Annotated in this window: 97 protein-coding genes, 2 tRNA genes, 1 other RNA gene and 3 pseudogenes (2 of these 103 cut by a window edge); 82 read left to right on the top strand and 21 right to left on the bottom strand. The window is 39.6% G+C overall.

Annotated features, from left to right (window positions below):
* The 13 genes from PVV66_RS02965 to PVV66_RS02905 form a co-directional block, all read left to right on the top strand.
* A protein-coding gene (locus PVV66_RS02965) for an ABC transporter substrate-binding protein (protein ID WP_273718856.1) crosses the window boundary here: on the top strand, positions 1 to 1,433 show its 3' portion. It extends 193 nt beyond the left edge of the window; only the last 1,433 of its 1,626 coding nucleotides appear in the window; the start codon falls outside the window, past its left edge; its stop codon occupies positions 1,431 to 1,433.
* 898 nt (positions 1,434 to 2,331) lie between these two features.
* Positions 2,332 to 3,963 (top strand): ABC transporter substrate-binding protein, encoded by a 1,632-nt coding sequence (locus PVV66_RS02960; protein WP_273718855.1) that lies wholly within the window; start codon positions 2,332 to 2,334, stop codon positions 3,961 to 3,963.
* A 434-nt stretch (positions 3,964 to 4,397) separates the two neighbouring features.
* The gene (locus PVV66_RS02955; protein WP_273718854.1) at positions 4,398 to 4,565 is read left to right on the top strand and encodes a hypothetical protein; all 168 of its coding nucleotides are present in this window, start codon (positions 4,398 to 4,400) and stop codon (positions 4,563 to 4,565) included.
* A gap of 311 nt (positions 4,566 to 4,876) precedes the next feature.
* On the top strand, positions 4,877 to 6,508 hold the full coding sequence (locus PVV66_RS02950) for an ABC transporter substrate-binding protein (RefSeq protein ID WP_273718853.1): 1,632 nt from the start codon (positions 4,877 to 4,879) through the stop codon (positions 6,506 to 6,508).
* 400 nt (positions 6,509 to 6,908) lie between these two features.
* Positions 6,909 to 8,339, top strand: a complete 1,431-nt coding sequence (gene xseA, locus PVV66_RS02945) for an exodeoxyribonuclease VII large subunit (RefSeq protein ID WP_273718852.1) — start codon at positions 6,909 to 6,911, stop codon at positions 8,337 to 8,339.
* Positions 8,317 to 8,943, top strand: a complete 627-nt coding sequence (locus PVV66_RS02940; RefSeq protein ID WP_273718851.1) for a DNA-3-methyladenine glycosylase I — start codon at positions 8,317 to 8,319, stop codon at positions 8,941 to 8,943. Before xseA ends, PVV66_RS02940 begins: the two co-directional genes overlap by 23 nt.
* A 551-nt stretch (positions 8,944 to 9,494) precedes the next feature.
* Positions 9,495 to 9,620: a hypothetical protein gene (locus PVV66_RS02935; protein WP_273718850.1), complete on the top strand. Its 126-nt coding sequence runs from the start codon at positions 9,495 to 9,497 to the stop codon at positions 9,618 to 9,620.
* A gap of 714 nt (positions 9,621 to 10,334) precedes the next feature.
* Positions 10,335 to 11,960 carry an ABC transporter substrate-binding protein gene (locus PVV66_RS02930; RefSeq protein ID WP_273718849.1) on the top strand — a complete coding sequence of 542 codons (1,626 nt, stop codon included), beginning with the start codon at positions 10,335 to 10,337 and terminating at the stop codon, positions 11,958 to 11,960.
* 382 nt (positions 11,961 to 12,342) lie between these two features.
* A complete protein-coding gene (locus PVV66_RS02925; protein WP_273718848.1) occupies positions 12,343 to 13,944 on the top strand; it encodes an ABC transporter substrate-binding protein in 1,602 nt (533 codons plus the stop codon).
* Between the two features lie 113 nt (positions 13,945 to 14,057).
* A complete protein-coding gene (locus PVV66_RS02920; protein WP_273718847.1) occupies positions 14,058 to 15,131 on the top strand; it encodes an ABC transporter permease in 1,074 nt (357 codons plus the stop codon).
* A 2-nt stretch (positions 15,132 to 15,133) separates the two neighbouring features.
* A complete protein-coding gene (locus tag PVV66_RS02915) occupies positions 15,134 to 16,063 on the top strand; it encodes an ABC transporter permease (protein WP_273718846.1) in 930 nt (309 codons plus the stop codon).
* Entirely contained in the window at positions 16,056 to 16,940 is an 885-nt protein-coding gene (locus PVV66_RS02910) for an ABC transporter ATP-binding protein (protein WP_273718845.1), read from the top strand. Before PVV66_RS02915 ends, PVV66_RS02910 begins: the two co-directional genes overlap by 8 nt.
* Positions 16,927 to 17,709, top strand: coding sequence for an ABC transporter ATP-binding protein (locus PVV66_RS02905; RefSeq protein WP_273718844.1), 783 nt, complete (start codon positions 16,927 to 16,929; stop codon positions 17,707 to 17,709). The genes PVV66_RS02910 and PVV66_RS02905 overlap by 14 nt, the downstream gene beginning before the upstream one ends.
* Positions 17,710 to 18,291: 582 nt before the next feature.
* On the opposite strand, the gene PVV66_RS02900 is transcribed toward PVV66_RS02905, so the two are convergent.
* Positions 18,292 to 21,369 (bottom strand): autotransporter outer membrane beta-barrel domain-containing protein, encoded by a 3,078-nt coding sequence (locus PVV66_RS02900; RefSeq protein WP_273718843.1) that lies wholly within the window; start codon positions 21,367 to 21,369, stop codon positions 18,292 to 18,294.
* A gap of 634 nt (positions 21,370 to 22,003) precedes the next feature.
* Positions 22,004 to 23,739 (bottom strand): annotated as a pseudogene (locus PVV66_RS09720) (autotransporter outer membrane beta-barrel domain-containing protein); the annotation flags it as partial.
* Between the two features lie 2,513 nt (positions 23,740 to 26,252).
* Here PVV66_RS09720 and PVV66_RS02890 point away from each other — a divergent pair.
* Positions 26,253 to 26,783 (top strand): annotated as a pseudogene (locus tag PVV66_RS02890) (DnaB-like helicase C-terminal domain-containing protein); the annotation flags it as partial.
* Positions 26,784 to 27,431: 648 nt separating this feature from the next.
* Here PVV66_RS02890 and PVV66_RS02885 read toward each other — a convergent pair.
* On the bottom strand, positions 27,432 to 27,959 hold the full coding sequence (locus PVV66_RS02885; RefSeq protein ID WP_273718842.1) for a helix-turn-helix domain-containing protein: 528 nt from the start codon (positions 27,957 to 27,959) through the stop codon (positions 27,432 to 27,434).
* A 147-nt stretch (positions 27,960 to 28,106) separates the two neighbouring features.
* Here PVV66_RS02885 and PVV66_RS02880 point away from each other — a divergent pair, with 147 nt between their 5' ends.
* The 42 genes from PVV66_RS02880 to PVV66_RS02675 all read left to right on the top strand — a co-directional run bounded on the left by PVV66_RS02880 (position 28,107) and on the right by PVV66_RS02675 (position 63,705).
* Positions 28,107 to 28,412, top strand: coding sequence for a helix-turn-helix transcriptional regulator (locus PVV66_RS02880; RefSeq protein WP_026500453.1), 306 nt, complete (start codon positions 28,107 to 28,109; stop codon positions 28,410 to 28,412).
* A 173-nt stretch (positions 28,413 to 28,585) separates the two neighbouring features.
* On the top strand, positions 28,586 to 28,984 hold the full coding sequence (locus PVV66_RS02875; RefSeq protein ID WP_273718841.1) for a hypothetical protein: 399 nt from the start codon (positions 28,586 to 28,588) through the stop codon (positions 28,982 to 28,984).
* Entirely contained in the window at positions 28,984 to 29,931 is a 948-nt protein-coding gene (locus PVV66_RS02870) for a ParB/RepB/Spo0J family partition protein (protein WP_273718840.1), read from the top strand. The genes PVV66_RS02875 and PVV66_RS02870 overlap by 1 nt, the downstream gene beginning before the upstream one ends.
* Positions 29,928 to 30,386 (top strand): hypothetical protein, encoded by a 459-nt coding sequence (locus tag PVV66_RS02865; protein WP_273718839.1) that lies wholly within the window; start codon positions 29,928 to 29,930, stop codon positions 30,384 to 30,386. The genes PVV66_RS02870 and PVV66_RS02865 overlap by 4 nt, the downstream gene beginning before the upstream one ends.
* The gene (locus PVV66_RS02860; RefSeq protein ID WP_273718838.1) at positions 30,383 to 32,362 is read left to right on the top strand and encodes a transposase domain-containing protein; all 1,980 of its coding nucleotides are present in this window, start codon (positions 30,383 to 30,385) and stop codon (positions 32,360 to 32,362) included. Before PVV66_RS02865 ends, PVV66_RS02860 begins: the two co-directional genes overlap by 4 nt.
* Positions 32,363 to 32,711: 349 nt before the next feature.
* Positions 32,712 to 33,743, top strand: a complete 1,032-nt coding sequence (locus PVV66_RS02855) for an AAA family ATPase (RefSeq protein WP_273718837.1) — start codon at positions 32,712 to 32,714, stop codon at positions 33,741 to 33,743.
* On the top strand, positions 33,740 to 34,009 hold the full coding sequence (locus tag PVV66_RS02850; RefSeq protein ID WP_273718836.1) for a hypothetical protein: 270 nt from the start codon (positions 33,740 to 33,742) through the stop codon (positions 34,007 to 34,009). The genes PVV66_RS02855 and PVV66_RS02850 overlap by 4 nt, the downstream gene beginning before the upstream one ends.
* Positions 34,009 to 34,278, top strand: coding sequence for a hypothetical protein (locus PVV66_RS02845; protein ID WP_273718890.1), 270 nt, complete (start codon positions 34,009 to 34,011; stop codon positions 34,276 to 34,278). Before PVV66_RS02850 ends, PVV66_RS02845 begins: the two co-directional genes overlap by 1 nt.
* Positions 34,271 to 34,894, top strand: a complete 624-nt coding sequence (locus PVV66_RS02840; RefSeq protein WP_273718835.1) for a DUF3164 family protein — start codon at positions 34,271 to 34,273, stop codon at positions 34,892 to 34,894. The genes PVV66_RS02845 and PVV66_RS02840 overlap by 8 nt, the downstream gene beginning before the upstream one ends.
* Before the next feature lie 22 nt (positions 34,895 to 34,916).
* Positions 34,917 to 35,534 (top strand): regulatory protein GemA, encoded by a 618-nt coding sequence (locus tag PVV66_RS02835; protein ID WP_273718834.1) that lies wholly within the window; start codon positions 34,917 to 34,919, stop codon positions 35,532 to 35,534.
* Positions 35,535 to 35,540: 6 nt separating this feature from the next.
* Entirely contained in the window at positions 35,541 to 35,948 is a 408-nt protein-coding gene (locus tag PVV66_RS02830) for a helix-turn-helix domain-containing protein (protein WP_273718833.1), read from the top strand.
* A gap of 86 nt (positions 35,949 to 36,034) precedes the next feature.
* Positions 36,035 to 36,616 carry a peptidoglycan-binding protein gene (locus PVV66_RS02825; RefSeq protein ID WP_273718832.1) on the top strand — a complete coding sequence of 194 codons (582 nt, stop codon included), beginning with the start codon at positions 36,035 to 36,037 and terminating at the stop codon, positions 36,614 to 36,616.
* Entirely contained in the window at positions 36,613 to 36,900 is a 288-nt protein-coding gene (locus PVV66_RS02820) for a hypothetical protein (protein WP_273718831.1), read from the top strand. Before PVV66_RS02825 ends, PVV66_RS02820 begins: the two co-directional genes overlap by 4 nt.
* Complete coding sequence (locus tag PVV66_RS02815; protein ID WP_273718830.1) at positions 36,893 to 37,231, top strand: hypothetical protein; 339 nt, start codon at positions 36,893 to 36,895, stop codon at positions 37,229 to 37,231. The genes PVV66_RS02820 and PVV66_RS02815 overlap by 8 nt, the downstream gene beginning before the upstream one ends.
* Positions 37,197 to 37,436 carry a hypothetical protein gene (locus PVV66_RS02810; protein WP_273718829.1) on the top strand — a complete coding sequence of 80 codons (240 nt, stop codon included), beginning with the start codon at positions 37,197 to 37,199 and terminating at the stop codon, positions 37,434 to 37,436. The genes PVV66_RS02815 and PVV66_RS02810 overlap by 35 nt, the downstream gene beginning before the upstream one ends.
* Positions 37,433 to 37,747, top strand: coding sequence for a DUF2730 family protein (locus PVV66_RS02805; RefSeq protein WP_273718828.1), 315 nt, complete (start codon positions 37,433 to 37,435; stop codon positions 37,745 to 37,747). The genes PVV66_RS02810 and PVV66_RS02805 overlap by 4 nt, the downstream gene beginning before the upstream one ends.
* Positions 37,744 to 38,100 (top strand): hypothetical protein, encoded by a 357-nt coding sequence (locus PVV66_RS02800; RefSeq protein WP_012231816.1) that lies wholly within the window; start codon positions 37,744 to 37,746, stop codon positions 38,098 to 38,100. The genes PVV66_RS02805 and PVV66_RS02800 overlap by 4 nt, the downstream gene beginning before the upstream one ends.
* On the top strand, positions 38,063 to 38,644 hold the full coding sequence (locus PVV66_RS02795; RefSeq protein ID WP_273718827.1) for a phage protein Gp27 family protein: 582 nt from the start codon (positions 38,063 to 38,065) through the stop codon (positions 38,642 to 38,644). The genes PVV66_RS02800 and PVV66_RS02795 overlap by 38 nt, the downstream gene beginning before the upstream one ends.
* Entirely contained in the window at positions 38,637 to 40,259 is a 1,623-nt protein-coding gene (locus PVV66_RS02790) for a hypothetical protein (RefSeq protein ID WP_273718826.1), read from the top strand. Before PVV66_RS02795 ends, PVV66_RS02790 begins: the two co-directional genes overlap by 8 nt.
* A gap of 12 nt (positions 40,260 to 40,271) precedes the next feature.
* The gene (locus PVV66_RS02785; RefSeq protein WP_273718825.1) at positions 40,272 to 41,873 is read left to right on the top strand and encodes a DUF935 domain-containing protein; all 1,602 of its coding nucleotides are present in this window, start codon (positions 40,272 to 40,274) and stop codon (positions 41,871 to 41,873) included.
* The gene (locus PVV66_RS02780) at positions 41,866 to 43,071 is read left to right on the top strand and encodes a phage minor head protein (RefSeq protein WP_273718823.1); all 1,206 of its coding nucleotides are present in this window, start codon (positions 41,866 to 41,868) and stop codon (positions 43,069 to 43,071) included. The genes PVV66_RS02785 and PVV66_RS02780 overlap by 8 nt, the downstream gene beginning before the upstream one ends.
* 868 nt (positions 43,072 to 43,939) lie before the next feature.
* Positions 43,940 to 44,998: a phage protease gene (locus PVV66_RS02775; protein WP_273718821.1), complete on the top strand. Its 1,059-nt coding sequence runs from the start codon at positions 43,940 to 43,942 to the stop codon at positions 44,996 to 44,998.
* Positions 44,995 to 45,336, top strand: coding sequence for a hypothetical protein (locus tag PVV66_RS02770; RefSeq protein WP_273718819.1), 342 nt, complete (start codon positions 44,995 to 44,997; stop codon positions 45,334 to 45,336). The genes PVV66_RS02775 and PVV66_RS02770 overlap by 4 nt, the downstream gene beginning before the upstream one ends.
* A 12-nt stretch (positions 45,337 to 45,348) precedes the next feature.
* Positions 45,349 to 46,314, top strand: coding sequence for a capsid protein (locus PVV66_RS02765; protein WP_273718817.1), 966 nt, complete (start codon positions 45,349 to 45,351; stop codon positions 46,312 to 46,314).
* A gap of 12 nt (positions 46,315 to 46,326) precedes the next feature.
* Positions 46,327 to 46,749 (top strand): gp436 family protein, encoded by a 423-nt coding sequence (locus PVV66_RS02760; protein WP_273718815.1) that lies wholly within the window; start codon positions 46,327 to 46,329, stop codon positions 46,747 to 46,749.
* Position 46,750: 1 nt separating this feature from the next.
* Positions 46,751 to 47,245 (top strand): phage virion morphogenesis protein, encoded by a 495-nt coding sequence (locus PVV66_RS02755; protein WP_273718813.1) that lies wholly within the window; start codon positions 46,751 to 46,753, stop codon positions 47,243 to 47,245.
* Positions 47,242 to 47,763: a hypothetical protein gene (locus tag PVV66_RS02750; RefSeq protein ID WP_273718811.1), complete on the top strand. Its 522-nt coding sequence runs from the start codon at positions 47,242 to 47,244 to the stop codon at positions 47,761 to 47,763. Before PVV66_RS02755 ends, PVV66_RS02750 begins: the two co-directional genes overlap by 4 nt.
* Positions 47,760 to 48,353 (top strand): baseplate assembly protein, encoded by a 594-nt coding sequence (locus PVV66_RS02745; RefSeq protein WP_273718809.1) that lies wholly within the window; start codon positions 47,760 to 47,762, stop codon positions 48,351 to 48,353. The genes PVV66_RS02750 and PVV66_RS02745 overlap by 4 nt, the downstream gene beginning before the upstream one ends.
* Before the next feature lie 13 nt (positions 48,354 to 48,366).
* A complete protein-coding gene (locus PVV66_RS02740; RefSeq protein WP_015856807.1) occupies positions 48,367 to 48,567 on the top strand; it encodes a hypothetical protein in 201 nt (66 codons plus the stop codon).
* A gap of 3 nt (positions 48,568 to 48,570) precedes the next feature.
* On the top strand, positions 48,571 to 48,957 hold the full coding sequence (locus PVV66_RS02735; RefSeq protein ID WP_273718804.1) for a GPW/gp25 family protein: 387 nt from the start codon (positions 48,571 to 48,573) through the stop codon (positions 48,955 to 48,957).
* On the top strand, positions 48,944 to 49,810 hold the full coding sequence (locus PVV66_RS02730; protein ID WP_273718803.1) for a baseplate J/gp47 family protein: 867 nt from the start codon (positions 48,944 to 48,946) through the stop codon (positions 49,808 to 49,810). Before PVV66_RS02735 ends, PVV66_RS02730 begins: the two co-directional genes overlap by 14 nt.
* Positions 49,810 to 50,928 (top strand): phage tail protein, encoded by a 1,119-nt coding sequence (locus tag PVV66_RS02725; RefSeq protein WP_273718802.1) that lies wholly within the window; start codon positions 49,810 to 49,812, stop codon positions 50,926 to 50,928. The genes PVV66_RS02730 and PVV66_RS02725 overlap by 1 nt, the downstream gene beginning before the upstream one ends.
* 1 nt (position 50,929) lies before the next feature.
* Positions 50,930 to 54,073: a DUF4815 domain-containing protein gene (locus tag PVV66_RS02720; protein WP_273718801.1), complete on the top strand. Its 3,144-nt coding sequence runs from the start codon at positions 50,930 to 50,932 to the stop codon at positions 54,071 to 54,073.
* A 14-nt stretch (positions 54,074 to 54,087) separates the two neighbouring features.
* Positions 54,088 to 55,473: a Bgr_08870 family protein gene (locus tag PVV66_RS02715; protein WP_273718800.1), complete on the top strand. Its 1,386-nt coding sequence runs from the start codon at positions 54,088 to 54,090 to the stop codon at positions 55,471 to 55,473.
* A 200-nt stretch (positions 55,474 to 55,673) separates the two neighbouring features.
* Positions 55,674 to 56,957: a phage tail sheath C-terminal domain-containing protein gene (locus PVV66_RS02710; protein WP_273718889.1), complete on the top strand. Its 1,284-nt coding sequence runs from the start codon at positions 55,674 to 55,676 to the stop codon at positions 56,955 to 56,957.
* Between the two features lie 3 nt (positions 56,958 to 56,960).
* On the top strand, positions 56,961 to 57,479 hold the full coding sequence (locus PVV66_RS02705) for a phage major tail tube protein (RefSeq protein WP_273718799.1): 519 nt from the start codon (positions 56,961 to 56,963) through the stop codon (positions 57,477 to 57,479).
* 9 nt (positions 57,480 to 57,488) lie between these two features.
* Positions 57,489 to 57,902, top strand: a complete 414-nt coding sequence (locus PVV66_RS02700; protein ID WP_273718797.1) for a hypothetical protein — start codon at positions 57,489 to 57,491, stop codon at positions 57,900 to 57,902.
* Between the two features lie 131 nt (positions 57,903 to 58,033).
* Complete coding sequence (locus PVV66_RS02695) at positions 58,034 to 60,367, top strand: phage tail tape measure protein (RefSeq protein WP_273760948.1); 2,334 nt, start codon at positions 58,034 to 58,036, stop codon at positions 60,365 to 60,367.
* A gap of 156 nt (positions 60,368 to 60,523) precedes the next feature.
* On the top strand, positions 60,524 to 60,985 hold the full coding sequence (locus tag PVV66_RS02690) for a phage tail protein (protein WP_273717923.1): 462 nt from the start codon (positions 60,524 to 60,526) through the stop codon (positions 60,983 to 60,985).
* Complete coding sequence (locus PVV66_RS02685) at positions 60,982 to 61,236, top strand: tail protein X (protein WP_273717921.1); 255 nt, start codon at positions 60,982 to 60,984, stop codon at positions 61,234 to 61,236. The genes PVV66_RS02690 and PVV66_RS02685 overlap by 4 nt, the downstream gene beginning before the upstream one ends.
* Positions 61,236 to 62,258, top strand: coding sequence for a phage late control D family protein (locus tag PVV66_RS02680; RefSeq protein WP_273717928.1), 1,023 nt, complete (start codon positions 61,236 to 61,238; stop codon positions 62,256 to 62,258). The genes PVV66_RS02685 and PVV66_RS02680 overlap by 1 nt, the downstream gene beginning before the upstream one ends.
* The gene (locus PVV66_RS02675; protein WP_273717919.1) at positions 62,215 to 63,705 is read left to right on the top strand and encodes a replicative DNA helicase; all 1,491 of its coding nucleotides are present in this window, start codon (positions 62,215 to 62,217) and stop codon (positions 63,703 to 63,705) included. The genes PVV66_RS02680 and PVV66_RS02675 overlap by 44 nt, the downstream gene beginning before the upstream one ends.
* Before the next feature lie 237 nt (positions 63,706 to 63,942).
* Here PVV66_RS02675 and PVV66_RS02670 read toward each other — a convergent pair.
* Positions 63,943 to 64,019: transfer RNA gene (locus PVV66_RS02670), tRNA-Met, on the bottom strand.
* A 159-nt stretch (positions 64,020 to 64,178) separates the two neighbouring features.
* On the opposite strand from PVV66_RS02670, the gene PVV66_RS02665 reads away from it, so the two are divergent.
* Both PVV66_RS02665 and PVV66_RS02660 read left to right on the top strand, forming a co-directional pair.
* Positions 64,179 to 65,135, top strand: a complete 957-nt coding sequence (locus tag PVV66_RS02665; protein ID WP_273717918.1) for a Gfo/Idh/MocA family protein — start codon at positions 64,179 to 64,181, stop codon at positions 65,133 to 65,135.
* Between the two features lie 49 nt (positions 65,136 to 65,184).
* Positions 65,185 to 66,303, top strand: coding sequence for a DegT/DnrJ/EryC1/StrS aminotransferase family protein (locus tag PVV66_RS02660; protein ID WP_273717916.1), 1,119 nt, complete (start codon positions 65,185 to 65,187; stop codon positions 66,301 to 66,303).
* Positions 66,304 to 66,626: 323 nt separating this feature from the next.
* Here the strand turns inward: PVV66_RS02660 and PVV66_RS02655 are convergent.
* Positions 66,627 to 67,269: pseudogene (locus PVV66_RS02655) on the bottom strand (hypothetical protein).
* A 27-nt stretch (positions 67,270 to 67,296) separates the two neighbouring features.
* Positions 67,297 to 67,893, bottom strand: a complete 597-nt coding sequence (locus tag PVV66_RS02650; protein WP_273717914.1) for a DUF1134 domain-containing protein — start codon at positions 67,891 to 67,893, stop codon at positions 67,297 to 67,299.
* Positions 67,894 to 68,109: 216 nt separating this feature from the next.
* Here PVV66_RS02650 and chpT point away from each other — a divergent pair, with 216 nt between their 5' ends.
* Positions 68,110 to 68,748: a histidine phosphotransferase ChpT gene (gene chpT, locus PVV66_RS02645; protein ID WP_273717912.1), complete on the top strand. Its 639-nt coding sequence runs from the start codon at positions 68,110 to 68,112 to the stop codon at positions 68,746 to 68,748.
* Positions 68,749 to 68,972: 224 nt separating this feature from the next.
* Here chpT and ctrA read toward each other — a convergent pair whose 3' ends face one another.
* On the bottom strand, positions 68,973 to 69,674 hold the full coding sequence (gene ctrA, locus PVV66_RS02640) for a response regulator transcription factor CtrA (RefSeq protein WP_254492950.1): 702 nt from the start codon (positions 69,672 to 69,674) through the stop codon (positions 68,973 to 68,975).
* A 565-nt stretch (positions 69,675 to 70,239) separates the two neighbouring features.
* On the opposite strand from ctrA, the gene PVV66_RS02635 reads away from it, so the two are divergent.
* On the top strand, positions 70,240 to 70,626 hold the full coding sequence (locus tag PVV66_RS02635; RefSeq protein ID WP_273717907.1) for a flagellar export protein FliJ: 387 nt from the start codon (positions 70,240 to 70,242) through the stop codon (positions 70,624 to 70,626).
* Positions 70,627 to 70,781: 155 nt separating this feature from the next.
* On the opposite strand, the gene PVV66_RS02630 is transcribed toward PVV66_RS02635, so the two are convergent.
* Entirely contained in the window at positions 70,782 to 71,057 is a 276-nt protein-coding gene (locus tag PVV66_RS02630) for a DUF1153 domain-containing protein (RefSeq protein WP_273717905.1), read from the bottom strand.
* 45 nt (positions 71,058 to 71,102) lie between these two features.
* Between PVV66_RS02630 and PVV66_RS02625 the strand changes: the two genes are divergently transcribed.
* Together PVV66_RS02625 and mnmA are read left to right on the top strand one after the other, a co-directional pair.
* Positions 71,103 to 71,363 (top strand): hypothetical protein, encoded by a 261-nt coding sequence (locus PVV66_RS02625; RefSeq protein WP_273717904.1) that lies wholly within the window; start codon positions 71,103 to 71,105, stop codon positions 71,361 to 71,363.
* A 107-nt stretch (positions 71,364 to 71,470) separates the two neighbouring features.
* On the top strand, positions 71,471 to 72,694 hold the full coding sequence (mnmA, locus tag PVV66_RS02620) for a tRNA 2-thiouridine(34) synthase MnmA (protein ID WP_273717902.1): 1,224 nt from the start codon (positions 71,471 to 71,473) through the stop codon (positions 72,692 to 72,694).
* 271 nt (positions 72,695 to 72,965) lie between these two features.
* On the opposite strand, the gene PVV66_RS02615 is transcribed toward mnmA, so the two are convergent.
* A complete protein-coding gene (locus tag PVV66_RS02615; RefSeq protein ID WP_273717899.1) occupies positions 72,966 to 73,781 on the bottom strand; it encodes an RNA methyltransferase in 816 nt (271 codons plus the stop codon).
* Between the two features lie 780 nt (positions 73,782 to 74,561).
* Between PVV66_RS02615 and PVV66_RS02610 the strand changes: the two genes are divergently transcribed.
* A complete protein-coding gene (locus PVV66_RS02610; protein ID WP_273717897.1) occupies positions 74,562 to 75,470 on the top strand; it encodes a cation diffusion facilitator family transporter in 909 nt (302 codons plus the stop codon).
* Positions 75,471 to 76,298: 828 nt separating this feature from the next.
* Here PVV66_RS02610 and PVV66_RS02605 read toward each other — a convergent pair.
* A complete protein-coding gene (locus tag PVV66_RS02605; protein WP_273717895.1) occupies positions 76,299 to 77,138 on the bottom strand; it encodes a DUF1460 domain-containing protein in 840 nt (279 codons plus the stop codon).
* 587 nt (positions 77,139 to 77,725) lie between these two features.
* Here PVV66_RS02605 and PVV66_RS02600 point away from each other — a divergent pair.
* Positions 77,726 to 78,946 (top strand): MFS transporter, encoded by a 1,221-nt coding sequence (locus PVV66_RS02600; RefSeq protein WP_273717893.1) that lies wholly within the window; start codon positions 77,726 to 77,728, stop codon positions 78,944 to 78,946.
* A 994-nt stretch (positions 78,947 to 79,940) separates the two neighbouring features.
* Here the strand turns inward: PVV66_RS02600 and carA are convergent.
* Positions 79,941 to 81,137, bottom strand: a complete 1,197-nt coding sequence (carA, locus tag PVV66_RS02595; protein ID WP_273717891.1) for a glutamine-hydrolyzing carbamoyl-phosphate synthase small subunit — start codon at positions 81,135 to 81,137, stop codon at positions 79,941 to 79,943.
* A 259-nt stretch (positions 81,138 to 81,396) separates the two neighbouring features.
* Between carA and PVV66_RS02590 the strand changes: the two genes are divergently transcribed.
* Positions 81,397 to 81,849: a GatB/YqeY domain-containing protein gene (locus PVV66_RS02590; protein WP_273717889.1), complete on the top strand. Its 453-nt coding sequence runs from the start codon at positions 81,397 to 81,399 to the stop codon at positions 81,847 to 81,849.
* Positions 81,850 to 82,541: 692 nt separating this feature from the next.
* On the opposite strand, the gene ubiC is transcribed toward PVV66_RS02590, so the two are convergent.
* The 4 genes from ubiC to PVV66_RS02570 all read right to left on the bottom strand — a co-directional run bounded on the left by ubiC (position 82,542) and on the right by PVV66_RS02570 (position 88,747).
* Positions 82,542 to 83,054, bottom strand: coding sequence for a chorismate lyase (gene ubiC, locus PVV66_RS02585; protein ID WP_273717926.1), 513 nt, complete (start codon positions 83,052 to 83,054; stop codon positions 82,542 to 82,544).
* 1,191 nt (positions 83,055 to 84,245) lie between these two features.
* Positions 84,246 to 84,497 carry a GlsB/YeaQ/YmgE family stress response membrane protein gene (locus PVV66_RS02580; RefSeq protein ID WP_273717887.1) on the bottom strand — a complete coding sequence of 84 codons (252 nt, stop codon included), beginning with the start codon at positions 84,495 to 84,497 and terminating at the stop codon, positions 84,246 to 84,248.
* Between the two features lie 1,270 nt (positions 84,498 to 85,767).
* Positions 85,768 to 87,459 (bottom strand): Na/Pi cotransporter family protein, encoded by a 1,692-nt coding sequence (locus tag PVV66_RS02575; protein WP_273717885.1) that lies wholly within the window; start codon positions 87,457 to 87,459, stop codon positions 85,768 to 85,770.
* Positions 87,460 to 87,529: 70 nt separating this feature from the next.
* The gene (locus tag PVV66_RS02570; RefSeq protein WP_273717883.1) at positions 87,530 to 88,747 is read right to left on the bottom strand and encodes a mechanosensitive ion channel family protein; all 1,218 of its coding nucleotides are present in this window, start codon (positions 88,745 to 88,747) and stop codon (positions 87,530 to 87,532) included.
* Positions 88,748 to 88,882: 135 nt separating this feature from the next.
* Here PVV66_RS02570 and dnaG point away from each other — a divergent pair, with 135 nt between their 5' ends.
* The 3 genes from dnaG (at position 88,883) to PVV66_RS02555 (ending at position 94,267) form a co-directional block, all read left to right on the top strand.
* Positions 88,883 to 90,820, top strand: a complete 1,938-nt coding sequence (gene dnaG / locus PVV66_RS02565) for a DNA primase (protein ID WP_273717882.1) — start codon at positions 88,883 to 88,885, stop codon at positions 90,818 to 90,820.
* A gap of 366 nt (positions 90,821 to 91,186) precedes the next feature.
* Complete coding sequence (gene rpoD / locus PVV66_RS02560; RefSeq protein WP_273717881.1) at positions 91,187 to 93,202, top strand: RNA polymerase sigma factor RpoD; 2,016 nt, start codon at positions 91,187 to 91,189, stop codon at positions 93,200 to 93,202.
* Positions 93,203 to 93,805: 603 nt separating this feature from the next.
* The gene (locus tag PVV66_RS02555; RefSeq protein WP_273717879.1) at positions 93,806 to 94,267 is read left to right on the top strand and encodes a YcgN family cysteine cluster protein; all 462 of its coding nucleotides are present in this window, start codon (positions 93,806 to 93,808) and stop codon (positions 94,265 to 94,267) included.
* 29 nt (positions 94,268 to 94,296) lie between these two features.
* Here the strand turns inward: PVV66_RS02555 and PVV66_RS02550 are convergent, their stop codons facing one another.
* Positions 94,297 to 95,028, bottom strand: coding sequence for an SIMPL domain-containing protein (locus PVV66_RS02550; RefSeq protein WP_273717878.1), 732 nt, complete (start codon positions 95,026 to 95,028; stop codon positions 94,297 to 94,299).
* Between the two features lie 168 nt (positions 95,029 to 95,196).
* Here PVV66_RS02550 and PVV66_RS02545 point away from each other — a divergent pair.
* Together PVV66_RS02545 and PVV66_RS02540 are read left to right on the top strand one after the other, a co-directional pair.
* A tRNA-Ile gene (locus PVV66_RS02545) sits at positions 95,197 to 95,273 on the top strand.
* A gap of 1,667 nt (positions 95,274 to 96,940) precedes the next feature.
* Positions 96,941 to 97,123, top strand: a complete 183-nt coding sequence (locus PVV66_RS02540) for a hypothetical protein (RefSeq protein ID WP_273717876.1) — start codon at positions 96,941 to 96,943, stop codon at positions 97,121 to 97,123.
* On the opposite strand, the gene PVV66_RS02535 is transcribed toward PVV66_RS02540, so the two are convergent.
* A complete protein-coding gene (locus tag PVV66_RS02535) occupies positions 97,047 to 97,361 on the bottom strand; it encodes a helix-turn-helix domain-containing protein (protein WP_212112251.1) in 315 nt (104 codons plus the stop codon). The two genes, PVV66_RS02540 and PVV66_RS02535, sit on opposite strands and share 77 nt — an antisense overlap.
* Positions 97,362 to 97,838: 477 nt before the next feature.
* Here PVV66_RS02535 and PVV66_RS02530 point away from each other — a divergent pair, with 477 nt between their 5' ends.
* From PVV66_RS02530 to PVV66_RS02520, 3 genes are all read left to right on the top strand, one after another.
* The gene (locus tag PVV66_RS02530) at positions 97,839 to 98,120 is read left to right on the top strand and encodes a hypothetical protein (protein WP_273717870.1); all 282 of its coding nucleotides are present in this window, start codon (positions 97,839 to 97,841) and stop codon (positions 98,118 to 98,120) included.
* Complete coding sequence (locus PVV66_RS02525; protein ID WP_273717868.1) at positions 98,117 to 98,509, top strand: hypothetical protein; 393 nt, start codon at positions 98,117 to 98,119, stop codon at positions 98,507 to 98,509. The genes PVV66_RS02530 and PVV66_RS02525 overlap by 4 nt, the downstream gene beginning before the upstream one ends.
* A gap of 176 nt (positions 98,510 to 98,685) precedes the next feature.
* Positions 98,686 to 98,997: a hypothetical protein gene (locus tag PVV66_RS02520; protein ID WP_273717866.1), complete on the top strand. Its 312-nt coding sequence runs from the start codon at positions 98,686 to 98,688 to the stop codon at positions 98,995 to 98,997.
* Between the two features lie 781 nt (positions 98,998 to 99,778).
* Here PVV66_RS02520 and PVV66_RS02515 read toward each other — a convergent pair.
* A complete protein-coding gene (locus PVV66_RS02515; protein ID WP_139413477.1) occupies positions 99,779 to 99,958 on the bottom strand; it encodes a YegP family protein in 180 nt (59 codons plus the stop codon).
* A gap of 386 nt (positions 99,959 to 100,344) precedes the next feature.
* Positions 100,345 to 100,884: a helix-turn-helix transcriptional regulator gene (locus tag PVV66_RS02510; RefSeq protein ID WP_273717862.1), complete on the bottom strand. Its 540-nt coding sequence runs from the start codon at positions 100,882 to 100,884 to the stop codon at positions 100,345 to 100,347.
* A gap of 364 nt (positions 100,885 to 101,248) precedes the next feature.
* On the opposite strand from PVV66_RS02510, the gene PVV66_RS02505 reads away from it, so the two are divergent.
* Positions 101,249 to 102,298 carry a DUF475 domain-containing protein gene (locus tag PVV66_RS02505; RefSeq protein WP_273717861.1) on the top strand — a complete coding sequence of 350 codons (1,050 nt, stop codon included), beginning with the start codon at positions 101,249 to 101,251 and terminating at the stop codon, positions 102,296 to 102,298.
* Between the two features lie 478 nt (positions 102,299 to 102,776).
* Here the strand turns inward: PVV66_RS02505 and pncA are convergent, their stop codons facing one another.
* Complete coding sequence (gene pncA, locus PVV66_RS02500) at positions 102,777 to 103,385, bottom strand: bifunctional nicotinamidase/pyrazinamidase (protein ID WP_273717858.1); 609 nt, start codon at positions 103,383 to 103,385, stop codon at positions 102,777 to 102,779.
* Positions 103,386 to 103,434: 49 nt separating this feature from the next.
* The gene (locus PVV66_RS02495; protein ID WP_273717856.1) at positions 103,435 to 103,971 is read right to left on the bottom strand and encodes a hypothetical protein; all 537 of its coding nucleotides are present in this window, start codon (positions 103,969 to 103,971) and stop codon (positions 103,435 to 103,437) included.
* 162 nt (positions 103,972 to 104,133) lie between these two features.
* Here PVV66_RS02495 and ettA point away from each other — a divergent pair, with 162 nt between their 5' ends.
* The 8 genes from ettA to PVV66_RS02455 all read left to right on the top strand — a co-directional run.
* Positions 104,134 to 105,783 carry an energy-dependent translational throttle protein EttA gene (gene ettA, locus PVV66_RS02490; protein ID WP_273717854.1) on the top strand — a complete coding sequence of 550 codons (1,650 nt, stop codon included), beginning with the start codon at positions 104,134 to 104,136 and terminating at the stop codon, positions 105,781 to 105,783.
* A 676-nt stretch (positions 105,784 to 106,459) separates the two neighbouring features.
* Complete coding sequence (locus PVV66_RS02485; protein ID WP_273717853.1) at positions 106,460 to 107,398, top strand: ArsR family transcriptional regulator; 939 nt, start codon at positions 106,460 to 106,462, stop codon at positions 107,396 to 107,398.
* Positions 107,399 to 110,012: 2,614 nt separating this feature from the next.
* Positions 110,013 to 110,402: a hypothetical protein gene (locus PVV66_RS02480; RefSeq protein WP_273717852.1), complete on the top strand. Its 390-nt coding sequence runs from the start codon at positions 110,013 to 110,015 to the stop codon at positions 110,400 to 110,402.
* Positions 110,403 to 111,864: 1,462 nt separating this feature from the next.
* Positions 111,865 to 112,374, top strand: coding sequence for a lytic transglycosylase domain-containing protein (locus PVV66_RS02475; RefSeq protein ID WP_273717851.1), 510 nt, complete (start codon positions 111,865 to 111,867; stop codon positions 112,372 to 112,374).
* A gap of 83 nt (positions 112,375 to 112,457) precedes the next feature.
* Positions 112,458 to 112,848, top strand: an RNA gene (gene rnpB, locus PVV66_RS02470) — RNase P RNA component class A.
* A 259-nt stretch (positions 112,849 to 113,107) separates the two neighbouring features.
* Positions 113,108 to 114,106: a 16S rRNA (cytosine(1402)-N(4))-methyltransferase RsmH gene (rsmH, locus tag PVV66_RS02465; protein WP_273717849.1), complete on the top strand. Its 999-nt coding sequence runs from the start codon at positions 113,108 to 113,110 to the stop codon at positions 114,104 to 114,106.
* A complete protein-coding gene (locus PVV66_RS02460; protein WP_273717848.1) occupies positions 114,103 to 114,510 on the top strand; it encodes a hypothetical protein in 408 nt (135 codons plus the stop codon). Before rsmH ends, PVV66_RS02460 begins: the two co-directional genes overlap by 4 nt.
* Positions 114,507 to 115,343, top strand: the 5' portion of a protein-coding gene (locus PVV66_RS02455) for a penicillin-binding protein 2 (protein ID WP_273717846.1). It continues 906 nt past the right edge of the window; only the first 837 of its 1,743 coding nucleotides appear in the window; its start codon is at positions 114,507 to 114,509; its stop codon lies off the right edge, out of view. The genes PVV66_RS02460 and PVV66_RS02455 overlap by 4 nt, the downstream gene beginning before the upstream one ends.

The following is a 115,343-nucleotide window of genomic DNA, read 5'->3' as shown; positions in this document are numbered from 1 at the left end:
ATGTTTGTGATAACTTGGTGAGTGGTGCTACAGACAATCCTGCTAAAATGGTTCCGGCATTAGCAACACATTGGGATGTTGCAGGGGATGATCACAGTACGGTCATTACCTTTCATTTGCGCGATGGTTTGAAATTTAATGATGGGAGATCAGCCAACGCCAATGACCTTGTTTGGGGGATGAAGCGGGTTGTCAAATTGAAGATGGGTAATGCGGCAATTTTTAATGAATATGGAATTACAGAGCAAAATGTTGATGATGCTTTGCAAGCCGTTGATGAAAAAACAGTAGTGATGAAATTTGATAAGCCTTATCCAGCAGAGCTTATTCTTAATAATATTGTTGCAAGTCCTGCGACAGCTTTGCTTGATCGTAAGACAATTATGAAGCATGAAAAAGATGGTGATCTGGGAAATCAGTATTTGAAAACGCATGCTGCTTGTGTTGGTCCTTATCAGTTAAAAAGTTGGCGTCCTGGAGAAGCTCTTTTGTTGCGTGCAAGCTCTCATTATTGGGGAGAAGCACCAAAACTGAAGCAGATTCTCATTCGCCATGTTGCAGAGCCTGGAACACAACGTTTGTTGTTACAAAAGCACGATATTGATGTTGCTCGTAATTTGACTCCTGAAGATCTCTCAGATCTACAAAAAACAACAGATGTTAAAGTTGAAGAAGTATTAGAGCCATCTATGATGTACTGGGGATTCAACATGACAAATCCCATTTTTGCTAAGGAAAAAGTACGCTTGGCGATGCGCTATCTCATAGACTATGAAGGTCTTGGCAAGAAGCTTCTCAAAGGTGTTGGTATTCCACGGGCAAGTTTTATTCCTGTTGGTAATCTTGGTGCTTTAGATGAAAAAGAAGGGCAGCCCTTTAAGTTTGATGTTCAAAAAGCCAAGCAGCTTTTAGCAGAGGCTGGTTATCCGAATGGATTTGAGGCAAATTTTCTTGTTTCAAATGCCCCTTATACTTTATTACTGGCCCAATCTCTGCAAGATAGTGCTGCACAGGCGGGGGTGCGTCTTAAAATTGAGCGTTTGGCAGGGACACAATTGTTTTCCAAACTTTATGCACGGGCTTTTGATACGATTTTTGTCGGATGGAATAATGATTCTGCGGATCCTCATACCATGGCTTCACGTCTTGTTTATAATCCGGATAATCGGTTTGAGGCAAAAAATACAGCCTATCCTAGTTGGCAGCATGGGTATTTTGATGCCAAGATGAATCAAAAGGTTGAAGAGGCGTTGTTTCAAAAAGATTCACAAAAACGGGCAAAAATCTATGCTGATTTACAACGTGAACTGATGCAAAAAGGGCCTTATGCGTTTATCTATCAGAAATATACTGTTATCGCGATGACACCTGATGTCAAAAAATGGGTTTGGAATAGCGCGCCACAAATTTTTTATAGTAAAATTGAAAAATAAGTGTGTCTTCAATGCTGTCAAATAGATAAAGAGCATAGCCATAATATATTCGGCGTTTTGCATAAGTTTTCGAGCTTTACAATGCGTCGAATTTAGGGGTGAGGGGTGTGTGTGTTGTTGAGTGTCTTTTCAAAACATTCTGTTAAGAAAGGTTTTTCATTCTCATTAAAGGTGCTTTTGTGTGGATATTAAGATTGAATATCTCAGTTTCTCTGAATTGAAAATTGGTTAATTTATTTGCTAAAAAACAAATGTCACTGAATTTACTAATGCTAAAGCTGAAAAGGCTTTGCAATGTTGAAGGAAAGTTTTGTTATGGGTGGGAACACGAGGGATATCAGTTTTTTATAGTATCCGTATTTTCTTTTGCTTTGAAGGATAAGGAAATGCTAATTGGAGGGTGTTATTTTACGGGGAGTGATGAAAAAATTCAAATTTTTCTTTTGAAGAAGGAATAAAAGTCGTTGCATTTGGCAAATTGACGAATTTTCCTGTTTTACCAAAGTTTCAAATTCTTATGAAGGCTCTTTGTTATTAAGGTACTTGAACCAAGAGGGGTAGTGCTTTGATGACATTAAAAATATTAGAAGAAACAAGAGACAAGTTTGCTCAGCAAGAGAGAAAAGGAAACTTAGTCTTATAGTCTTCAATAGTAGGCATTATGATATCGTGAATAAGCACTGTTGTTGGTGAGCGTTCATTATCTATCAGCGTGTTTTCCTTTGTATGTTTTGGTTTGGCTTATAAGTGTGGGCAGGAGGAGTGATTGGCAAAAGGTGCTTGTTTTTGAAGATTTTAAAGCTTGGTCTTTAGAAGCCTATAGTTCGTTTAAACTTAATTATTAAGCACGTTTTGCTGCATGGGGAATTTATACAATAGACGTTAAAAGGAAAAATCTATGAACTTGAAGAAAAAGATATTGAAAATTATCAGTTCTTTTGTTTCTGCTTTTATGGTACTGGGGATATTTGTGCAACAAGTTTCAGCAAAAACACCGGCTGATACCCTTGTGATGGCTTGGGATCTCGATGCGATCAGTACATTTGATCCTGCACAGCTCAATGATCGATATGGCGCTGAAGTTGTTATCAATGTTTGTGATAATTTGGTTGATTCTGCTAAAAATGATGGAACTCACATCGTTCCTTCTTTGGCAAAGAGTTGGGATGTTTTAAGCGATGACCAACGCACAGAGATTACTTTTCATTTGCGCGATGATTTGAAGTTTAATGATGGTCGGCCTGCTGGTGCTCATGATCTTGTTTGGGGGATGAGGCGGGTTGTTAAATTGAAGCTGTCTAATGCGGCAACTTTTAATGAATATGGTATCACAGAACAAAATGTTGATGAGGCTTTTCAAGCACCCGATGAGAAAACAGTGGTGATGAAATTTGATAAACCTTATCCAGCAGAGCTTATTCTGAGCAATATTTCCACTAATCGCACTGTTGCTTTGCTTGATCGTGAGACACTTATGAAACACGAACAAGATGGTGATATGGGAAATCGCTATTTGGCAAGTCACGCTGCTTGTGTTGGGCCTTATCAGTTAGAAAGTTGGCGCCCTGGAGAAGGAATTTTGTTGCGTGCAAGTTCCAATTATTGGGGAGAGGCACCCAAATTGAAGAAGATCTTAATTCGTCATATTGCTGAGCCTGGAACACAACGTTTATTATTGGAAAAACACGATATTGATGTGGCACGTAATTTAACGCCAGAGAATCTAAAAGATCTTCAAGCAACAACAGATATTAAGGTTGAAAAAATATTGGCGCCATCCATGATTATATGGGGATTCAATACGACAAATCCTATTTTTGCCAATGAAAAGGTGCGTTTGGCAATGCGTTATCTTATTGATTATGACACTTTGGGAAAGACTCTTCTTAAAGATGTTGGCATTCCACGGGCAAGCTTTATTCCTCTTGGTAACTTTGGGGCTTTGGATGAAAAAGAAGGGCAACCCTTTAAACTTGATCTTCAAAAAGCAAAGCAGCTTTTAACGGAAGCAGGTTATCCAGATGGTTTTGAAGCCAATATTTTTGCAGGGAAATCTCCTTATCCTTTTGCTTTACCTATTGCTCAGTCTATACAGGATAATGCAAAAAAGGTGGGAGTGCGCTTTAAGATTGAACATTTTATCGGTACACAGTTGTTTTCAAAACTTTATGCACGTAGCTTTGATACAATTTTTATAGGATGGAATAATTCTTCTGCGGATCCGCATACGATGGCTTCACGTCTTATTTTAAATCCGGATAATCGGTTTGAGGCTAAAAAAACAGGTTATCCTAGTTGGTGCCATGGCTATTTGGATGAAGATATGAATAAGAAGGTGAGAGAAGCGTTATTTGAAAAAGATCCACAGAAACGCGCGCAACTGTATGCTGATTTACAGCATGATTTTATGCAAAAAGGACCTTATGCTTTTATCTATCAGGTCTATAATATTGTCGCGATGACACCTGATGTCAAAAAATGGGTTTGGAATGGTGCACCACGTATTTTTTATGCTGCCATTGAAAAATAAGTGTGTCTTCAATGCTGTTAAATAAATAAAGAGTATCATCATGATATCTTCGGCGTTTTGCATAGGTTTTTTTAGAGCTTTGCAAGACGTCGAAGATTGTGGATAGTAAGCTCGGGATATATTTCTGAATGTCTTTTCAAGATTCCTATTTCAAAAAGGATCTTTCATTCTCATTAAAGATGTGTTTGCTGAATGTTTTAGACTGAATATTTCAACTTCCGTGAATTGAAAAGTGGTCAATTTATTTGCTGAAAAAAATCGTATAACAAATGTCGTGCCATTTAGCCTTGTTAAAGGAGCAAAGACTTTGCAATGTGCAAGAAAAGTTTTGTTTTAGGGGAATGAGGAATATCAGGTTTTTATGGTGCCTATGTTTCCTTTTTCTTTGAAAGATGATACGACGCAATTGGAGGGTTTTATTGTTATGGGGAGTGATGCAAAAATTTAAATTATCCTCTTGGATAAGGGGTGAAAATGATCAATTTCGGCAAATTACAATTTCTCTAGGATCATCAAAATATCAAATTTTTATTGAGGTTCTTGAAGCAACCGGAGTTGGTGTTTTAGCGATGCTTTTTAGAAAATCGAAAAAAGAAATTTGAAGAAGAAGGTCTGTTTGATGAAGCAAAAGGAAGTTTTGCCTGATATTGTTCCGAATTGTAAGCGCTGTGATATCGCCAACAGGTACTGTTATACTTGATATCTTCGTTTTATATTCAGATCGTTTTCTGTTGCATATTTTGGTTTCGCTTATACCTGCTTAGAGAGACCGAGTTGTTTGTAAGTAGCTGTGGCTGTTGAGGTTTTTTTTATTTTATTTCGAGGAGGTATATTTTCTAAGTCTGATCTTATTATTTTTTGCACGTTATTATTGCATGGGAACTTATACAATAAATTTTAAAAGGAAAAGTCTATGAACTTGAAAGGAAAAATATTGAAAAGTAGCAGCTCTCTTGTTTTTGCTGTTATTGCACTGGGGATGTTTGTGCAACAAGTTTCAGCGAAAACACCTGCCGATACGCTTGTGATGGCTTGGAATCTTGATTCAATAAGTACATTTGATCCTGCGCAAATCAATGATCGTTATGGTAATGAAGTTCTTGTCAATGTTTGTGATAATTTAGTCGAGCCAGCTAAAGATAATGCTGCTAAACTTGTTCCCTCTTTAGCAAAGAGTTGGGATGTTTTAAGTGATGATCAGCATACGGTGATTACTTTTCATTTGCGCGATGGCTTGAAGTTCAACGATGGTCGTCCTGCGAATGCCAATGATCTTATTTGGAGCATGAAGCGGATTGTTAAATTAAAGATGGCTTCTGCTGCGACATTTAATGAATATGGAATTACAGAGCAAAATATTGATGAGGCTTTTCAGTCCCCGGATGAGAAAACGGTGGTGATGAAATTTGATAAACCTTATCCAGCAGAGCTTATTCTGAGCCATTTTGCCACTACTCGTACTCTTGCTTTGCTTGATCGTGAGACACTCATGCAACAGGAAAAAAATGGTGATATGGGAAACCGGTATTTGGCGAGCCATTCTGCTTGTGTTGGTCCTTATCAGATAAGTAGCTGGCGTCCTGGAGAAGGGATTTTGTTGCATGCAAGCTCCAATTATTGGGGGGAGGCGCCTAAATTGAAGAAGATTCTCATTCGCCATGTTGCGGAGCCTGGAACACAACGTTTATTGTTACAAAAACACGATATCGATGTTGCACGTAATTTGATGCCAGAGGATTTGGCTGATCTCCAAGCAACAGCGGATATTAAAGTTGAAAGAGTGTTAGAGCCATCCGTAATCATATGGGGGTTCAATGTGACAAATTCAATTTTTGCCAATGAAAAAGTGCGTTTAGCGATGCGCTATCTTATCGACTATGAAGGACTCGGTAAGACTCTTCTTAAAGATGTTGGTGTTCCACGGGCAAGCTTTATTCCTATTGGTAATCTTGGAGCGTTGGATGAAAAAGAAGGACAACCTTTTAAACTTGATCTTCAAAAAGCAAAACAGCTTTTAACGGAAGCCGGTTATCCGGACGGTTTTGAGGCTAGGATTTTTGCAGGAGCATCTCCTTATCCTTTTGCTTTGCCTATCGCTCAGTCTCTCCAAGATAATGCAAAAAAGATTGGGGTGCGTTTTAAAATTGAACGTTTTGTAGGTACGCAGTTGTTTTCAAAACTGTCTGCACGCGCCTTTGATACGATTTTTTTCGGATGGAATAATGACTCTGCTGATCCCCATACAATGGCTTCACGCCTTATTTACAATCCTGATAATCGGTTTGAGAAAAAAAATACAGGCTATGCGAGTTGGTGTCATGGGTATTTTGATGAAACTATGAATCAAAAGGTTCAGGATGCGTTGTTTGAAAAAGATCCCAAAAAACGTGCGCAAATGTATGCTGATTTACAGCGTGAATTTATGCAAAAAGGACCTTATGCTTTTATTTATCAGACGTATCACACTATAGCGATGACATCTGATGTCAAAAAATGGGTTTGGAATAGTGCTCCACGTATTTTTTATGCTGCAATTGAAAAATAAGAGGGTATCAAGTTTATAAAATATAAAAAAACATGATCATGATATATTTGATGTATTGCAAAGTTTTTCAACGCTTTGCAATACGTTGAATTCTATCGGTAATGGATTGCTATGTTGTGTAGAGAATTTTATTTTAGGAATTCTCATGAAAGATGTGTTTGTGTGGATGTTAAGATTGAATATTTTAACTTCTCTTGATACAATTTTGTGGGTGGAATAATGACTCTGTAGATCCCTATACAAACAGCTTCAAGTTTTTTAATCTTGATGATCGGTTTGAAATTAAAAATATAAGCTGTTCTCGTTGGTGTTATGGGACTTTTGATGAAGTATAAATCAAAAGTTTAAAGATTGCGTTGTTCCAAAAAGATTCACAGAAACGGGCATAAAGAATTGAAAAATGGAAAGTTTGTTTGGTGAAAAAGCAAGTGCAACGAATGTAGCAGAATTTACTGTTTCCGAAATAGCAGGAGCTTTAAAGCGTGTTGTTGAGGAAAAGTTTGGTTATGTACGGGTGCGTGGGGAGATCTCAGGTTACCGTGGTGCTCATGCTTCGGGACATGCTTATTTTGCTTTAAAAGATGATAAGGCACGGTTGGAAGCTGTTATTTGGCGTGGCGTGATGGAAAAGCTCAAATTTCCTCCTGAAGAAGGGATGGAAGTGGTCGCTGTTGGTAAACTTACGACTTATCCAGGGTCATCGAAATATCAAATTGTCATTGAGGCTCTTGAGCCAACGGGGGTTGGTGCTTTGATGACACTTCTTGAAAATCGTAAGAGAAAGTTTGCAGAAGAAGGCTTATTTGATGAAGCAAAGAAAAAACCTTTGCCTTATATGCCTCGAATTATAGGTGTTGTAACATCCCCAACGGGGGCTGTTATTCGCGATATTATTCATCGTATATCTGATCGTTTTCCGTTGCATGTTTTGGTTTGGCCTGTCCGTGTTCAGGGAGAAACAAGCGGGAGCGAAGTGGCTGCTGCTGTTGAAGGCTTTAATGCTCTTGCTCCAGGAGGGCTCATTCCAAAGCCTGATCTCCTTATTGTTGCACGGGGAGGGGGAAGTTTAGAAGATTTGTGGGGGTTTAATGACGAAGCTGTTGTTCGTGCTGTTTATGCTTCTGAGTTGCCTGTTATTTCTGCTGTCGGGCATGAAACAGACTGGACTTTGATTGATTATGTCGCTGATTGGCGTGCTCCAACCCCTACAGGAGCCGCAGAAAAGGCTGTTCCCGTCAAGCTTGATCTTGAAGTATGTGTCGCGTCACTTGGGGCACGTTTGCGTAAAGGGCTTGCGCGTTCTTTTGATTTTCATCAACAAAAGTTGCGTGCAGCCAGACGCGGTCTTCCCACTGTCGACCAACTTTTCGCTCTACCAAGGCGTGGCTTTGATGAAATTTCCAGTCGATTACAGCGCGCTCTTTGTGTGAGTTATGATAAAAAACGTTTTTCTTTTCATGCTCTTCATCTGCGTCTTTCGCCCCGTTTGTTAAAGAGTGAAAAAGCACAACGCCATACAAAGGAATATACGGCACGCCTTCATCGTGCTTTTATGCGCAGTGTAGAAAAACAGCGCGCGGCATTAGAGTTGGCATGTAGGCTTTTAAAAAGCACTTCTTATCAGAATATTTTAGAGCGCGGTTTTGTTTTGGCTTTGGGGCAAGATCATAAACCTATTAAACGGTTGGCGCAGTTTCCTGAAAGTGGACAAATAAATTTACGCTTTTTTGATGGCGATATCCGTGTTGCAACACAAGAACCTATTTCTGCGACACGTTCAAAACCCAAGAAGATAAAGTCGCCAAGCGATGATCAAGGAACTCTCTTTTAATACGGTGAAGATTATGCTTGCTGAGGGTCTTCTTAAGGGGGGGGATGGAAAAGTTCGTTGCGCATGGGCAGGAACCGATCCACTTTATTGTGCTTATCATGATAACGAATGGGGAAAACCTGTTTTTGAGGATATCCCTTTGTTTGAAAAAATTTGTCTTGAAGGTTTCCAAGCAGGGCTTTCTTGGTTTACAATTTTAAAAAAACGTTCTTCTTTTCGCGTTGCATTTGATGATTTTGACTTTGAAAAGATTGCTCATTATGATGAGCTGAAGGTGCAAATGTTGATGCAGAACAAAAATATAGTTCGCCATCAAGCGAAAATTCGATCAGTGCTTAATAATGCACTGAGAGCACAGAGAATTATAACAGAGTGGGGGAGCTTGTCCCACTATTTTTGGTCTTTTCAGCCACCACAATCGGAGCGTTATGAAAAGATAGATTTTCAAACATTATTGGCAAATCCTATAACTCCAGCTTCTCTTCGTCTTTCTCAAGATTTAAAGAAGCGCGGCTGGACGTTTGTTGGTCCCACAATTTGTTATGCTTTTATGCAGTCCGTAGGGATTGTCAATGATCATCTTGAAGGCTGTTTTTGTCGATAAATTGGTAAAATTTCTGTCATAAGGGCAATGATTAATAGGAGCATCATAATAAATGTGCAGGTTATACAACTCTGTTGTATAAAATAATTGAAACATACAAATGATACAATAGTGATGATTTTTTATTGTTGTTGGCCATTAAAATAACAAAAATATACTTTTGAGAATAAAAAAAATGCAAAAAAGAGTAATTCCTTACTATCATGTATCTGGCGTTAGATAATGGTGATATCTTGTGTGTAAAACAGAATGAGGTTGGCAATTCACGCGCTTTCTTTAAAAAAACATTTCTTAATGCTCTTAAGCTTATTTTGTATTGATGTTCGTGAATGGTATAACGATGGAAACTATTGAGCATCAACGTCTTACGTTTATGAAGGAATGAGTCGGTTCTATCACATACACTTTGCCCGCTCTAAAATATTGTGACAACGCTTGGCATTTGAAATGTTTTAGAGGAGGTATTTTTATTTCCATTAATGACATGAATGTCATAATTAAAGAATGAATATTTTATTCATGTTTATTGATGAATGCAAAGAGGTTTTTAGATGGGCGCTGTTGTTGCATTGTTATATTTTGCTTCTGTTGTACGATCGTTGGTTTATTTGTGTGGTGGTCGATTGTTCAAGACTTGTCTAGGCAATACAAAACAAAGTACAGCGATGAAAAATTGACGTTAAATAATTCAAGCTGCTTGTGTTAGGTTTTATTATCTGATAACTTTCTTCCATTAGAGAGGGGTTTTGCTGCGTGTGAACTCCAGTTTTGGGGAGGATACTTAAGCTCAGACAGATGGGTATTCACTACATTGCTTCTTTAAATCTCTGTATGTTGCTCTTTGGAGCTAAACATTTTGTTACAGCATGTTGTTTGCTATTTTATTTTTATAGCTGCAAAGCAATGATGTACACTAAAGTTTAGAAGGATTTATATTCGTTATGTCTTTGGGGGAAATTGTGTCATGAATTTTGTTTTGATAAATGAGAAAGAGCATTTTAGTGTGTATTCTTTTATTACAAGCTTTATCTCTCAGAAGATAAAGTTTGGAAGGAATAGTTCTTCTCATTGTTCCTTTATCTTTGTTAATATGTAAGGTTTGTCCTTTTGATGATTAATTTGGGGGCTCATTTATTGTCGTATGCAAAGGGATGTCATGAAAAGAATGTCATATTGGTCAGCAAAACACATATTCCATGTTCGCTATGGTTTGATTGAGATGATCAGTCAATGGATTGATAAAATGAATGGAATTAAAAAGTAGATGACTCTGTATAGGTGATAAGAACGTATTTGTTCAATCTTTATAATTATAAATTTGCCCTTTATGATTATAGATTTTTCATGTCATTTCAGTGTCATTAATTGATAAAAAATAAAGGGGAAAGTTTATGAACTTGAAGAAAAAAATATTGCAAAGAAGTAGCTTCCTTGTTTCTGCTCTTATAGCATTGGGAATGGTTGTACAACAGGCCCCAGCGAAAACACCGGCTGATACCCTTGTAATGGCTTGGAACCTCGATGCTGTCAGTACCTTTGATCCTGCCCAAAGCAATGATGTTTATGCAAGTGAAATTATTGAAAATATTTGTGATAATTTGGTCAGTATAGCGACAGATGATCCAACGAAAATAGTTCCCGCATTAGCAACACATTGGGATGTTGCAAGCGATGATCACAGTACGGTGATTACTTTTCATTTGCGCGATGGTTTGAAGTTTAATGATGGGAGATCAGCCAACGCCAATGATCTTGTTTGGGGGATGAAGCGGGTTGTCAAATTAAAAATGGCCGATGCAGCAACTTTTAATGAATATGGAATTACAGAGCAAAATGTTGATGATGCTTTGCAAGCCGTTGATGAAAAAACAGTAGTGATGAAATTTGATAAGCCTTATCCAGCAGAGCTTATTCTTAATAATATTATTGCAAATCATGTAACTGCTTTGCTTGATCGTAAGACAATTATGAAGCATGAAAAAGATGGCGATCTGGGAAATCAGTATTTAAAAACGCATGCTGCTTGTGTTGGTCCTTATCAGTTAAAAAGTTGGCGTCCTGGAGAAGCTCTTTTGTTGCGTGCAAGCGCCCATTATTGGGGAGAAGCTCCGAAACTGAAGCAGATTCTCATTCGCCATGTTGCAGAGCCTGGAACACAACGTTTGTTGTTACAAAAGCACGATATTGATGTTGCTCGTAATTTAACTCCTGAAGATCTTGCAGATCTACAAAAAACAACAGATGTTAAAGTTGAAAAAGTGTTGGTGCCAAGCATGATGTATTGGGGATTTAACATGACAAATCCCATTTTGGCTAAGGAGAAAGTACGCTTGGCGATGCGCTATCTCATAGACTATGAAGGTTTTGGCAAGAAACTTCTCAAAGGTGTTGGTATTTCACGGGCAAGTTTTATTCCTCTTGGCAACTTTGGAGCTTTAGATGAAAAAGAAGGGCAACCCTTTAAGCTTGATATTCAAAAAGCTAAGCAGCTTTTAGCAGAGGCTGGTTATCCGAATGGATTTGAGGCAAATTTTCTTGTTTCAAATACCCCTTATACTTTAGCTCTTGCTCAGTCCCTTCAAGATAGCGCCGCACAGGCCGGGGTGCGTCTTAAAATTGAACGTGTGGCAGGTACACAGTTGTTTTCAAAGGTGGATGCCCGAGCTTTTGATACGACTTTTATCGGATGGAATAGCGGGTCTACGGATCCTCATACCATGGCTTCACGTCTTGTTTATAATCCGGATAATCGGTTTGAGGCAAAAAATACAGCCTATCCTAGTTGGCAGCATGGGTATTTTGATGCCAAGATGAATCAAAAGGTTGAAGAGGCGTTGTTTCAAAAAGATTCACAAAAACGGGCACAACTCTATGCTGATTTACAACGTGAATTGATGCAAAAGGGACCTTATGCGTTTATCTTTCAGAAATATAATGTTATCGCGATGACACCTGATGTCAAAAAGTGGGTTTGGAATAGTGCGCCACGTATTTTTTATAGTGCAATTGAAAAATAAGCGCGTCTTTTCGTATCGTCAAAGATAAAAAGAGCTTGATCATCATTGCATGATGAAAATATTCTCCCCCATAGAAGCCCTTCAGTTTTTTAAAGAAGGATGAAATTGTGGGGGATTGTGCCGTATCTGATTGAGGTCATTTTATAAGGAGGGATGAATATGGAAAGTTATATTGGGGAGAGTTTTTGTTTATGTTTATAGATCCTCTTCATCCCGAATATAGATTGATATATGAGAGAATTATTTTATAGATGCTTAGTTTGATTAAATGAAGTTGATGTTTGATAGCATGCTGATTAAAAGATGAAAGAGCAAAATCACAATCACTTTGCGTAAAAAAATACAAGAATACAAAAGAAAGAGATAAAATGGGGAAAAAAGAATGTTGAAAAGAATTTGTATTTTATTAAGCACAATGGGGTTTTTAAACGGGACTATCGTATCAGCATTGAGTGCCTCATCTAAAGATATATTGGTGATGGCATGGAATATTGATTCAATGAGTGGTTTTGATCCAGCGCAAACCGTTGAGGTTGTGACAAGTGAGTTATTGACGAATATTTGCAGTGCGCTCGTGCAATATGATGAGCATGATCCTACAAAAATTCGTCCGGCTATGGCAAAATCTTGGGACGTTTTAGATAATGGCAAAAGAATAGTTTTTCATCTTCGTGATGATTTAAAGTTTGATGATGGAAGAACAGCAACGGCGCAAGATCTCGTGTGGTCGATGCGACGGATTATTAAATTAGGTTTGAGTTATGCTCAGTCTTTAATGGACTATGGGTTTACCAAAGATAATGTTGAAACAAATATTCAGGCTCTTAATGATAAGACTTTACAATTAAAATTAGATAAACCCTATCCTATTCAGCTCATACTGACTGTTATTGGACAATCTTATGCTTCTGCTCTGCTTGATCGGAAAACAATTGAAGCGCAGAGTATTAACGGCGATATGGGAAATAAATATTTAGCGACACATTCGGCTTGTGTTGGACCTTATAAATTAGTAAGCTGGTCCCCTGGGGATAAAGTTGTGTTAGAGGCTACACAGCATTATTGGGGGAAAGTGCCTAAAATTAAGCAGATTGTTGTGCGGCATGTAGCGGATTCATCAAGTCAAAGACTTCTTTTGGAAAAAGGTGATGTGGATATAGCGCGAGATCTTTCTTCAGAGGATATTTTAGATCTTGAAGAAAAAGGTGGCTCAGTCAAAATTAGTCGTGTTTTGCGTCCGCAGATTATTTATCTATCGTTAAACAATAAGAATGCAATTTTTGCGAACGAAAAGGTCAGATTGGCACTTCGTTATTTGGTTGATTATGAAGGTCTTGGAAAAACTGTTTTAAAGGGGATTGCTATTCCACGGGCAACTTATATGTCTTTAGGTGTTCCAGGTGCTTTGGATGAAAAAGAAGGATTGCCCTTTAAATTGGATTTGGAAAAAGCAAAACAGTTAATTACTGAAGCTGGTTATCCTAACGGTTTTAAAGCTAATCTTCTCGTCGGAAGTCTTAGTTATATGTCATCTGTTGCGCAGTCTATTCAAGCGAATGCACGCAAAATTGGTGTTGAGCTTACAATTGAAAAAATGGCACAAAATCAATTGTTGAGTCGTGTACGGGGTGGAAATTATGATACTGCACTTATGGGGTGGGGGAGTGCTGATCCTGATGGACATCCTGCTTCATTGAATCACGTGTTTAATCCTGATCCAACATTTACGAAAAAGCATAATATGTATTTGGCTTGGCGTGCTGGATATTATGATGAAAATATTAATAAAATGGTGATGGATGCTTTGTTTGAGCAAGACCCTAATAAGCGTATTGTGCAATATCGTACTTTACAACATTATGTGCTAGAGCATGGTCCTATGGTTTATTTATTTCAAACATATTATACCGTTGGTATGGGACCTGATGTCAAAAAATGGGTTTGGAATAGTTACAGACTTTACTACAATGAAGCAGAAAAATAAAAAGAAGCATGTTTATGGAGAAGGATTGTAGAACATGCTTAATAAGAAGTTGTTTCATTCTATAAAAAAAGGTATTCGCTTTATGTTTTATCGCTACAGAGGGGATTTTTATAATGGTTTTGCCACTTTCAGAGACTGAAAGAGCTGTATCAGAAAAGCAGAAAAAATTATTTTTATGGGATTTTTTGTTTAAGGGATTAAAACTTCTTATTTCAGTTTTTATCACATTGCTTGGGTTGGTGACGATTACTTTTTTTCTTGGTCATCTTCTTCCTCTCGATCCTGTTCTATCTATTCTTGGTGATAATATCAGTCAGGAAGCTTATGATGCCATGTATTATAAGCTGGGTCTTGATAAGCCGTTGATTGTTCAATATTGGAAGTATCTTCATAATGTATTTTTATTTGATTTTGGAGATGCTTTAACGTCTGGGCGTCCTGTTTTAGCTGATATTATGCGCGTATTTCCTGCAACATTAGAGCTTGCAACGGTTGCTATTGTTATTGGCACAACTCTTGGAATTCCCTTTGGGGTTTTTGCAGCAATGTATCGCGATTCATTTATTGATTATGTTGTCCGTGTTTTTACACTCTTGAGTTATTCTACGCCGACATTTTGGCTTGGGCTCATGGCGTTGTTAATATTTTATGCCAAGCTTGGCTGGGTTGGTGGTCCAGGGCGACTTGATTTTCTTTATGAATATTCTTTTGAACCCAAAACAGGATTTTTTCTTTGGGATACTGCGAGCCAAGGACAATGGGAGGCTTTTGGGAATGTCTTTAGTCACATTATTATGCCTGCTTTGATCTTGGCTTTCGGTGCTATGGCTTATATTAGTCGTATGACCCGTGGATTTATGATTGAGCAGCTTAATCAAGAATATATCATTACTGCACGTGTAAAGGGATTATCGTGGGCGCGGACGGTTTGGGGGCATGCCTTTCGGAATGCTGCTGTTCAGATTATTACCGTTGTTGCACTTTCTTATGCTTTTTTACTAGAAGGGGCTGTTTTGACGGAGACAGTTTTTGCTTGGCCTGGTTTTGGACATTATTTGACAAATGCTCTTCTCGCTGGAGATATGAATGCTGTTGTAGGATGTACTTTACTTGTAGGATTTATCTTTGTTGCCATTAATTTATTTTCTGATTTGCTTTATCGCATTTTTGATCCAAGGACACGTTGAATATGACAGTCAGTAATCATCACAAATCGCAATCATCATCTTCTTTGAGTTCTTGGTTAAACGACCCGGTTCCACGGTCCATAATACAAGCAAACATACAAAGAATTTATCATGCACTGGTGAAGTTTTTTCATAACTTTTCAGCTGTATTTGGTCTGTTTATTATTTGTATTATTATCATATGCGCACTTTTTGCTCCTTGGATTGCGACGCACGATTTTTTGAGCAATGATCTGGGGCATCGGTTGCAGCCCCCCTCTATGGCGCATTATTTTGGGACAGATGAATTAGGACGTGACATTTTTAGTCGTCTTGTTTTTGGTTCTCGTATTACTCTTTATGTTGTTTTTCTCACAACAATTATTGTAGGTCCAATAGGGCTTATTGTTGGAACTGTATCTGGTTATATGGGGGGATGGGTTGATACTGTGCTCATGCGCATTGTCGATATTTTTCTTGCTTTTCCAGGGTTAATTTTAGCTCTTGCCTTTTCAGCCGCATTGGGACCAGGGATTGAAAATGCTTCTATTGCAATTTCAATTGCAGCATGGCCACCAATCGCACGTTTAGCACGCGCTGAGACTTTGACAATACGTTCTTCTGATTATGTTTCTGTGGTTCGCTTGCAGGGGGCTTCTCCTTTGCGGATTATTTTGTTTCATGTTGCGCCCATGTGTATTCCTTCAGTGATTGTACGATTAACTTTAGATATGTCTGGAATTATTTTAACAGCTGCTGGCCTTGGATTTTTGGGGCTTGGAGCACAACTTCCAAGTCCTGAATGGGGGGCGATGCTTTCTTCAGGTCGGGAATTTATGATGACAAATTGGTGGTTGGCGGCAATACCGGGCTGTGCAATATTATTTGCAAGTCTTGCTTTCAACCTTTTAGGTGATGGTCTTCGTGATGTATTGGATCCACGCAATGGGTAATAAATTATTAGAAGTAGAAGATTTACGTATTTCTTTTCCTACAACGCGCGGCGTTGCAGAAGTTGTGCGTGGTGTTAGCTTTTCTGTCGGAAAAGAAAAAATTGGCATTGTTGGTGAATCCGGATCTGGAAAATCGATGACAGGGCGTGCAATACTAAAGCTGAGTCCAAAATCAGCCATTGTTAAAGCTAAAAAAATGCGCTTTGAGGATGTCGATTTATTGCGTGCCAGTGAACCTCAGATGCGAAAAATCCGCGGTAAGCGTATTTCAATGATTTTACAGGATCCTAAATATTCACTTAATCCACTCATACGGATTGGGGAACAGATTATGGAGGCTTACCGTATTCATTACCGTGTTTCAAAAGCTGAAGCGCGGGAGCGAACCATAGCTATGTTAGAATCTGTTCATATTCGTGATCCTGAACATGTCATGCGCCTCTTTCCTCATGAAATATCTGGGGGGATGGGGCAGCGCGTGATGATTGCAATGATGCTCATTCCAAAACCTGATTTAATTATTGCCGATGAACCAACATCTGCGCTTGATATTACAGTTAGACGACAAGTTTTATCCGTATTAGATGAACTTGTGACAAAGTCTGGAACAGGGCTTATTTTCATTAGTCATGATTTGAATATGATTGCTGATTTCTGTGATCGTATTTTGGTGATGTATGCGGGCCGTGTTTTAGAAGAGTTACCTGCTTCTGATTTGTCTCATGCTTGTCATCCTTATACGAAGGCTTTGCTGGCGAGTTTGCCACGGCTTGATAATCCTGTTGATGTTTTGGCTGTTCCTGAGCGTGATCCTGATTGGTTGTATAATCCTACGATTGTTAATGGTGTTGAGGAGGTTCCTCATGACAAATTGTAAGAATATTATTGATGTTTCTAATTTATCTGTAACCTTTGGGCATAGACACAAGGCCGTAACGGTTGTTAAAAATGTTAATTTTCATATTAAGCGTGGTGAAGCTTATGGGTTGATTGGTGAATCCGGATGCGGAAAATCAACTATTTTGAATACATTGGTAGGGCGTATTCCAGAGTATAGTGGAAAGTTCCTTTTTGCTGGACAAGAAGTCGAAAAAAAAAGAAGTAAGGACTTTTTACGCTGTATTCAAATGGTTTTTCAAGATCCTTATGCTTCGTTGCATCCAAGAAAAATGGTCCATACGGTTCTTTCTGAATCGCTTAAAATCCATGGTATGGATAATCAAAGAGAGCGGGTGGAGGATGCTTTAGATTCCGTTGGTTTAGATGCTTCATTTCTTTATCGTTATCCTCATGAGTTGTCCGGAGGGCAGCGTCAGCGTATTGCTCTTGCACGTGCTTTAATTATCGAGCCAGAAGTTTTGTTGCTTGATGAACCAACATCTGCATTGGATGTGTCGGTACAAGCTGAAATTTTAAACTTGTTGAAATCGTTGCGCGAGAGAAAAAAGCTTACTTATTTGATGGTATCCCATGATCTTGCTGTTGTTGCACATATTTGTGAACGTGTTGGCATTATGCATAAAGGGATTATTCTTGAAGAGCTTAGCAATGATGAATTGCGTAATCTCCACGCGCAACACGATTATACAAAAGAGTTTTTTGAAGCGAGTATTGAGCCTATCGTTCATAGAGAGCAAAGAGCGTGATCAATTTTATAGAAGAGAAAATGCAATTTTATGTGTTTTGAAGTGTCTAGAAATGTTTGACGGCCTTGTTAAAAGGGAAGGGGGTAATAGGATTTTTTTTAGTCATGAATTTGCTGGGTAGTGTTTGAGCGATAATATTTAAAATCCTATAAGAACTTCCGTTTTGAAATATACAAGTGTCTTATAACATATATTCTTTGTGTGATATTATTGTACTGTTTTTTGCGTATAATTTTATTTTAAAAGTTTTATTTTGGGATTTTAAGCATTAAATTTGTGAGAAATAACAAAAGAGAGTAAAGCTGTATTTTCTAGAAAAGCGTCTCATTATTTTACAATATCATTTTGTTTTTATTTGTTTTCTTTTTTACAATTTTAGGCATTATTCATCGAAAAATGCTAAGCTTTATTCTTTATAAAAAAGAAGTTTTTGTAAAAAAATCCAATGGTCAATGACAGTCTTCAAATATTTTGCTGTTTTCTATTTAAAAAAGCGCTTAAAGAACAACTTATAATAAGCCAAAAAGGCAGCAATATGCCGCCTTTTTGTTAAATTGGATGGGCTATTTTTACAGTCTTGATTTAAAACTGATAGCGTATGCCGCCAGAAAAATTTGCTCCCGATATACCGGTTTTTTGCAGTTTTTGTTGATAACTCACATCACCATGAAGGGAGAAATTGTGAGACAGTTGTGCATTGATGCCAATACCGCCTTCAATTGCAGGTCCCATAGGATCTAGCTCAAAGTCTCTTCCAATATGAATGCTACCATCATCACCAAAGGTTTTGATCAAGTTTACTTTTCCATAGAAAGACATAGGACGGTTGTTTTCAGTGGAAATGGTTTTGGTCAAACGCCCACCAACACGGATCATCCATTGAGAAGGATTTTGCATGTCAACGGTCAGATTATCAGCATCTTCAATGGTGTTAAACATCAAGTGTTGATAAGCAACTTGTGCCTGCGGTTCGAATGTTACGCCTTGTATACCGGTTGCAAATTGTTTGCCAATAGTTGTGGAGATCGTCAACATTTTGGCATTTTTCAACTTTGCGGTTGTTCCAATGAGGGCATTGCTGATTTTTCCCTTTAGGATGCCATAGGATAATAACGTATCAAGATAAAAGCCATTGTCGTGCTGTATGGTTCCGTAGGCTGTGAGTGACCATTTATTAATGGTGTTTTTTCCAGCATCTTGCATGTCTTTTGCGGTGAAAGAGAGTTGTCCATAGGTGCCTAAAAGACCCAAATGTGTTGTAGTATTGTGTCCTTCCTGCGTTGCGAAGTTAACACCTCCTTGTAGAGCAGCATAGCGAAGATCAGCACCGCTATAACCATATTGACGGGGCGCACTTTCAGAGGATAAGGTTCCAGTGCTTCCATAGGTGTGTAAGAAGAAGCTGCTCTGTTTTTCTTGTCCTTTTGCCAAGACAGATGTTCTGAGATTGGCTAACAATGCATTTTGTTGCGCCATATCCGTCAATCCACTATAGAAGAGAGCATTTGGCATGACCAAATAGCTTGCCATTTGTGCTACAGGCGCATGCACATTTGCTTCAGGGTTAGAGCCGGAACCTGGATTAGAGCCAGACTCTGTGTTAGAATTGAGAAACTCAGGTTGTAGACGAAAATCCCAGAAATTTTCATCCTTTTCATCAAACAGATTTTGTTTTATATCAGCTTTGCCTTGGCTTGAGTTTGGTCCATAGGCACGGAGCATATATTTATCAGGCGAACCATTTATTGTGGTATAGCCATGGGCTAATTTGAAGGAGCCTTCTTCGGCTGTTCCAGAAACTTGGATAAGAGAAAGTCCCCGTACATTTTTCTCAACATCAGAAGTTTTTTTGTGAGTGGTGTTTCCTTTTAAATTAACAAGAACATTTGTATTTCCTGAAACATTTCCATTAATCAAAAGCTGATCGGTTTTTTGCTCTGTAATTGGCTTACCATCACTCCACCAAGTATTGAAAGAAATCTGTGCATCACCCGTTGCATTATAGACGGCTTTGGTATCTGGTTTTCCAGAGCCTATATGCAATGTGTGGTAATGATCTTCTGTTGGTTCTTGAAAAATGAGAGAGCTGTCATTGAGGTCGAGAACAGAAATATCAGAACGTGACCTTTGAGTAATATCAAGCAAATTGCCCTCAGCATCTTTTTCTTGTGTGCTGTTTTTTAAGAACCATTGTGTCCCGTTTCTTAGGTTGAAGCTTACGTTTCTCTCTTGTGCAATATTTGTTCTGCCTTCTAAAGTAGAGTGATCTGCATTTAACGTGAAGCTGCCGTTGGGTATTTCCTTCATGTTTTCATCATCCCACACATTTTTATCCGGCCAAGAAATTTTGTTCCAAAAAATACCATCACCTAATAACACATCGGCGTGGATTTCTGAATCTTTGAAATTGAGCGTACCGATTGATAGAGCAGGACTATTTTCGATGCTTTTTGCGGCAAAAGCTCCAACAAGAATTCCTGTACCATTGTCAACGTGAAAAACTGCATGGCTTAAATTGATTTCATTGCTACGATATTTTTGTGGATCCATTGGATCAAGTGGGTCATTATCAGAAACACTTGTGAATTGTAAGCCAGCAATTCCTGCTGTTGCAGAAAGATTTGTGAGATCCATATGACCGCCATTGATCACGATTAATGCATTTTTTTTTGCTTCTATGTTATTTTTAGTGTCATTACTTGTTTTAATTGTACCATCATCAATTGTGACAAGACCAACATCAACATTTTTAATGGTTGTGTTACCATTTAATTCAATTATACCATCTTCGTAGGATTCTACGCCAATGGTTACTTTTTCGTTATCACTGCCGGTTATTATTAAATCTCTACTAATAATTTTTCCTCCATCGTTTGCAGAAAGACCGATATCAAGGTTTTTAATGGTTGTTGTGCCTGTTAACTGAATTTCGCTATCAGGATTCCAAGTCAATATTCCATAGCGGTCTTTTTCAGGGGTTGGATTAATTGATTTTGCTCCGATGACGGTTAAATTTTTGCCGGTGATTTTACCACCAAGATTTGCTCCAAGACCAGTGTTAACTACGTTTTCGATGGTTGTATTACCATTTAATTCAATTTTACTCTGATTTGCTTTTATACCGAAACCAGTTGTATTAAACTCAGTTTCTGGAGATTCAAGACAGATTATTTTTAAATCTTTGGCAGTGATTGTAGCAGCATTTTTTGCTTCAATCCCATTCTTAAATTGTTGAATGGTTGTTGTTCCCTTTAATTCAATTTTACTATTAGAATCTTGAGCGAATATACCGATGCCTACATCTTTGTCTTTAAGAGCGGTTATAGTTAGATTTTCGCTATTGATGTTTCCACCTTGGTATGCATAAAGCCCGTTTCTCACGTTTTCAATGGTTGTTGTGCCTGTTAACTCAATTTGACCAAAATCCCTAGCTGTTACACCAGTACTGTCGTATTTTTCAGTTTTAAAACCAGTTATTTTTAAATCATTGCCGATGATTTTACCACCCTTTATTGCATGAAGTGTCTCATAGTTTTTTCCAGATTCTGTTACTGTTTTTCCATCAGAAACTTCAAGAGTTTCAGCATGGACGTTGAATTGAATATTAAACAGCATAATAGCTGCTGTCGCCATAGATGACAGAAGGGATTTTTTGTACACAAATACTCTCCTTTTAAAGCTCCCACCAATATTCATTCCCCCCACCGGCTTTATAAGAAGAAGTGAAAATGAATAGTTATTAATAAATTAGTTCATTTTTATTATTTTATTTATGCTTATATGTCAAAGTAAATATAATTTAATATAAATTATATAAAATATTTTATTTAAATTCATATGGTGTTTAATCTCAATAGAGAAATATAAACTAATCATTTCATAAAAATAATATTGTAAGTAATATAATAGATGTATATTGAAGATATACAGCATCATTGTACATTTTTTATGTCTAAAAAAATAAAAGCGTAGTTGAATGCAACAAGCAAAGCTTAAAAGAAAGTTTTCTCACTTTGGGTGTAAAACGCGTTTTTTATTTAAGTTAAAGACTGCTTATTGGCTACTTTTATAAATTTTAGTATTCTTCTTAAGGGTTTTGATAAATTTGTTGAAGAAGCTTGTTATGTTTGTTGTATTTGGTTGGATGCGTTTCACAAAAAGCTATTGTTTCACGTGTTTCGTGCGCAAAGAGCCAAAATGGCCCCTTTGAGGCGCAAAAGATAGATGATGCCAAAAAAGGCAGCAATATGCCGCCTTTTTGTTAAATTGGATGGGCTATTTTTACAGTCTTGATTTAAAACTGATAGCGTATGCCGCCAGAAAAATTTGCTCCCGATATACCGGTTTTTTGCAGTTTTTGTTGATAACTCACATCACCATGAAGGGAGAAATTGTGAGACAGTTGTGCATTGATGCCAATACCGCCTTCAATTGCAGGTCCCATAGGATCTAGCTCAAAGTCTCTTCCAATATGAATGCTACCATCATCACCAAAGGTTTTGATCAAGTTTACTTTTCCATAGAAAGACATAGGACGGTTGTTTTCAGTGGAAATGGTTTTGGTCAAACGCCCACCAACACGGATCATCCATTGAGAAGGATTTTTCATATCAATGGTAAAGTTATCAGCATCTTCAATGGTGTTAAACATCAAGTGTTGATAAGCAACTTGTGCCTGCGGTTCGAATGTTACGCCTTGTATACCCGTTGCAAATTGTTTGCCAACAGTTGTGGAGATCGACAACATTTTGGCATTTTTCAATTATTCTCATATTGGCTAACAGCGCGTTCTGTTTAGCCATATTGGTTATAGAAAAGGGCATTTGGCATGATCAAATAGCTTTGTATTTAGGGCACAATGTTTTTTTCTGCTGAATCACTATCAAGAAGTACTGGCTGTAAGCGAAAATCCCAAAAGTTTTTATTTTCTTCTAAAAGGATTTTTTTAGTACTTGTTTTACTATGGTTTGATGTTGGCCCATAAGCTTTCAGTATATATTTATAAGGTGAACCATTTATTGTGATATAGCCATTGGCGAGTTTAAAAGAGTTCTGATTTGCTTTTCCAAAAACTTGAATTAGTGAAAAACCGTCCATATTGCTAGGAGCAGAAGTATTTGTTGCAATATTGTTCTTTTCTAAATGTCCAGTGACATAAACCAATGTAGTACCTGAAACATCACCATGAATTAGAAGACGATCGGTTTTTTGTTTTGCTATTGGTGCACCATCACTCCACAAAGTATTGAAGGAAATCTGTGCATCGCCTTTTGCGTTATAGACAGCTTTGGTATTTGTTTTTCCTGAACCTATATGCAGTGTATGGTAATGATCTTCTATTGGTTTTGCAAAAGAAATAGAGCTGTTTTCGAGATTTAGTACAGAAATATCAGAACGTGCTCTTTGAGCAATATCAAGAAGTTTTCCATCAGTGTCTTTTTCTTGCTTGCTGGTTTTCAATATCCATTGTGTACTGTTTTTCAGGTTAAAGTGTACGTCTCTCTTTGGTGCAATGTTTGCTTTGCCTTCTAATATGGAATGATCAGCGTTTAATGTAAGAATAAAATTATTTTTTTTAGCTGAATCTTTGGTTGCTAATAAAACATCGGCATGAATTTCTGAATTTCTGAGATTAGCTTTGCCGATTGATTCATTTGCATTAATTCCAGTACCATTTTTAATGTGAAGCTTTGTATTGGTTAAATTGATTTCGGATGTTTTATTGTTCTTGGATTTTTCAAATATCACACCTCTGTTTTCTGCTGTAGCAGACACATTTGTTACATCAATATGTCCATTATTGTTTACAACAAATGCATCTTTTTTAGCAATTATTGCTCCTCCACTCATTTTGGTTGTGCTACCATTTTCTGCATAAAGTCCGATCTCAGCATTTTTAATTGTTGTATTCCCATATAACTCAACCAAACTACCCATATCTTGGCTTACTACACCGGCGGTTCCGTTACCATCTATCGTTGTTAGAGTGACATTCGTGGCTTTAATATGTCCACCCTTTTCTGCAAACAACGTTGTGTTCCCCGTCACTGTTCCTCCCGTTATGGTGATGGTAGATTTTGAGTCTTTTGCATAGAGCCCACTGTTATCAGATGATGTAATTTGAGCATTGTCAGTTAAAGTAATAGTGCTGCCGTTTAGGGCAGATATTGCTGCACCTTTTGCGCTAAATGATCCTCCAGAGACGGTTATGTGAGAATCATTATTTGCAATTATGCTATTGATTGCTTGCTTAACCGTTACATTTTCTAAAGTAATGTTACTTCTTCTTGCAATTATTGCATTGATTAGTAGTGCATTGTCCTTACTATTTAATATTGTTACATCTTTCAGTTTGTTATTGCTCTTATTTTTTAAAAGGTGAACGCCTGCTTCGGAACTCTTAATGGTTCCTCCGATCATGTTGATTGTGCTATTGTTTTGCGCATCAATTCCGATTTTAACATTACTAATTGTTGTATTTCCAAGCAATTCAATCACACTGTTAGAGCCAGAGGCAGCTGCACCTGCAGCTACACCGTTGCCATCATTCGTTGCTTTTAGAGCAACATTTGTAACCGTAATATGGCCACCTATGTCTGCTTCTAAGGCTGTATATTTTCCTGTTACGCTTCCTCCTATCATGGTGATGGTCGATTTTGAGTCTTCTGCAAAGAGACCTGCTTCATCATATGATGTAATTTGAGCATTGTCAGTTAAGGTAATACTGCTGCCGTTTTGAGCACATATTGTTGCATAGCTTGAATCAAATGATCCTCCAGAAATTATTATTTTAGAATGATTATTTGCAATTATGCTGTTGCCTGTTTGAGTCACTTTTACATTTTTTAAAGTAACGACACTTTCTTTCTCTAAAACTATCCCTTTGCCTGAATTTTTCTCTTTGCCGGTCGATATTGTTACGTTTTCCAGCTTATTTTCATCGCTCTTACTATTTATAAAGCCGACGCCAGCTTTGGAAGCCATAATGGTTCCTCCAACCATTTTAATTCTGCCACTGTTACTTGCAAAAAGCCCGCCTTTAGTATCCTTAATCATTGTATTTCCATACAATTCAATCATACTATCAAAGCTATCGACTGCTGCAGCGACCCCATGGCCATTTGTTGTTAGAGAAACATCAGTGACCTTAATGTGTCCGCCGTTTTCTGCAAGTAATGCTACTTCTCCAGATATTGTCCCTCCTGTCATTGCGATGCTAGAATGTAATCCATTTGTATAGAGCCCTTTGCCATTTGATGATGACGTAATTTGGGGAGTGCCTTCTTTACTGCTGATTAAAGTAATTTTGCTGCCGTTTCCAGCATATACCCCTACGTCTTTTCCCTCAAATGATCCTCCAGAGATCGTTATTTGTGATTGATTATATGCAACTATGCTGTGTTTTGCTTGTGTAATGGTTACATCTTCTAAAGTGACGTTACTTTCTTTATCAGTAACTATTCCTGTAATAAGAGTTTTTTTATTTTTACTGCTTGATATTTTCACACTTTTTAGCTTGTTTTTATCACTCTTGCTGTTCGAGAACTTAGTGCCTATGCGAGAAACTGAAATGGCTCCCCCGATCATTTTCACTGTAGCACCGTCTTTTGCTTCAAGACCAAATAAAACGTCAAAAGCAGTTCCTTTAATTGTTGTGCCATCCAGTAATTCAATCGTAGTGTTAGAGCCTTCAGCTGTTATAGCGTATGCATCGTGATTGAGGTTTGAGTGTGTTACAGTTAAATGCTTACCGATGATTTTACTGCCGTTTTTTGCATGAAGTGCATCATAGGTTTCTCCATGTACTGTTACTGTTTTTCCATCAGAAACTTTAAGAGATTTAGCGTATGCACTGAATTGAACATTAAACAGTACGACCACTGCTGTTGCCATAGATGATAGAAGGAATTTTTTATACACAAATACTCTCCTTTTAAAGCCCCCAATATTCATTTCTCCGCAGTCTTCAAAAGAAGAAAAGAAAGAGTATTGCTTTTATTTTAATAATGCATCATTTTAATAATTTATTTTGCTTTCTCTGTCAAAATTAAAGTTGGATTTATATTTAAATACGCAATATGTATGTTTACTTTATAATGTATTTTTTTAGTATATTTATAAAGTAGTTTTTTTTCATATTTATAGTAATATTATAAAGTTGTGATATTTTTATTGATAGCAAGATATTCTTTGATGCCAATATTCATTGGTATATGATTTAGCAATACATGAATAGAAAAGATAGTAAAAAAACATAATGTAAAAGAAAATATCAGTGTTTTAAAAGTTGTATATTTTTCCAAAAGGGAAAGAATTTTATCGTTTTAAAGTCGATAAGGAATAAATCTTTTTGTATGTAGTTTGACTTTATGTTTTATATTGAACGGGAAAAGATAAGATTAGGGTGGATATGTGATAATTTATTGTTTTTATGACTGTTTTTTTACCATTAAATGCGCGTTTTTTCAAAATGAATTTTGACAGCTAAAATTGCAAAAAAAGTGTAAAAAATAGCAGTTGAAATTTGGTAGCAAAAAGAGCGCGGTGTATCCCTTGCACAATTAGCTGCCCGTGCAAGGCATCTCAAATGACAATATGGTCTAGATGTTTTGATTATTGATTATATCCAACTCATGATAATCCATTCAAAACGCTCATTAGAAAACCGCGTTCAAGAAATAACAGCGATTATCATGGGGCTTAAAGCTTTGGCAAAAGAACTTAATATTCCTATCATTGCTCTGTCACAGCCCTCACGCCAAGTTGAAAACCGAACAGATAAACGTCCATAGCTTGCAGATCTACGAGAATCAGATTCCATTGAACAAGATGCCGATATTGTGCTTTTTGTTTATCGTGAAGAATATTATCTCAAAAAGGAAGAACCAAAAGAAGGCAGCGCTGAGTATAGAAAATGGCAAGAGGCAATGGAGAAAGCCAAAGGCAAAGTCGAGGTTATTATAGCTAAACAACGCCATGATCCAACAGGAATAGTTCCTCTTGCCTTTCAATCCGATTTTACACGCTTTAGCGATCTAACGGATAACGATAACTTTTTAGAAATGCCCGCTTAAAGCACTTTCTTATGAGTGACAATTATTCTTTCTGAGGTAAAAATTGTTACCTGATGATCAAGGAGCAAAATCCAATAGATTCGCACTCAAAATTACGAATCTTAAAACAGCCTTTGAAAGGTCTTTGAAGACCCTTTGAGAACCTCTTAAAAACCCTTTGAAAAAAATAAATTGATGCAAAACCTGCTGTAGTTTGACACTAGGTTTTATACTAAGTGGGATTAGGTGGGATTAGATAGGAATACGTGGTAATTTGTTGTTTTTATGGTTATTTTTTACCATTAAATGCGTGTTTTGTCAAAATAGATTTTGACACCTAAAATTGCAAAAAATGGTAAAAAAGAGCGAAAATTGGAATTTAAGGGTAAAAATGAGAGAAGGCTTTGAAAGGTCTTTGAAAACCCTGTGAAAAATTTTGAAAAGTCTGTGAAAGCCCAGAAAACCGCCTTTGAAGACCCTGTGAAAAAAATCACTCCAAAAGTTCAATTGACTCCAAAATCAGCCAAAAATAACCAAAAAAGCAAAAAAGATTTTCACCTATTGGTGATTATCTATTTTTAGAGGTAATTTATACTTATAAATCAAATTGTTATATAATTTTTCTAATGTAAAAAGATTTTCATATCGATTTTTCATTTTAGAGGAGCATTAAGCCGAATTTTGTGCAGCTTTGGAGTGTTCTTTTTCAGCTTCGATTTGACGCTTTAAATGCAATTTTAGAAGAGGCAAAGTAAGCTCTATTTCTTCCGTGTCGTTGATGTCTTGAACAAGCTCTTGCAGTTTTTTATAAAGTTCCGCCGCGAGTTCCGCTATATCTTCAGGGGGGAGTTTTATTTTAGCATCGCGATAGGTTGTATAAGCTATGCGACCAAGCTTTTTCATGAGTCCAGCAGGAATGGTAGGCGGAGAGATATTGAAAGACCGAGCCATCATCATGTCTATAAACATTGCATCTTCACCGGTCAAAAGCCAATTCAGGTTCACTCCAAATTTTTCTTTATATGCTGATAAAACCGTTGCATCTGGAGTTCTATCACCGCGTTCGTAATTTCCAAGCCCTTGAATACTGATACCAATTTTAAGTGAAAATATATCACGAGATAAGCCCACAAGCTTTCTAACTTCTGTGAGTCGTTTTGCTAATGCAGTTTTGGGCTCATTTTTTTGTCGTCTCATATTATAAATGTTTACAAACGGGGTTGACTAATATCCCATTTGTAGATATACCTCATATTAGAGCCCGATACGAAGGGCGTTTATTATACATTTAACCCCACAAAAAACGGATGGTTTGAGCATCCGTTTGAAGCAGGAGCGAAAGTTATGACAACCACACAAACATGCATTCAAGTATGGGATCGCCATAGTATTTTAGCTGAGCTACGCCGCCGTAATATGACCTTGGCGGAGCTCGCGAAAGCATATCAACTACCGTCATCCAGTGTTCAACATATCTGGACACGGACCAACGAGAAAGCTGAACGCGCTATTGCCGATTTTATCGGTTTGCCCGTCGAGCAGGTGTTTAGTGACCGCTACCCCAAAAGTCGCCGTCGCATTTTTAAAGCAGCAAAACATGCCAACACAGATTCGCGTGCGCATTCTGCTTTGCGCGGAAATGCTGCTTAAACTTCGTTACACGGCTTTGCGTTTTTGCGCATTTGCCATGCATTTAGATACCATAAGATAAAGAGGTTTATCAATGTCTAAAGATCAATACGAAATGGGCAAGATAAATTGCATAGAGTTGCATCATGGAACAGCCGTTTGGACGGGTTGGTTTTGGCGATTAGGGGGTGGTTATGGTTGCAGCTTATAATTTATGGATGCCAGAGGCAAAAAGAGAAATTTTTAATCCTTATTCAGAAGCTGAGCGATTACAAATGATGCTTTCCTGTTCTTTAAAAGCAGTGAGTGGAGGCTTTCGACATATACCGATCCGGTATGTTATTGACCCCCCGCATGGCTTATTTGATGCGATATTAGCACGGCAGATTGCTATTCATATTTTGCATTATCAATTTGAGGTGCCGCGGCGGCGTATTGTTGCCATGCAAGTACGGAAGCAGACTGCTATCTTTCTTGCTTTACAAGTGATTAACCGGCGTTTGGAAGAACCCGTTTTTGCGAAAGCTTATCGAAGATGGGCGGGGCGTGCGATGGATTTATTCTTTAAAGAGATCAGAAAGGCGGGGGCGTGATGGCACAGTTTCAAAAGCTTGCTCTTGATGTGATTGTGGTACCGGAGCGTATACGCCCTGTAGATGATGAGCATGCTAAGGCACTTGCACAATCAATGGCGCGGGAGGGATTGATGAATCCCATTACGGTACGCCATACGCCCAATGCGAAAGAGGGAAATTATACACTTATTGCTGGTGCGCACCGGCTTCGTGCTGCTGAGCTTTTGGGGTATAGTGATATTGATGCCGTTGTGGTGCAGGCTGATAAGGACAATGCCGCGCTTTTAGAAGTAGCAGAGAATTTGTTTCGCAATGAATTGTCTGTTATTGACCGTGCGCTTTTTGTCCAGACTTACCGCGAATTGTGGGAAAAGAAGTATGGGGAGATTAAGGTTGGTGGGGATGGTAGTAATCAACATAAAGCCAAAAAAGAGCAATTGGGTAAAGTTTACCCTATTGCTCAAATCAGTGATAATGCCTCTTCAAATGACAATAAAATCGGGTGTGAAGAGGACAAAGTGGCAAAGGTGCAAGTTGCACCTTTGCCAAATGATGGTGACTTAAATGGCAAAATGCAAACTTTGCACTTTGCCAAACATGTGGCAGATCGCATTGGTTTATCGAAGGAGTCGGTGAAACTCCTCAATCGCATTGCCCAGCATTTACAGCCGGAGTTGCGCTCTGTTTTGCGGGGGACCGCCTTAGCAGATAATCAAGCGCAGTTGTTGAAATTAGCAAAGATGGAGCCGGTTTCGCAACGGCGGGTGGCGATTGCTTTACAACAGGTTGAGGGGGATTTACGGCGGGCTGTTGATTTGGTCAATGGGATTAATACGCCTCCGCAAATTAATGAGCAGGAACGGATTTTTGCTCAATTGTTGAGTGTGTGGCAGAGAGCAGATGCACAGACACGGGCGCGGTTTTATGATTATTTGAACAAACAATCGGGGGAGGGGCAGGCATGAAGAGGCATGGTTGCGGGCAGCTTGATTTTTTCCAAAAGCCGGTTTTTCCCTGCCGCGAACCCGTTGCGCAGATTGATTTAGGGCGGTTTCGTTCTCGCATTAAGCGGGCGATGGCGCGGGCTTTGAGAGAATGCCGGGTTGAGCGCAGTGTGATTGCAGAGCGTATGGCGCATTATTTAGGGATTGGGTGTTTAAGTAAGGCAAGTTTGGATGCGTATGTTGCGGAAAGTAAGCAGGTTGATATTTCCCTACCACGGTTTAAGGCATTTGTGCGGGCGACAGAGGCATTTTGGCTCTGGGATGAGGTGGTGAGTGAAGATGGTTTGCTGTTGTTGCAAGGGGATGAAGCGCGTTTGGCAGAAATTGCGCGCCTCCAGCAGGAACAGCGGGAGATTGCTGTGCGCTTGAAAGCCATGCGTGCAACACCAGTGCGCATTAAAAGGGGGCAGCCATGAAAGAATGGTTTAGTATTGCTGAATTGGCTGAAGCGGCTTTGCCAGGATTGCCGAAAACAAAGATCGGTCTCAACAATCTTGCGCTTAAGAAATGGCGTTTGAATACACAATTGTTTCGCCAAACATTAGGCAAAACCAAGCCGGTTTGGGAGTATCACATTTCTTTATTGCCGGAGGGGGCGCAGGCGGCATTGTTGGTGCGGTTTGGAGTGGGTGTTGATGTGAAACAAACGCAAGGGGAGCAAAAGACAAGTATTTGGGTGCGTTATGAGGGGCTTTCAAAGGCGCATAAAAGGCGCTGTGAAGAGCGTTTGAAGGCGCTTTGTTTTTGGGAAGATTTGCTCCATGGCGGTATGGGTGTGCATGATGCGGCAAGTTTGAGTGCGGTGCAATTTGGGGTTAGCCGGATGTCGCTTTTTAATTGGCGGCAGATGGTTGAAGGGTATGAGAGGTGTGATTGGTTGGCAGCGCTGGCGCCTTGTTATGGTGAGGAGACTGTTTCGCAATTTGCGCCGTGTCATGAGGGGGCGTGGGAGGTTTTATGTTCGGATTATTTGCGTTCCTCTCGCCCTGCTTTTTCGGCATGTTATCGGCGGATGGTTTCGGTTGCGCAGGAGAAAGGTTGGGCGCCCATTCCTTCTGAGCGGGCTTTGCGGCGTCGTTTTAAGGCGCAAGTTTCCAAAGCGGTTGTGGCGTTAGCGCGTGAGGGCGAAGAAAAGGCAAAAAAGCTTTATCCGGCACAACGGCGTGATCGCTCAAGCCTGCATGCACTGCAAGCGGTGAATATGGACGGGCATAAGCTGGATGTTTTTGTGCGTGTTCCTTGGGGGCAAAAGCCTGTGCGGCTTTATCTGATTGCCATTCAAGATCTTTATTCGGGCAAGATTTTATCGTGGCGCTTGTCGGATGCTGAGACTTGGGAAATCGTTCGTTTGGTGATTGGGGACATGGTGGAGGCTTATGGGATACCGGAGCGTATGACTTTGGATAATGGGCGTGCCTTTACTAGCAAGTGGATTTCTGGAGGTGTGCAAAACCGTTTTCGTTTTAAGATTAAGCCGGATGATCCGCAGGGGCTTTTGACGAGTTTGGGTGTGCAATTGCAATGGACGACCCCTTATAGCGGACAGTCTAAACCGATTGAGCGGGCATGGCGTGATCTGGCAGAAGCGATTTCTAAACATCCCTTTTGTGCGGGGGCTTATACGGGCAATAAACCGGATGCCAAGCCGGAAGATTATGGCAAGCGTGCGATAGGATTTGAAGAATTCAAAGCCCATGTTGGTGCGCAAATTTGTGCACACAATGCGCAAGCGGGGCGTAAGGCGGTTAATTGTGCGGGGCGCAGTTTTGATGAGACCTTTACTGAGAGCTTGCAAGCCGAGGGGACGATAGTTCGGCAAGCGAGCGCAGCACAGAGGGCTTTATGGCTTTTAACCTCTGAGGCATTGCGTGCGCAAAAGGGTACGGGCGAGATCCATTTTTATGGCAATCGTTATTGGGCGCGGGCGTTGAATGAGCATGCGGGGAAGAAGGTTATTGTACGCTTTGATCCGGATAATTTGCATCAAGATTTACGGGTTTATGATTTGAACAATCGGTTGCTTTGTTTGGCACCATGCCTTTGTGATGTAGGTTTTTATGACCAGCATGCGGCGCGCTTGAATGGGCGTTTGCGTAAAGAATATGTGAAGGCTGTTAAAGCAGAAAAACAGCTAGCAGCAAAGCTTGCGCCTGATCACTTGGCCGATGTTTATGGGCGCTTTGAGAAAAAGGATGAAGCGTTGAAATCCAAGGCTCCGATAAAGCCGAAGGTGAGCCGCTTGATGCCAAACCATGTGGGGAATTTAGCTTTGACAGCAGACGATGATGAGGTTTTGGGGGAGGAAGAATTTAGCACGCACTTGCATAAAGCTTTAAGAAAGTTTTCCGCCTCTGATGAGGGGCGTGAAGTGATTAAGTTTCCTAAACGATAGGAAAGGAAAGAGGGGGGATTTGCAAGAATTCTCAAAAGGAAGCTGGTTTTGTATCGCGTACCAGCTTGAAGCGTTAACAAAGAAACGGGGGGAGAAGTCTTAATCCTTTAAAAGTTTTAATCAATACAATTAAATTTTTAGGCAAATCTTCAGATGCCTTTATCTGACTAGGTGAGGAACATGGAGTGATTCAACTTTCCCAAAAGACGAAGGAGAAGGGGATTTTATAAGGTTAGCCGTTTTAGTATCGCGTACGGCTTTAAATGTTCATTGAAGACCAAAGATAAGGGGCTGGTTGGAGCCCTTCCCCTTATCAGTAGTCTAAAATCAATACGAAAGGGGAATATACATGAAAAACGCGATAAATGCAACGGTCGATAAAAATCCTTGGGCGCGACCTAAAATCCAGCCTAATGGAACAGCACAAAACCGCAACAGTGATGACATTGCTTTATGGAATGAGCTTGTGGATTCAGTCAGAGCTTTGGGGCAAATGAATGATTGGTCGAAAGCAGAGGTGGCACGGCGCATTGGCATGCCGGATGGGACGTTTTCGCAATGGTATGCGGGCAGTTATGCGGGGCAATTGGGTAAGCAAAATGCGAAGGTTCAACAATGGGTTGAAGTTTTAAAAGAAACGGCGGGGTTTTTGGAAAAGATCCCTGAAAAACCAGCCTTTCAGAGGAATCGAATTGCCAGTGAGATTATTGATACTTTAACATTGGCACAAAGCACGGGGGATATGGTGATGATTACGCTTGATGCGGGCAGTGGTAAGACCGAAACCTGCCGCCATTATCGCTCTACCCGTCCGCATGTTTATCTGGTGACAGCCAGCCCGCATACGCGCAGTGTTCACGGTATTTTGAATGATATGGCAGCAGAATTGGAAGTGGTGGAATATAATCCCACCCGCTTAACGCGTGCGATTGGTAAGAGATTAGAGCGTGTGGGGGGTGGAACATTGTTGATCGTTGATGAGGCGCAAAATTTAACGGATGAGGCGATTAATCAGTTGCGCCATTTTGTTGATATCAATGGTACGGGGCTCGCTTTGGTTGGGAATGATGAGATCTCGGGGAGGTTGGTTCACCGTCAAAATGGTCCCTCTTATGCGCAAATTAAAAGCCGATTGGCAATGCATCTGAAGCGCCGCAAACCCTATAGTGAGGATATTGCAGCGCGTATTCATGATTGGGGGATTGAAGATGTTGGGGCGATAAAGTTTTTGACAGGGATAGGCTTAAAGGCTGGGGCTTTGCGGCAAATTGACAAAACCATGATGTTGGCACGTATGGCAGCGCTTGGAGATGGGTGTGAGGTGACCCTGAAACATGTCAAAGCGGCATGGAAAAACCGTAATGTGGAGGAATTGGCATGATGAGCTTAAGCCCTAAAGAATTATCCGATACGCTTGTTGGTCTTTATGATGATTATCAATGCGGTTTGGATATTAGCCAAGAACTTAAATTGTGTGTGGATTTGGCTTTATCGCTTGAATTGGAATTGAGTGTTCACCGTTTGGGGGAAGCGGATGCGGTTTTGGAAGCTGAAGTTGCAGAAGTTTTGGCTGAGTGTGAAGGCTCTGATCGAGATGAAGATAAGACCAATCGTGTGATTTATATGGATTTTGGAGGCGGAAAATGATGGAACGGAACCCTTATATGGTGAGAGATTGCTTGATTGCTTTGCGCTCTGGCTTTTTGAAGTATGAGATGAATGGACTTTTTTTGCATGCACAAGATGTTCGAGAATTGAATGCGTATTTACGGCGCTTAGCAGGCTATAACCACATTTTAGGTCATGAGCTTATGCGGTGTCGTTGGCAATTGAAAGCGGGATGTGCGCCTTCTTCAGGGGATGTTTTGCCGTTTCGCCGGTTTCAGGAAAAGAAGGAGGAATTTAGCGATGAATAAACAGATTGAACTTGAAGGCACGCGTTATATGAAGGATGCAAAAGGGGCTTTGGTGCCAGTAAGCCTGATCCGCCCTGCGGATTTGTTGGAAGATGAAACGGTGCGTAAGGTTATGGGGTATGCCAAAGAGCTCTCAGCACGGATTGCGCGTTTTAACAACCATACGATTGCGGATTTGAGTGGTTTTGATAGCTTGCTTGCGCAAGAATATGGTGTGGAGTGGCGTGGCAAAAAGGGCAATTGTACGTACACCAGTTTTGATGGTTTGCAACGTATTAAGGTGCAGGTACAAGAAAGCTTTGATTTTGGTCCGCAATTGCAAATTGCCAAAAGCCTTCTTGATGAGTGTTTGAATGAATGGTCTGCGGATGCGCGCCCTGAAATCCGTGCGATTATTACGCGTGCTTTTAATACGGATAAGGAAGGCAAGGTGAATCGGGGTGAAATTTTTATGCTGTTGCGCTTGGATATTGATGATCCACGTTGGAATGAGGCGATGCGGGCGATCCGTGAAGCCATTCGTGTGACAACATCTAAGGAATATGTGCGTTTTTATGAGCGTGATACATTAGAAAGCCCTTGGCGCGCTGTAACGCTTGATTTGGCGAAGACATAAAGGGAATTAGTAAGGGGATACCATGTCTTTAGCGGCTATTCATATGGGCAAACGCGCGTTAGGTCTTGATGATGAGACCTATCGCGCACTGCTTTTTCGATTGACGGGCAAGCAATCGGCAAAAGATTTGAATTTTTTAGAACAGCGCTTGGTGATGCAAGAAATGCGCGCCTATGGGGGTGGCGTCAATGGCAAGCTTTTGAGAGGAAAATATGCTAAGAAGCTTCAAGCTTTATGGATTGCAGGGTGGAATCTTGGCATTATTCGTGATCGTTCAGATAAGGCGTTGCTAGCCTTTGTGAAGAGACAGACAGGGATTGATCATATTCGCTTTTTACGCGATAGCGATGATGCGTGTAGAGCTATTGAGGCGTTGAAAAGCTGGTTGCAGCGTGAGGGTGGGGTTGACTGGAGAGGAAAAGTCCGCCAAGATTCAAGGGGAATACACCCAAGCATTGCCATTTTGTGTGCCCAATGGAAGCGTTTGAATCCCGATGTTGTGTTTGATGTGGAAGCTTTTCATCAAAGTGTTATGGCGTTAAGTGGTAAAGCTTTGGGGGAGATGGCTGGGGGCGATTTTATGCGCGTTATGAATGTTTGGGGGCGGGTCATCCGTAAAGGATTTACAAGCGAGGGGTAAGCATGCATGCACGAGGAAGTCTATAGCGATTTTCCTGCCTTATTGCGTGAAATAGCCGCTGTTGCGGGCAGTGAGGCAGCATGGAATATGATGCGTGCTTTTGGTGGACGAGAAGTTTATATCCCTGGGCGTCTTGAGAATGCGGATTGGTTGATTGAAATTGTTGGGTTTGAAGAGGCGGAGCAATTGATCAAGTATTTTTGTTTTAATGGTTCTGGTGTGCGCCTTCTTATCCCCCTTGGTAGAGATGCTGAACGGCGGCAAAAAATGATGCAAGCGCTGCAAAAGGGCTGGTCGGTAGATGCTGCAGCTGCGGTTTCTGGTATGCATGTGCGTACAGCCTATCGCTTGAAGAAGAGAATTTCTTCAAAAGAGCCCCAAGGTTTATTATTTCCAGAGTTTTATGAGTATTGAGAGTTTTGACTGACAGTGTCAGGCTTATATGGGGGGCGTGAGATTTCATAAACTGCGGATGAATTTTATTCATTGAGCGGTTTGTTATGATTTCAATAGATGCCTCTTTTCTTCATTGCCTTGTGCCTAAACTGACGCATCATGCACGTCAAGATTATATTATTGTTGAGATGGCACGCGCATTGCCTGAAGTTTTGTCTTATGGCGCACTCACGACGCATTTGCGTATTGCGCATTTTTTAAGCCAATGTGCCCATGAGAGTGATGGCTTTTTTACCCTGCGTGAATATGCCTCAGGGCGTGCTTATGAGGGGCGGCGTGATTTAGGCAATGTTAAGCCTGGGGATGGGGTGCGCTTTAAAGGGCGTGGTTTGATCCAGTTGACGGGGCGGAAGAATTATCAACGCTTTACCCAGTTTTGGTGCTCAGTTGATGAACAAGCGGTTGATTGTGAGGCATTTCCAGAAGTGCTGGAACAGTTTCCAGCAGCGCTTTGGTCGGCTGTTTGGTTTTGGCAGATGAAAGGCTTAAATAAGCTTGCTGACCAAGATGATGTTGTGAGGATTACCAAGGCGATTAATGGGGGCAAGAATGGACTTGTGCAGCGTTTGACTTATTTAAACCGCGCCAAAAAGCTTTTAGGACTTTTATGCGAGGTGGAGACATGAAGCCATCGTATCGGGGGTCTCGACGTTATTTATGGTGGTCCTTTTGGTTTGCTTGGGGGGTTATTTTTTTGCTCGTTTCTGGTGGTTTGTTTGGGGCACCGCATATTGTTGATATGGCGGCGATTTCTATTCCTTCGATGGTGGCGATTATTGTTGGCAATCTGGGGGTGCATCGCGGTTTTGGTTCGTTGGATTTTTCCAATAGGAAGCATTCCCATAAGCGGCATAGCAGTTCCTATGATGGCGGGGAGATAGCGGGGTGGGGGGATAAACACAATGTTTAGCCCACTTTCAAAATTGTCTTTTGGTTTGCTTGTTTTGGCAAGTGTGATGTTAGCGGCTTTTGGCTTTATGAAAGCTGAAATTTTAAAGGCGGAAAGAGCGCGTGATTTGTATTGGCGCTTAGAGATAGCCAAGGCTTCAGCACGCGCACAGCTTGCGCAGGAGCGCCAAAGGCAAGCAGTGTTTGAAGCAGAGCATCAAGCGCAAGGGGTGATTTCGGCTCTGGAACAAAAGCTTATGAAAATGGAGGAGGTCAATGCAGTATTGCCAACTACTGGCTGTGCTATTGGGCTTGAGCGTGTGCGCTTGCTCAACAAGCAAGCCAAGGGATAGTTTTGCTTATCAGTTTTTATCGGTTGAATTGCCGCCTGTTGTTCGCATGGCGTGTAGCCGCCCTGTTTTACTGCCAGAGCATGCTTTGAATGGGCGCGAAGTGGTGCATTATTGGAGCCGTGATCGTGCTGCTTTATTGATCTGCGAACAGCGCAGAGGAGCTGCGGTTAAAGCCATTTTAATGAAGTCAAGGAGGGGTTCGTGAATTTAGATATTAGTGTGGCCAATGGTTGGTTATCGTTGTTGTTATCGATTGTTGCGATTTGTGGGGTTTTGAGAGCCTATTTTTCTTCAGGTGCGCGGGAAATGCTGAAAGATCTCGTTGTGCTTAAAGAGCGTGTACAAAAGTTAGAAACGGAGATGGACTTTTTGCCTGATCGCGATGCGTTGCAAAGATTGGAAGTGAATATGGAGAAATTGAATGGTCGTCTCAACACGCTTTCTGCGCAATTACAACCGGTGGCAGCCATTGGTGAGCGCTTGCAAGAGTTTTTACTGGAGAATGCCAAGAAATGAAAGCAGATATGGATAAAATCATCCGTGAAGAAGCGCGGCTGATTATTTTAAAAGGGCTAGCTTGTGAGCGCAGCGAAACGTTATCGAGTGCGATGATTGAGCGGTTGTTATACAGTTATGGTATCCGGCGGGATGGTGATTTTGTCCGCAATGAATTGGCTTTTATGGAAGATCAAGGGGCTGTTACGTTAAAATGTGTGGGTTCTGTTTTGCTTGCGGCTTTAACGGAACGGGGGGCACGTCATTTAGACCGGAGCTTTTCGATTGAGGGGATTAAGCGGCCTAAACGTTCATCAATAAAAGACGAGGTGAAAGATGCGCAAGGTCGGGCGTGGACGCTTAACGGCGATTGATTTATTGCCGCAAGCTTGTGATCAAATTATTGCAGAGGCGGCTGAGGCTTTAAATGGTCGTGAAAAGACGCAAAAAGCCATTTATGGTGAGTTTAAAGCGGCTTTGAAGGCTTTACAAAAAGAAATGGGTCTCAACTTTTCTATACCCTCCTTTTCCAGTTTTAATCGTTATTCTTTGCGTTTGGCTGTGATGTCAAGGCGCTTGGAGCAAACCCGTGAAATTGCTGCAAGCCTTTCGCAGCGCTTTGATGCCAAAGCTTCTGATAATATTACTTTGTTGACAGCCGCTGCGATTAAAGAGCTTATTTTTTCCACGTTAAGCAGTGGGAAAAACCTTTCGCCAAAAGCGGCACAAGAATTGGCGAATGCGCTTAAAGGGGTTTTGGCTGCTGAACATTTGTCGACCACGAGGCGGCAAAAGTTGGAAAAGGATTTTACAAGCAAGGCAAGCAAAGCGGTTGAGGTGGCAGCGGCAGCAGCGGGGCTCTCAGAAGAGACGGCACGGGCTATTCGTGCGCAGGTGTTGGGGGTAAAAAATGGCTGAACAGCCTCTCTCAAAAAGTCATGTCTTTGATCATCAGAGCGGTTTTGATATTTGGAGGGAAAGCTCTTTTCCGCAAGAGAGGGATCCTTTAGCGGAAGGCATTTTGATGGCGCATCAACGGGCATGGATTGAAGATAAGTCACCATTAAAATTGGTTGAAAAAGGGCGGCGGACCGGCATTACTTTTGCGGAAGCTTTGGATGATACCCTTATTGCGGCGGCAACGCTTGAGGCTGGTGGTGATAATGTTTTTTACATTGGCGACACCAAAGAAAAGGGGCGTGAATTTATTGGCTATGTGAGCAATTTTGCTTCAGCACTTACCAGCAATAGTGGTGATGTGGAGGAATTTTTATTCTCTGATCAAAAAGATGATGGGTCAACAAAATATATCTCTGCTTACCGCGTGCGCTTTGCTTCAGGTTTTCGGATTGAGGCGCTTTCTAGCCGCCCTGAAAATATCCGTGGTCTCCAGGGCATTGTGGTGATTGATGAGGCGGCGTTTCATAAAGATGTGCGCTCTGTTTTGGATGCGGTGAATGCCTTGTTGATTTGGGGAGGCAAGATCCGTGTGATCTCAACACACAATGGTGTGCTTAATCCTTTCAATGAACTGATCCGTGAGGCACGCGCGGGCAAGGTTCCTTTTTCTCTGCATTGTTATCCCTTTGGTGAGGCGGTTAAAAATGGTTTATTTAAACGGGTTTGTGCCATGAAGGGGGAGGTGTGGAGTTTAGCAGCTGAGCAAAAATGGGAAGAGCAAATCCGTGCTTCTTATGGGGTGCGTTTGAGTGCTATGCGCCAAGAATTAGATGCCATACCGGCAGATCAAGAAGGGGCGGCTTTAACACGCTTACAGATTGAAAATTGTTGTGCGCGAGATATTGCGGTGCTGCGTTTTGCTTGTGCGGATGATTTTAAAAATCAATCGGATGATCAACGAAGTCAAGTGGCGTTTGCTTGGTGTGAGGGGCGCTTAAAGCCTCTTCATATTGGGCTTGACCGACGGCGCCAACATGTTTTTGGTGTTGATTTTGCGCGCAGCGGCGATGCAACGTCGATTGTGGTGATGGAAGTGGGGCAAGATTTGGTGCGCCGTGTCCGGTTTATGGTGGAATTGCGCAATACGCCGTTTGATCAACAAAGAGAGATTTTATTTTATGGGGTGAATGGTTTGCCACGTTTGTTGGGGGGCGCGTTAGATGCGCGGGGCAATGGGGCTTATTTAGCGGAAAAAGCAGCGCAGCGTTATGGGGCTTGTGTGAGGGAAGTACAATTGTCGCAAAGTTGGTATGGCAAAGAAATGCCGGCTTATTTGGAAGCTTTTGGTGATGGGTCCATTGTTTTGCCGCGCGATAGTGACATTGTGGCGGATCATCAAGCGCTTGCTTATGTCAATGGCATTGTGAAAATTCCAGACAATCATCGTTTTAAAGGCAGTGACGGTTTTATGCGCCATGGTGATAGCGCGATTGCTTGCGCTTTGGCTTATTTTGCCAGTCGGCAGGCGCCTGAAATTTACGAATATACGCCTGTGAGAGAGGTTTATGGTTTTGATGAAAGCCCACTCTTTTCAACGCCTTTTTTTTCAACGACGAGATCAAAGATATATTGATGGGATGATGAGATGGTAAAACTTTTAGATCAGTGGGGTAGGGCGCTTCATATCAAAGGGTTGGAGCGGGAGGTGGCAAGTCCAAGCATTGGTGGTGTTCGTGATGTATGGTCACAAACCATTGTCAGTGGTTTAACACCTGCGCAACTTGCTGATATTTTGCAGCAGGCAGCGAGGGGGGCGCCTGAACAATTTTTCCAACTTGCTGATGATATGGAAGAGCGTGATTTACATTATCGTGCTGTGCTTGGCATGCGTAAAAATGCTCTCACAGGGGTGGAGCCTGGGGTGATTGCTGCAAGCAACAGTGCACTGGACAAAAAAATTGCCGATGCTGTTCGAGAAATGATTAGTGCACCTACCTTTGTTGATGATTATGTGACGGATTTGTTAGATGCTTTGGGAAAAGGCTATGCGATTGTTGAAACCTTGTGGGACAAGAGTGCCAAAGAATGGTGGCCGGTTGCTTGGAAATGGCGTGATCAGCGGTTTTTTCAATTGGACCGGCGAGATGGCTTTCATTTGCGTTTAAAAGAAGAGGGGTCTTTGTACGGAACAGAGTTGCCTGCTTATAAATTTTCCATTCACAGACCCAAGTTGAAAAGTGGCTTACCTATCCGTACGGGGCTTGCACGGCTTGCGGCTTGGGCATTTTTGTTTAAGTCTTATACCTTAAAAGATTGGATGGCTTTCTTAGAAGTTTACGGCATGCCGTTGCGTGTGGGAAAATATGGGGCAAGCTCTTCTCATGAGGAACGGCGGGTTCTCATGAAGGCTGTGCGTGATTTATCCAGTGATGCGGCAGCGATTATTCCCAAAGAGATGGAGATTGAGTTTATTGAAGCGGCAGGGGGCAGTGGCAATGCGGTTTTTGCCGCAAAGGCGGAATATTTAGATCGACAGATCTCTAAAGGGGTATTGGGGCAAACGATGACGACGGATGATGGGTCGTCCTTTTCACAAGCGCGCATTCATGAAAATGTGCGCCATGATATTGCCAGAGCTGATGCACGGCAATTGGCATTGACGGCCAATCGTGATTTGATCGTGCCTTTTGTTGAGATTAATTTTGGGCGCCAAGAGCGCACTCCCCTTGTCTATTGGCCGATTTCGGAAAATGAAGATATTAAAGCGATTAGTGATGCGCTGGAAAAACTTGTGCCTTTAGGTTTGCGTGTTGGGGCACAAGAAGTACGCAATAAGATTGGCTTTTCGCAACCAAAAAAGGAAGAAGATGTTTTAAAGGCTCCTGATAATGCGCCTGATGATGAGAGGGGACAAGAGGATGATGCGGGGCAACAAAAAGCTCATGTTTGTGCTGATTGTGGGGGTGCTTTTGATGTTTCTGTGACAAGAGAGGGCAAGGGTGGAAAAGAGCATGGTGGGAAATATCACGACGAATTGGACCGACTTTCTGAAGAAGCTTTAAGTGACTGGGAAGAGGATTTAGAACCCCTTTTAGAGCCTTTTAAAAAGCTTGTGAGAGAAGCAAAAAGTTATGAGGATATCCTCAAAGGCTTAGATGAATTGTTAGGCGAGATGGATCATCATGCCTTGGCAGCACGCTTGGCAAAGGTGCAAATGATTGCGCGGGGACTGGGGTATCATGGATGAGGAACTTTTTAAAACAGCACCCAAAGAGGTCACCCGTTATTTTGCAGCCAAAAATATTGTTCCAAGCTTTGATTGGCGGGATATAGCACCAGAAGAACATGCTTTTTCCTTTACGGTGGCAAAATCGGTAGGCTATGACATTTTGGATGATTTTAAGCGAGCGGTTGGAGAAGCCATAAAACATCAAGTTCCTTTTCAAGATTTTCAAAAAAATTTAATGCCGATTTTACAGGAAAAGGGTTGGTGGGGGAAAAAGACTGCTATTGACCCGAAAACGGGTGAAAAGAGCGTGGTGCAATTGGGCAGCCCGCGGCGTTTAGAAACGGTCTATTGGGCTAATACCATGAGTGCCCATGCGGCAGGGGAATGGGAGCGCACACAAAATAATAAAGAATTTTTGCCCTATCTCACCTATGCTTTGTCGAGTTCAGAACATAAGCGTTTAGAACATGAAAGTTGGGTGGGGTTTACGGCACCTGTTGATGATCCGGTTTGGGATTGGCTTTATCCGCCCAATGGCTGGCGATGTAAATGCAGTGTGCGACAGGTAAGCCGTTATGAGGCGGACAATTTAGGCTATGAAGAGGGGGCAGAGCCACTTCATGTTGAAAAGCAGGTTTGGCGCAATAAACGGACGGGGAAAGTTGAGAAGATACCCGTAGGGATTGATCCTGGATGGCATTCTAATCCTGGGAAACATCGCTCACAAAATTTAAGCCGATTTTTGAGTGATAAAGTCTCTGTGATGGGGGACAATGGCAAGCGTATTGCCATTGAAGATATTGTGGGCTCACCACTTTTGGAAGCCATGTTTGAAGGACGCATGTCTCGTGGATTTATTCCCATAGCCCCGATGTTACAAAAGGTGGGTGATGTTTTTGGTGGGGACAATTCTCTTATTCGCTTATCTTCAGACAGCGTAAAACATATTTTGTTAGAGCATCAAGCGCGGTCTCTTCACTTGGAGGATTTTCGAGGCGCCATTCAAACACTTATCCGCCCCCATGGAATTATCAGGCGAAAAGGTGTACCGAGCGTTGTGTTTTTGGGTGAAAATGATGGGGTATGGTGGCGCTTAGCGGTTAAATTTGTGGCAAGCAAACAAGAATGGTGGTTGACCTCCATGCATAAAAAGAGCTTTCGCGAAATTCAACGTTTGTTAAACGCGGCTGAAAAAAAGGGCGAGAGGTTGTTGTAAAGAGAATACCGTAAAGCTCTGTTGGTGTTTGTGAAAAGAGAAGGCGTGGAGGGCGGTCAACTCCTCGCAGATCCGGCAAAGCCGTCCTGGTATAACTGGCTCACGCCTCGTGGGTAATCTAACAGTTTAAAAGTTTAAAAGCAATCTTAAAAAAACGCTTTGAGAAAACCATGTTGGCTTTTGTGAAGAGAGTCAATGCGTGAGAAAATAAGAAGGCGTGGAGGGCGGTCAACTCCTCGCAGATCCGGTAAAACCGTCCTGGTATAACTGGCTCACGCCTCGCGGGTAATCTAACAGTTTCAACGTTTAAAAGCAATCTTTTAAAAAAATGGTGCTCTATCGCCAGTGTCTTTGAAAACAATTTTATAAGAGTGTTTGACTTTTATTAAGAGTGTTTGAGACTGGGGGTGTTTTCTTTAAAAGGGAAAAGAAGAATGAACGGTTGTTGTAAAGAGAACACCGGAAAGACCTGTTGGCTTTTGTGAAATGAGAAGGCGTGGAGGGCGGTCAACTCCTCGCAGATCCGGCAAAGCCGTCCTGGCAAAACTGGCTCACGCCTTATCTCCAATGATATAATGTTTTTAAGCCAAAAAGCAATCTTTAAAAAAACGCGCCTTGAGAGAGGCTTTTTTGTATGGAGTGATAATTTGTACCTCTAACTTCACAACGGCGCTCTATCGCCTTTGAAGTGCCTTTGAAAACGATTTTATGGGATGGTTTAGCACGGGGGTTTCTCTCACAAGGAGAATAATAGGGAAAAGAGTGCTTTTTTGAGAAATGCTCTTTTGACTGACAGTGTCAGACTTATAGTGGGAGTAAGTTTCATGCATTGTATTGCCAATGACAATTGTAAAGCAATAGGCAATGTATGGAACAGGAATTTCACGAAGATCAAGAAGATGGGGATGCAGAAACATTTTATGCCGCGTTCATAGATCTTTGCCCAGACGTTTTATGCCAAGATATTTTATGCCAAGACGCCACCGTTAGCCAAGCGCCGGAATGGGTCGAGTTGTTGCCTAAAGCGCCCCATGTGAAGGCGCGTGATGGACGGGAATGGCATTATGACCCACAAAGGATTTTAAAGGCTTTTGCAGCCAATAAAGGACCGCTTGTGATTGATTATGAGCATGGGCAACATCACCGAGCGAGGAACGGCTTGGAAGCGCCGGCTAGTGGCTGGATTGAAGAACTCGCAGAGCGGGATGGTGCGATTTGGGGTCGGGTTAAATGGACCGATATGGCAGCTAAAAAGATTATTGCCCGAGAGTATCGCTATCTTTCCCCTGAGTTTCGTCATTCTAAAAATGGTGAGATTTTAAGTTTGGCAGGGGCAGGGTTGGTGAACCGTCCTGCCCTTGTGATGACGGCTTTAAGCCGTGAATACCCTTTAACACCCCCTTTGATACCCCTTGTGGTGTCCCCAACAACCTTGACGGAGAAAATGATGGATTTAACAGCCATTGCCAGTGCTTTGGAGCTGGCAGAAGATGCAAAACCTGCAGAAATTTTAGCAAGCATTGCAGCACGCGAAAAAGAACGGGTGGAATTAAATACCCAATTAACAAAAGCGCGAGAAGATTTAGCACTTTTGCGGGAAGAGCAAAAAAAGGCGACGATTGAGAGTCTTTTAGACAAAGCGATTGAAGAGGGCAAGATTTTGCCTGCTGCACGTGAAGAATATTGTGCCCTTTGTACCCTTGAAGGGGGCGTGGAGCATTTTAAAAGTTTGATAGAAAAATTGCCGGCGCTTGCCTCAACAAGCCCTTTAGAAGTGTGTGCCTTGGTGCAAGAAGCAAAGCTTGCGCCAGAAGAGGTTGCGCTTGCGGCACGCCATTATCAACAAGAGCAGAAAGCACAAGGCTTCGACATCACCATTAGCCAAGCAGTTGATTATATTAGCGAGCAAAAGGAGCGCCAATTATGAGTACGACAATTTTGATGAAATCTTTTCGCGCTGGAGATGTGATCTCGCCTTATTGCATTGTTGCAGCCCGCACTGAGGGAATGGTGGCAACGGCTACTGGTAAGGGTGATAAATTATTAGGCACTGCCGGCTCTTGTGAAGCCAAGGCTGGTGAGATGATTGATGTTGCTCAATGCGGTTGGGGCGAAGTGGTTTGTGGAGGCAATGTTTCCTTTGGTGATTTTTTAACCTCTGACCCCAAAGGGCACGCCATAAAGGCAGAAGCAGCAGATCGCACCATTGGCATTGCCATGAGTGATGGCTCTGCTGGTGATGTTATTTCTTTTAAAATTAATTAATCGAGGCTTAAAATGAACAGACCTTTTCCCATTGATCCAACACTCACTGCTATTGCTATTGGTTATCGCAATCCAGCAGGTTCTCTTATTGGCGATAAAGTTTTGCCACGCGTTTCTGTTTTAAGTGAGGTGTTTAAATATAGTGAATTTCCTTTAGCGGAAAATTTTACGGTGCCTGAACTTGAGGTTGGGCGAAAAGGGCGCCCGAATGTGGTGGAATTTTCTGCCTTTGAACGGGAAGCCAGTGTCAAAGATTATGGACTTGATGATCTTATCCCCAATTCAGATATTGAAGCAGCGGCACGCGCCAGGGCTGAGCGACGCTCTCGTTATAACCCCGAAAAGACAGCCGTGGAAGGACTTGCCAATTTGCTAGAATTGGGGCGTGAAGTGCGTGTTGCAGCCCTTGTGCAAAGAAGTGAAAATTACGCACCAGAGCGCGTGATAACGCTCAAAGGTGAGAATAAATTCAGTGATTATGAGAAATCTGATCCTTATGCCACTTTAGATGAGGCGATGGATAAAGCTCTCGTCTATACGCCCAACACCATTGTGATGGGTAAAGTTGTTTGGTCAAAACTCAAACGCCATCCCAAAATCATTAAAGCCGTTAAAGGAGGTGGCACTGCTGATGGTTTTGTCACCAAGGCGCAATTTGCTGATCTGATGGAAATACACCCCGATCGTTTACTCATTGGTGAATCGCAAGTGAATTTGGCCCGCAAAGGGCGTTCAGCGCAATTGGCACGCGTTTGGGGCAATAAGATTGCACTGCTTTATATTGACCCCACCAAACAACAGGCTGATGGTTCGGTCATCAGTTGGGGCTTTAGTGCCCAATTGGGTGAACGTTTGTCTGGAGTGATCATTGATCCAGATATCGGCTTATCAGGCGGTAAACGGGTGCGTGTGGGGGAACGTGTGTGTGAATTGGTCGCCGCAAAAGATGCCGGCGTTTTGTTGCAAGACGTTGTTTAAGGAAAAGACTTAATGGCTTATGCAAGCAAAACATTGATTGAAGAGCTCTGGGGTGATGACTTCTTGGATGACTTATGTGGGATGGATGAGAATTCTGATCCAGTTTTTTCAGAGCAAGCCATTGCCCGCGCTCTAAACCAAGCAAGCGGTGAGATTGATGTGCATTTGTCTCATCGCTACGTGGTCCCGATTTCTGGACAGCCGGCGGCTCTCAGCATGATTTGTGTCAATATTGCTGTTTATAATTTAGCCATACGCCATACGGCACTGACCACGACCATTGAAGATCGTTACAAACAGGCGGTTGAACTTTTGAAACGCATTGCGGAAGGCAAAGCGGGTTTAGGGGTCGATGAACCTAAAATTATGAGCGAAGATGGTCCCGTGCGTGATGGGGCTTTTTTCCATGCCAAACCGCGTTTGATGGGAAGGTAACATGTCTGTTTCAACCCATATTGAGATTAAAGAGAGCGGGCTTGAAGCGGCTTTATCCTTTTTACAAAAGAGGGCTCATGCCCCGATGGGAACTTTGGCACAAGGGGTTGGTCGTCTCATTCAAGAGAGTACTAGACGGCGGATTCAAAGTGAAAAAATGTCTGCCCAAGAAGAGAAGTGGAAAAACAACCATGCCCGTACCTCTATTCTTTTTGCCAGTGGGGCGCTCTCACGCTCCATTGATATGAAAGCTTCACCAGAAAAGGTGATGGTGGGGAGTGGGTTGGTTTATGCGCGGATTCATCAATTGGGTGGGGTTATTCGCCCCAAAAATGGCAAGACATTGCGCTTTTTTCTGAAAAGCAGCAAAGCACAGCGTTTTGTTTGTGTGCCTCAAGTGACTATGCCGGCACGCCCTTATTTAGGGCTTTCAGAGCAAAATAAAGTGGAAATTGTCAAAGCGGCAGAGGATTGGTTGGAAAGGGTCTTTTTATGAGTCAAACGATCACACAAGCAGGGCGTATTAATGCCTTTCGTGAGGCGGTGATAAAGAGCCTTAAAAGGGCTTTGCCGGATGTGCGCGATTGCGGCTGTCAATTTGGACGCTTTAATTTAGAAGAACTGGAAACACAAATGCTTGTGGCACCAGCTGTGCGTGTTGCGGTTTTAGAAAGTCGCTTAACTTCTGTGGCTTCTGGGCAGCAGAGTGCTGATCTTCATTTAGGGGCTTTTATTATCACCACGGGTAAAGAGCGGGATGTTTCCAGTTGGCTTTTAGCAGAAGCCATTGCGGTGCTTTGTCATAGCGGGCAATTGTGGGGGCTAACGCATTTGAGTGCCCCGCGGGATGTCGAGATCGAACCGATTATCTCTGCGGCGATTAAGCAGCGTGGTGTATCGATAAGCGTGGTGGAATGGCACCAAGATTTGCATCAGTTGGGACAGGATATTTTTTGTGATGAAGGACAACTCAAAGCTGGTTTGATCTCATGTGATGATGAGGTGGAGGCATGAATGATGCGCACCTTTTGAGTGACACTTTGCGGCAAATGATGAAGCGTCTTGATGCGCTTGAACGCTGTCTTGCCAACCAGCACATGATTGGGCGGGTTGCAGAAGTTGATGGTCATAGGGTGCGGGTAAAACTTTCCGAACAGGGTTCCAATGGACAAGCGGTTTTATCGCCTTGGCTACAAGCGCAAGAAGCTTCTGGTGCTGTTTCAAGCAATATGCCCCTCCATGTTGGTGATCCGGTGCGCTTGTTAAATCCCCATGGCGAAATTGGTTCTGCCTCTCTGGTGGTGCGCGATAGTTATAGTGAGGATGCACCTAATTGCGCACGCTCTTTCCAAGAATTTGCTCTGTGTTATGCGGGTGGTGCTTTGCGTATCACGAAGGATGAGCTTATTCTTTCCCATGGGGAAAACCAAATTCATTTGAGTAGCCAAGGTTTGGTGCTTTCTCATCAATCAACCCGTGTTGCATTAACGGGCAGTGTGCAGATTCAAGCAGAAGATTTACAGCACAATCAAAAATCGGTTGGCGCAAGCCACAAACACGGTGGGGTCAAAATGGGTCCCTCCACAACCTCTAGTCCTCTTTAAAGGAGTTTTTATCATGCGTGAGAATACTTATGTTATTTTAACCAATGCAGACTTTGTTGCAGGTAAGCGTTCACCGGGCAAAGGTGAAGAAATTTGTTTAAGTGAGGAAGCGGCTAAATATCCCTTGCTGCTTGGTCAGATTGCTGAAAAACCAGCCCCTGTTGTTTCTGCGCCCCCAACTGTTTCTACCACAAAGACAAGCAAAGGGGCTTAAAGCATGCGGTGCGGGATGAGCGAAAAGGACGGCTCTCTTTTATATGGCTTTGCGCATTGCCAACAGTCACTGCGTAAATGTCTGACGACAAGAATTGGGACACGGGTTTTGCGTCGTCATTATGGGTGCGATGTTGGAGCATTCCAAGACGCCAATGCTGATCCTGCGACGATGATGCAGCTTTATCAAGCAATTGTTGAAGCACTCGATGATCCAGAGTGTGGAGAGCCCGGGTTTTCGTTGCAGAGGATTGATCTGACAAAAGCAACGCGTGAAGGCACATTCCATTTTGTTTTAACGGGTGTTTTTTATCCCGATGGGCATTTGGGCGATTGGTCACACAAAGAGCCAATGAGCATCAATTTAGAGGTTGGTGATGACAGAGTTTGAACCTTTACCACTCCCACAACTCCCTCTGCCACAAATTATTGAAGAGCTTTCTGTTGAAGCCATTTTAGAGCAAAAGATCACGCGTTTGACTGAGCTTTTTGCAGCGCATCATATTCCGTATAATGTGGAAAAGACGGCTTATGATCCGGTAGTCATTCAATTACAAGCGGCCGCTTATGAAGAGTTGCTATTGCGCCAGCGGATGAATGAAGTGGCGCGGGATAATTTACTCACATTTGCCCGTGGAACAAGTTTAGATCATTTGGGGGATTTTCACGGGGTCACGCGCCTTTTGGATGAAGATGATGAGCGGTTTCGCCGCCGTATTCGCTTAAATAGACAAGGACATTCCACAGGGGGCACAGCACCACGGTATCAATATTTTGCTCTCTCAAGTGATATCCATGTCAAAGATGCTTTTGTTTATCGTGAGGGTAAAAGCCCGCTTATTCATGTTGCGCTTTTTAGTGACGCCCCTTCAGGGGTGGCTGATGAGGCTTTAATTGCCAAGGTACAAGCAGCCCTTGATTGCCCCCATGTTAAAATGACCAATGACCACATCTTTGTGAAAAGCGCGGTGCAGCGGATGATCGATATTTCTGCTGATTTTTGGTTGTTACCGGATGAAGGCTCCTTTGTTTTGGAAAGAGCGGAGCAGAATTTAAGAGTAGAATGGGCGCGAGCGCAAAGGCTTGGGCGTGATCTCTCAATAAGTTGGATACTAAGCCGCCTGATGGTTGAAGGCGTTCACCATGTGAACATAACGCACCCTTGTGAGGATATTTTGGTCGCACCGGATGAAGCCGTCGCACTAGGGGATATTGTCTTGTCTGAACGGGGGCGCGCTTATTGATGCTTTCCTCACTTTTACCCCCGAATTCGAGCTTGTTTGAACGTTGTTTTGCCGAAGCAATGGCTCTTGACCCCCACGTAAAAACGGCACTCGAAGAAATACCCCGCGCGAAATTTATCACGCGTCCGCCTTCTTGGTTGCCCTTTTTAATAGACGAATATGGCTTACAAGAATTAAACCCTTATTTCTCTAACCTTTATGATTTAATTGATCAAGGGCTTGCATGGCAGAGGATACGTGGCTCCCTTGCGGCAATAGAGATGGGTTTGAGATGGTTAGAGATTTCAGCACGCTTTCAACCCGCCTGGACGGGGCGCGCATGGTGGAATTCCTTTCAACTTGATTTTGATCAGTTGCCTGAACGCAAAAGCCTTGAAGCTATAGAAGCGATTACCGACCTTTCCAAAAGTTTGCGCTCTGATTTTCGCCGTGGGACCTATGGTTATGATGTGCAAGCCATGGAAGCCAATATGTCACGCCTTGATGACAGCATGTTGGATTCTGAGAGCGGTGTTCGCTTAACAGCTGGGGGCACGTTGTTTTCCTTTGGGCGCACAACAGAGATAGAGTGCGTTCTCTTAAAAGAAGAAGGCAAACTCATTGGCAATTGGATAGATGATGGGGATGAAGAGTTAAGCTGGAACCAAATCGATTATCCATGGGACATGGCAAATTTTCCGTGGTGTTCGGTCAAAAAACATGAACGCGATATGCTCATGGCAGAATGGTTTCATGGTCGCACGCTTTATCTCGTGTTAAGAGACACCCAAAATGCCGTGATTGGGTATCAAAAATGCTATGCTGTAGCGCCTGTCGAACAAGCTTTAGATGGTGTGTACAGCCATTGTGGTAACAGATTTAACCCTTCCCCAACAGGCACCTTGTTGTTTCTAGCTGCACGAACAGATTTTCACGATGTTGACGGCAAACAAGCAGCCTTTGTTTCCATTCTCGTTCACGGCATTCCCAAACAAGATATCCCTCTTGATATCCCTTTGGGCAAGCTTTGGTTGGAGACTGATGAACTGAATGGTGGTGTGGAGATACTCAAAACGCCCATTAACATTCCTTTGCGTGCCGATGTTCGCGAACAATTCAAGATTTTATTGAGGTTTTAATATGAAGCATGAAAGTGGTTTACCCTTTGCAATTGACAGATCTCGCGGCAAAGAGGAACAACAAAGCGTTGTCTTTTATGGACAGCGTCCCTTTATTCAAGGGGGTGAACTGAATGAAGTTCAAACCATTATAAGGGGACGGCATGACCGCTTGGGACGTCTTGTAGCACAAGAAGGAGACCGCGTGGAACGGGCTGATGCTTTTGTCAATAAAGAAACAAGGACCGTCACTTTAACGGATGGCAAGATCTATATCGCAGGCGATATTTTTCCGGTCTCTGAAGCTGTACTCAATAATGTTGCCATGATTGGACGTTTGGAAATTGGTGTGAAGCTGCAAAAAAAATGGATAACCCATGAGGATGATCCAGAGCTGTTGGGGCAAGTCCCTGGCACCTTGGCAGAAGGAGAGCCTGGTGCCGCACGCGAAACAGCAAAGCTTGTTTGGGCACTGAAAGAAGATACACAGCAAGGCACTTTCTTTCCGGTTTATATTTTACAAGATGGTGTTCTGATTGATCAAAAATCCCCCTCATTGCTTGAACCCGCCATGCAAGCTATTGCGACGTATGACAGAGCCCATGGGCATTATATCGTGAGTGGCTGCCGTGTAAGCGCTTTAGGAGCAAACAACGGTTGCCAAGTCTTTAGTATTCAAGAAGGGGAAGCCAATATCAATGGCTTTAAACGCAAGCGTCTAGCCGCCTTGCGCCATGAAGAGGTGGAGGATTTTTCGACAAGCGTTGTTCCAAGCGAAACGCATATTTTTGCGCCCCCAAAAGGGAAAACAAGTTTTACCTTTAAACCCTATTATTTTCCTATTGCTGATATTCAGTCTCTTTTGTTGACAAAAGAAAAAACTGTTAATGTCACCCGTGGTGCGGTTGCCGCAGGGCGTGATGGTGTTCCCGATAAAAGCATCACCGCGTTTATTAAGGTCGTTCAAGGAAGCAAGGAATTTAAAGAAGGCACAGATTTTAAAAAAACCGGAGACACCATTGATTGGGCACCCGTAGGAGACGAACCTTTAGCGGGAAGTAGCTATAAGGTGACTTATCGCTATCGTGCAAAAATCACGGCTGATAAGGTAACAGCAAAGGAAATCACCGTCTCAGGGGGGGCGCAAGGTGGGGATATTATCGTCAGTTACACTTACAAATTGCCCCGCATTGACCGTATAGGACTGAACACAGGGGGTAATGTGGTTTACATCAAAGGTATATCAGTAGACCACCCTATGGCACCCAGTGTCCCTGATGATGTGTTATCCCTTGCAACGATCACCAACAATTGGCTTGAAACGCCGGTTGTGGTCAATGATGGCACACGGGTTGCCCCCTATGATGAGATGTGGCGCTATTTTCAACGGGTGCTTTCCCTTGACCGGTTGATGCAGTTAGAGCGCATTAAAAGCAATGTTGACTCTAAAGAACCTGTTGCCAAAAAAGGCATGTTTGCAGATCCCTTTCTTGATGATCATTACAGAGATGAAGGCTTTCAACAAACGGGCGCTGTAGGCAATGGTATTTTGCAGCTTGCTATTGATCCAACATTCTATACTGCTCCTTTAAAAGCGCCTGTTACGCTTGACTGGACAAATGAAGTGATCATTGCGCAGGAATTGACAACGGCTTGCGAAAAAATCAATCCTTATCAAAATTTTGCACCCCTGCCTGGTACAGTAACCCTTGAACCCGCGACAGACTTCTGGCATGAACAGCGCACCGATTGGCTCTCTGGTGTCACCAATCAGATCATTATGGGCAGGAACCGTGGCAGAACTATCCGTAACACAGAAGTGCGTGATGATCTCATCAATGAGACTCAAGAGCAAATCGATTTTTTGAGACAAATTACCCTTCACTTTAAAATTGAAGGTTTTGGTAGTAGAGAAATCTTGGAAAGTCTTACCTTTGATGGTGTGAATGTCTTGCCAGCGAGCCGCCTTGTTGCCGATAGCAAGGGCACCCTTGAGGGCACTTTTAAGATTCCACAAAACATCACCGCTGGCACAAAAAATGTTGTGGCACGGGGAAAAGGTGGAACCATTGCAACGGGGCTTTTTACCGGTCAAGGTGTGATTGATGTGAAAGTGATGCGGCGCACCACCACTGTGAAGATATGGACGCAAGTGGACCCACAAGCGCAAGTTTTTACCCCCGATGAAACACGGCAAATCACAGGAATTGACTTTCATCTTTGCAAAATCGGCAATGAGAACCATGATCTGGTGATTGATTTGGTGACAACCGAAAATGGCTATCCGACCGCCGATATTCAAGCGCAAAGCTTTTATTCTATGAAGGGCGCAAAGAGAGGGTGGGCAGAGGCACGCTATGATGTGCCACTGTTAGTTCCCGATGACCGCTTAACGGCTTTCGTTATCAAGACAGATGATGCTGATCATTCCGTCTCTTTAGCAAAGCTTGGGGATTTTGATGCAGAACACCAGAGATACGTCTCAAGCCACCCTTACGTGACCGGTCCACGCTTTTCTTCTGTCAATGCGCAAAGCTGGACCGCCCATCAAGATGAGGCCTTAGCCTTTCGTGTGCTAGCTGCACGCTACACACAAACAGAAAAAACCATTGATCTTGGCACTTTTGATCTTGTGGACTGCTCTGATTTGCAAATCCGCGCAGCCATTGAATTGCCTTCAAGTGCGTGTTCTGTCATCTTTGAAATTGAACGAAACAACGGCACGGTTTATCAACTCCTTCCCTTTCAATTGCTCAGTCTTACTGAATATATCAGTGAAAAGGTAAAGCTTCGCGCCATTCTCAAAGGCACAGAAAAGCTCTCACCCGTCTTGTTTGCGCCTGTTCAATTAATTGCGGGGAAGATTCATAAGGAAGCCACTTATGTCACCCGTGCTTTTGCCTTTGGCGAAAAGGCAAGGTTGACCAGTTATATCAAAACATTTTTACCGGGCGGTGCAACCTTTACACTCGAGATGCAACTGGATGATGGTGCTTTCACCCCTTTGAAATTAGAGGAAACAGAACAACTCGCTGAACCGCTTTGGACAGAACGCAAATTTGTGAGCAGCGACAAAGGAGCCAAACAAGCGCGCTTGAAATTGACCCTTACCGGTGGACCAGCAGCACGGTCCATGGTGAGTGATTTTGGCGCCGGCATATTATGAGGGGAGAATGAGAGATGACAAAAACCAAAAAACTCGACATGGAATTGCCTAAAGAAGGACACTTTATCAGTTCTGAATTCCCAATCTTACGGGAAAACTTGACCAAAATTGATCAGGCAATAGCCGATGTTGAGGACAAGGTAGAGGAAAAAGCGCCTTCAAAACACATGCATAGCATAAGTGATATCACAGATCTTGAAGCAGCCTTGAAGGCCAAAATGGCAGCGGATAAAACCTTCACCTTTGCTGATTTAAGCGATATCGAGGGGGCACACGATGCAGCCAACAATTATGTTCTCTATAAATCAAGCAATAATAACTTCACCTTTGGCAGTGCTATCTCCCTGTTAGGCGCACACCAACATAAAACCGAAGATATTGTGGGGCTTGATGATTTTAGAGCTAAGATCAATGAAGATCTCACAAGCTATGGACACCTCACAAGCCCCAATGAATGGCAAAGTTATAATAAATTTACCAGCAAAGTCACTATGAGTGCTGGCTTAGAACTGTTGGGTAATTCGTCGTTTAGCCTCACCCATAATGGTGAAGTGATCACAAACTTAAGTGCGAGTGGTAGCTCGCTTAAAGGACCACTGAAAGTTGATGGTGATGTTGTTTATACGAAGGCGCAAGTGGATGCAGCCATCTTAGCAGGGATAAAGAGTCTTAAAAAAGATTTGACTGATAAAATCACCAATTGGCCGGCTCTTGCTGATGCTGAATTGCTGTATACGCAGGATGGGAAAATTCAATGGCCCGATTGGGTAACGGATAAAACCAAAGTCGAAATTACAGCCTGGGGCGGCGGCGGTAGTGGTGGTGGTGCGGATACACCAAGATTAGGCGGTGGCGGCGGCGGCGGAGGTTGTTCCGTGTGGTATGGCTACAAGGCCAGTTTAAACGGTCATCAAGATATCGTCATTGGTAAAGGAGGAGCTTCTGTTGCAAAGCGTTGTGTAAGCGGTAATTCTGGAGAAATAACAGTTGTTGGCAAAAATTTTATGACAGCTACAGGAGGAAAAGGTGGTGGAGGTGCTTACTCCTATACCTCTCATTCGGGATTTGGTGGTAGTACGACTTCCTACTATTCAGGCTCTGGTGGCGCTGGAGGTACAGGTGGAAACTTTGGTTTAGCAACAGATGAACATCTAGGAATTGCCAAAGGCGGAAATGGTTGTGCTGGAACAAGTGGAATTACGAGCAAGATAAGCGGTAACGGAGGTGATGCTGGGGGTGATACATCAAGAGGTGGCTCTGGAGGGATAGGACAAGGATCCTATAGTTCAGGAAAAGCGGGGCGTGGCTTTGGTGGTGGGGGTGCTGGTTCTCATGGAGATTCTTCTCCAAGCGGTGCTGGTGCTGATGGTGCAGTCCTTATAAGGTTATGGAAAGAATGAATGGATGTACGACTAACCAAAGAGACAGCACAAGTCAAACTAATGTTTGTTGTATCATAGCTTAAGGTTGTAATAGTCTTTTTTAAGTCCTTTTATTGCTCTTTAAAAGCCCTTTGAAAGGGCTTTTTTTGACTGACAGTGTCAGGCTTATGGAGCATGGTGATGCTTGTTATAGTCTCTTCATTGATTTGGAGAGCAAGATGGCAACAGAATTTAATCATGGGATTCGCATTGTAGAGGCTGGTGAGGATTCCCGTCCTTTAGCAACATTTGATCAGACCGCCATTGGAGCGGTTGTTACAGCCCCTGATGCTGACAACCAAGTTTTTCCCCTCAACGAGCCTGTCCTTCTCTTTACGCATGAGGGTGAGAAAATCCAAAAGCTTGGGGCAAGAGGCACGGCTCTTGATGTTATTAATGCTGCGCGCGCACAGGGGATTGAGGCACAAATTATTCTTGTGCGTGTGGAAGAAAAATCAACCATTGCTGAGACACAAACTGAGATGGTGGGGTCCAATACGGCTTTGACCGGTGTGCATGCGCTGAAACATGCGCGTGGCCATTTAGGGGTAGAGCCTGGGATTTTACTGGCACCAGCCTATAGTGCAGGGCGCCTTGATAATGGCAAAAACCCCGTGGCAGATGCGCTTGAACAGGTTGCCGAAAAGCTACAAGCGATTGCGGTTTTTGATACGGGTGGTAAAAACACGGAAGAAAGTCTTGCCTATCGTGCAGATTTTTCCTCACGCTTTTGTTATCTCATTGACCCTTTTGTACGGGTGGCAAATAGTGAGGGTGGGTGGAGTGTTAAACCAGCAAGTCCCTTTGCTGCCGCCATGTTTATCAAGCGTGATAAGCAAAGGGGCGGTGTTTTTTGGTCTCCCTCTAACCAAGATGTTAAAGGCATTTTAGGAACCGCACGCCCCATTAGCTATTTTGATGGCGAAATCGATCATGAGGCTAATCGCCTCAACCAAGCCGATATTGCCACCTTTATTCCCGCCCGCCTTAGCCAAAATGCCCAAGGTCAATTTGCTGCCAATGGACGCATTTTATGGGGAAATCACACCACCTCCAGTGATCCACTCTGGCGTTTTGTCAATGTGGTGCGCACTCGCGCAGCATTGGAAAAAACGATCATTAACAATTTGCGCCCTTGGGCGAATGATGAGAATCTGACCGGTCAACATGTTATTGCTATCACCCGCAGCCTCACGCAGTTTCTTGATGATCTGATTGCACGTGGTGCATTGCTTGGTGGGCGCGTTTGGTTTGATCGCGATTTAAATTCCAACAGTACTTTGCAATTGGGAAAATTGCGGATTGAGTTTGATGCAGAAGAAGTACCCCCTCTAGAAGATTTAAGTTTCTCCAGCCGGCGCAATAGCGCTTATTTTGATCGATTGGCTGAAGATATCCAAAAGAAAATGACCTATCAATTTGGCGATACGCTTGAAACTTATCGCAAAGCAGCAAGGAGTTAAAGCATGACTTTACGCATTGTACGCGGTTTTACGCTGATTGTTGATGATGATGTGAATCTTCACCTTGATCTTGAAACGCTCAAACTTCCCACTTTAGAAGAAATCACCGAAACCTATCAACCAGGGGGCTCTGACATGCAAATTGATGTGAGCGGTCTTGGTGTGAAAGCTTTAACCTTGCAAATGAAAATCCGCAGCCACACCCCCGAAATCATCGGTATCTTTGGTGGTTCCCCTGGTCTTCGTCATAAATTTACCGGCAAAAAACATGTGGTGTCTGAAGAAGATGGGCGCGAGCATGAACATTCCATTGATGTCACGGGGCGCTTGGTCAAAGTTGATAGCGAAAGCTTAACGGCTGGAAAAGCGACAGGCTATGATTGCGAGATCAAAAATATTTGGGACTATACAGAATTTTGGGATGGTTCTGTTTTGCATCGCTTTTCCTTTAAACGAGGCGGTTGGCTTGTCCGCAATGGGCAAGAGATCGGTTCTCGCCGCCGCTCTATTCTCAATTTATAGGAATTGATCATGACAAGTTTACAAACAAGCATTGAGGTGGAATTAGCTGTTCCGCTTCTTTATCAAGATAAAGGTGGCAAAGAAACTCTCTGCAAGAAACTGACCTTTTATCGCCCAAACTTCAAGCAAGCACGCCAATTAGCGGTGTTGATTGGACCGCAGCTAGCAAAGCTCGTTCTGCCCGCTGTAGAAGAGGATAAAACACCCTTAAGCAATGATGTTCTCATTTCCAAGCTTTGTGAGGCTTTATTGACCCATGAGGCTATGGAAGGAATAGCTGTGCTTTTAGCCGATATGTCTCATGAATCTGTTGAATTGATTAACCGTCTTGATGTTGTTGACATTATGGCCGTGTTTAAGGCTTTTTTTGCTTTTTTTCCCACACGCCAATCCTCTCTGCCGGACAATTTGGAGCAGAACTAGCCCTTTATTATCACTGGGCGCCTTCAGAAATTAATCAGATGGATTGGCTGGATGTGATTGCCTATCGCGAAGAACTCGCACGCCTGAAAGCGCAAGAATATGAAAGCTATCAGTTAGGATAAGAGACGATCATGGATGTTTCCCTTGTTGTCCGTTTTGTGAATCATCTGCAAGAAGGGATAGCTTCTGCCAAGCGTGATCTTGCAGCCTTCAGTAGCGATGTTGCGCATTTCCAAAACAAGACAAGGCAGCACTTTAAAAATTGGTTTGACCCTGAGCATCTTGAGGATGCGACAAAGAATGCGCAAAATGCTTATATTCATGCGCGTGGGCGCATGGTAGGCGCCATTGCCCAAACAGCAACCTTAATTGCACCCCTCTATAAAGCCATGCAATTTGACCAATCAATGAAGGGCTTGGAAAAGGTTCTGGATGCCCCCCTTAATCGCTTAAAGGAATTGCGCCGCTTTGCTTTGGAAACCTCCACCAAGATTCCGCTAGCGGCGCGTGAAGTTTTGGAACTGATGACCAGTGCCAGCCAAGCTGGGATTGGTGAACAAGATCTCGAGGCTTTTAGTATTTATGCCGCCAAAGCAGCTGTTGCTTTTGATATGAGCGGGGATCAGATTGGGGAGCGCTTTGCCAAATTGCGCAATGTCTTTAAGCTTAATCAGGCAGGGATTGAAGATTTAGGCGATGCTATCAACCATCTCTCTAACCACATGGCCGCCAAGGCAAGTGAAGTGTCTGATTTTACCAATCGTGCCACCGGTGCTGCCACCATGTTTAAGCTCACTGCACGTGAAACAGCAGCCTTTGGTACGGCGATGATTTCTGCTGGTATTGTCCCAGAGAGTGCCGCGCGTGGGTTTAATGCGATGAGTGCCCGTATTCAGGCGGGAGGAAAGCATATTGAAGATGCTTTTACCAATATTGGTCTCTCTCGCCAAAAATTTATGGAAGATTTGGAGAAAGATGCCACCGGTACCTTGGTGCGCTTTTTTGATGTGTTGGGCAAATCCGAACAAGGAATGCGTTCTCTTATTGCCATTGCAGGGCGCGATTTTACCGGTGATTTTGCCAAATTGGTGGGCAATCCGGAATTGTTGGGGCAAGCTTTAAAATATGTTGAAGACCCAAAAGTCTTTAAAGGCTCTGTCGAACAAGAGGCAGACAAACAAGCAACCGGTGCCATGCGACAATTTGAATTGTTGCAAAACCGTATCGTGGCTTTGGGAATTACCATTGGTGAAGTGCTTCTGCCCCCCCTCAACAGTTTGATGGAAAGTGTTGGCAATTTTACCAATGGGCTTATGGCGTGGGCGAATGCCCATCCCACTTTAACAAGCGCCATCATCAAAACCATTGCTGCCCTGATGGCTTTTAATATTGCTCTGCGCGTGTTGCGCTTTACCATGGCTGGCACACGTCTTGGGCTTCTTCAATTGATGGGCTCTTTTATCAAGCTTAGAGTACTCAGTCGTGGTGTTGCTGCAAGTTGGCGGGGCTTAGCAGCCGCAGGGCGCTCGCTGGGCTTGCTAACCGCGGGTCTTGGGGCAAGTTCACTCCGACTCTTACGCCCCATGACCTTGTTGGTCGGGGCTTTACGGGGGATTGCCGTCTCAGGGGCGGCTTTTGCGAGCAGCTTTGGTTGGATGGGAACCGTGATCGAAGTGGTTGGGGCAAGCCTGTCCTCTGTTGTGGGAGGGCTTTTTACTCCGGTAGGGGCTCTCATTGCTGCTGTTGTGGCGGTCATATTGGCTGCTGGTTTTGCTTTGTGGAAATATTGGGATCGTTTCTCTTCTTTTATGAATGGTTTAGCACGGGGGATAACACGGGCTTGGGGGCAAGCCTTTGAAGCCGTTATGCGCTTTTTTGGTGCCGATACCACCACCATCACCAAATGGAAAAACATCATTGCTGCTGCTTTCGACTTCTCTTCCCATTGGCAAAAATTTAAACAAGGACTTTCCTCTGTTTCTCAAAGCTTTGCTGGTTTGTGGGAGGGCGTTAAACAAAGCTTTTCCAACTTTTGGCAATGGTTGAAGCGTTTTTTTACACAGGAAAAGCTCTCGGAGAGTGCCAAGGCTGGTATGGAACAAGCGGGCGAAGATCTGGCTAATTCGATTATTGAGGGCTTTATGTCGTCTATCTCACAATTGATGGATTATTGTAAATCTTTACCTCACCGCATTAAGGGGTGGATTGGATCCATTGATGTAAGAGAGTTTTTGCCAAGTTTTTTGGGGGGTAAAACGCCAATCCAGCCCATAGCACAATTTGCGGGGGCTTCTCCTCAGCCATCAGGGAGAGAACCAAGAGACAAAGACCGCTCCCCCATCACACACAATCAAAATGTCACAGTGCATGTCAATGGGGCGCGTGAACCCATGGCCACTGGTCGTGCGGTTGCCCATGCTTTGCAACGGGCACGCGCCAATGCCCTGCATGGCGGGACAGAATGATAAGGACGACAGAATAAGGGAAAAGACGGCGTGCTGGAAAGAACACAATGAGGGGAGGGATGAAGTGTTAGGAGGGCGCAATGATAGGAGAGATGCAATGATAGGTTTCGAAAGAGATGACGTGTTGGAAGGAATACAATCAAGGGGAGGGAGCCTATGAGAGATCCTTTGATGATGTTAGGTCCGCATCAATTTTATGTGGACTGGCTGAATTTCCAATCCTTTGAAGAAGAGTTTTCTGCCTCATGGGTTTGTATGGAGCGTTTTGGCAGGTCCCCCAGTTTGCAATTTACCGGCTATGGCAATGATGCAAAAACCATTCATGGCGTTTGGTTTCCAGAAGAATTTGGTGATCGGGTAGCCATTGATGCCATCACCACAACGATCAAAAGAGCAAAGCCGGTCCAGATGCTTCGTTGGATCAATGATACGACCTATAGTGTCCTTCTCCATGGTCCCGTGGTGATCACCACGATCAATAAAGACCACGACTATATCAGTCGCTCTGGTCAATCCCAGCGCATCCGCTATTCCATTAGTCTCTTGCCCTTTTTCAATGGCGGAAAACCGCAAGGACAATACCAGGTGGGACAATATCAAGAGGGACAAACTCTATGAAGATACCAGAAAAGCATGTTGTTGTAGAGCTAGAGGATATGAGTCTCGATCTCATCTGCTTTCATCATGCCATGGCAGTGTTAGGGGACCGGAGGCAAGCTGGTTTACTCAATGGCTATTTAGAAGCTACATTGGAAGCCAATCCAGAGATTGCCAAATATGGTGTGCTTTTACCGCGGGGCTTGAAGGTTATTCTGCCTGAATTTGTGTTGTCTAATCCCCAAAGCATGGTGAAGCGACTATGGGATTAATGCGTACACACCCTTTTATTATCGTCAAGGTGGGAGACAAACCTGTTCATGAGGTTTTTTACCAGCGTCTTTTAACCGCAACTATCACGGACCATGCCGGTAATGAAGCCGATACATTTGAAGCAGAGTTTGATGATAGTGGCAATGATTTAGAGGTTCCACAAACAGGCAACGCTCTGCAGGTGATCTTTGGTTATCAAAACAGCATCAGTGCATTTATGGGGCGTTTTGTTGTCGAGTCAGTGGTAAGTTGTGGGGGCAGTGATGGAGAGATTTTGCGCCTTTGTGGTAAAAGTGCCTCAATGCGTAAAGAACTCAAAGAACAGGTGAGTGAACATTTTGACCACAAAACTGTTGGTGAGATTGTTGAGACACTCGCCAAACGCCATGGCTATCAAGCAAAGGTCAGTCCACAGTTTAGCAAACAAACTTTGCCTTATGTGGTGCGTACAGATCAATCGACGGTTGATTTTTTAACCCGCCTTGCCGACCGTATGCAGGCACGTTTTTTGATCAAAGACAATAAGTTTTTGTTTTTAATCGGAGATAATTTACCAGCACTCCAACTTCATAAACACGACTGTTCCAACTGGGAATTCACGTTAGAGCCACGTACGCAATATGGCACTATTGAAGCTTCTTATTTTGATCGCTCAAAAGGGCAGCAATGCCAAGTCAAGCATCAGACAGGGTTTAGCGGTCCCGTGCGTCGTTTACGGACTTGTTACACCTGTGAGGAGGAAGCACAAGCTGCTGCTGCATCAGAATCAGACCGACTTTGCTGTGCTGTGGGCAGTGGTTCTTTGACCCTTGCGGGGCGCCCCGAAATCATGGCGGACCAACCTCTTTTATTGCAAGGGTTTCGTGGGCAAATCAATGGTCTATGGAAAGCCGCGACCGTCACCCACTGCTATGAGAAACAAAGCGGTTATACCACAGAAATTACCTTAGAGGCACCAAACAAGGGAAGGGACAGCAATGAGAACGTTAAACATGCTAAAAACAAAGAATCCAAGAGATAATTTTGCTTCTTCTTTTCGTCAACTTCCCCATAATATTGAAGCTGAACAGGCATTACTTGGAGCAATCCTGATTAATAATGATGCACTCGATCGCGTTTCAGGCTTTCTCAAAGCAGAACATTTTTTTGAAAGGCTCCATCAAAAGATCTTTGAGATTGTCTTACAAATTATTCAAAAGGGTCATCTTGCAAACCCCATTACAATCAAGCCCTATATCCAAATGGAAGAAAAAGTTGGAGATATTACTGTATACCAGTATGTTGTTCGCTTAGCCACAGAGGCAGTCACTATTATTAACACTGAAGATTATGGACGCGTCATTTACGATCTTTTTATCCGCCGGTCTTTGATTAATCTTGGCAATGAAGTTGCCAATACAGCTTTTGATGCGCCTTTAGAACTTACACCTTCCCAACAAATTGAAGCGATTGAAAATCAGTTGTTTGAATTGGCAGAAAAAGGCAAATATGGGGGTGGGTTTGAAAACTTTGATACAGCCATTGAAAAAGCACTTAACATGGCAAGTGCTGCGAAAAAGCGTTCCTCACAGCTCTCTGGGATCGCTACCCATATCAAAACCCTTGATGAAAAAATGGGAGGATTACAAGCATCTGATTTGGTTATCATAGCGGGGCGCCCTGGGATGGGAAAAACCTCTCTGGCGACCAATATTGCTTTTAATATTGCCAATGCTTGCAAGCGTCATGATAACAGCCAAGAAAATGAAGGGGGCATAGTAGGATTCTTCTCACTTGAGATGTCATCTGAACAGCTTGCAACCCGTATTATCTCAGAACAAATAAAGGTTTCTTCTTCTGATATGCGTCGTGGTAATATCTCAGAAGAGCAATTTACCAACATCATTTACGCAATGCGTTCCTTACAAACAATCCCTCTTTATATTGATCAAACGGGTGGTGTAACCCTTGCACAATTGTCCGCCCGTGCAAGGCGCCTTAAACGACAACATGGTCTAGATGTCTTGATTATCGATTATATCCAACTCATGACAAGCGGTTCAAAGCGTTCATTAGAAAATCGCGTTCAAGAAATTACAGCCATTACCACCGGATTAAAAGCACTTGCAAAAGAACTCAATATTCCCATTATCGCTCTGTCACAACTTTCGCGCCAAGTTGAAAACCGAACCGATAAGCGTCCACAACTCTCTGATTTACGTGAATCTGGTTCAATTGAGCAAGATGCCGACATTGTTCTGTTTGTTTATCGTGAAGAATATTATCTCAAAAATGAAGAACCGAAAGAAGGCACTGCTGAGTATAGCAAATGGCAAGAGGCAATGGAGCAAGCCAAGGGTAAAGCCGAGGTTATTATAGCAAAACAACGCCATGGTCCGACAGGAATCGTTCCCCTTGCCTTTCAATCCGACTTTACACGCTTTAGTGACCTAACGGATAACGACAACTCTCCAGAAATATCCGCTTGAGCTCAAAATAATGATCCGATACTTGAGAAGCAAAATCCCATAGATTCTCACAAAAAATGACGAATCTTAAAACACCCTTTGAAAGGTCTTTGAAGACCCTTTGAGAAAACCTTAAAAACCCTTTAAAAGAAAATAAATTGGTACAAAACCTGGTGGCAAAATATACAAAACCCGCTGGCAAGCTACACAAGCTACAACAGGCAAGCTACAGGCAAGCTACATACAATCTGAAAAAAATGGTAGCGGAGGAGGGATTTGAACCCCCGACACAAGGATTATGATTCCTCTGCTCTAACCTACTGAGCTACTCCGCCAAAATAAAATTATATTGCAAATAATTACATCTTCTGCGGATATAAGGGGTAGAATAGTGACATGTCAAGCATCGTTTTTAAGCTTTTCTCTTGTCATTCTATTTTATCCTCGATATGTAAAAGTATAATTTTATAGATAAAGTAGGGTAAGGCATAAAAATGGTGCCACGTGTAGCGGTTTTAGGATGCGGTCATTGGGGTGAAAATCATATACGGACACTCCATTCTCTTGGGGCTTTAGCAGCAGTTTCTGATATTAATGCTGATCGCGCTGCCAGCTTTGCAGCAATGTATGGTGTAGAGGTTGTTCCACCAGATGATCTTTTCACTCATCAAAATATTGATGCGCTAGTATTAGCGCTGCCTCCACAATTTCATACGCAAAATGTGCTGCGGGCTGTTAAAAATGGTAAAGATGTTTTGGTGGAAAAACCAATAGCCTTGAATGTGGCTGATGCTAAACGCCAAGTTCAGGAGGCTGAAGCCTATGGGCGAGTTTTTATGGTGGGTCATATTTTACGTTTTCATCCCGCTTTTGAAAAAATGTGTGAATTGGTGAAAAACGGAGAATTGGGGGAGGTGCGGTATATTTATTCTCATCGATTAGGCTTTGGAAAATTTCACACACATAGTGATGCTTTATGGGATCTTGCCCCTCATGATCTCTCAATGATTTTAGCATTGACAGGATGTGAACCCTCCGAAATTCGCGGTGAGGGGACTGCTGTCGTTGATCAGATTTCCGATTTTTCCCATGTTCATATGACTTTTCCAAATGGTATACGGAGTCATCTTTTTGCTTCACGCTTGAGTCCTTATCGTGAGAGGCGTTTAACTGTTGTGGGGACAAAGGCTATGCTCGTTTTTGATGATATGGAACCATGGAGCCGTAAATTGGCAATACACCATTTTGCCGTTTGGAAAGAGAATCAAGAGTGGGCTTTTAGCATGGAAGAGCTGAATTACATTGATGTTTGTGAAGATTTGCCGCTTACTTGCGAATTACGGCATTTTCTTTATTGTATTCAAATGCGTCAATTGCCTCGTACAAATGGTGATGATGCTATTGCGGTTTTACGGATTTTAACAGCTGCTGGTCTCAATTATGATAGATAAAAGAGATAAGTAGCGCTTTTGCATTTTTGTGATGATCAATGGAGTTAATATGCAATTCATCGACCTTGGGGCGCAGCGTGCGCGTATTGAAGATAAAATTAATTCTGCAATTGCGCATGTGGTCGCGAGTGGTCAGTATATTTTGGGGCCAAAAGTAACAGAGTTTGAAGGGAAATTGGCTGAATATCTTGGCGTTAAACATGTCATTGCATGTGCGAATGGAACAGATGCTTTGAAGATGCCTCTTATGGCTAAAAATATTGGTCCAGGGGATGCTGTGTTTTGTCCTAGCTTTACCTTTTCGGCAACGGCCGAAGTGGTGGCTTTGGTGGGGGCTGAGCCTGTTTTTATTGATGTGTTACCCGATACATTTAATATTGATGTTGAAAAACTTTCTCACGCTATCGAAATGGTTAAAAAAGAGGGACGGTTAAAGCCAAAGGCTATTATTGCCGTTGATTTATTTGGGCTTTCCGCTGACTATGTGCAGATTGCTCAAGTGGCAGCAAAGGAAAATCTTTTTGTCATTGAAGATGCTGCTCAATCTATGGGTGGAAGAAGCGGTAATACTATGTGCGGTGCTTTTGGTGATGTGGCTGCCACAAGTTTTTATCCTGCAAAACCATTAGGGTGTTATGGCGATGGAGGCGCTATGATGACCAATGATGATTATTTGGCAGAACTTTTACGCTCTATTTTGTTTCATGGTAAAGGTGAAACACAATATGATAATGTCCGGATTGGTATGAATTCGCGTCTTGATAGTATTCAGGCTGCAATTTTACTCGAAAAGTTTGTGATTTTTGAAGATGAAATGGAAAAGCGTGTAGAAATTGCTCAACGCTATTCCAATGGTTTAAGAGATATTGTTACAGTTCCAGAAATAGAAGAAAATATTCGTTCTGCTTATGCACAATATACGATTAAGGTCAAAGAGCGTGATAAATTAAAAGATTTTTTACAAAAAAATTCTATCCCTACAATGGTTTATTATAAAACCCCTTTGCATCAACAGCCAGCTTATAAACATTTTCCTTATGTAAAAGATTCCCTTTCTGTTTCAGAGTCTTTAGGGGAGTGTGTTTTAAGTTTACCAATGCATCCTTACTTGACGCAAACGGATCAGGATATGATTATAAAAAAAATAAGAGATTTTTATTCCTCTTGAGAGCGTGCTTTTATTTTTAAAACTTATGGTAAAAGCTTTATGGGTGGTCCATCTTAGAAGATATTTTTTGTTAGAGTGTGTGATGAATATTTTAAAGTATTATTTGCCTCTAGGACTCATGAAATGTTGTCTGGGCTGTGATATGACAAGTAAGTCGCATCGCTAGACAAGGAGATGGATTTTTTTAAATCGGTGTAGGGTAAGAAATTTTGTCTTTTCGCTTCAGAAGAAAGCCACGCTTAATGAAAAATATTTGGTTTTATGAAAGTTACCATGAACCTTTGTTGGTTTTATTCTTCATTTAAGGTGTTTTCAAAGGTAACTTATTTAACGGGACTTTTGGAGAGAAAAATTATTTTTTTGCGAATACGTGATGCTAGGTCGTTTTTGCTTTTGGATTTTTGAATCAATGTGTTGATGGGTGATTTATTCCCTTCTTGTAGGGCTATTTGAGCGGCTAATGTTGCTGCAAGTTCTTTTGTTTCTTCACGGAGTTTTTCCAGCAGTTGGTGGTTAGCAGTTGTATCAAGCCCATGCGTTTGGATTTTTTGTAAACGTTTCTGATAGTGTGCGATTTTTTCATGCATCGTTTTGCTTTCCTTTGGAGGTGTTTGTTGTGACGATATTTTGTTTGATTGCGATCGTTTCTTTGGGAAAAGCGTTTTGTGCAGAAAGGTATAGCTGATAAAGTTGTTCTTTTAATTGGCTCAGGTGTATTTTCTGTTGGGCATATTTTTTTTGCAAAGATTCGTACTTTTGTTGGTTTTTTGCTAATTCTACAGCATGTTGTGCGCGGACAAAATCGTGGTTTGCTTGTATTTCCGTGAGCGATAATGGAATTTGTGCACAAACATTTTTATGCGCAAAATGAACAGCTTTACGCCAAATAAGAGGGGATAAAAGCACCAGTAACCAAGAAGTGGAGGCGACGCCAAGAATAAAAAAAAGAAACGATTGGATAAGCATAATACCTCTTTTCAAATAAGAAACCGTTTAAAACGGATTCCATGTCGGTCTCGGTGTTAATTTTAAATACCCTATGTTAATACCAAGGCGTGCACCGATTCCTGTCCGTATTGGGATTAACAAGGTATCATGGTATTTAAGCACATGAAAACCAACCCCTGCAATTAAATAGGCCGAACCTGAAACACCGCCATAGCGTCTCCATAAATTATTTATGCTCTTAAGATTGTAAACCAAGATCATGAGACGGGAACCTTGGCCACCAAAATCCCATCCTACTGAGGGACCTTGCCAAAAAACTTTATGCTGACCATAACTTTTACTAAAAACTTTTCCTTCGCCATAGGTTAATCCAGCAAAAAAGGCACCAGAAGCTTCTTCTCCTAAAATATAGGCATTGGGATAACCGTATTTTGAAAAAATATTTTGAATTGCGATCGCCAGACCACTAGCTGTTTTTCCAAAAAAAATATGACCAGAATCAATAATTTCTTGAAGTGAATAATGGGGCTCGTTTTGCTCTATTGGTTTTAGTTGAGCATGTGTAGTGTTTATGGTGACGAATAAAAGGAAAATTAAAGATATAATATTTTTGTACCAGTATTTTAGCAGAGAGAGAGCCATAGAGTTTTCTCCTTTTATTAGTGACAAACAAAAAGATAATATTAGAATTTTCATTCTATTCAAATAAAAAATAAGGTGTAAGGTTATTTAAATTCTTGAATTTATTTCTGATTTTTTTTTAGCATGATTGTTAATGTTTTCTCTTATGCATTAGATGTTAAGAGTTTTCCTTTAAAATAAAGTTTGTTTTCTTGAATTTAGGAGTTTTCAACCGTTATGACGTTCGCTATTTCTTTGAAGCCTATGGATCTTGCTGCTTTGCTTTGTAGTCGTATTTGCCATGATTTGATTTCACCTGTGGGGGCTATTCAAAATGCAATGGAGCTTTATGACGACGGGGGCGCTGAAGAAGAGGCTTTGCAATTGGTGCGTTTATCCGTTGCGAGTGCTTCTGCACGTCTACAATTTGCGCGATTGGCTTTTGGTTTTGCTGGTGCAAGTGGCGGACAAATAGATACACGTGCTGCAGAGCAGGTTGCTCAACAATATATGCAGCAAGAAAAAGCAACTTTAAAATGGCAGGCTCCTTCTTTGTTGTTACAAAAAGATGAAGTTAAACTTTTGCTTAATTTGTTATTGATTGCCAATGCAACAGTTTCTCGTGGTGGTGAAATTGTTGTTATGATTGTGCAAGAGGGAAATAAACGTTCTTTTCGATTTGAGATTTTGGGTCAAACTCTCCGTATTCCTCCTCATTTTTTGGCATTATATCATAGAGAAGTTAAAGAAGAGCTTATTGATGCACATGTCATCCAATTTTATTACACAATGTTACTTGCTCAGATGACAGAGATGAAAATAAATATTGATGAAAGAGATCATTGTATTGTTTTAGAAAGTGTGAAAAAGCTTTGAATGAGAGAGAAGCGCTTAAGCCGTGTTGGGGAAAAAGAAACTTCGATTAAATTTACGAGCGATAGGAGTATATTTGTGAATAGGGTGTGGTTACTTCTTAAGCTTTAAGCGCTTTCTATATGAGATTTTTTGTGTGCGAGTTTTTTTATTTGTGACAGAGAAAAATCTTGGGAAAAATCTCGGCCCGCTACATTCCGAGATTTTACAATGTGTATTTTCACTGCTTAAGCGGTTTTTCGTACGTTTTCTTCAACTGGATCACGCAACACATAACCACGTCCCCAAACGGTATCAATGTAATTTACATTGGAAGAGACTGCTTCCAATTTTTTCCGTAATTTACAGATAAAAACATCGATAATTTTCAGTTCTGGTTCATCCATTCCACCATAGAGATGATTGAGAAACATTTCCTTGGTCAGTGTTGTACCTTTGCGCAAAGAGAGAAGCTCTAGCATTTGGTACTCTTTACCGGTTAAGTGAACAGGGCGTCCTGCAACTTCGACGGTTTTTGCGTCAAGGTTAACGGTGAGATCACCGGTAACAATAACTGATTGTGCATGTCCTTTAGAACGACGAACAACTGCATGAATACGCGCAATAAGTTCATCCTTATGAAAAGGTTTTGTCATATAGTCGTCTGCCCCAGAGCCAAAACCACGGACCTTGTCCTCAATGGCATTCATCCCGGAAAGGATAAGGACAGGCGTTTTTATTTTTGCCAACCTTAGAGTCCGCAAGACATCGTACCCTGACATATCAGGTAAATTCAGATCAAGCAAAATGATATCGTAATCATAGAGTTTTCCTAAATCGATACCTTCTTCACCAAGATCAGTGATATAAACATTAAAATTGGCTGACTTTAGCATCAACTCAATGCTTTGAGTAACCGCTCTATCATCTTCAATTAATAATACGCGCATTTTAGATCCCTCACTTCGCTCCTTTACGAATCACAAGGAGCATTTCTCTTTTATAAACAGTTAATAAAAACCACTGCTTATAAAAACAATTCATGAAATCAAACACTTAGCAATAAAGCGTTTATGAATATTTCAGTAGTACGCGTAACAATCACTACTAAATTCCCCACTATCCATGATAGTGGTTAACAAAATATTTTTATTTTTGAAAGAGGCTATAAAATTATTTTAAAAAAATCGCGGACTTTTTAACATAATAAAAAATGAAGGGTCTTTTCTATAAACTTTAACCTAAAAAAAATCTTGTAAAAAAGCCTTATAAATTACTTTTTTACAATTTCAGTGTTTATTTACGGAGCTTTAAACCTCTTTATTTTATAGTGGGAGGGAAAAGTAAAGAAATAGTTATGGCTCTTAAAGAAGGTTGTGTTTGCAGATGCTTTAAGGAAGGACGAAGTTATAGTCTCCTTAATGGACTGTTTTTTTCGGATAGGCATATAACTAAAACAATATGAATTGAGTATGGATGCGCGTTTTGAGTTGGCACAATCAAGGAGTAGTGAGTATGAAACCACGGGACAATATGGTGCGATTGAGGATGTTTCAAGTGCGTGGAAAGCGCCGTGAAATTGCACAGCTTGAGATGATGATTGCAGAATTTGAACGAATGGTGTTAGAACTGGAGTCACAGATTTGTCACGAAGAACGTAAATCTGGAAACAATGATGTTCACCATTTTGCTTATTCTGCTTTTGCGCGTGCAGCTCGGCAAAGACGCGATAATCTGCTCAATTCCATTCGTGATTTACAGCTTCAAAAAACAAATGCTGAAATTGCTCTTCATGAAGCTAATACAGAGCTACAACACGCACAGCTTTTGGAAGCACGAGAAAAGAAGACTGCCGCGGATGATGAAGATATTTTGATTCAATCTAATTCAATGGTTGGCTAATTCAATAACTGGGTGATCAAAACAATTATTGAAAGATCGATTTTTTCAGTTTTATCATTTTGAAAATAATATAAAAACAGCTAAACTCGATAAAAGTTTAGCTGTTTTTATTTCTATAAAGCGCTTTATGTTATCGAATCATGATCAATGGCAACTTAATGCCTGTAGTGTTGGATCTTGGTCGTTCGTAATCCCGCTAAGCCGTGTTCATCGATCAAACTTTGCCATGAAAGAAATTCTTCCACAGTCAAAGTATAACGTTGACACGCTTCGTCAAGGCTTAACAATCCACCTCTGACAGCCGCAACAACTTCAGCTTTGCGACGAATCACCCAGCGCCGTGTTGTTTGTGGCGGTAGGTCGGTAATTGTAAGTGGACTTCCATCTGGCCCAATAACATATTTCATTTGTGTTTTTATCAAATTGGTCATTCGTATCCTCTACCTTTAGTCAAGGACTTGATTCGTTTATAGAGCATGAAATTTAAAAAAGAACTAAACGCGCTGAAAGAAAAAATTAATAAAGTGATTGAGCGTGTAAAAAGAGGCTCAAGTGAACTGTGTAGAAGCGCCTCTTGTAACATTTTTCCTGATTTTATTTTGCCAGATTTCAAAGAAGAGAAAAAAGTTTTCCTAAATGATTTTCTCCAAGTGATTTCCATTATGCCTTATTTCTATCACTCTTTTTTATTTACAGCTGCTTTTAAGAAAATGATGCTATGGTTGTGGAAAGGATAAAAAAACAATATAAAGACAATCAATAGCATAAAAGTGGTGAAGAAGCGCGCATCAGAATGTTAACATATGAGTATCCATTAATAGAGCACTAAATAGAGAATGAATACATGTTTTTGAATAGTCTTGATTTACCAGGACAACCTAAGGACTCTCGCATTGTTGTTGCAATGTCAGGGGGGGTTGATTCATCTGTTGTTGCAGGCCTTTTGAAAAAGGAAGGGTATAATGTCATTGGCATTACATTACAGCTTTATGATCATGGGGCTGCAACGCATCGGGTAGGGGCGTGTTGTGCGGGACAAGATATTGAAGATGCGCGCCGTGTTGCAGAAACGTTGGGAATACCGCATTACGTTCTTGATTATGAAAAGCGCTTTCGCGAAGCTGTTATTGATCCTTTTGCAGAAAGCTATGCTCATGGAGAGACGCCAGTGCCATGTATTGCGTGTAATCAGACGGTTAAGTTTGCTGATTTATTAGCAACAGCACGTGAATTAGGGGCAGATGCTTTGGCAACGGGACATTATATTCGTTCGCGTTCTCATGGGGCACATCGAGCACTCTTTCGTCCTCTCGATAACGATCGTGATCAGAGTTATTTTCTTTTTGCAACGACACAAGAACAGATTGATTATTTGCGTTTTCCGCTTGGCGATCTTCCAAAAGCGCGCGTTCGTGAAATAGCTGCAGAAATGGGCTTTGTGGTTGCCAATAAGCATGATAGTCAGGATATTTGTTTTGTTCCACAAGGAAAATATTCAGATGTTATTGCAAAACTGCGTCCAGAAGCCGCTAATCCTGGCTTTATTGTCCATATCGATGGAAAGATTTTAGGCAAACATTCGGGAATTGTTAATTATACTGTTGGTCAACGTCGTGGTATTGGGGTGTCAACGGGTGAAGCGCTTTATGTGGTTTATCTCGATGTGGAAAATGCACGTGTTATTGTTGGTCCGCGTGAAATGTTGGAAACGCATAAGCTTTTTTTACGTGATGTGAATTGGCTTGGTGATGAGCTGTTAGATAATTTTCCTTCAGAAGGTATTGAGGTGGCTGTAAAGGTGCGTTCAACGCGTCCTCCCCACCTTGCGCGCTTGCATTATAAAGAAGGTGTTTTTTCTGTTGATCTGTTGGAATGTGAAAATGGTGTGGCACCAGGGCAAGCTTGCGTTCTTTATGATGGGAATGGTCATGAGGCGCGTATTCTTGGGGGAGGATTTGTAACGCATTCAGAACGTGCCGCTGACATTGAAATGATGTTGAAGCGTGTTTTATGCAATCTTGAAACAAAAGATTCTGTTTCCTCTCAACTTAAAACAACAGTTTCATAAAAAGATCGTGAATTAATTTATAATGGTAACTTTTATTCTCCAACTTGAATGAGAGATTTCCGTAAGATTTTCTCATTGCGGATTTGTTTTATGATCGAATCCATTAAAACCATGTTTCTTACACATTACACGTGGGATTATGGTGGGGAAAACCATAAAAGAAAAATGTAAAAATCTCTTTGATGAATGCTCTCAAATGCTAAGCGATAGCAACCTTGGGGGCTGGTGAAGAACATACATCATCGGATATTTGTTACAACTTAAAGTATTATCATCTTGTGTGGTCAAAGTCGGTAAAATGGGCGAGAGCGATCCCTGAGGCTGTGGCAACATTGAGGCTGTCAAAGCCGTCAGTCATGGGAATTCGTAAGGCTTTTGATTGTTGTAGTATATGGGGTGGTAAGCCATCTCCTTCTGTTCCAAAAATAAGTGCCATTCTTTTGTTTTTGTTTGCTTGCTTGAGCGTGTGCGAGGCAGAAGGAGAGAGTGCATAAAGATGAAAATTTTCATTGTGTAAAGCAGCTATAAAGTCATCTATATCAGCGTTTTGTGTATAGGGCACTTTTAGAGCAGCGCCGGCAGAAACCCTGATTGATTTGCGATAAAGTGGATCGCATGAGGTTTTGTCAACAATAATGCCGTGACTTGCAAAGGCTGCTGCATTACGAAAAATTGATCCCATATTATCATGATTCGAGATACCACATAAAACCAGAATCAAAGCTTTTTCTGGAAGATTTTTTAAAAAACTTTGTAATGATGGGAGCGTTTTGCGTTTACCGATACCCAGAACACCGCGATGAACATGGAAACCGGTGATATCATCCATGACTTTTTGTGGAACGCAATAAATGGGACATCGAGGCTGTGTTTTTTCTAAAAGTGGTAGAAGTCCAGGGAGGCGTTTTGCGACAATAAGTAGCGAGAGAGCAGAGAACTCTTTTGAATGCAATAATGCGGACAATGTTATTTTACCTTCAGCAATAAATTGCTGTTGTCGTCCAACGAGATCTTTTTCACGGATATTATGATAGTCTCTCAGACGTGGGTCATTCGTTTCGTCGATTGTTGTGATATTCAAATGCATGCGAGATTTTTAATGCTTTTTTCTTTCAATTTCCAGATGTTAGAATTTGCTTTAGTTTTAAGTTTTATTTTTAAAAAGAGAGATAAAAAAATATTATTTTTTAAAACTTATAGTAGAATTTGTGTTGACAACATATATTAATAAGTGTATTGTAGAAATACTGATGCGGGATAATAATATTGTTTTCGTATCGGGTGCAGTGTCTTGGGTCCCCGCTATTTCCCAAGCTCTGTATGCCCTTAAATTATAAGGGAAAAGAATCTGGGTCCCCAATGCCCAGATTCTTTTTGGGGGCATAACTCTTTTTCTAAGTTTTTTAGCAATCATATTTTAAAATGTCCTTAAGCTGTGAGGTTACAGGAGAGCGCTCAGTCATTTTTTCTAAGGTGAAAAGATGTTTATAGATGGCTTATAATGCACATCATAAGATATGAAAAATAATGCATGATCATGATATATTTGAGCCAAGGCCAAGTTTTTCGTTCATAAGACGTGAGACGGCTTTACGTTATTCAGAAAACGTTTAATAGAGGGGATGTATTTGTTTTTTGATGTGTATATTTCTCTCGGGAAAGCTGTTTGTTTATGACTTGTTTTCTTCATCCTTTATTGCTGATGTTCGTGTAACTTGAGCAGTTTTTGCGATAACAATAGTGAATTGAGACGTTTAGTGTATGATGAAGCTTCTGTAATATTGAGAAAATATTGCTGATATGCCAAAAATATCATTATAGGGCTAAAAATATTATTCCTTGTTTTGTGAGGAAAAGGATGGAGTTCATGAATGTGAAAATCAATATACAAAGCTTAACTTTATACTCTATTTTTATTGCGTGTATTGTTTTTGCTTTGAAATATTGGGCATATCACATTACAGGGTCGGTTGCGCTTTATTCTGATGCATTGGAATCAATTGTTAATATCCTTGCGTCATTGGCGGCATGGTGGGCTGTTAAAGTGAGTATGAAGCCTGCGGATCATGATCATCCTTTTGGACATCATAAAGCGGAATATTTTTCCGCGATTCTTGAAGGGATCCTCATTATTATTGCGGCAATTGTTATTTTAAGAGAAGCATGGATAGCGCTTTCTACTGTTAGATTATTGCAGAAACCTGGAATATGGCTTGTTATTCATCTTGTTGCAACTGTTATAAATTGCATGTGGGGAATGGTTCTTATTTGGCAGGGAAAACGTCATCGCTCACCGGCTCTTAAAGCTGATGGCGTGCATTTCATAACAGATGTTTTTACTTCGCTTGCAATTTTAATTGGTCTGATTGCTGGTTTTGTAGGGGGATGGGGCGTTTTAGATCCTATTTTAGCGATAATCGTTGCTGTTAATATTCTCTTACAAGGCTGGAAGGTAATTAGGAATGCTGTTCAAGGCTTAATGGATGTTGGCGTTGAATTGAATGAAACTATGCGGATTCGGGAGCTTATTTCTGCAAATGCTGATGGTGCACTTGAGATTCATGATTTACGGACGCGTGTTGCCGGTAGGGTTACTTTTATAGAGTTTCATTTGGTTGTGCCAGCTGTCATGCAGGTCGGAGAAGCTCATAAAATTTGTGATAAAATTGAAAGTGTTCTTCAAAAAGAATTTGATAATGTGCGTATTTCTATTCATGTCGAGCCTGAAGATGAGGCCAAATTGCCTCCCGGTACAACGATGATACCTTTTATATAAAAATTTTTTTCAAATTAGCTATCATGTTACAAACATTAATTTTTTACGGTGAGGTAGTTAATATCTCTTGAAAAGACAATCTTGCTCTTTCGTTGATTTTATTTTTGCATCAATAAAGTAGAAGGTTAAACTGAGTATTTTTAGGTAAGATTTATTCTGTTGCCGTACACTGTCATTTAAGGTGTGTGAGATAAGGCCTATAAAATTTGATCTATTAACTGTTTTTAGAGTGCGCGGTCAATATTGAGCAGGATGGCGCTTAAGCGAATCTCATGAAATGGTTAGCTGCTGAATTTTTTTTTAAGAGGACGGATTGTTTACGGGGACCTCGAGAATAGATCTCTTGTTTTTAAGGGCAAGGGAATGAAGCTTTCTAATAAGTTTAATGAAGCTTAATTATAAATTTTATATAAAAGTCATAATTTTTATAAATTACTTTATGAGACAACAATTATAATATATCTGGCTTTACTTATTCTTACAAAAAAATGTATGTCTTTTATATTTATAAAGATTAGAGTAGCAGTAATCTATAGATAATTCTTGGCTCGAAAATATGAAAAGAAAGCGTGATACGACAACAGAGTTTTGCTTGCCTTCTGCTTTCAGTCAGCAAAGGTAATTATAAATCCGTCACTTCTCCAAAAATGATTTTGTCATATTGTTATACAAAGTTAGATCAAGAAAACGTTGTTTTGCTCTTAAAACGATAAACAAATATGATTTTATCCGTATAGCTTGGACGAAGTTAGATGTTTATCTGAATAACTTCAGTATATCTATTAAGAATAAAAAAGTTCTTTCATATCGCTATGATGTTATTCAATGTTATTGAAGGGCTCTTAAAACAATGATTCCTGGTGTTTTTGCAACATAATCCATAAAAGGTGAATCGACGACTTTTTCATTTTCTTTTCGTGAAGAAGCATTTCGTAACATTGGTCCTTTATCTGTCATGATAAAGAACCCCACATGCGTTACATCCAATCCAGCAAGTTTTGTATAAATGCCAATGAAATCCCCTGATTTTAAACGGCTTATAACCTCTTCATTAATAAAGTTACTTGGAATATATGTTATTGTACGTTTCACAACTGGAAGTCCAGGGAGATAGTTTTCATCATCAGCTTTCTTATTGAGATATTTTTCTATGCTCACCGCATGAGGACTTATTTCAGCGGTAATATCAGTGGCGAGTTTATATTCTCTATACGCCCAGTCTGTAAAAAAATGTTTTCGATTTAAAAAATGAACATTACCCTTAATGTAACGTGTTTTTATGACGTTATTTATGAATTCTTTTGGAGATGTTGATTTGCGCAATGCTTCAACATAATCCAGATAAGTGAAGCAATCTAAGCCTCTAAAATCAATGATGAGTTTTTCTGGTGTCTTTTCTGAGCCCTGTAACATATTTGCTTTGTAAGGTGTCCCTAAAAAAGCTTCAGAAAGAAAGTCAATCGAGGCTCCATTTTCGTGATCATTTGTTTCTGAACGTTTTTTGAGAAGAGTATTTAATTTATTTAAAGTGTAGGGATCTAGCTCTACGTTGGTTGTTTGTGGTGTTTCTATTTTATTTTCTAAAACACCTTCTTGTGAATCAGAATTTTGAACATCACAGCCTGTCACGAACATTAAAGTGAGAATTAATAGGGATATTTTTCGCATTTTATACACCATTTTTGAATTTAACAGTTTATGGTCAACTCTCACTAAAAGTGGCATTTTCTCATGCTTATTAGATCATTATTGGATTTCATAATAGCATATAATCATTGATGGCTTCAATAAATATGATCAAGTTTTTACAGTGTTAAGCTATTCTGATGATGCTTCTTTAACTTTATCGTATAGTTTGAAGATGAGAACAATTTTAAGAACTTATCTTTTTGTAAGGTTTTCATTATTATGGGATATCTTATGTATTCAATAGAATTGAGATTTTTAAAAGTAGTGGTACGAGAAGGGGAAATGATGTCTGATAAAATCAATCATAATATCTATAAAATTTTTAGAATGTTCTGTATTCCCTGAGATCTTATGCATGATTTATAATCATGAATATTTGTTTGTTTAATATAAAAAATAATTTTATATTTTTATCTTGACTCTTACTTAAATTTTTACTTTGTTATTATTTTATATGTGAAAATTATACGATATAGAGTACTTAAAAAAGAAAGGGAGATAAAAGAAAGCGGGGGCGTAACGGTGTATGTAAAATGAGTAACTGAGTGTAAAATAGTGTGTATATCATGCAAGATGAGATGCTCAATCCGAAGTTTGTTCAGCGTGGGCTCGTTTTAGTGTTCATCACTTTATTGTTAGATATTCTTGGCATTGCGATCATTTGTCCTGTTTTGCCTGAATATTTTTCTCAATTAACTGGAAAAGATGTCAGTACATCTTTTGTCGAAAGAGGAAAATTACTTGCTGCTTATTCAGTGATGCAGTTTTTGTTTGCTCCTGTTATTGGCAATCTTTCTGATCGTTATGGTCGTCGTCCTATTTTGCTTGTCTCTATTATCTGCTTTGCTCTTGATAATCTGATATGTGCTATAGCATGGAGCTATTCTATGTTATTTATCGGGCGCCTTTTGTCAGGGATAAGTGGTGCTAGTTTTGCAACTTGTACAGCTTATCTTGCTGATATATCAGATGAAAAAAGCCGTACACGCAATTTTGGTCTATTAGGCGTTGCATCTGCATTAGGGTTTATTTTAGGGTCGTTTATTGGTGGTTTTTTAGGTCAGTTTGGTCCGCGTATTCCATTTTATTTTGCCGCTGGTTTTTCACTCATTAATTTTATTTTTGCGTGGGTTATGCTTCCAGAAACTCTTTCTTTATGGAATAGGCGCTTTTTTGATATTAAACGGGCAAATCCCTTAGGCGCTTTTTGGCAACTGAAGCAATATCCGATGGTTCTTTGGGTGTTATTGGTCTTTTTTCTTTATTGGTTTGCGGAATCGATATGGCTAAGTATTTGGGCATTCATTGCAAAAGAACGCTATGATTGGAGTTCGTTTTCCATTGGGCTATCTTATAGTGTTTTTGGTATAGGACAATTTATTGTCGTTGCACTTATTTTGCCTTATTTTTCTAGGCGATGGAGCGATTGGCGTATTACTATAGTAGGGCTTTTGTTTGCAGCTGTTGCTATGCTGGGTTATACATTCGCAACAAAGGGGTGGATGGTTTATATGGTTTGTGGGTGTACAATGCTTGAATATCTTGTTCATGCACCTATCCGCGCTATTGCTTCAGCACAGGTGCCGACAAATGTACAAGGAGAACTACAAGGAGCCATGACATCTGTTGTTTCATTGAGTTTGATATTTGGTTCTATTTTTTATGTTTTTCTCTTTGAATGTTTTACAGATAAGAATGCACTGTTTTATTTTTCTGGTGCTCCTTTTGTTGGAGGCTTTTTGCTTCTTGTCGTTGCAACGGTCATTTTTACCTTGCGGGTACGTTAATTTGTTGAAGGGAGTAAGTTAAGAATATTTTGTTCGAGAAGGAAACTGATTTTTTTGTGATATTTGTTTTGCAAAGTATTGTATAAAATATAGATATATCCTTTTCATTCATTGGGAATAATTTTTGTGTTTTGTAATATGGTTATGCATCGTAAAGCTCGTGTTTTTTGCTTATCACTAGCCAGTGCTTATGAAACAGTATGTTGAAAAAATGCATCGGTGTTAGATGCATCAATGTTGTGCGAATAATTTCAGATTTTTTATACCCAAATTGGAAGTAAAATATTGCGTATATTTATTTGTATCATTTCTGGAATCGAAAGAAAATCTCATTTGGAAAGAATATAAAATTGAAAAGCCGTTTTTAGTGTTTCCTTTTTCATTCGGTTTTACTGTTTTCAAAACTATTATTGACACTAATATTTTTTAAATAGTACAGATTTATTGCTTTGCCTCACACTTTTTATTTGTTTTGTCCTTTAATAGGAATGATGCTTCTGATGCATAGTAGAATGCTCAGAACTATCTTGTGAATCGAGCACTTGTTTTGAGAGGATCGTTTTCAATGAGTTTGCACCAATTTCGTGATAGTGTCGATGAAGAATAGAAGGTAACAGTTTTTGTAAATGGCATAAGATCCACAGTATACTGTTCTCTTTATTTATAAAAAGATGCAGCGTCCTCATTCACTTTGCCAGTTTTCAATGTACGATAGCTCTTAGTTAGGCACTCAAAATATGGACATACTCATCTTGCTTGGGGTGTGTAAGCCTATGATTTTGATTGATAGGATACAATCCTAAAGGAGGGGACTAAGAGAGGATGAGAATGAATAGGAGGAGAGTGAGAAAATTTTACGCTATCCAGCGCTCTCATTTAAGTTGCAAAATAATGAAAATAATACTTATTCCATAAATTGTTGGGAACAATATCGTTATGTATAGGAAAACGATAGAATTCAAAGAAGAGAAGCGAGAAGATGAGACATTTTGTCTTAAGATATTTTTTTATAATTCATAATGAGATCACAGAAATGCTGAAAGAGGTAGTGACTATCTTGTGGTCCTGGGGAAGCTTCGGGGTGATATTGAACAGAAAAAACGGGTTTTCCAATAATTCGAATACCACAGTTTGAACCATCAAAGAGAGAAATATGTGTTTCCTGAACATATTTTGGTAAAGAGGTTACATCGACAGCAAAACCGTGATTCATCGATACAATTTCAACTTTTCCAGTGTTAAGGTCTTTAACGGGGTGGTTTGCACCATGGTGTCCTTGGTGCATTTTTACGGTTTTTGCACCAACTGTCAGAGCGAGAAGTTGATGACCAAGACATATTCCAAAAATTGGTAAATTATGATCAATCAATGTGTTGATTGTTGGTATGGCATATTGAGCTGTCGCTGCGGGATCTCCAGGCCCATTAGAAAGAAAAATACCATCAGGATTCATTGCCAGAATTTCTTCTGCACTTGTGTGGGCGGGTACAACAGTAATGCGTGCTTTTTGTGTTGCCATAAGGCGAAGAATATTGCGTTTAATACCATAGTCAATGGCAACGATATGAAGATTATGCACATTGTTTGTGCCATACCCTTTATTCCAACGCCATGGTTCTTCATTCCATTGCATTGACGATTGAGATGTCACTTCTTTCGTAAGGTCAAGATTGATGAGACCGTGCCATTTTTGCGCACGTTTTTTTAAAGAAGGAATATCAAAATTCCCATCAGCATTATGCGCAATGACAGCATTTTGCGCACCTTTTTCACGAATAAGAATTGTGAGTGCACGTGTATCAATACCACAAAGTGCAATAATTTTATGGGCTTTAAGCCATTGATGAAGGTTTTCATTGGCACGATAATTTGAAGGAGGTGTAATATCTGCCTTGAAAATAGCGCCAACAGCACCGTGACAGTTGAGAGGGGTGAGAGCCTCAATATCTTCACTATTTGCTCCTACATTTCCTATATGAGGAAAAGTAAAATTAACGATTTGTTGTGTGTATGATGGATCTGTGAGGATTTCTTCATAGCCTGTGATGGCGGTATTAAAGCATATTTCAGCTTCAGCAATACCTGTCGCACCTGCTCCTTTGCCTTCAATGACGGTTCCATCAGCTAGGACTAAGAGGGCTGTAGGTTTGCTGACACTCCAAGGGCTGTTCGATGAAATCGTTTGTATCATAGTGTGTATCCACAATTTATTTTCTGAAAGGTATAATGATCAATTTTACACAAAAATCATACCTCTAACAGATGCTGTGTCTATTATTTTCGTCATGTTTTACTTAAAAAAGGGAGTATAAGGACATTCCATGAAGAGGTAAAGTCTTGTTTTTATCTTTTCTAAGATCGAGACTTCAATTATTTTTTTATCTTCCATTGCAAGATGGATAAAGATTAGTTAAAAGGCGTTTTCCGCTTGAACGAAATTGGATAAATTTATGTTGCGTGACCAGATTGATGGGGCTCTTAAGGCTGCTTTGAAAGCGCAAGATAGTATACGTCTTGCTACACTTCGTTTAATGAATGCTGCGGTTAGGGATCGTGATATTCTTTATTATGATGAAGGGAAGCGAGAAGTCGATGATCAGCAGATTCAGTCTGTTTTCACTAAAATGCTTCAACAGCGTGAAGCGTTAATGCGTGTCTATAAAGAGTCTGGTTGCTTGGAGTTAGCAGAGAAAGAACAAGCAGAAATAGACGTTATTCGTGAATTTCTTCCCTATCAGCTTAAGGAGATGGAAGTAGAACAGGTTATTTGTGAAGCTTTGGAACAAACGAAAGCTGAAAAATTACGTGATATCGGTAAGGTGATGGCTTGGCTTAAGGAACGGTATGCGGGGCAAATGAATTTTTCTAAAGTGTGCAATAGTCTTCGTAAAAAATTGCAATAGATCTTATCCAATTCAAAGGAATAGGAAAATATTTTTTATTGTGCAAAACCTTTGTCCGTCAGTAGGATACCAGTCAATGGTATTATTTATCTCATACATAAAGCTCTTATCAAAAAAATAATCCTTTGAAATGAACAAACCTGTTTTTTGGGGATTCATGGAGTAGTAAAATATTTTTTCTATCTTATATTTTGTCGTTCTCTAAAGTTGTTACATCATTAAAAAAACAAAAAGATTATAGTTTTTTTTTACTTTTAAAAAGATTTATTGTTTTCACTGTTAAAGATAAAAAATAGGGTGATGAGAAAAAGCTAACTCATAAAAATTTTAAACTTTTTGTTGGCGTGTATTGTCGTCTTTTTTGATGATTCAAAGCGTTTCTTTGATAAAAAGTTGCCGTTATTTTCCAAGAATGGTAGATTATTCGGCAAGAAGTTTAAATGCAGATGATCTTATCAATATGGTGTGTCTCTGCTTAATTCAAGCACTGGTTTTCATGATTGGGATAAAGAAAGCAGAACTTGAAAATGCTTTTTTAAATGGGGAACATTTTTAAGCGGGGATAAAGAGGTATTTCGAACAGAAGTCTTTGTTTGTCATTTATTTTGAGATGATTTTGAAAATTACTTTCTCAGATACTCCTTTAAAGTTATGCAAAATCTAGACATTATGCAGAATAAAATGAATATCCTCTATTTATGGTGGAGATATAGTGGTGAATTTGGTAAAAACAGTTCAGTTAGAAACAACGGCTTACCCGTTAACCGCAAACGGGAACGGCGTGCCCATAGCGCGTCTTGTTGGCCGATATGAATGTAATCGCGGGTTAGGTTGCCACTATTAAATAAATAGTGTCCTAAGGGGGTCGTTCCTAAATGCATCAAGGCTTGATTGTGTAGAAGGGTTTCTTGTGGGATGACAGTGCGTCCGAGGAGCCAAGGTTTATTATCTCCCATTAATATGACTTCGCGTAGCCAATAACGAGCACTTTTGGGGAGATGTTCTGCTTCTTCTTTTAATTTATCTCGCGTAATAAAACATTCGCGTCGTCGTTGAACTTGGAGGCAGGTGCAGTATTTTTTTAATCGAAGCGTCATCGAGCCCGATTCCATGAGCCAATCGCGAATGTTTTCTGGTACGGGAAGATTTTGATCAGAGAACCATTTCAGAGGTGGTAAGATGGAATCTTCAAGATCAGACATCATTTTACTCCACATCTAAAATCCTATTCCATATGTTATGCTAAGTGAGCTAAAGAGATAGCTCTATTGTAATACAGGCGTATAAAAGCAGCAAGATTTTAACAGGACAATATCAAAGGGAAAATCGAGAGAAAAGATCTTTAAAAGAAGAGAGGCGGAAAATAGATTATAGAGTTATTTTCATTAAAAGAGCAAAATAATCTATTATGCTTTATCTAAAGCACTTTCCCATAATACTTTATAGAATTTTCTTGATAGTACGAGGGGAATGGGTAGGGTATCTCGCGCTTTAACATTCGTTTGTAACGCATATGAAAAAGTGATGAAGAGTTCATCTATGTTAGACGATATTAAAGAGGAAATTTTAAGAGGAGTAAAGCCCTTATAGTTTAGAAAGTGAGATACTCAAACTTTTTGAATTGAGATGGAAAAGTGATCGTATTTTTTATAAGACAGAGTTTCATAAGAATGCATTTTGGAAAAAATTAAAATAGCTTATAGTATTTTATTTTATGTAATAATTAACTTATTATAATAAAGATATCTTCTGCTAAAATTATTTAGATTGTCTTTTGAATTATATTCATAGTCTAAATATAGATTCATTGTAAAAAACAATTTAAAAGAATACATCATTATTTATATTTTTATATTAAATGCTTTATATACCTTTAATTTATAAATAATAATAAATATAAAAAAGAAAAATGGATCATATAAACTTTATAGTATTTATTTTACGCTTACTTCCTATCTTTATCTTTGAAGAATGCAAAAGAGCTCTTCGGGTTTTTCAGTAAAAATGGTCTTATTGATGAAGTGTATAGGCGTTAAGTGTTATGCGGTAGGATCTTTAACATCACGATTGGTTTTGTAATCTTGTAGATTGCTATGACAGTGCGATGAGCTGGATTTGCACGTTTGGTCCAAAAATACGGGACAAAAATAAGTTCGTATTTCAGTAAAATAATGCATACACCCCTCCTGATCTGCGTAGGCTTATATAGATATGGAAGGGTGCATTATAAATGTTCTACTGCTTTTCGTTAAAATGCATGATGGTGCATGACAGAAATCATGACTTAAACATCTCACCATCATACCAAAAATGGTGTCAACGCGTTAGGGAGAAATATTTCAAAATATTCCAGTTGTTTTATTGAACACCAAAAGGTGATTGAAGCAATAAATGCCCTAAGATCGAATTTTTTGTCCTATCCATATAAGAATACAGGCTCCTATAAAACCTGAAATAAGATAACCGAGCCAACCAGCAAAATTTACGCCTAAAAGACTAAAAAGGAAGCTCGCTAACGCAGCACCAATAATCCCTAAGATAATATTTATCAATATCCCTGTTTGGCTTTTCATAATATACTGTGCAGCCCAACCTGCAACCCCGCCGATAACAATAGCTGCAATCCAACCGATGTTTGCATTTTCCATGATACTCTCCTTTGCCTGAATCTAGATTGTAACTAGAGTAAACTTTGTAAAGATCAAGGTTTATTCCTTTTTATCCAGTGGAAAGGATATTTTTGTTAGAGATTTTACTTATTACTTTCCTGTATATTAAACTAATATTCATATTACTATAATTATAATATTTAATAAGTCTAAATATATATAACAAATTTTAATTATAAATAAATTATTTAATTGAAAAACATGAATTAAAAAAGAAAATATTTGTAAAGATACTTTAAGAATGCATAAAGTGTATTTGTCAGCTTTTTTAACTATCTTTCTTTCCCAAGTTTTGAAAAAAAATAATTGTGATTAAAACAATAAATCAAATGGATATTAAAGATTTGGAGTTTGCAGATTGATATCAATATTTTTTGAACTGAGATTAAAACTGTTTTGCTAATGCGTTATAAAATGCTGTATAAGTTCAATCTCTACAAATATTGATACAAATGTTTATGGACATAAACGTTACAATTGGGTGGGGTTTCGCATTCTTTATCGGATATTTCTTTATTTTTCTGCTGCTGTGAAGTGGTAGCTTTTTTACAAGGTGAATTTAGGTTGACATTATCATATTTTTAGTCATCTCCTATAGAGGTCTCTCTTAATGCTCCCAAGCCTCATTTTTACGATGGCGTCCGTGAAGGGTGGTAAATTCATTGAGCATCCCACTTTAGGCTTCATAAAAAACAAGCCAGCACCATCACACACTTGCCCCGAATGTTGCACAGTTCTTGGTTCTTAAGACGTTTTATAAGAGGCCTTTTAAGTCCTTTCTTGTATATCTTCTTGTGTAGTTTCACTCCACGCAGAATTCCCTACTTGTACCGTGCAAGCATATAGTTTGGATTGTTAACATAGAACATGCTTGAAATGAGAGAATCTTATGATATTCGGGTGTCTCATTCAATATGAAAAGTAAATTAATCATTATAAATTAATATGTTGCTTTATATGGCTAATAGTTTTTGGTATATTTAACAGTTTTTCCTTTGAAATAGTGAGGACTTCTTTCTGTAAAAACTTTATTCTACATGGCCGAACAGCTTGTAGAAGAGGAAGCAAATGATTTTTAGGAATTCATTATGAATAAATGAAAAATGAAAGAAATTTACGCTATTGAAGAGAGCTCATTTAAATCGTCATAAAAATATTTTTATTAAATCAATATGTTAGGCAAGATATTTGAATGTTCAAAATTGAATCATTGATGTGATGTATTTTTTGTTTGTTTTATTTTAAAAGTTTAAGGTTTTTCTGTCTGTTCTTCAGCAGGATTGCGTAGGCGCGAACTTTGAAGAAGTCCCTGTTCTTCTAAAATAGGGTAGATCATTGAGGTCAACAGAGAGTTAATTTGTTTGAGGTCGCGGACAGTATCAAGATGAAGACTGGATGATTCTACATTTTTGAGATCTCCTTCACGTAAGCGTTTAAAATGTTTTAAACTCATTTCTTTTTCTAAGCTTCGTAGTTGATCTTTTTTTTGAACCAATAGATGTGCCGTGTGCGTGTCACGGGAGACGAGAACATTAAATGCAATATGCGCGTTGGCCAGTACAATGGCATGGAAACGAAGAAGATCATTCCAGCCTTCGCTGCTGAACTTTAGATTTTTTTGTTGTTTCTTTTTAACCAGCATCAGCATATTATGAATAATGATATCGCCTGCTTGGTCTAATTTTATACAGGCGCCTAGAAGTTCTTGCGTTTGAAGAGCTTCTTCATCTGATAATTTTTGTCCCGCTAATCGTGCAAGATAAAGTTTTATGGCGATATGTTTTTTGTCCAATATGGTATTTAGTTGATTGAGTTCAGCAATAATATTGGGATCAGGCTTTTCATAAAGTCCCATGATTTTTTCTAGCATGATGTCGACAAGATCACAAATATGAATAACCTCACGCATGACATTCGAGAGCGCTAGAGCTGGGCGTTCAAGAACGCTATCATCAAGGGCTGTTTGATCCGATAAATTAAGCGTTTTATCAGCTTGTGTTTTTTTTGTACTCATATGAACGATTTGAGTGGTTAATTTTAAAACCCATTTTGAAAGCGGTATTCCAGCTAGGAGAATGAAAACATTAAAAACGATATGGGCGTTGATCACTTGCGTAGGGGCGTTATTGCCAAGCCATGTGATGGGTGGTTGAAAAGCCAGAAATAAGATCAGCACAAGGATTGAACCGGCTCCACGCATGAGTAAATTTCCCAAGGGAACGAGACGGGTGTTCGGAGAAGCGTTGCGTGTTAAAAGGGGAGCTATAAGAGAAGAACCGAAATTGACACCAAGAACCATAACAACGCAAAGTTGCGTATGGATAAGGTCATAGTTGGCAAAATTAACCAGCAAAATGATTCCTGCAATGGATGAATGTAAGAGGTAAGTTAAAGCCGCAGCCAACAAAAAAGTTGAAACAGGATCGGTTGAAAGATAACGAATGATGCTCGGTAAAATTTCGCTATCCCGTAAAGGTTCTGTTGCTGTACTTATCATTTGTAAAGACAAAATCAAAAGACCAATACCGATGACAATACGTCCTATTTGGCGCCACTCACGTTTTTCCGTTGTCATGAAGATACAAGTGCCTATTAAAAGACAAAGGGGCACAATAAGTGTGAGATCGTAGGTGAGAATTTTGATAACGAGTGCTGATCCTAATTCTCCTCCACGTACAGCCATAAGTCCCGCTACTCCAGAGACAAAACCAGATTCAACGAAAGAACCAACAAGGAGTGTTATGGCTGTAGAACTCTGTAAAATCATCGCTGTAAAAAGCCCAAAACTTACAGCAAACAATGGTTTTGAAATGACGTGACGCATGTTATATTTAAGCCTGTCACCATAGGCGCGTTCAATTCCTGTGCGTACCATGCGTGTGGCCCAGAGAAGTAAAGAAACAGCGCCAGCAAGATGGAGGAGCACCAATGAGCCATTCATGATACTTTTTCTTTCTCTTTTGTTTATGAATAGGGTTAACTCAAAATTGATCAATTAAAGTTGATTGTTTTTACTTTGCTTTTGCTTTTAATACTTGATTAAAATCATAACCGCTTGGATTTTGAAAAACCTTTAGACCAAAAAAGGGAAGAATGGAGTAAAGGTGGTCAAAAATATCACCTTGAATTTGTTCATAGTCTAGCCAAACGGTGGTGTTTGTAAAGCAATAGATTTCCAAGGGTAAACCATTTTCTGTAGGGGGTAGTTGTCGGGCCATAAAGGTCATATTGGGGTTGATGTTGAGATGCTGTTGTAGATAAGCAAAAACATAAGCACGAAAAGTTCCAATATTGGTTAAACGACGCGTATTGGCTAAAACATCATGGTTTTTATCTAATTGAGCATTCCATTGATTAATTTCTGCTATTTTTTGCGTAAAATAATCTTCTAATAAATTAAATCGGGAAAGATATTTTTGTTCTTCTTCTGTGAGAAAATGGATACTGGATTGATCAATAAAAAGGGAACGTTTGATGCGTCTGCCACCTGATTCTTGCATTCCACGCCAATTTTTAAAAGGGTCGGTTACAAGCTTACGGATAGGAACTGAAGTGATGGTGTTGTCAAAATTTTGAACTTTAACAGTATGAAGGGCAATTTCAATAACATCACCATCAGCACCGAGATTGGGAATTTCAATCCAATCGCCAACACGAACCATATCGGTGGATGAAATTTGAATGCCGGCAACGAGAGAAAGAAGTGTATCTTGAAAAATTAACATGAGAACCGCGGCCATTGCACCAAGACCGGAGAAGAGAATAAGAGGAGAGCGGTCAATTAATGTGGCGACCATTAAAACTGCCGCAATCGCAAAAAGTGCAATTTTAGCAATTTGAATATAACCTTTTATTGGTTTTAGTCGTGCTGTTGGTCGTTGTTCGTAAAGGATGTTAATGATATTGAGACTGGCAGAAATTGTTAGAACAACAAAAAAGATAATGAAAGCGTTGGCAACATTATCGATGACAGTGCTGAATGCATCGGGTAATGTTGGTATGAAATTAACACCGACTGAAAGAATAAAAGCTGAAATAATATTCGCTAGGTATTGAATAGCATTTTTAATATCAGTCGTTGTATTCTTGGGGAGGAAAGAAGAGAGCTTTTTTGCTCCGTGAATGAGTAATTTTCGTCCTACAAAGTTGATTAAAAGGGCCACTATAGTAAGAATAATAAGCCAAGAAATAGCTTCTAACCACGGATATTGAACAATAAATTCGATCACTTTTTTACTCTCCATTTTTAAAATTATAGGCAGTTGAGAGATTAAAATTTTACAACTGATTAAGAGGAAGTCTTGGAATTATGCTCTAAAGTCGTTAAATATGCAAAAAAGAATTTTAAAACTCTGTGAGAGATAATGCGTTTTCCGCCTGATTTCCTTAATGAACTGCGTAGCAGACTTCCAATTTCAACAGTGATTGGTCAACGGGTGGACTTTGACACGCGAAAAAGTAAGCCTTCACGGGGAGATTTTTGGTGTTGTTGTCCATTTCATGGTGAGAAAACGCCTAGTTTTCATTGTGATGATCATAAAGGGCGTTATTATTGTTTTGGTTGTGGTGTAAGCGGAGATATTTTTACCTTCCTGTGCGAGCTTGATGGATTGAACTTTTCAGAAAGTGTTGAGCGTTTGGCTGATTTTGCGGGAATGAAACTTCCCGTTTGGGATCCACAAAGTCATCAACGTCAAATGGAAAAAGCGGACCTTTATGATGTGATGAAAATTGCTACAGACTTTTTTCAATATCATTTACGCGAGAAAGGAGGTGCGCAGGCTTGTCGTTATCTGGATGCACGTGGTGTTACGCAAAAGCTTATAGAGCGTTTTCGAATTGGTTTTGCACCGGTGAGGCGTACAGCTTTGAAAGAGGCTTTAAGTGCACGGGGTATTTCAATAAAGCAAATGGAAGAATGTGGACTTCTCACGGTGCATGAGGAGAGCACGGATTCTTATGACCGATTTAGAAATCGCATTATGTTTCCTATCGAAGATTTGCGCGGACGTGTGGTGGCTTTCGGAGGGCGTGCATTAGAGAAAGAGACACGAGCAAAATATCTCAACAGTCCTGAAACAGTTCTATTTCATAAAGGAAATATACTGTATAATGCGGCAGCGGCTCGCAAAAATAGTCGCTTTGTTGGCGATGAAAAAATTCATTCACTTCTTGTTGTCGAGGGGTATATGGATGTCATTGCATTGACTAAAGTCGGTTTTGAGGGTGTTGTCGCGCCCTTAGGGACAGCATTAACGGAAGCACAAATTGAGCTTTTATGGCAGATAGGCAAAGAGCCCATTTTGTGTTTTGATGGTGATGATGCTGGTTTAAAGGCTGCTTTTCGCGTTGCTGATCGGGTATTGCCTCTTTTAAAGGTTGGGGTTTGTGTCCGCTTTGTTTTGTTGCCACAAGGAAAAGATCCTGATGAAATTGTTTGTGCTGGTGGTGCACAGCTTTTTTCTTCTTTTTTGCAAAAAGCAATTCCTTTGATTGAGCTTTTATGGTGGCGTGCTACCTATGGAAAGAATTTTGAAACTCCAGAGACACGAGCGACACTCGAAAAACAACTCAAACAACAAATTTTTACAATTAAGGATGAAGATGTCCGTCGTTATTATTTGCAAGATGTAAAAAAACGCCTTTTTGATTTTTTTCGTCCCTCTTTTTCAAAAAAGAAAGGGGGAGGGCGATATGAACAGACTTCACCCAATAGATTCTTTAAAGATCAATCCTTTTCTCTGTTAGCAAATTCTGAAATAGTACGAAATTCTTCGCAAGCTATTCCTTTACGTGAAGCTGTGATTTTACTCACTTTAGCTTACTATCCTGAGTTATGGCATGAAAATTTTGAGATTCTCTCTGAATTAGAATTAAAAAATACACAATTGATCTGTTTTCACCAAACGATGTTGGAAATTCTTGGAGAGCAGACGCTCCATGATAAAGAGACAATGGTTGCGTTCTTAGAAAAAAGAGGGCAAAAGGCTCTATTAGAGCGTATGAAACAGCTTGTGCAAAATATTGGTATGCGTATTATCTTTGGGGGAGCTTCTATCGAAGATGCACGAGCTATATTAAAACAAGCTGTCTACTTGCATCTTCAGGAACACCACCTACATAAGAGGTTACAGGATATTGAAGAGCAACTTGTAGAAAATCCTAGGAGTGAGGTTTTTGATCTCCTTCGGGAGATAAAAAATGAGCTGGAGCAGATGCAGGCAACAGAAGCATTAATTGAAGGGTTTGGAAGTTGGTTGGATGAAAAAATAGACGGGAATACACAAGATACGATAAAATGATTCGCTTTTTTAATGCGAATCAGTCACTTAAATTTTAGATGAGGAAGTTTATGTAGAGTGACATTTTTATAAAGATGACAATTAAATTTTAGAATAAATTTTAGGAAAAGCGGGAAATTGGTTCTTACGATAGGGTGCAGAGATTATCTCAGAAGGGCTGAGAGGTGTCGGGGAAACTTCTGGAGTTTTCCCGCGTTTTTGTCTGGATGTCAGGTTTATCTGGATATCAGGGCGTATACGAAATGTATTCTTTCCAATAGTAATCTCTTAAAAGGAAGTATATAGGAGAAACTATTGGTTGATTATAAGTGAGAACAAAAAAGCTGGTCACATGGAAACTATGAAGTGATCGAGTGGAGTTATGGTATGGCAACAAAGGTTAAACAGAAAGATAATGCGGAAGTAACAAGCCAAGCGAGTTTGGATAGTCCTCTTCTTGATTTTTCTGATGATGCCATCAAGAAAATGATTAAACTTGCCAAAAAAAATGGTTACGTAACGATGGATGAACTCAATGCCGTTCTTCCTTCTGATGAGGTTACATCTGAACAAATTGAAGATATCTTGGCGATGTTCTCTGAGATGGGGGTTAATGTTGTCGATGATGAGGATGAAGTTGAGTCTGAAAATTATGAAGACGAAGTTACGGTAGAAGGGGGTGACTTAGTAGAGGCCTCTAGCCACGCACTTGCAACGACAACGAATAAGCGCGAAGTAACAGATCGTACGGATGATCCGGTGCGTATGTATTTACGTGAGATGGGAGCTGTTGAGCTTCTTTCACGGGAAGGCGAAATTGCCATTGCTAAGCGTATTGAAGCAGGGCGTGAGACAATGATTGCGGGACTTTGTGAGAGTCCTTTGACTTTTCAGGCTCTGATTATTTGGCGTGATGAGTTAAAAGAACAGCGTATTCTTCTTCGTGAAATTATTGATCTTGAAACAACTTATGCGGGTCCAGAAGCAAAGCAGGCTCCTGTGATTGAGCGAAGTGAAGTTGATAAGATAAAAGAAGAAAAGATGTCTTCTGGTATACGTAATATGGGGGAAAATGTAGCAGAAAGAAGCATTGAAGAAGATGATGAAGAAGACGATGATGATGTTAATTTATCCCTTGCAGCAATGGAAAATGAGCTTTGTCCTCAAGTTATGGAAACATTGGATTTTATTGCTCAAACCTATGTAAAATTACGCAAATTACAAGATCAGCATGTTGAAAGCAGTTTGGCAGAGCGTAAAGAGGGGGCTCTTACAGCTTCTCAAAAGAAAAAATATATTCAATTAAAGGGTGAGTTAATTCAAGCAGTGAAATCTCTCTCTTTGAACCAAAATCGTATCGAAGCTTTGGTTGAACAGCTTTATGACATCAATAAGAGATTGATTCATAATGAAGGTAAGCTGAAACGAATCGCTAACAGTTATGGCATTGGCCATGAGGATTTTTTAAGAGAATACCAAGGACGTGAGTTGGATGCAGATTGGATGAATTATATTGCCACTTTGCCTGCGCCGGGTTGGAAAGAATTTTCAATGCGTGAAGCAAAAGAAATTCAAAAATTGCGGAGTGAAATACAAAATCTTGCGCAAGAAACGGCTATTTCGATTGGTGAATTTCGTCGGATTGTTATGCAGGTGCAGAAAGGTGAACGTGAATCAACCATTGCGAAAAAGGAGATGGTCGAATCTAATTTACGTCTTGTCATTTCAATTGCAAAAAAATACACTAATCGTGGTTTGCAGTTTCTTGATCTTATTCAAGAGGGCAATATCGGTTTGATGAAGGCTGTGGATAAGTTTGAATATCGACGCGGCTACAAGTTTTCAACTTATGCAACATGGTGGATTCGTCAGGCCATTACGCGTTCAATTGCGGATCAGGCACGCACTATTCGTATTCCTGTTCATATGATTGAAACAATTAACAAAATCGTTCGTACCTCACGTCAGATTCTCCATGAAATTGGACGAGAGCCAACACCAGAAGAATTATCTAGCAAGCTTTCTATGCCGTTAGAAAAAGTGAGAAAGGTTCTTAAAATTGCAAAAGAGCCTATTTCACTCGAGACGCCTGTTGGTGATGAAGATGATTCCCATTTGGGTGATTTTATTGAGGATAGGAATGCATTATTACCTATTGATGCTGCTATCCAGGCTAATCTGCGTGATACAACAACACGTGTTCTTGCTTCATTAACACCACGGGAAGAACGTGTTTTGCGGATGCGTTTCGGGATAGGGATGAATACAGATCACACTTTGGAAGAAGTAGGACAACAGTTCTCAGTTACAAGAGAACGTATTCGTCAGATTGAAGCAAAGGCACTTCGTAAATTGAAGCATCCTAGCCGCTCACGAAAATTGCGCAGTTTTCTCGATTCTTAAATAAAAGAATTGGTGCATTTTAATTGTTCCCTCTTTCTTCTTCATGGAGGGGGGCTTGTATACTTGGATGCTTTTTTTAAGAAAAAAATGGGAAGACTTTGAATAATCTAGAAAGTTTGCGATATTTAACGTTTTTCGTAGCTTTGGCGCTTTGTACTTCTCTCGGTCTCAAAAGAACAGATATAGGGCAAAGGGTAGTTATGGAGTAGAGAGTAAAGGAGGGGCTTTCAAGAAATGAACGATAAAATATTATTTTGCCTAGAGTCGTTTTTTTTAAGAGATGGGATATCTCAAGAATAAACTTATAGTGCAGCGTACTGTCTTTTTGATGAGAAAGGTTATTCTTTGCAGAATTATTTTATCATTTTAGGTGACGCATTTTATTCTTTGTCGATTGACAAAGGAATTTTTCAATAGATTATGTTCATTTATATGCGCTATTTTTTGAATATTCGCTTTTTCTTCAGATAGATTTTAAGAAAATTGTATGAAATACGCATTGAGTTGAATCTTTTTAAGAGACAGAAATAGATGAATTTATAGAAATTTTTTCTTTTTTCTTTTTTATCGATCGTCTTCATTAAAAAAGGTGTGCCTGAGTTTATGAGTGGAGAACTTCCTTTTTGGAAAGTAAAAAAATTAGAAGAATTTTCCTTCGCTGAGTGGGAGAGTCTTTGTGATGGCTGTGGTCGTTGTTGTCTCCACAAAGTTGAGGATGATGATACGGGTGATCTTTATGCAACCAGTATTGCTTGTCGTCTTTTAGATGGGGAAACTTGCCAGTGTCGAGACTATGGTCATCGTAAATCAATTGTACCAGATTGTATATCGTTAGACATTACAACCGTTAAAACGGTGCGTTGGCTTCCAGAAAGTTGCGCTTATAAATTAATTTATGAAGGAAAAGATCTCCCATGGTGGCATCCATTGGTATCAGGAGATTGTCAAACGGTGCATAAAGCATATATTTCTGCTCGTGGATATATAGAGATCTACGAAGACGAATTATCATCTGAAGAAGATTATCTCACTCATATTACTGGTCTTCTATGTGAAGGCCAGTGATATGAGTATTTTATACAATGGTTGGTGTTTTAATCGATCGCAAAGACGACAGTGACACTCACATTATAATTTAATTCACCCCCTGCAAAATTTGTATCTGCGTAGCTTGCATCTGCTGCTCTACTCATGAGACGCGGTGTTGGGCGGTAGTAATCATCTTTTTCATTGATTTCAATAATTTTTCCTAATTTTAAGTCGGCAGCTTGTGCTATTGTTTGCGCTTTTTCAATGGCTTCAGTAATGGCTTTTTTACGTGCTTCTTGATAAAATGGCTTTGTATCTGCGTTGGTAAAAGTAATACCATTCACTGAATTAATTCCCAGTGCCATGGCTTGATCAAAGATTTTACCAGCATTGCTAAGATCACGAATGCGTACAGTTAAAGAATTTGAAACGTGATAGAGTTTTTCATTATTCTTTTTTTCGTGGGACGACTGATAAATAGATAAACCTGATGTTTGTAAATCATTTGCGTGGATGCCATTATTTTTAAAGGCATTTATAATATCATTCATAGATTTATTATTGGAAGCTAATGCTTTTTGAGCCGTTTTGTCATCCGTAATAACGGCAAGATTAATAATTGCCATATCCGGTGCAGCTTGACTTTCTCCGATTGCAGTCACTGTAATCGTTGCATCTCTTTTATTTTCTTCAGCATAAGCATGTACGACAGTCAATGAAGCGGCTAAGAGTGTGAATGTTAATAGAGCTATTTTAACCAAAAAACTCTTCAGTGGTTGAATTTTCTTTTCTATCATATCTATTCCTTTTCATTTGTCATTATTACTCTCTCATTTTTGAGAGTTCTTGTAAAGAAATTAGGGCATTAGAAAAAAAACCAATAGAAAAGAGAAAAAGATGGGTTATAATCTAAGTCAGCTCTTGTATCATAGAGCATTTTAGTTTAGAGAGAGACCACCTGTGTGGGGCCTGTAGCTCAATTGGTTAGAGCCAGCGGCTCATAACCGCTTGGTTGGGGGTTCGAGTCCCTCCGGGCCCACCAATAGGGAATTGTCCAATAGGAAAATGATTAGTTTAGTAAAAGTTTGGGGATTCTACATCCTTCGTTCTTTTGGCTTATTTCTCCGTTTGTTCTAAATTCTTTTGTCATTTTTTTGCAGTGTTTTTCTATCAGTCATTTTAATATATAAAGTGATGATATACTTTTTAGTCTCATCAAAGAAATGCTTTCATTTGCAACATTAGAGCATCTGGATTAATTTGATATGTGTTTCTGTTTACGTTTTTAATTCATACGTTGTTTTTTATTTTTTCTGTGTGATGTTCTTCATAACAAGGGCTTAATATTTTCATGAGATGAGTTTATTTGTGCTTGTTCTGCCAAATGGACTGCCCTCAATAGAATCAATGCTAAACGTTGTGCGCGTTTATAACAAACATCCCGAAAAATGGTGAGTGTGAACCCGCTTTCTTTGAATGATCTTTACGATTTTGAGATGTTCGAATAACATCATCATGATAAAATATTGTATATGAAAGGATATGATCTATAGACCTTCATAGGAGTTATGGGCGTAATCATAGTAATATTTGTTGATATTTTTTTCATGAAAAAAGTTTTTTCTGATTTTTGAAACGTATTGTTTATAGGGGCGGTGGAGTGTTTTCTAAAAAGAATTTGATCAATCGTCCTTTGAGATCCCAATTGAGGGATTGTGGGTGGTGCCTTATGTTATCCAAATTTTACTGTGATAGGTGTTTTATTATTCTGTAAGAATATTTTCTGCAATATTGGAAAGTTCATTAAAATGGTACCTCTTTACCATTGTGCGTTTTCTACCTAATGCTCAAATTATATTTCTTATGTCATTCAAATTGTTATTGAAGTCACAAGGTCTTTTTTTGATTTTACGCTCATAAAGCATTGGCAGTATTTCGGTAAAACTTGCTCTTTTTTGGTATTGCTAAAATTTTTTCCTATTGATTGTGAAAAGAGTTTTCTCTTTTCTGCAAAATAATTGGCAGGGGAAGTGATTTCTTGTTGGAAAAGTACTCTTCTTCTTCGAAGATAATCATTTTTCATTTACGTGAGAAAATTTTTTCCTTGTTGTAAATCTACATACAATTTACGTACGGAGATCATGAGTGATGATTTATTTTATTTTTTTAAACATCGCCATTTTTATTCATGATAACGAATCAGTATTTAAAAAGTGTTTTTAGAGGGGAGGTTGCCTTGTAAATGCATTACAGGGTTTTAGGGGACGCGGCTGTTTATAAGAACTTATTCCTATAACATTGTTATATCCTTGCTTTGCAATATTGTTTAAAAAACATAGATGGTGCTATGTAGAATAAAATTGTGATATATTATTTCTTTTGAAATAAGCTTTTTCGTGTTCTCTTATAAAGAGTTCAGGAGTATCTTCAGAGATATTTTCACACTAATTTGTTATTGGCCCGAATCACAAGATTTGCGTAACATTATTCGCGTTGTTGATAGATCATACCAATTTTCATAAGAAGGTCTGGATCGAGCGATGCTTTCTGTTTCATCATGGTACATAACTCATAGAATTTTATCTGATTTCATAAAATAAGTTTGTACACAATTGCTTCCATACTGCCTATTGCAAATATTTTTTTCTAAGGTATGAGATATGTTTAAACGCTTTAGCGTTATATAGTTTGACAATATGGAGTATGACTATGAAGAATGATGAAAAATTTGAGGCGGCTTTATCGGATATTATTGTGAAATGGGAGTCTTTATCGACGTCTCAAAAGCAAGCGATATTGGATAGAGTAGAAAATTCTACAACTGCTCCTCATTCAACAGAACATTTAAAGCTTCAATCTTCTTTTTATCTCCAGACGAAATCAAAGCTATAAGTTTTAAGTCTTCATCGGAGATATTGAAGCCGGTTATGACATATATGGCGCTAGCATTTCCGAGTGTATTTAGAATAGCCATAAGTTTATCGACTGAAGGTCTCTTTCCTCCTTTTATCATTTGTTGGACATAGTTTTGTCCACAGCCTGCTGCTCTGCTTATTTCGATCATCGTTCGTCCGTCACTCTTTATTAATTCAATTAAGCGTTGGAACCAATCTTTTTCAGTCTTTGTCATTTTTAGACCTTTACACATTTACGCTATAGCGTTAATATTGCATCGCGAATCCAGAATATATGATACAAGGAGCGTGAAAATATCCATGCGTAGCTCTTCGCTAATGAAGCATATAGAGTTGTTTTTAACTAATAACAAAATGTCCCCATACACTTTTAGATTCGAATCAATAAAAATGGTTCCTTAGTTTCACGGTTGTAGAGAAATCACTGCGTCTACCAGAAACAGTGATACGCACGCGTGTGTTCATGAGATTTCGCTGTGATAGTATACGTAGCAGCATTATAAATCAAGATATACCCCAACATCAGCATTTGTAAAAAATTCTGCGTTAAGTCGGTATGGGAGCATATAACGAAGCTTTACAGTCTCAAGAGACAAGATTGTGGTTGTAGAAAAAAACATAAATTCATAAGTTTAAAATGCTCATTTCTTTTTTATTGTAATAAATTAGGTCACTATCAGATGGTATGTCGTATGTGTACGTTAAAAAACTTTAGAAATATCAAAAAAAATGATTTTGGTGTTTTTATAGAACACAAAAATAATTTGAAGCATGAAGGTGGTTGTTTGCTGGAATGGGATATCCGCGACCAATGCTTCTATGAGGATGGGTGTGCTTTTGATGACACGACGGTTTATAATAAAGTCTGTGTTTTTGAGGATATTTTTGTTTATGGCAATGCGCTAATATATGGTCGTCTAGGGGGGACAAGAATTTGCATGTTTATGAGAGGGGAGGACTTTATTGTCATTTGAATATGAGTGGAGAGGCATATGTTTACACTAATGTAGTCGTTTTGGGTCAAATTTTGAATGCTCAATATATTGAAGTTTGTCGTAATACTTTTGATTATAGAAAGGCTCGTGTTTATAATAATGTTTTGGTTTGCGGTGATGTAAAGATTTGTGGGAAGGTAAAACTTTACAGAAAAGCTGTGCTTTGTGACGCTGAAGATCTTTGTAATAATGAAAAAAATTCCACATACAGCCATATTCCATATGGCGTAAAAGAGGAAAATGGGAATGTTTCGGGGAAGGCGTGTATTGATTTTATCACGTTGTTCGTTTTGTTGGAAGTCCCTTATTTTTTATATTTTGGATCAATAAATATGTCGCAAATAATTGGTGTGGGCGTGTGGATTTAGCCGCTTTCAGGGTGTTTTTTGCGTCATTTATCAATGTTTTAATGGAGAAAATACGAATGCCGAGGGTGATTATTCGCACTTGGAATATGGAGTTTATTGCCTTCTTTTTTGATAGAGAATGAAACAAAATAAATTGCTTAAGATGATCACTTGAGCGGCAATGAGAGGAGATCAAAATGAGTATAAACGAAATTTTATTGGGAGCAATGATCGTTGTTTTGTTGTTCAGCGGGTTTATATTTCGGTTTGCTTTATATTATCGCAGTCAAATTAAAGCTCTAAAAGAGGAATCCAGAAGGATAAAGCATGAGTTTTTAAGGGATTCTATGAAGATGACTGAAGAACGAGATAGAGTTCTTAGAGAGCAAAATATGGTGATTAAAAGACGCGATCAAGCAATTGAAAAACTGAAAAAACGAATTAAGCAATATGAAGAAAACGAAAAGAAATATCAAAAAGTGCTTAAATCTGAAGGTGATAAAGAGTGATTGTATTCATATTTTGTATCGAATTTATGCATTAAAAGATTTGGAGATGTGTTAGAAAGATTGGAAATAATGAGAGAGACATGACTTTCATGAAGTCTATTATAAGTGTTCGTGGAGAGATTGTATAGGAAGAGAATATTCGAGTTTACTCTGTTCTATAGTTTATAAAATCGTTACAGTTGATAGAAAGCTAGTCGTTGGCGGTCAAAATAAAAGTTTATGGTGATGCCTCAGTTTATAGCTTAGGGGTATTAGTAAAGGGTATCTATACGATCCAGCAATTGTTATGGTGATTTATATTATTGTAGAAAACAATTTTGCGCGTTCCTTTTAGATTTTAGGTATAATGCTGCGATAGTTTCAAGGAATAGGCGTAAAAAATTTCATGATAATAGAAAGAAATATTTGTTTTTTATGAAGGCGAAGGCGATAAGTCAGTTATGATTATCCGATACAGAATAGGAAGATGAACGTAAAAGATATTGATATCTGAGAAAGCAATTACATTCCTAAATTATGCTTTGTTTTCTCTTCATAGGTGTTTGTTTTATGAAAAATACAGGACTTGAGGGATTTACTGCTTGATAAATGCTATCAAAACTCAATTATATTTGAAAATAAACATACACCCTGCGAAAATTTAACTTTCACTTACACGTATTAAAAGTAACACAAAAAAATTTCTTTCACTGAGAAAAAATCAGTCACTTTTATTCATTACAAAAACATAGCCCAAAATCCCATTATACAAACTGAACTCTTATCTTAATGGTGAAGAATGTTAAGACTGGAGTTCTTTAATAAGAGCTTTATGGGTAATTTCTTTGATTTGTTCAATATTCATGAGGATATCTTGTTTTGTTGGATACCCTTTACTAGAAAAAGCAATTTTTTGTGCATCTCCTGAGATTAAACGCCAGTACCATTGATTGTGAACTCCTTGAAACACCTCAAAATACATGTTTCTCACCTCATAAAATAGCTGATAATTTTCAGGATAAATACTCAACTAACCCATTTACGAATACTAATGTATGTCTCTATAGGAAGTCGTCAATATATTCCCCTTAAATTTTCTGACCTTAAAAAATAATTTCTATGAGAGCTATTATCCTTTTAACAAGAAAAAATTTCTTGTCAATAAGATATGAATGAGAATTTTATACTATAAAATTATTTTTTTTAATTTAATGACACTATACGTTTATTTACAATAAAAATATTTTTCTTTTATAGTATAACTTTTATAGAGCACACAAACTTCCACCAGCATGGATAAAGGAAAAATACTTTTCTCCATACTGGTGGCTCTTAATTATTTCTTGTTTTCTCTTTTGAAATAGACGTTTATTGACTAGCTATAACTTCTTTTTGGGATACGCTTCGAATGAGTAAATCAATGAATAAGCTAAGGGTATAAGAATTAGCCATTTTGGCTTTCATATCGATCAGAGAAGTTGCAGTTTTAGGGTTAAGGCCATTTGATAAACCTTGTCTTGACAAATATTGCTGCAATTTTTCATAAGAGCTGTCAATTTTTTCTTGATTTAGTTTTTCATTACGATCACTATTGGCAAGTGTTTCTTCTAGCCCCTCAATTTTTTTAATAAAATAATTCCAGTCAAAATCACCTTTTGTATATTCGGCGTCAAACATTTTTCCTTGTCCGGTTAAAAGCCAATTAATGTTGACACCATATAACGTGCGGTATGTTTGTAAGACACTAAGATTGGGTTCTCTCTCTCCACGCTCATAAAAAGCAATGGAATTTTTTGTCATGCTAAAACTTTTAGCTAAAGTTTCACGCGATGGATCGCCTAAAGCAAGACGTACATAACGTAAACGTTTTCCAAATATGGTTTTTGATTCAGTTTCAGGACGTGCCACGAATTATCTCCCTCGGTAAATCATCATGGTATAAATCATTAAATAATAAAAGCACACTATGTATTAATATTCTATGACATAATGTCAATATTCATCGTTTTAATTTTTCTTTATTTTTTTATTTTAATGGATAGAAAACAATCTTTCACTTATTGTAATTGACGATTAATATTCATCTCAAAACAAAATTCTTTGTTTACTGCATTTGTCTCTTGCTTTTTTTGAGAAAATTTTCATGTAACTTTACCATATATATTCTATACACCTCTGCATTAAGAGATGCAACTTTAAAGAGATACAAGCTTTTGATTTGCACTATTTGTCTGCTGTAGATGAATTAGAAAATAAACTTTGAGGAATGATCATGGCCCTGTTACGCTATTTTGGTTTTGCTTTTTTTTTCACGATTATTGGTGTCTTTTTAGGAGGGGCTATTGGTTGGTTTGAAACGGGAAGCATTACTGGTTTTCTTAAATATTTTTTTATTTGCTGTGTTTTAGGGGTTTTGGAAATTTCTTTATCTTTTGATAATTCTATTATCAATGCACGTGTTCTTAGTAGAATGAATCCGTTATGGCGTCGTCGTTTTCTTATATGGGGTATTTTGATTGCTGTATTTGGGATGCGGATTGTTTTTCCTTTGTTGGTGGTTGTCGTTGCTGTTGGAATTAATCCAATTGCGGCAGTTAAATTAGCGATAGGGGAACCACATCTATATGCTGAAGTCTTAACCGATGCGCATATGGGAATTGCCGCTTTTGGAGGAACTTTCCTTATGATGGTTGGCTTAAAATATTTTTTTGATTCTGAAAAAGAGGTGCATTGGCTTAATGTTATAGAGAGACCTGCTCAAAAGTTTGGGGCGCTTGTTGGGATTGATATTGCAATTGTTTTGATTTTGATCTTATTCGTGTCAGGGCAGATTGTTGCGGAAGATAAAGTCACTTTTTTATTAGCAGCCCTTTATGGGCTTTTGACTTTTATAGGTGTTGAAGTTGTCGGTCATCTCTTAGATGCTCCTAAAAAGACTTTGACGAGCGTGGCTCAAGGGGGACTAGGGGCGTTCCTTTATTTAGAAGTTCTTGATGCGAGTTTTTCTTTCGATGGTGTGGTTGGAGCTTTTGCTTTTTCACACAACCTTTTTATTATCGCAATTGGTCTTGGTATCGGTGCATTTTATGTTCGTTCTATGACAATTATGTTGGTCGAGTCAGGGACATTGTTGCATTATCGTTATTTGGAGCATGGTGCTTTTTATGCAATTTTAGTTCTTGCCGTGATTATGTATCTGCAAACGATTATACCAGTTCCTGAAGTATTAACAGGACTTGTGGGAGTCTGTATTATTGGAATGGCATTGTATTCTTCGATTCGTTTTAAGCGTCGTCAATTGGATAAACATGTTGCTTCTTAAGTAATGAAAACTTCATATTTTCTCATGCTTTTGTTTATCGCATATCCTTAATAAAAGAGAACTTTCATGCAAAACAAAATGCTATAGTCTTTCTTATTGGTGTCCTTATTTTAAAGTTGAAGCTATGATATGATTCTTCCCATGAAGGGAATAATTTAAAATCTCTTGGATAGCTTTGACTTAAATACAAGGTGCAAACGGGCGCTATACTTTTACCCGCTTTCAGTACGATGAAAGCTTTTATATTTAACGATTCATAAGAAGCATTTTTGTTGCTTTCTTGAGTGATTTTTATTTACATATTTATCCTAGTTGTGATGTGTAAAATGGTTTATTCATTATGAATAAGTTTGAAATGAGAGAATTTTATCCTATTCTGGTCTCTCACTTAAATATGTAACAACTCACTTAAATATGTAAAGAATAATGTATTTCTTATAAATCAGTGCTTTATAATAGGTAGTCAGAAAACAATATTTTAGGAGACCATTAACAGTTCTATACCAGCTTCGTTCATCGTTTTAAGCATCGTGTTTAGGGATTCGTTTACATCAATACCAGCGCAGGCATTTAATGAAACACTGACTTTAAAACCACATTGTATGGCGTGAAGAGCGGAAAATCCAACACAAAAGTCCGTTGCTAAGCCACACATAACGAGCTTGGTAAAACCGTGTTCTTTGAGATAAGCTTGTAAACCTGTTGATGTTTTTTGATCATTTTCAAGAAAAGCAGAATAGCTATCCATTTTTTGATTATAGCCTTTTCTAAGGATAAGTTGTGCCTTTTCCACTCTGAGAGATGGATAAAATTCTGCTCCTTGTGTTCCTTGTATGCAATGATCAGGCCAAAGTATTTGAGGACCATAGTCAAGATTGGTGGTATCATAGGGCTTTTTTTCAGGATAGCAGGAAGCAAAGCTGCAGTGGTTTTTGGGGTGCCAGTCTTGGGTTAAGATAACGTGGTCAAAATGATTGATAAGATTATTGATGGCGGGTAAAATAACATCACCTTGTGGTACTGCAAGTGCTCCACCGGGTAAGAAGTCATTTTGAACATCAATGACGAGTAAGGCTTTTTTTTCCATAAATATATTATTCCTATAGGAGGTGAGCTTTTATCGTATTTTAAAAAAGCTATATTTCGTCTTGAAGTTTTGAAATGACTTGTTGAATATTGATCTTATTTTTATAATTATCAAGCCAAAAGAGGGGGACGGGTAAGTTTTTACAATTCATTTTATAGTTTTTTACGAAGTGTAACCACGTACCAATGGGAAGTGCACTGTAGTCATTTGTTGCGACATGTTGGCGCAAAGCCTTCATGATCATTGGGCTTGGGACGTCAGATCCCATAAGGCGGCGGTCATTTTGTAAACGTAATTTAAGCCACATTAAAGCAAGGGGTGAAGTCCATTGTTTCCCGTAACAAAAAATCGATGAAAAAAGGAAAGGATTTTTTACTGCGTAAGTTAAAGCCCATAAAGCCAAAAAAGAAGGTGCATAGAGAATTACTTTTCTTTTTGGTTCCATATTACATTGATAGGTTGGTTTAATACGATAAAAATACAATGTTATATCTGGTATGGAAAAGAGGGGCAATGTTTGATAACATGTTTCAGGTACAGCTAAAAAGATTTGCTTTTTGCTTCTTGAGGGGATGTTTTTTTGCATTTAGAACCATACTGGGGCTTGTGAGATTAAAAAAAATGTACCAATATTAAAGTGAAAAGCTTTTGAGATGATGTAAGCGCTATTTACTGTACAGTTTCAAAAAGCGAAAGCAGTTTTTTCAAAATCCTAATCTTTAATATCGCACAATATAAAGAGAAGTTTATGGCACGTCAATTTATCTACCATATGGCTGGACTCAACAAGTCTTACGGCAATAAAAAAATTTTAGAAAATATTCATTTGTCTTTTTATCCAGATGCGAAGATCGGTATTTTAGGGCCAAATGGTGCGGGTAAATCAACTATTTTACGTATTATGGCTGGGCTAGATAAGGAATATACGGGAGAAGCGTGGCTTTCTGAAGGAGCACGTTGTGGCTATCTACCACAAGAACCTGTGCTTGATGCAAGCAAAGATGTGCGTGGCAATGTGATGGAAGGTGTTGCAGATAAACAGGCCATTCTTGAGCGTTATAACGAATTGATGATGAATTATAGCGAGGAAACGGCTGATGAAAGTGCACAGCTTCAGGATATTATTGACAGTCAGAATCTTTGGGATTTAGAAAGTCAAGTGGAAATGGCAATGGCTGCTCTTGGTTGTCCGCCAGCTGAGGGGGATGTGATAAAACTTTCGGGTGGTGAAAAGCGGCGTGTGGCGCTTTGTAAATTGCTTTTGTCAAAACCTGATTTGTTGCTTTTGGATGAACCGACAAACCATTTAGATGCTGAAACGACAGCTTGGCTTGAAAGGCATCTGCGTGAATATCCTGGCGCCGTGCTTTTGATAACCCATGATCGTTATTTTCTCGATAATGTTACGGGTTGGATTTTAGAGTTAGATCGCGGTAGAGGTATCCCTTATGAGGGGAACTATTCTGCTTATTTGGGGGCTAAAGCCAAGCGTTTGGCTCAAGAGGGGCGTGAAGAGGCTGCGCGTCAACGTGCTTTATCACGTGAGCAAGAATGGATCGCTTCTAGTCCAAAAGGGCGGCAAGCAAAGTCAAAAGCGCGGATTAAAGCTTATGATGAGTTGGTTCAGGCGGCACGTGAACGTCGTCCTGGAGAGGCGCAAATTATTATTCCTATTGGAGAAAGATTAGGACAGGTTGTCATTGAAGTTGATCATCTCTCTAAAGCTTATAGCGAACGTGTGTTGATTGATTCTCTCTCTTTTAAACTTCCTGCTGGGGGCATTGTCGGCGTTATTGGTGCTAATGGTATGGGAAAGTCGACATTGTTTAAAATGTTGACAGGACAAGAACAGCCCGATTCAGGCCAAATACGGATTGGTGAAACAGTTCACATGAGTTATGTGGATCAGAGTCGCGATTCTTTGGCGGGTGATAAAACTGTTTGGGAGGAGATTTCTGGTGGAAATGACATTATTAAGTTAGGCAAATATGAAATGAATAGTCGTGCTTATTGCGGGGCTTTTAATTTCAAGGGGGCCGATCAGCAGCAGAAGGTGGCAAATTTATCAGGAGGGCAGCGCAATCGTGTCCATTTGGCGAAACTTCTAAAAGAGGGGGGGAATGTGCTTCTTCTTGATGAACCGACAAATGATCTTGATACTGAAACGTTGGGTGCATTGGAAGATGCATTAGAAAATTTTGCTGGTTGTGCCGTGATCATATCGCACGATCGTATGTTTCTTGATCGATTGGCAACGCATATTTTAGCCTTTGAAGGTGATGGCCATGTGGAATGGTTTGAAGGTAATTTTGCTGAATATGAGGCTGATAAAGTTCGCCGTCTTGGGGGTGAAGCCCTTAACCCTAAGCACGCAAATTATAAGCCTCTTACACGCTAGAATTTCTTATCTTATGGGAACTTTATTGAGAAAATAGTGTGTTTTTGTGTTTATGATTTCATCAATAATGTCGTGTGTATTCCGTGGAAGTTTTTATTCATGGGAAAGAGGAGAGGCTCTTTATGAGACCATGACGAAAAGAAAGCTATTCTATTTGTGATATATACTATTCTTGCTTGTAAAATTGCCATGAAGAGGGGAAATCTTTCATAGAAAGTGCCATTGTACAAATGCTCTGGTCGTTGAGCATTAGCGTCTTTAATTTAAAGCTACAAACTGAAACCATCCTATTATTTATTCTCTTCCAATGTTGGATAATTTTTGTTTTGAGATAGCTATAAGAGGCATTTCACTTATTTTCTGTGTTTTTGTCCATAGGCCGCCATTTCTGAGGTGCAAGAGAATAGTTTAATTGATTTACCATGAATAGGTTTGAAATGAGAAAAGATGACGATATTTAGCCTTTTATTTAAGTTAAAAATGATAAATAATCATTATAAATCAAATTGTTATAATTATTTATGGGTAATGAGATAAGATCTGTTCATCTTTTACAGTAGCCTATTTTTTTCATAGGATGATAAAATGGCGGGAATGAAATAGATAAGAATATGCGCATTATGCTTGACTTTTTTTTCTATAAACAAATGTTTATAGGAAGGTTTAGGGGATAATTATGAAAAAAAGTACAAGTTTAGATGCAATGACTGTGCTGCTGAAAGCGGTAGCAGAAGTAAACCATTTACGTGTTCTTAGGCTCTTGCATCATGAAGATTTAACAATCGCTGATTTTATTTTTATCCTTGACCAGTCGCAAGTGTGTATATCACGATATTTATGTTTATTGTACGAAGCACGATTGATTGAGCGTTATCAGAAGGGAGGTTGTCTTTATTTTAAGCTTTGTCATGATTTTTGGGGTAAAGATATTGTGATGGGCATTTTTTCGGCTTTTCCAAAGCATGATGTGTTGTTAGCGCACGATTTAGAACGTTTGAAGGATGTCAAAAAGCAGCGTCAAAAAACGAGGAAGAAGCATTTTTTACAAAATATGTCGCAATGGGATCTCTTACGATCGTCCTATATGGTAGATCACAGTGTGGAAAATGCTTTACTTAAAATCGTGGGTGATAAGCCATTTCAGACGATGCTAAATATTGGAATGGGTGGAGATTTTGTTTTAAAATTGTTTTCTGATCTTTATACGCATGCGATTGAAATCGTGCTTGATCGTGATGTTTTGCACTTGCCTGTTGGAGAGACAACTTTTGATTTAGTCATTCTTCATTGGGTTTTACATTTTCTTGAAAATCCTGAAATGGCTCTTCATAAAATATCAGGTGTTTTGCGTCCTCATGGGCGTTTATTGATTGTGGATTTTGGTTATCATAAAGCTGAATCTTCACATTCTGATCAAGCGCATATGGGGTTTGGATTTTCGGCTTTACAAATAGAACAATGGCTTAAAAATGCAGGACTTGTTTTAGAACAAACGATTTGTCTTACTCCTATACAAAGTGAAAACAGTGAGGAGTGTGTGGTGACACTTTGGCTTGCTCGTGATCCCCGTTTATTGGTTGATGATATCAAAGATAAACAAGTCAATTTTGCATAAATCTCGTTTGTTAATGTGCTTTATTCTCTGATTTTTCTCAAGGAATAGTGCAGAGATGAAATTTTATTAAATCATTGAAAAGTTATTATTTTTTATATTTGCATTATGTTTTTATATGAGGATATTGGTGTTTCATAGGGGCGTGGAGGCTGTGTAATGAACTCTTATAGATGAAAGGCTATGAAGATTGTTATTTAAGGTGCCTTGATATCATATTTTTAATTAATCAATAAATTGATTTTAAAAGATCATTCATCTTTTAAAACTCCAATAAGAGTCTTGAATACAAGAATATTTTTTTATTTCAAACCTTTTATTTTACAATCCAAAGGCGTCTGTTTGTCTGTTACAAGAGGAGTTTTTTTGTGTCAATAAAATCGTTTGAAAGAGGAAATAGATCTTTCGCGCATTTTCTCAATGTAAAAGCAGTTGCAATATAATGTGGTGGTGGTTCGCACCTTCATACATGTTAAAGATAGTGGTTCCTAATCTTAAGTTATCTCTTTAAGAGTACCAAGAGATGGGGTGAAACAGGGTTAAGGGTATGGATGAGAAATGCCTTAGAGTTTTTCATGGGGAAAAACATTAAAGAATGAGAAAAGCAAAGACGTGGGGCAATGCGCTAAAAGATATGGATGTTTTTGAAAGCCGTAAAGGACATTAAAGGGTGATGTGATGGTAAAGATAGAAACTGGTTTCTACTCTTTCCTATTCTTTTCAAAATGAGGCGCTCTTCTAGCTTCAGAGATGACTCAAACAGATCTATGCAATATTTTTTTCCAATTTGGTCTATCAAAGCTGGGACTGCTTAACGTGGTTTTCATTCGCTTTGATCTTTGTCTCAAACATGCTGTTATGTTTGGAATATATGTTGATTTACAAGCCATAGAAAGACAAAAGCTTAGTAGATAACATCATATAATCACTCATAAATTGGTTATGGATCAGAGAGATATAGCGAATTTTATAAAACATTTTGTGAAACAATAATTATAACACATCTGGCTTTACTTTTATTTCTTCTTACAAGCATTCATATATATGCTTTGCATTATATTCATAAAAATCAAATTGGCGGTGATTTGTGGGTAATCCGTGGCGGAAAGTAAGAAAGAAAAGCGTCATATTACACTAAAGTTTTCTATCTCTTTACCATGAAAAGCCATGAAGGTTATTAATAAGTCCATTTTTCTTGCCAAAAGTGGATTTCTTTTTTTGTTGACGCGCGCATCTTATGGCGCAGCTCGTGGGTGAAATAGCATAAAATTTATAGGGCAGCATGGTCTTTAGTTTAAATAAAAGTTGTAAGCTGGCATCATTATTCTATTTTCAGTTTTCAATATTGTGTCGTCCTTGCTTTAAAATGGGCTCATCGGAGATATTTTGATTCCTTTTTATCGTTTTTATTCATAGGCCAATCTTACTTATGATGGGCCATAGTATGGGTTTGATTGATTCCATATAAGAAGATTTAAAATAAGGGACGCTTATAAGATCGGGAACGGTCATTTAATATGTAAAATGACCAATAATTATTAAAATCAATGTCTTGATATGTGACAAGTAGCATAGCAATTTTTGAACATAAAAATTGTTTTATTTATCATTTTGCAAGGCAGTTTAAGTGGTAAAGTTTAAAAGGAAATATCTGCTTAATCATTTTTTATGATACCACATAGGGATTTGTTGGCTATTGTTAAGATAGCTTATCGTTATTGGAAGTGATCATAGTGCATGATTCGAAATAAATACCTTCAGAGTTTTCGTTTTTTGTAAGCTGTTTAAATTTTTCATTGATGTTGTTGCGTAAGAGATTTGACAATATTTTTAAATGATCATTTTCAGAAATTTTCATGAAGATAGATAAGACTTTTTTCTTTAATTAATTGTTTTAATTTAAATAATTCATATTTTCTTTTGAACAGGTGTTTCTGCTTTTATTGTATAAGGCTTAAAGACGACGTTTTTCTTTTGTGGTGATCGCTGCTGGGCTAGTGATTCTGCTGATTCTATTTTTTATAGGGCGAATATATACAGATTACTTATTTTTTAATTATGATCACCCGAGTTGTGAAAGAAATTATTATAAAAATTATAATGGTGGTAGATTCTGATTGATGCTTGCCGAAATAAAATTGCTTCAAATTGGGGCATTTTTGAATTTTTTTTGCCTAAATTTCAACATTTTTAAACAATTTATAATTCTTTTGTGTTTTTTTGCGGAGGAGATGATAAGAATTTCTTGTTGTTTAAAGCATTTTATTCCATAGCAAGAATATTGCATCGGCTATCTTAGTGGTTGATGCGAGAAGACGATCGGGGAACCTCCTCCCCCCCCCCGCGTGGATCCCCTAGATTGTCTGGCCTGACTGAGGATTTCCTCAGTCAGGTTTTTTTATAAATTGTTTTTAGGGCTTTGTAAGGTGTTTGCAGGGGCCTTAAAAGGCGTAAGGTTTGCTATTGTGTAGCATGTAGTACTAGGGGGATAAGAGTTTATTGAGTCGTTCGTATTATCGTGTTCATTTTCAATGATGAGAGTTTTTCTTTATTGAGAAATCGTTGAATGCTATAAAGAGAATCTGTGTTTGATTCTGTGATCTTTAGGTAAGAGATAATGGGATTTTTCTCCGGTCGTATCGCTTTTATTTTATTTATTTTTCTTATTTTTGGCGTTAGCATTTTTGCTTCCCGCAGTGTTGTCGTTCATAAGTTTCTTTCCGGCTACATTTCTTCTTCTTCTTCTTCTTCTTCTCAGCAGGTTGAGGTAACAGAGGAGTTGTTGCTAGAGAGATGGGCAATGGCTTTTCCAGATGTTATTGAGCGCCTTTCTAAGATGAGCCCTCAGCAGCAAGAGCTGTTTATTGAGCAAGTGCGTCGCGATGCGGTTTCATTTGCTTCTGGAAGTGGTCAGAGTCGTGAAGAGGCTCACAAGTTTGGTGAAACTGTCGCTATGGCTCTTTCAAAAGCGATGTCTCGCCCTTCCATTGCGAATGCTTATTTTTAACTATTTTTTTAATCACACTTTTAGGTTTTATTTTAAGGGGCAGAGCTTTTCGTGAAGTTTTGAAAAGTGCGAAGAAAGTAATCAATTTGTAAGATAATTAGCAAAATTTATCTTATCCAAAAGGTAGTCAATCAGAGTATTAAGAATAAGGTTGCGATCATTACAAAAGTGATCGCAAGTTCATCGAGGACACTTCACGGTGAACGGCGTTATCGATGTCTACAATGATAAAAGAAATAAAAAACAGCTCAAATCAAAACCGTATTTTCATAAAGGGTGAGAATAATTTGAGAGCGCTCATTTGTAGAAAAGAAAAGGTATGAATTGCTGTAACAGAATACGTTAAGCACATTTTTATATGCTCGTTATTTTTTCTGTTTAATAGAGAAGATGGAAAATTTTTAAAAGGCTTGAGCTTCCTTTTTCTTGCAGCTTTTAGGATGTTTACTCACTTGTCCGATTTTTGAAGATGAGGTGCAAGGCTAATAAAAGGCGGATAAGATGATAATCTGGGATAAGGCAAAAAATATTTCGATGAGGATAAGAAGTTCATTTTCCTTCAAAAGACTTTGAAGGTATTGCGTTTTCGAGTATTTAAAAAAACAGACAAAAATAATCGTTAAGCTTTGTTGTAGAAACAAAGAAGGATATGATTTTTTAAAGATATTTTTTTATAATGGTCATTTATCATTTTATATGTGAAATGCGAACCTCGAACATTGTGAAGTTCTCTCGTTTTAAATCTATTAAAGCAATCAAAATCAGTTTTTTGCACAACACAAAGCAAGGGGCTTTTGTGGATAAAAGCTCTTTTTAGAAAGAAGTAAAAAGCTTCTTTGAATCATCCAAATATTAAAGGCTATTGTAATATTTTGAATGCGTAAAGAGTATGAGGATTTTGTATCTCTATGAGCTTTTTATGCACAATGATATGTTTTGCGATTGGGATATGTTTTGCGATTGGCTTTGCTTGATGGTTTATTGGGTATTAAAGAGTATTGCGGGCATTTATTGGCGCGTGGGAAGCATTGATAACGATTTTTATTTTTTGTGAAACTTGTGCGATATCGAGGATCTTCAGTAAAGATTGTCTTTATTGCTTTGTGGAATTGATCTCAATAAAGAATTTGCTCATTGTCTGTAAAAAAATATTATGCCTATTTAAATTGCTATTTTTGTACTATAAAAATTGAGCGATACAATAGCAATAACAGAAATGGATAGAGTATATCATTTTATTGAATATGCTATAAGATTAACTATAGTCTCTTTATTTTTTTTATTTTATAATATAGGAAATCTATAATTTGTGCATAAAGAGATTTTCTTTTGTTGCAGAATTTTATCTTGAAATTGTCTTAGTATTTCCTTTTTCAAGCCGTTCTTTTGCTTTCTTTTTTTGTACAATACGCTCGCAAATTATTTGCGGATAGAATTTGAGAATGTTGTGAAGAGAAAGAAAATGCAATTTTTGAAAATCTTGTTAAATACAGCGTGTGCTGTATTTTTTGTATTTGATATAAGCTGGACTCATAGTGCTTTAAATATTGCAGAATCAAAAGAAGGCTCAGTGATTGTTGCTTCTAAGACACCTGCTCGTCCTTATGAGTTTCTTATTCAGAAACTTGCAACTAAGCATAATGTTCCCGTTAATTTAGCACATGCTGTTGTAAAAGTTGAAAGTAATTATAAGGCGGGCATAAAAGGGGCGGCGGGCGAAATAGGTTTGATGCAAATAAAACCCTCTACGGCACGAGGCTTGGGTTTTAGTGGTTCTGTAAAAGATTTGTACGATCCTGCAACCAATCTTGAATATGGTATGCGTTATTTAGCACGGGCCTATAAACTCAGCGGAGGAAGTACGTGTGGTACAATCCTTAAATATAACGCAGGTCATGCAGCAAAAAAAATGAATTCCATTTCGGCGAAATATTGCGCAAAAGTGAAAATGTATTTGGCTTCATTAAAATAAAAACGTCTTTTGAAAGAGATTGGCTCTAAAATATTTTAAGATGCTATTTTCACGGAGCAAAAAATGTTTTATAAGTTAGTGTGTCAGTCGGCTGGGCAGCCGCGCTTGTCCAATGCTGAAAAGCGGCAGGTGAGGAAAGTCCGGGCTCCATGGAAAGACGGTGCCGGGTAACACCCGGCGGGGGTGACCCTAGGGAAAGTGCCACAGAAAGTAAACCGCCTATTTTTATAGGTAAGGGTGAAAGGGTGGAGTAAGAGCCCACCGCGCATTCAGTAATGAATGTGGCAAGGTAAACCCCACCGGGAGCAAGACCAAATAGAAATGACGTGCAAGATTTAATTTGCAGCCGATTTCCGGGCGAGTCATTCGGGTAGGTTGCACGAGGCGGGTGGTAACATCCGTCCAAGATGAATGGTTGCCATGTAAAGTACAAGCTTTACTATACAGAACCCGGCTTATAGGCCGACTGATATTTCATGATGCGCGATATTTTATAAGATCAATGACATATGGATTTTTATGGAGTCTGTGTTTGAAATGGACACTTAAATAAAGAGCGTTTTAAAAAATTATAACATTTCTTTAAGTATAATACGTTAGGGTGTGTCTTGGGATAGCTTTAGCTTTTTCGCTCATAATGATTAATATGAAAGTTGAAGATTGGGTTATTCTAATATCGGTTGCCATGAGAGGGCTGTTGATTTGAAACAGCATAACTTCAAGACGGATTATTTTGACAAAACAGGATCAAAGAGCTGAACGCCATATTCCAGTGTTGTTGCAGCCAGTTTTGACTGGGCTTATGCCATTGGTTGGAGCAAAAGTGATTGATGGTACTTTTGGTGCTGGTGGTTATACGCGCGCTTTGTTAAAGGCAGGGGCAGAAGTGATTGCTCTTGATCGTGATCCTCATGCTATTGATGCAGGACAATCCCTTGTTGATGAATTTTTTCCACGGCTTCGTTTGGTCCATATGGAATTTTCACAGCTTGATCGTGTCGTTGAAGAGAAGGTGGATGCGGTTATTTTGGATATTGGTGTTTCTTCAATGCAGCTTGATGAAGCAGAAAGAGGCTTTTCTTTTCAAAAAGATGGTCCCTTAGATATGCGAATGGCTCAGACGGGTTTTACAGCGAGCGATGTTATCAATCATTTAAAAGCAAGGGATTTAGCGCGTATTTTTAAGATATTAGGAGAAGAGCGTTATGCAGGGCGAATTGCACGAATGATTGAAAAACGTCGTGTTGTTCAGCCTTTTTTGCGAACAGGTGATTTGGCCTATGCTATCGAAGCGTTGGTAGGGCGTAAGCCTGGAGATCGCATTCATCCTGCAACACGTGTATTTCAAGCTCTTCGTATCTATGTTAATGATGAAATCGGTGAATTAGCGCGTGGTTTATTTGCTGCTGAACGCGTTTTAAAAGCTGGAGGCCGTTTGGGGGTTGTCAGTTTTCATTCTCTTGAAGATCGTATGGTCAAAAGATTTTTTTCGGCTCGTTCTGGAGAATGTATAAGATCACGCTATTTGCCTGAAATAAAGCATTCTCCAGCAACGTTTTTTCCTTTGTTTAAAGGAGGAATAACGGCAAATAAAGAGGAGTTACAGCAAAATCCTCGTTCACGTTCTGCAAGATTGCGTATGGGGGTGCGGACTGACGCAGAGGCTCTTGCAGAAGATATGAAATTATTTTGTTTAGCAGAAATTGCCAGTTTTGAAGGTGGCAAGAAATGACAGTTTTCCGTACATTTGATATGATTTTAGTGATGATTATGATTTGTATGGCAGGTCTTACTTATAAAGTAAAATATGATGTTCAAAAACGAATGAGCGAGGTTCGTCATCTTGAACATGAAATTGCTGCAGCAAAAAATACGGTGAGTTTGCTTCATGCTGAGTGGGCTGTCATGATAAAGCCTTCACGCATGCAAAAACTTGCAAAACGTTATCAAAAAGAACTTGGGTTAGAGGTTATAAAGCCGCGTCAAATCGTGGAGTTTAAAGACATTCCGGTACGGGAACACGATCCAATTGAAGAAGTGATTAAACAAAATATCTTGGAAGATAATCAGGATATTTTGGTAAATAATCGGGCTTCTCAAGTCAATGGCGTTGTTCAAAAAGGCGCACAGCAATGAAGTCGCCCTTTTTATTCTCACAGAAAAAAAAGCGCTTAAAAAATTCGTTGAATAATCATAATGCTTTTGTTCGTCATCCCTATTCTAGTCGTCCACGTTTGCTTTTTTCGTTGTTCTGTTTTTTAATTTTATATGGCATCATAGGGGCTTGCCTTATTTCTTATGGGTTGGAAGGTGGACAGATTGAAGAAGCTAAGGGACCAGGCGTTCTTCAATTGATGGCACGGCCTGATATTGTTGATCGTAATGGTCGTTTATTAGCAACAGATATTAAAACCTATTCACTTTTTGCTGAGCCACGGCGTATTATTGATGTGGATGAAACAATTGAATTGCTCTCAACAGTTTTGCCTGATCTAAATTGGCAGGAAACTTATAAGCGTTTAAAAAGAAAAATCGGTTTTTCTTGGATACAGCGTGGGTTAACACCCATGCAGAAGACGCAAATTATGGCTCTTGGTATTCCAGGAATTGGTTTTCGAACTGAAATTCGTCGTTTTTATCCCGATGGACCTATAACCTCCCATATTCTCGGCATAGTCAATGTGGATAATCAGGGCATTGCAGGTATGGAAAAATATATCGATGATACGGGGTTGAGTGCTCTGCGTGCTGCTGGTCTTGCCGTGGAAGAATCATTAAAACAAGTTCAGCTTTCGATTGATGTGCGTGTTCAGGCAATCGTTCATGATGAACTTATTCAGGCTATGAAGCGTTATAAGGCAATTGCAGCAGGCGCTGTTATTTTAAATATACATACGGGGGAAGTTTTGGCTTTGGCATCACTACCGGATTTTGATCCTGGAAATCCTATTGAAGCTTTAAAAAGTGAT

The sequence above is a fragment of the Bartonella sp. AU16XJBT genome (assembly GCF_028618665.1).
Taxonomy (GTDB): domain Bacteria; phylum Pseudomonadota; class Alphaproteobacteria; order Rhizobiales; family Rhizobiaceae; genus Bartonella.
The sequence above is the reverse complement of the archived record's forward strand: the minus strand, read 5'-3'. Positions and strand labels throughout refer to the sequence as shown.

Excerpts from the sequence above, each read along its gene's own strand:
- PVV66_RS02540 (WP_273717876.1), top strand. The coding sequence starts at position 96,941 with ATGAAGAATGATGAAAAATTTGAGGCGGCTTTATCGGATATTATTGTG.
- PVV66_RS02925 (WP_273718848.1), top strand. The coding sequence starts at position 12,343 with ATGTTGAAAAGAATTTGTATTTTATTAAGCACAATGGGGTTTTTAAAC.
- PVV66_RS02940 (WP_273718851.1), top strand. The coding sequence starts at position 8,317 with ATGATCAAGGAACTCTCTTTTAATACGGTGAAGATTATGCTTGCTGAG.
- PVV66_RS02630 (WP_273717905.1), bottom strand. The coding sequence starts at position 71,057 with ATGACCAATTTGATAAAAACACAAATGAAATATGTTATTGGGCCAGAT.
- PVV66_RS02635 (WP_273717907.1), top strand. The coding sequence starts at position 70,240 with ATGAAACCACGGGACAATATGGTGCGATTGAGGATGTTTCAAGTGCGT.
- PVV66_RS02580 (WP_273717887.1), bottom strand. The coding sequence starts at position 84,497 with ATGGAAAATGCAAACATCGGTTGGATTGCAGCTATTGTTATCGGCGGG.
- PVV66_RS02860 (WP_273718838.1), top strand. The coding sequence starts at position 30,383 with ATGAAAGAATGGTTTAGTATTGCTGAATTGGCTGAAGCGGCTTTGCCA.
- PVV66_RS02815 (WP_273718830.1), top strand. The coding sequence starts at position 36,893 with ATGTTTAGCCCACTTTCAAAATTGTCTTTTGGTTTGCTTGTTTTGGCA.
- PVV66_RS02475 (WP_273717851.1), top strand. The coding sequence starts at position 111,865 with ATGCAATTTTTGAAAATCTTGTTAAATACAGCGTGTGCTGTATTTTTT.
- PVV66_RS02950 (WP_273718853.1), top strand. The coding sequence starts at position 4,877 with ATGAACTTGAAAGGAAAAATATTGAAAAGTAGCAGCTCTCTTGTTTTT.
- pncA (WP_273717858.1), bottom strand. The coding sequence starts at position 103,385 with ATGGAAAAAAAAGCCTTACTCGTCATTGATGTTCAAAATGACTTCTTA.
- PVV66_RS02505 (WP_273717861.1), top strand. The coding sequence starts at position 101,249 with ATGGCCCTGTTACGCTATTTTGGTTTTGCTTTTTTTTTCACGATTATT.
- PVV66_RS02765 (WP_273718817.1), top strand. The coding sequence starts at position 45,349 with ATGAACAGACCTTTTCCCATTGATCCAACACTCACTGCTATTGCTATT.
- PVV66_RS02725 (WP_273718802.1), top strand. The coding sequence starts at position 49,810 with ATGCTTTCCTCACTTTTACCCCCGAATTCGAGCTTGTTTGAACGTTGT.
- PVV66_RS02915 (WP_273718846.1), top strand. The coding sequence starts at position 15,134 with ATGACAGTCAGTAATCATCACAAATCGCAATCATCATCTTCTTTGAGT.
- PVV66_RS02905 (WP_273718844.1), top strand. The coding sequence starts at position 16,927 with ATGACAAATTGTAAGAATATTATTGATGTTTCTAATTTATCTGTAACC.
- PVV66_RS02680 (WP_273717928.1), top strand. The coding sequence starts at position 61,236 with ATGCGTACACACCCTTTTATTATCGTCAAGGTGGGAGACAAACCTGTT.
- PVV66_RS02875 (WP_273718841.1), top strand. The coding sequence starts at position 28,586 with ATGGTTGCAGCTTATAATTTATGGATGCCAGAGGCAAAAAGAGAAATT.
- PVV66_RS02910 (WP_273718845.1), top strand. The coding sequence starts at position 16,056 with ATGGGTAATAAATTATTAGAAGTAGAAGATTTACGTATTTCTTTTCCT.
- PVV66_RS02750 (WP_273718811.1), top strand. The coding sequence starts at position 47,242 with ATGAGTCAAACGATCACACAAGCAGGGCGTATTAATGCCTTTCGTGAG.
- PVV66_RS02690 (WP_273717923.1), top strand. The coding sequence starts at position 60,524 with ATGAGAGATCCTTTGATGATGTTAGGTCCGCATCAATTTTATGTGGAC.
- PVV66_RS02870 (WP_273718840.1), top strand. The coding sequence starts at position 28,984 with ATGGCACAGTTTCAAAAGCTTGCTCTTGATGTGATTGTGGTACCGGAG.
- PVV66_RS02785 (WP_273718825.1), top strand. The coding sequence starts at position 40,272 with ATGGTAAAACTTTTAGATCAGTGGGGTAGGGCGCTTCATATCAAAGGG.
- rpoD (WP_273717881.1), top strand. The coding sequence starts at position 91,187 with ATGGCAACAAAGGTTAAACAGAAAGATAATGCGGAAGTAACAAGCCAA.
- PVV66_RS02755 (WP_273718813.1), top strand. The coding sequence starts at position 46,751 with ATGTCTGTTTCAACCCATATTGAGATTAAAGAGAGCGGGCTTGAAGCG.
- PVV66_RS02600 (WP_273717893.1), top strand. The coding sequence starts at position 77,726 with ATGCAAGATGAGATGCTCAATCCGAAGTTTGTTCAGCGTGGGCTCGTT.
- PVV66_RS02605 (WP_273717895.1), bottom strand. The coding sequence starts at position 77,138 with ATGCGAAAAATATCCCTATTAATTCTCACTTTAATGTTCGTGACAGGC.
- PVV66_RS02590 (WP_273717889.1), top strand. The coding sequence starts at position 81,397 with ATGTTGCGTGACCAGATTGATGGGGCTCTTAAGGCTGCTTTGAAAGCG.
- mnmA (WP_273717902.1), top strand. The coding sequence starts at position 71,471 with ATGTTTTTGAATAGTCTTGATTTACCAGGACAACCTAAGGACTCTCGC.
- PVV66_RS02720 (WP_273718801.1), top strand. The coding sequence starts at position 50,930 with ATGAAGCATGAAAGTGGTTTACCCTTTGCAATTGACAGATCTCGCGGC.
- PVV66_RS02770 (WP_273718819.1), top strand. The coding sequence starts at position 44,995 with ATGAGTACGACAATTTTGATGAAATCTTTTCGCGCTGGAGATGTGATC.
- PVV66_RS02705 (WP_273718799.1), top strand. The coding sequence starts at position 56,961 with ATGACTTTACGCATTGTACGCGGTTTTACGCTGATTGTTGATGATGAT.
- PVV66_RS02695 (WP_273760948.1), top strand. The coding sequence starts at position 58,034 with ATGGATGTTTCCCTTGTTGTCCGTTTTGTGAATCATCTGCAAGAAGGG.
- PVV66_RS02485 (WP_273717853.1), top strand. The coding sequence starts at position 106,460 with ATGAAAAAAAGTACAAGTTTAGATGCAATGACTGTGCTGCTGAAAGCG.
- PVV66_RS02515 (WP_139413477.1), bottom strand. The coding sequence starts at position 99,958 with ATGTATTTTGAGGTGTTTCAAGGAGTTCACAATCAATGGTACTGGCGT.
- PVV66_RS02625 (WP_273717904.1), top strand. The coding sequence starts at position 71,103 with ATGAAATTTAAAAAAGAACTAAACGCGCTGAAAGAAAAAATTAATAAA.
- PVV66_RS02820 (WP_273718831.1), top strand. The coding sequence starts at position 36,613 with ATGAAGCCATCGTATCGGGGGTCTCGACGTTATTTATGGTGGTCCTTT.
- PVV66_RS02955 (WP_273718854.1), top strand. The coding sequence starts at position 4,398 with ATGCAAAAATTTAAATTATCCTCTTGGATAAGGGGTGAAAATGATCAA.
- PVV66_RS02650 (WP_273717914.1), bottom strand. The coding sequence starts at position 67,893 with ATGGCTCTCTCTCTGCTAAAATACTGGTACAAAAATATTATATCTTTA.
- PVV66_RS02660 (WP_273717916.1), top strand. The coding sequence starts at position 65,185 with ATGCAATTCATCGACCTTGGGGCGCAGCGTGCGCGTATTGAAGATAAA.
- PVV66_RS02835 (WP_273718834.1), top strand. The coding sequence starts at position 34,917 with ATGTCTTTAGCGGCTATTCATATGGGCAAACGCGCGTTAGGTCTTGAT.
- PVV66_RS02520 (WP_273717866.1), top strand. The coding sequence starts at position 98,686 with ATGAGTATAAACGAAATTTTATTGGGAGCAATGATCGTTGTTTTGTTG.
- PVV66_RS02840 (WP_273718835.1), top strand. The coding sequence starts at position 34,271 with ATGAATAAACAGATTGAACTTGAAGGCACGCGTTATATGAAGGATGCA.
- PVV66_RS02885 (WP_273718842.1), bottom strand. The coding sequence starts at position 27,959 with ATGAGACGACAAAAAAATGAGCCCAAAACTGCATTAGCAAAACGACTC.
- PVV66_RS02555 (WP_273717879.1), top strand. The coding sequence starts at position 93,806 with ATGAGTGGAGAACTTCCTTTTTGGAAAGTAAAAAAATTAGAAGAATTT.
- PVV66_RS02495 (WP_273717856.1), bottom strand. The coding sequence starts at position 103,971 with ATGCAAAAAAACATCCCCTCAAGAAGCAAAAAGCAAATCTTTTTAGCT.
- PVV66_RS02920 (WP_273718847.1), top strand. The coding sequence starts at position 14,058 with ATGGTTTTGCCACTTTCAGAGACTGAAAGAGCTGTATCAGAAAAGCAG.
- PVV66_RS02795 (WP_273718827.1), top strand. The coding sequence starts at position 38,063 with ATGCGCAAGGTCGGGCGTGGACGCTTAACGGCGATTGATTTATTGCCG.
- PVV66_RS02710 (WP_273718889.1), top strand. The coding sequence starts at position 55,674 with ATGGCAACAGAATTTAATCATGGGATTCGCATTGTAGAGGCTGGTGAG.
- PVV66_RS02830 (WP_273718833.1), top strand. The coding sequence starts at position 35,541 with ATGCACGAGGAAGTCTATAGCGATTTTCCTGCCTTATTGCGTGAAATA.
- PVV66_RS02850 (WP_273718836.1), top strand. The coding sequence starts at position 33,740 with ATGATGAGCTTAAGCCCTAAAGAATTATCCGATACGCTTGTTGGTCTT.
- PVV66_RS02615 (WP_273717899.1), bottom strand. The coding sequence starts at position 73,781 with ATGCATTTGAATATCACAACAATCGACGAAACGAATGACCCACGTCTG.
- PVV66_RS02960 (WP_273718855.1), top strand. The coding sequence starts at position 2,332 with ATGAACTTGAAGAAAAAGATATTGAAAATTATCAGTTCTTTTGTTTCT.
- PVV66_RS02790 (WP_273718826.1), top strand. The coding sequence starts at position 38,637 with ATGGCTGAACAGCCTCTCTCAAAAAGTCATGTCTTTGATCATCAGAGC.
- PVV66_RS02930 (WP_273718849.1), top strand. The coding sequence starts at position 10,335 with ATGAACTTGAAGAAAAAAATATTGCAAAGAAGTAGCTTCCTTGTTTCT.
- PVV66_RS02775 (WP_273718821.1), top strand. The coding sequence starts at position 43,940 with ATGGAACAGGAATTTCACGAAGATCAAGAAGATGGGGATGCAGAAACA.
- PVV66_RS02675 (WP_273717919.1), top strand. The coding sequence starts at position 62,215 with ATGAGAACGTTAAACATGCTAAAAACAAAGAATCCAAGAGATAATTTT.
- ctrA (WP_254492950.1), bottom strand. The coding sequence starts at position 69,674 with ATGCGCGTATTATTAATTGAAGATGATAGAGCGGTTACTCAAAGCATT.
- PVV66_RS02740 (WP_015856807.1), top strand. The coding sequence starts at position 48,367 with ATGCGTGAGAATACTTATGTTATTTTAACCAATGCAGACTTTGTTGCA.
- PVV66_RS02460 (WP_273717848.1), top strand. The coding sequence starts at position 114,103 with ATGACAGTTTTCCGTACATTTGATATGATTTTAGTGATGATTATGATT.
- xseA (WP_273718852.1), top strand. The coding sequence starts at position 6,909 with ATGGAAAGTTTGTTTGGTGAAAAAGCAAGTGCAACGAATGTAGCAGAA.
- PVV66_RS02745 (WP_273718809.1), top strand. The coding sequence starts at position 47,760 with ATGAATGATGCGCACCTTTTGAGTGACACTTTGCGGCAAATGATGAAG.
- PVV66_RS02665 (WP_273717918.1), top strand. The coding sequence starts at position 64,179 with ATGGTGCCACGTGTAGCGGTTTTAGGATGCGGTCATTGGGGTGAAAAT.
- carA (WP_273717891.1), bottom strand. The coding sequence starts at position 81,137 with ATGATACAAACGATTTCATCGAACAGCCCTTGGAGTGTCAGCAAACCT.
- PVV66_RS02535 (WP_212112251.1), bottom strand. The coding sequence starts at position 97,361 with ATGACAAAGACTGAAAAAGATTGGTTCCAACGCTTAATTGAATTAATA.
- PVV66_RS02530 (WP_273717870.1), top strand. The coding sequence starts at position 97,839 with ATGTGTACGTTAAAAAACTTTAGAAATATCAAAAAAAATGATTTTGGT.
- PVV66_RS02780 (WP_273718823.1), top strand. The coding sequence starts at position 41,866 with ATGGATGAGGAACTTTTTAAAACAGCACCCAAAGAGGTCACCCGTTAT.
- PVV66_RS02715 (WP_273718800.1), top strand. The coding sequence starts at position 54,088 with ATGACAAAAACCAAAAAACTCGACATGGAATTGCCTAAAGAAGGACAC.
- PVV66_RS02880 (WP_026500453.1), top strand. The coding sequence starts at position 28,107 with ATGACAACCACACAAACATGCATTCAAGTATGGGATCGCCATAGTATT.
- dnaG (WP_273717882.1), top strand. The coding sequence starts at position 88,883 with ATGCGTTTTCCGCCTGATTTCCTTAATGAACTGCGTAGCAGACTTCCA.
- PVV66_RS02730 (WP_273718803.1), top strand. The coding sequence starts at position 48,944 with ATGACAGAGTTTGAACCTTTACCACTCCCACAACTCCCTCTGCCACAA.
- PVV66_RS02700 (WP_273718797.1), top strand. The coding sequence starts at position 57,489 with ATGACAAGTTTACAAACAAGCATTGAGGTGGAATTAGCTGTTCCGCTT.
- PVV66_RS02760 (WP_273718815.1), top strand. The coding sequence starts at position 46,327 with ATGGCTTATGCAAGCAAAACATTGATTGAAGAGCTCTGGGGTGATGAC.
- PVV66_RS02575 (WP_273717885.1), bottom strand. The coding sequence starts at position 87,459 with ATGAATGGCTCATTGGTGCTCCTCCATCTTGCTGGCGCTGTTTCTTTA.
- PVV66_RS02610 (WP_273717897.1), top strand. The coding sequence starts at position 74,562 with ATGAATGTGAAAATCAATATACAAAGCTTAACTTTATACTCTATTTTT.
- PVV66_RS02480 (WP_273717852.1), top strand. The coding sequence starts at position 110,013 with ATGGGATTTTTCTCCGGTCGTATCGCTTTTATTTTATTTATTTTTCTT.
- chpT (WP_273717912.1), top strand. The coding sequence starts at position 68,110 with ATGACGTTCGCTATTTCTTTGAAGCCTATGGATCTTGCTGCTTTGCTT.
- PVV66_RS02825 (WP_273718832.1), top strand. The coding sequence starts at position 36,035 with ATGATTTCAATAGATGCCTCTTTTCTTCATTGCCTTGTGCCTAAACTG.
- ubiC (WP_273717926.1), bottom strand. The coding sequence starts at position 83,054 with ATGATGTCTGATCTTGAAGATTCCATCTTACCACCTCTGAAATGGTTC.
- PVV66_RS02735 (WP_273718804.1), top strand. The coding sequence starts at position 48,571 with ATGCGGTGCGGGATGAGCGAAAAGGACGGCTCTCTTTTATATGGCTTT.
- PVV66_RS02855 (WP_273718837.1), top strand. The coding sequence starts at position 32,712 with ATGAAAAACGCGATAAATGCAACGGTCGATAAAAATCCTTGGGCGCGA.
- PVV66_RS02935 (WP_273718850.1), top strand. The coding sequence starts at position 9,495 with ATGGGCGCTGTTGTTGCATTGTTATATTTTGCTTCTGTTGTACGATCG.
- PVV66_RS02800 (WP_012231816.1), top strand. The coding sequence starts at position 37,744 with ATGAAAGCAGATATGGATAAAATCATCCGTGAAGAAGCGCGGCTGATT.
- PVV66_RS02845 (WP_273718890.1), top strand. The coding sequence starts at position 34,009 with ATGGAACGGAACCCTTATATGGTGAGAGATTGCTTGATTGCTTTGCGC.
- PVV66_RS02685 (WP_273717921.1), top strand. The coding sequence starts at position 60,982 with ATGAAGATACCAGAAAAGCATGTTGTTGTAGAGCTAGAGGATATGAGT.
- ettA (WP_273717854.1), top strand. The coding sequence starts at position 104,134 with ATGGCACGTCAATTTATCTACCATATGGCTGGACTCAACAAGTCTTAC.
- PVV66_RS02865 (WP_273718839.1), top strand. The coding sequence starts at position 29,928 with ATGAAGAGGCATGGTTGCGGGCAGCTTGATTTTTTCCAAAAGCCGGTT.
- PVV66_RS02550 (WP_273717878.1), bottom strand. The coding sequence starts at position 95,028 with ATGATAGAAAAGAAAATTCAACCACTGAAGAGTTTTTTGGTTAAAATA.